Origin of the sequence: Bacillus sp. A01H, assembly GCF_045277205.1 — a bacterium.
Taxonomy (GTDB): domain Bacteria; phylum Bacillota; class Bacilli; order Bacillales; family Bacillaceae_G; genus Bacillus_A; species Bacillus_A paranthracis.
Window position 1 is genome coordinate 5,227,380 of the sequence record NZ_CP117702.1, and the last position, 115,343, is coordinate 5,342,722.

Here is a 115,343-nt window from a genome sequence, read left to right on the forward strand (position 1 = left end):
CAAATGTATGTTATGCCAATTTTTCTCCTAATTAAAAAAACTAAAATGTATATACCTAATGATAATTGTAACACTTGTCTTATAACTATGACAACAATCGGCCGAATGTCTCGTTCTAAATTGAGAAAACTTTTTTAAAAAATCTATTTTCAGCAAAAAAAGCGCAGCCATTTCGGCTGCGCTGTTGAATTATTATTTAGTTTCAATTAAACCATATTTCCCATCTTTACGGCCATATACAACGTTAGTTTCATTTGTATCAGCATTTGTGAAGACGAAGAAATTATGTCCTAGCATATCCATTTGTAGGATTGCCTCTTCAACGTCCATCGGTTTTAAATCGAATCGTTTTGTACGTACAAGTTCTAGTTCATCCTCTTCTACCTCATCCAGAACAGCTACTGCTTCTGGAAGGATAAAGTTCGTTTTCATAGAACCTTTCTCACGTAACTTACGATTTACTTTTGTTTTATGTTTACGAATTTGTCGCTCAAGTTTATCAACTACTAAATCGATAGCAGCGTACATATCGCTATTAGTTTCTTCTGCACGAAGTAATAAATCAGTAAATGGAATTGTTACCTCGACACGTTGCTTGTCAGAGTATACTTTTAAATTAACTTTAATCTCTGGGAATGTATCAAAATAACGCTCTAACTTACTTAGTTTTTTCTCTACATATTCCTTTAATGCTGGAGTTACTTCAATATTTTCACCACGAATGTTGAATTTCATAGATGAATTCCTCCTTTCAAGCCTATGTACTATAATTTCGACACCGGCTTAAAAACTCCTTCTAACTTTTTTAAAAAAATTAGTGGAATTGCGATTTTTTTATCGTTTTTTGTTGAAATGAAAAGATGCATCGTTTCTATCTTTATTTTATCCTATTAACATCGTGAATAACGAATATAACTGTGGACAATTCGTTACAGAAAAGAAACAACTTTTTGACAACTCATTTTATAACAAAAACCCCTTGCAAAAAAACAAGAGGTTCTACCATATATATAACGTTGCCACAAGCGCAGCTTTCTCTTCCCAAAAACAATATACCTACAGTTTTACAACATTAGCTGCTTGCGGTCCACGTGCTCCCTCTACAATATCAAACTCAACTTGTTGCCCTTCTTCCAATGACTTATATCCATCTTGTTGAATAGCAGAAAAATGAACAAACACATCATCACCGTCTTCACGCTCAATAAACCCAAATCCCTTTTCTGCATTGAACCATTTTACTCTTCCTTGCATGTTCATTCCATTCCCTTCACTCTAAAAATCAGGGCATTTGCCCCATAATTTCACTATAACGAATGACAACTTACGAAGTCAAAGAAGACTTATCGTCTTTTTATTATCTCTTTCGACAGTTACAGATCAACTTCTACAGAGCGTCAAACTAGAAACTTCGCTTGCTCCTTTATCATAGAAAAGACTTCCAATTTGTCTCACTGTAATTCCTGTCGTATATACATCATCAACAAGTAAAATATGTTGACCATGAAACATCTCTTCTCTCTGAAAATAAAAAGGATTACTTCCCGAAAGCCTTTCTTTACGCGACTTCTTACTTTGCTTTTCTGTTTCCTTCCTTCTTAATGATGAATAAAAATTTTTGACAGGCAAACAAGCTGCTAATAACTCTGCTTGATTAAAACCTCGTTCATATTCCCGTTCCCTACTAAGCGGAACAGCAATAACGGTTGAAACGTCCGTAAAATACTTTTGAAATAACACCCGAAAAGATTGATAAAAAATACGAACTAACTCCGCATCACCTCGAAACTTAAATTGCGCTAGTATACCTTTCATATCATCATTGTACACGTACAACGAACGATTTTTAAAAGGACGATATCCTTCCTCATTCCTCCATCTTACACAGTCCATGCAAATGTCATTTTCTTTATATCGAGTAGGTAAGTCATCTAAAGGACGACCACAATCCATGCAAATTCCTCCTATAATATAGGAAAGTTTTTGCTCACATCTATCACATACATATTTTTTTGGGGACTTTACAAAAAAGGTGTACCAACTAACTGTTTCCACCATATACTCATCACAAAGTAAACAATGCATTAATCGATCAATCCTTGTTCTTTCGCATTTTTATTCATACTTTGAATATGTTTTTTCGCGCGTACCATTGCCTCTGTCTTACCGTAATGAAAATACATAACCTCACCATATGGCTCTTCAAAACTACGCCCCGCTCGGCCTGCAATTTGTACGAGCGCACTCTCTGAAAAAATTTCTTCTTCAGCTCCTAACACAGCCACTTGTAAGTTCTTCACAGTTACTCCTCTTTCTAAAATTGTCGTTGTAACTAATAACGGAATGTCTCCCTTTCTGAAAGATGCTACTTTTTCTTTTCTCATCGAATCTTCTGCATGCACGCCATCGATTCTATTATCCAACCCTTTCAACAACTGACTTATTTCTTCTATATATCGCACATGAGGAACAAATAAAAAAATAGGATACTTTTTGTTTAAGTTCATTTTTAACCATTGTAGTAACACGCGAGGAATTTTTTTATGATGGAGGCTTTTCTTCCAATTTCCGCACCAACTAAATAGAGGAACTGGTAACGGGTGACGATGGTATCTTCCTGAAACAATGATACCTTTTTGTTTCCCTCTTCTGAAATTACGCTTCCACTTTTCATCAGGGGTTGCAGTTAAATAAATACGCGCTGCTTTCTCTTTCATTGCTTGCCTAACTGCATACTGTAACATTTGATCTGCATGATACGGGAAGGCATCAATCTCATCTACAATCATCACATGAAACGCTCTATAGTAACGTAACAGTTGGTGAGTCGTTGCAACGACTAACGCTGCATCTTTTTTATGATCTACACTCCCTCCGTATAAAGCAGCTACAGTTATACTTGGAAACACTTCTTGTAATCTCGGCGCTAATTCCAGTACAACGTCAGTCCTTGGCGTTGCGATACAAACTCTTTCTCCTTTTTGGAGCGCCTCTTCTATACCGTAAAATAACATTTCTGTTTTTCCAGCCCCGCACACAGCCCAAATAAAAAAAGATTCTTTCTGCTTAATCGCTTCTATAACTCCTTGCGCCGCCAACTCCTGACCAATCGATAAAGCCCCATTCCACTGTAATGGATTTAGCTCCCTGTCTCCGTTTCTTTCATGAATCCCGCGAACAAGTACAGTACATTCGCTAACTCTCCCCATCGTGATACACTTCCGGCAATACGCACATGCTTTACCGCACCTTTTACATAAAAATGATGCAAATAGCCGCTGCTCTATATTTCCGCAGCGCTGACATATATATTTAGAAGTATTCTTTGTTATACCTTGTACACATACAACCTCTCCCTTCTTTTTCAAATCACTTAATTCTCTCCGTAAATCTGAAGAGAGTTCTTCTAATAGCAACTGTTTTCCAGCAAGCATTAGCAATCACCTCCAGCACTACTATAAGCCTTTCTTATAATCTCGTAAAAACGCAAAAAAGCCGATAACCTACTTATAAAATAGTAAGCTATCGACTTTATACACGTTTTTTATTCAATTATAATCCTATAATCTACCGTAACCTAAGAAATGTTTTTGGTTGTAAGAGCTATTTACGCTACCGTAAGTAACACCTGTTGATTCATCAGCAGCATGAATCATTTGACCGCCACCAATATAAATACCAACGTGAGATACGCCTGTTCTGTAAGTACCTTGTAAGAAGATAAGATCTCCTGGTTTTGCTTCAGATGCGCTAATCTTTTGTACAGAGTTCCATAAACCTCTAGTATCTTGACGACCTAAACCGTAAACATAAGAGATTAAACCACTGCAGTCAAATCCACCATTTGAAATTGACGCACTACCCCATACGTATTTTAGACCTACTAAGCCTTTAGCTTTTTCAACAACATCTTGTCTTCCGCCACCATTGTCAGCTGGTACTACTGGGGCTGGTGTTGCTTTTTTCTCTTCTTTTTTCTTAGGCTCTTCTTTTTTATCTTGTCCGTCATTGTTTGCTGGAGCTGCTGGCTCTGCTTGTGTTTGTGCTGGCTGAGCTGGAGCCTGTGACGGTTGTGCTGGAGCTTGCGCTTGTGCTTGTGCTTGTTGTGCAGCTTGTTCTGCTTGTTTTTGAGCAGCAACTTCTTGTGCTGCTTTTTCTTGTGCTTCTTTTTCAGCAATTTGCTGTAATTTTAATGCCTGTTGTTCAAGCTCCTTCAATTGTTCTTCCGTACTTGTCATTGAAGTTACAACTGTATCCATTTTACCGCTTAAATCGTTTACTGCCGCTGCTTTTTTCGCTTTTTCAACATCAAGTTCTTTTTTAGCAGTTTCAATTTGAGCTTGTGCTTCTTTTAATTCTTTTTGCTTTGTTTTTACCGTTTCAACATCTTTTTTCACGTTCGCTTGATCTTCTTGTTGTGTTTTCATGATGTCTTCGTCAGACTCAAGAATTTTAGAAACTGAATTTAAACGATCAACTAAATCTGCAAGATTTTTAGAGTTTACAAGAACTTCTGTTACAACGTTTGTGTTTGGTTGCTCTTGAAGTGCAACTAAACGTTTTCTTAATAACTCCTCACGTTTTGCAATTTTCGTTTGTAATTCTGCAATATCTTTATTTTTCTTTTCGATTAATTGCTCAGTGTCCGCAACTTTTTTCGTTGTTTCATCAAGCTTTGCAGCATTCTCTTGAACAGACTTATCTAAACCTTGAATTGTTTTGTTTAAGTCATTCATTTGTTTTTGTAATTCATCACGTTCTTGTTGTTGTTTATGTAAAGTGTCATTTTGTGTATTAATTTGTGATTTCACGTCAGAAATTTTATCTTCAGCAAATACATTTGGTGTTAGTCCTGAAAACATTAACCCTGCCACTAATGCGCAAGATGCCATTTTTAGCTTTTTCATTTTATTTTTTACACCGCTTTCTTTTTTCTTTTTCCGTATATAACCTATAAAATTTATACCATAATTCGGGATTTTTTTTGCTAATGTTACGCTTTTGTAAAACAAATGTAATATTATATGTAACACCATCGCAAAATATGCATATTTTTGTATATATGTGTAGAGTTTTAAAAGGTTTTTATAAGCAAAGAAAAAAACGCAAGGTTTCCCTTACGTTTTATTAAATATACTAATACGGATGAAATCAAAACGTTATTTCATCCATTTCTCAGCCCAATTTTGGACTTCATCCATAACACTTTCTAACGCTTTTCCCTTGTCCGTTAAGCCGTACTCGATTCGAACTGGTACTTCTGGATAAACATTACGAACTACAATGCCTTCGCTTTCCAATTCCTTTAAACGCTCTGATAACATACGATCGCTCATATTCGGTATAATATCTGCGATTTCTCTAAAACGTTTTGACTCTTCCAGCAAAGATTTAATAATTAAGCCAGTCCATTTCTTACTAAGCAAAGTAAAAGCTGACTCAAACTTTGGACATAAACAAGAATTATGCTCCATATGTTTCACCTCTCTTCTATTATAATATAGTTTCTTGTAAAAAGTAAGTTATAAAACTTTCCTCATTATTTTATTTTACGTACATTTTACCATTTCCAAATATTAACTTGTCAACTTCACGTAAAATATCCGTAAAAAAACCCTCTTCCGAAAGAGAGCTTTTTATATCTTTATTACTTCGTATACCATCCAAGACCTAGTGCACCTTCACCTAAATGCGTTCCAATTACAGCACCGAAATAACCTGTACGGATTGTAACATGAGGATATTTTGCTTCTAATTCTGCCTTCCATTCATTCGCTTCCTCTTCACGTTGTGCATGAATGATAACTGCTTCCATAGGTACACCTTTACTTGCTTGCTCATCAAAAATTTCAATGATACGTTTTAACGCTTTTTTACGCGTACGAATCTTTTCAAACGGGATAATGATTTTGTCTCTAAAATATAAAACCGGCTTTACTTGTAACAGACTACCGATGAAAGCTTGCGCACTATTTAATCGGCCTCCACGTTGTAAATGGTGTAAATCATCTACTACAAAATAAGCGTCCATCGTTTTCTTCATTTCATCAAAACGGGCGATAATCTCTTTTGGATCCTTCCCTTCGCTTGCTAGCTTTGCACCTTCACGCACGTAGAATCCTTGTACTTCACAACTAATTTCAGAGTCGTACGTATATACATCAATACCCTCTACCATTTGACCAGCTGTCGTTGAAGTTTGATATGTACCACTAATCCCACTTGAAAGATGAATGCTAATAACTGCATCATAATCCTTAGATAATTCTTCATATAGCTCAACAAACTTTCCGATTGCTGGTTGAGAAGTTTTTGGAAGTTCTTCTTGCTCACGTACTTTTACATAAAAATCATCTGCTGAAATTTCAGCTTCTTCTTGATAAGATTCCGTTCCAAACACAACGTTTAATGGAATCATATATATATTGAGTTCATCACGAATATGCTTCGGTATATATGCTGTACTATCAGTAACAATAGCTGTTTTCATTTTCGTACCTGCCTTATAAAAAAGTTTTTATTTCCTAATTTTACACGAAAACTAAAAATGGTGCATCCATACATGAAAATGCGGGTTTGAAATTATACTCATCATCTCGACAAATTACAACAAAAAGGTAAAACACTCACCAAAAATTTCAGCTTATTTATAAAAAATGTTTGAATATAAAAACGCCCGCTTTTAAAATGTAAAGTACTAGTCATTTTGATGGATAGGAGCGTATACAAGTGTTATTACAATATTTAACAATAAAAGGCTACGGTGAACACGAAATTGTTATTCAAAAATCAAGATTCATCTGTTATGTTAGTCGTGCTACAACCGAAGAAGAGGCTCAAGAATTCATACAAAAAATCAAAAAACAAAACTGGAATGCAACACATAATTGTTCTGCTTATTTAATTGGCGAACAAGATCAAATTCAAAAAGCAAATGATGATGGTGAACCTAGCGGTACAGCTGGCGTACCTATGTTAGAGGTACTAAAAAAACGCGGTTTAAAAGATACCGTCGTTGTCGTTACCCGCTATTTTGGTGGCATCAAACTGGGCGCTGGTGGATTAATTCGCGCATATGGAAAATGTACAAGCGAAGGCATTAATCATGTCGGTGTTGTCGAGCGAAATTTAATGCGTGTTATGCAGACCGAAATTGATTACACATTACTTGGTAAAATTGAAAATGAATTACGCAATTCAAAATATGCCATTAAAGATATACATTACCTCGAAAATGTCACATTTGATACGTATGTAGAAGAAGATGGAAAACAACCATTCACGGATTGGATGATTGAATTAACAAATGGGAAATGTACAATTACAGAAGGAGATATGTTGTACTTAGAACAAGATGTTATCTAAGAATAAATACTGTATCGCCTTTAAAGATTAATGTAGTGAATTACTTTCCTACAAATGAACTAAGGAGATTATATATGGAAGAACGTTATTATCATCTCCAAAATAGCAGAATAAAAAAGAAACGAAGAAGAAAGTTTTTCTACTTCCTTATTTTCTTATTTTTATTTGGTAGTGTAGGACTTTATATATTAAATTCCTACTCTTCTCTCATGGGGATGTATAGTGGTTTTACTCGTGAAAAATCGGATTTGAGAACCGAAGATGTAGAAATTACAAAGGAGCCTTTTACACTCCTTATTATGGGTATAGAAGATTATGCAACAGACGGCCAAAACGGTCGTACAGATTCATTAATGTTTGCGACAGTCAATCCGAAAACGCAAAAGATTTCGCTTATGAGTATTCCTCGGGATAGTCGCGTTCCAATTGTCGGAAAGAATAAAGAGGACAAAATTAACGCTGCGCATGCTTACGGCGGAGAAGAAATGGCAATCAAAACTGTCGAAGGTTTTCTAAAAGTGCCTGTCGACCATTATCTTAAAATTGATTTCCAAGGCTTTAAAGGTATTGTTGATGCTGTTGGCGGTGTTACTGTTGATGTCCCCTTCGATTTTTGGGAGCGTTCAGACGTGGATTACTACAAAAAAATCGAATTTAAGCAAGGACAACAAGAATTAAATGGTGAAGAAGCACTCGCTTACGTTCGTATGCGAAAGCAAGATCCAAATGGCGACTATGGCCGGGCTGCTAGACAAAGACAATTACTAGCTGCTGTTGCTCAAAAACTAAATTCCACCTCTACCGTATTTAAAATTAAAGATTTGACAGCAGTCGTTGGAAAATATATAAAAACTGACATTCCTATTTCTGATGGCCTTGCTCTTTACAAGAAACTTTCTGGGTTTGATCCTTCTACAATGCAAACGTTCAAACTTGAAGGAGAAGACAAAAAAATAGGTGGTATTTATTACTTCCTTCCGGATCCAAACGGCGTTGAGGCGGTACGTAACGAAATTAAAAAAGAATTAGGTGAAAAGGTAAACACGCAAGAAAATTCAACAACAAAAACGGAATCCACTTCTTCTTCAAATTCGAACTCTAACGAGAAAGCGAAGAAAGAAACGAATCATAATCAGAACAAAACACCAACTGATCCCCCTCCTTCTACGAATGCTCATGCAGAGTGGATTATGAGAAATCAGCAATAAAACAGCCAAATCGCATGCGATTTGGCTGTTTTTTTATTTATTAAAATGTTTTAAGATTGCTTCTACAATACGCTCTGATGCGCGGCCATCACCGTACGGATTAGATGCTTTTGACATCTTATCATGAGCTTCTTTGTCTGATAACAACTCATCAGCAAGACTAAAGATTGTCTCTTCGTCTGTTCCCGCTAATTTCAACGTACCTGCTTCAATACCTTCTGGACGCTCTGTTGTATCACGAAGAACAAGAACCGGTACACCTAATGACGGAGCTTCCTCTTGTACACCACCAGAATCAGTTAGCATTAAGTATGAACGAGCTGCAACATTGTGGAAATCAATTACATCTAGCGGCTCAATTAAATGAATGCGGCCATGATCGCCTAAAATATCATTTGCAGTTTCACGAACAACAGGGTTCATATGAACCGGATACACAACTTGTACGTCTTCATGCTTATCAACAAGACGCTTAATTGCACGAAACATATTACGCATTGGCTCTCCTAGGTTTTCACGACGGTGAGCTGTCATAAGTACAAGACGATCACTTCCAAGTTTCTCTAGTACAGGATGACTATATGTTTCTTTTACAGTCGTTTTTAGTGCGTCAATCGCTGTATTTCCTGTTATGAAAATACGTGATTCATCTTTATTTTCTTTCTGTAAGTTCGTTGCTGATTTTGCTGTAGGTGAGAAATGAAGATCTGCCATTACACCTGTTAATTGACGATTCATCTCTTCTGGGTATGGAGAATATTTATCCCATGTACGAAGTCCTGCCTCGACATGACCTACTGGAATTTGATTATAGAAAGCAGCTAAGCTTGCGATAAACGTTGTCGTCGTATCACCATGTACAAGTACGATATCCGGCTTTGCTTCTTTCATTACTTTATCCAAACCTTCTAAACCACGCGTTGTAATATCGATTAAAGTTTGGCGATCCTTCATAATATTCAAATCGAAATCTGGTGTAATTCCAAAGATACTTAATACTTGGTCTAACATTTGACGATGTTGTGCTGTTACAGTCACAATCGATTCAATTTTCTCTGGATGCTTTTGCAACTCTAATACAAGAGGTGCCATTTTAATTGCTTCTGGACGTGTCCCGAAAATTGTCATTACTTTTAAACGTTCAGTCATTTCATTGCCTCTTTTCTTTCACTAGTTACAAATCCTATTATGACATATAAGAATATACATGAATACATACCTTTTTAACGAATAACGGAAAAATCCCTCTTATGAATACTTTCTCTTCCAACAGAATAATAATCTATTCCTTGTTTCTTAACATCCTCATTAGTATAACAATTTCTTCCATCAAATAAAATAGGTTCTCTCATAAGTTGTACGTACTTTCCTAACGGATACGTTCGGATAGCCTCCCATTCTGTCACGATAAAAGCCGCACTCGCTCCTCTAATCGATTCATCTATACATTCGCTATATTGTATAGCCTCTCCAAAGATATTTTTCATATTTTGAATCGCCTTCGGGTCATATAGCACTATGTCTGCACCTATATTCATTAATTCTTGTATCATAATAAGGGACGGTGCGTCTCTTATATCATCTGTATTCGGTTTAAATGCTGCTCCCAGCACTGCAATTCGCTTCTTGTTCATATTTATTACTTTCTTCGCTTTCTCAATCAATAATAGCTGTTGTTTATTATTTACTTCAATGACGGCTTTTAACAAACGAAAATCATGTGCCACATTCCCTGCAATTTGCACAAGCGCTTTCGTATCTTTCGGAAAACACGATCCCCCGTAACCAATGCCCGCATTTAAAAAAGACGACCCAATTCTCTTATCCATTCCCATTCCTTTTGCAACATCTAATACATTAGCTCCTACCTTCTCACATATATTTGAAATTTCATTGATAAAACTAATTTTTGTCGCTAAAAAGGCATTCGATGCGTATTTAATCATCTCTGCACTTTTTATATCTGTAACATACGTTTGCAAATGTAATTTACTATATAAATTCTCAACTTTTCGCGCCGCTTCCTCATTATCAGCTCCAATTACAATACGATCTCCCTGAAAAAAATCGTAAATCCCTGAACCCTCCCGTAAAAATTCGGGATTCGATACAATATGTAATTCATGCCTATTTTGTAATGTCTCCTCAATCCATCCCCTCATAGCACCATTCGTCCCTACAGGAACAGTACTTTTTGTAACAACAATAATGTCTTTAGTCGCATATGTTCCAATATCAAAACATGCATTTTGAATATATGTTAAATCTGCTGTCCCATCTAATAACGATGGCGTTCCAACTGCAATAAATATAAATTCTGCATCATGAAATGCTTCTTCTTTACTTGTTGTAAAAGTTAAACGATTATTCTCACACGCATCATGTATTAATTCATATAAGCCAACTTCATAAATAGGCAGATCCCCTTGTTTTATCCGTTCAATTTTCTCATCATTTATATCAAAACATGTAACCGAATGTCCCAATACTGCCAATCCTACTCCTGTAATCAATCCAACGTATCCGGTACCTATTATCGTAATTTTCATTTCCTTTTCGCACAGGAATATACAATAGAAAATATACGAATACATAGAATTTCCCCTGTGCTTCCCCCCTCTCACATTAAAAATGAGAAAACTTTTTTACTTCTTTATTATATGAATTGCTTTCTTCATTCTTTTTTAAGTTTTTGTAAAATTAAATATTGTCCATAAAACAAATAGAAATTTTACCGAGATTAAAGTTGCACATTCAGGCTTGAAAAATTCCCACATTTTAACACGGAACTTACTCATTTCTACGTGTAACACTTATAATATTGAAATAAAATTATTCGCTATTAAAGAGAAAGAGAAAATGTCATATTCCAAAGCCCAATACGATTAACCTTCTCAAACGATTCAACATTCTGTATACCATTGTCATATATTCTATCTGCTTCCATTTACCATAAAACGAAAAAAAGATTGAATTCTAATCTTTTTGTGATACCATATGTTATGAGCCTGTAAATAAACATCATAATTTTCAGATAAATATATTAAAAAAAATTACGTTAGACTATAAAAGGGTGGGGTATTAATGGACTCACAAGTGATTTATGCCATTTTGGCATCTTTCATCACTGTACTCGTCGTTACTCCTTTAGTTATTAAGTTAGCTTTTAAAATAGGAGCAACAGATAAGCCAAACGCGCGTAAAGTGCACCAAAAGATTATGCCTCGTCTTGGCGGGTTAGCAATATTTATTGGTGTGGCTGTTGGATTTGTTGTCGGTGGCTTATATGAACAAAGAATGTTATCGATAACGCTAGGTGCGATTATCATTGTAATCATCGGTATTTTAGATGATATGTACGAGTTATCTGCGAAGGTAAAATTCGGTGGACAACTATTAGTTGCCATTATGATTGTAAAAAGTGGATTATTAGTGCAAGTATTATATATTCCAATCCTCGGGGATACTGAACTTGGATGGCTTGCTTACCCAATTACAGTATTTTGGATTGTAGGTATTACAAATGCAATCAACTTAATTGACGGCTTAGATGGATTATCCGCTGGTATTTCATCTATCGTACTGGCAACGCTAGCATACATGGCCTTCACTAGCCCATGGGGTACTGGAACGGCTATCATTTTACCGCTAGCACTAATTGCACTTGCAAGTACAATTGGATTTTTATTCTACAACTTCCATCCAGCAAAAATTTTCATGGGAGATACAGGAGCACTATTTTTAGGATACTGTATTTCTGTTATATCGTTACTTGGATTATACAAAAGTGTAACGTTATTCAGCTTTATCGTTCCAGTTATCATTTTAGGCGTACCTGTATTTGATACGGCATTTGCAATTATCCGTCGTATCGTAAATAAAAAACCTATTTCAGCACCAGATAAATCGCATTTACATCACCGTTTACTTGCAATGGGCTTCTCACATCGCAAAACGGTACTAATTATATACGCGTTTGGTATCTTCTTTAGCGTAAATGCTATTATTTTTACTAGTGCAACATTATGGTTATCCATTATTCTTCTTTTCGTTTTAATCTTCTTTACAGAAATTATTGCTGAAGTAATTGGACTTGTACATGAACGTTACAAACCACTTATTTCCTTTTATAAAAAAGTGAAAAAACGCGAAGACTAATTGTAGTATAGCCTTTACTATTATGAAATATTCAAATAGCATCCTCTTTCTTATAAGAGGATGCTATTTTTTATTCATTATTTTACATTTCCAAAATATAGCTTGTTTGAGAGTTCCACTATTGGAGAAAGATATACATAATAAGAAAAGGATTATATTTTCTTTTTTACATCTTGATTGTCAAACTGAGGGTGAATGTTATGATCAAGCGAGTATTTCAATACATTATTTTATTTTTAACGATTACTATGTACGCGTCATCTCATGCAGGAGCGACTACCATTCCCCCTGCTGAACATCATCCAAATACCGAAACTACCTCTTCTACCAAAAAAATCGCGTACTTAACATTTGATGACGGACCAAACAAATATACTACGCAAATTTTAAACATCTTAAAAGAAAAGAACGGAAAAGCAACTTTCTTTGTTATTGGTGGAAAAGTGCCACATTATAAAAAGACAATGCAACGATTAATTAAAGACGGACATTATATCGGGCTTCACAGTATGTCACATGATGTAAAACGCCTTTACACCGGTGATCCATCTGCTTTAATTACAGAGATGGAACAAACACAAAGCATCGTTCAGCAAGTTACAAAATTAAATTCACATCTCGTTCGTGTCCCGTATGGTAGCATGCCTTATTTAAAAAAAAATTACCGTGATGCACTTGTATCAGCCCAGTATAAAATGTGGGATTGGACAATCGATACATACGACTGGAAAAGCTATGATAACCCTTCTGCCATACTAGAAAGGGTACGTAATCAGAGCGATGAACAAGTCGAAGTAATTTTAATGCATGATTCGAGTGTAACCGTACAAATACTGCCACAAGTAATTGATTACTTACAGTCACAAGGATACAAGCTTCTTCCCTATAATCCATCTTCTCATCTCGAAGTAAACTTTTGGAAAGACACAAGATTGTAACAGCTTTAGTGCCTATGTGCTAAAGCTGTTTTATTTTTCTCTTCCCACCCTTCCCATTTTTGTGTAAAATTTTAAATAGTGATGAAGTTTCGAGGTGAATAGAAATGAAACGAATAGATCTCATTTTTAACGCAATACAAAAAAGCAATTATACAGAAGGTGTAACTGCATCAGAACTCGCTACCCTGTTGCAGCTAGATCGAGCCAATGTAAGTAGCGACTTAAACAAACTCGTAAAAGATAAACGTTTATTAAAAACAAATACGCGTCCTGTTCGTTTTTATATAGAAACGAACACTTCGTTGGAAACGCATTCAAAAGAAGCAACTTCATTAGATACATTTGCAGTTGAAAATACGAGCCTTAAAATCGCAATCGAAAAAGCGAAAGCTTCTATTCTCTATCCTCCAAACGGTATGCATACTTTACTGCTCGGAGAAACAGGCGTCGGAAAATCCATGTTTGCTTCTTTAATGCACGAATATGCAATTGAAGTTGAACAGCTTCCTAAAAATGCACCATTTATCGTCTTTAACTGTGCTGATTATGCAAATAACCCACAGCTACTACTCGGGCAATTATTTGGGATTAAAAAAGGAGCGTATACAGGGGCAAGTGATCAAAAAGGGTTAATTGAAAAAGCACATGAAGGGATCCTTTTCTTAGATGAGGTACATCGCCTTCCTCCAGAGGGACAAGAAATGCTTTTCACCTTTATTGACCGCGGAGTATATCGCCGCCTTGGAGAAACAGAAAACGAACGTAAAGCACAAGTATTGATCATTACTGCAACAACAGAAGAACCAAATTCATTTTTATTAAAAACATTTACAAGACGTATACCAATGACTGTCACGCTGCCACCACTTCGTGAGCGTACACATAAAGAACGTTTTGCTTTACTGCAACTATTTTTCACAAATGAAGCAATTCGCTTGCGAAAAGAAATTCACGTTAGCCCAAATGCAATGCGTGCTTTCGTCTTTTACAATTGTCCCAATAACATCGGCCAATTAAAAACGGATGTACAAATTGCCTGTGCGAAAGCCTATTCTGACTTCGTGACAAAGAAACGTGATTCTGTCTATGTTTCAAGCACAGACTTACCTTGGTATATGAAAGAAGGACTATTCATTGAAAGAAAGAGCCGTCATCTATACCAAATACCGAATGAAACATTTATATTTACAGGTGATGAAGGTTGGAGTAATCATAAAATAGAAAATGAAAAACAGTCTTCTATTTACGATTATATTGACTATAAATATGAAGAACTTCAAGCTCGTGGTATTGAAGAGGAAGAATTAGAATTACTAATAGAAAATGATATTCAAAGCTTTTTCGTACAATATTTTAACCAAATGTCAAAAAAGACAAGTCATGAAAATGTTTTTAAAATTGTAGATCGTAATATCGTTTCCGTTTGTGAAAAAATTGCTGAACTTGCTGAAAAACATTTATCCAAAACGTTCGATGAAAAAGTATTTCTCGCTTTAAGTTTACATGTACAGACAACTCTACAACGTTTACAGGCCGGAAAACAAATTCATCACCCGCAATTAAATCAAATTCGTACGAAATATAAAGAAGCTTTTTCCGTAGCTATGCAATGCATTCAACTACTGGAAGACGAATTACAAATAACAATGCCTATCGATGAAGCAGGCTTTTTAACAATGTTCTTCGTTGTTGATCCAATTCCTGCCTCACAAACAGAAGTAAAAGTATTAATATTAGCGCACGGCAACGGCATAGCAACAGAAATGGCAAACGTCGCAAATGAACTGCTCGGCATTGACGAAGTAACCGGTATCGATATGCCGTTACATGAATCGCCGAAAGATTTCTTAGAGCGTGTGAAAGTGTATATGAAAACACTCCAAAATGTAAACGGGCTTCTCTTACTCGTTGATATGGGATCTCTCGCTTATATTGGTGATATATTAGAAACTGAGTTCAAAATTCCAGTGCGTGTTCTTTCCATGACAAGCACTCCACATGCACTAGAAGCGGCTCGAAAAGCTCAGCTTGGCTACTCGTTAGATGCATTATATGAAACGGTGAAGAACTTAACACCGTTTTACTTAAACGTACAAGAAGAAAAGAAAAAACCACTATCACCAATGAAATCTGTTATTTTGACAGCTTGTTTAACTGGGGAAGGCAGTGCTTTAGCTATTCAAAAAATGTTGGAGAACTATTTGCGATTTGACAAAGACTTAATTGAAATCATTCCGATTAGTATCGTCCATGAAAAAGATTTAACGAAAATGATTGAGAACATAAAAAAAGAGCGGAATATCATTTGTATTGTTACGAATTTTGATGTACAAGTGCCATGCTTAACGTATCATTTCCAAGACATTGTAAACTACACAGCGATTCAGCCAATTCAAGAATTAATTACGTATGAAGAAACATATGCAAAAATGGCTGATATCCTGGAACAACAAATGCAGCGTAACGACGGAGCATTACTTATCAAAACAATTCGTTACGCATTAAATACAATTCAAGAATTAATTTCCTTACAGCTAACTCCTGACAGTTTAATGGGTGTTATTCTGCATATGAGCTGTATGGTTGACCGTCTTCAAAAGGGAGAAAGCCTTCTCCCTCATCCAGATAAAGAGAAACGAAGACAAGATGAATACTGGATGTATATGAAAGTAAAAAAAGCATTGCAGCCAATTGAAAATACATTTGAAATACAAATACCTGATGACGAAGTGTTTTATGTTATGGACTTCTTCATTAAAAATCAGCCTGTAAAAAATTAATCGTGGCAGTTTTTTAGTATATCGATCTTAACTCAGATTTTATCGGCGATTTTCAAAATATATCAGCGCAATTCGAGTTTTATCAGCGATTTTCAAAATATATCAGCGCAACTCAGGTTTTATCGGCGATTTTCAAAATATATCAGCGCAACTCGAGTTTTATCAGCGATTTTTCTAATATATCGATTTACCGTCAATAATCGCTAAAATTCCCACCTTATAACAGAAAAGGCTGTTCAATATGAACAGCCTTTTTGCTACTTCTTTACTTTCCTAATTCTCCCCCTTATTTCACCCTTCTTATGTGACTTCGTATAAACATTTACATATACATTCGCCTGAATGATTTCTTGCAGTAAGCTATCAAACGCTCGCCCCTGTAAAGGCCCTTCAAAATCCCCCACATTAACTACACCAGTGACGACTCCTTCATTAACACTAATCCCTTGCTTTAATGGACCAAATAAACTTAAAACAATTGGACCAATTTGATTTGCTTTCCCTAAATGAATTTGGCATGATGTAACTTTTTCGATGTTTTTCAATATGACCCGATATTGCAACTTCTTTAAATCCTCACTAAATATAAACTCTGCTACGCCATAAGCTTCTGTATTTACAGGAGGTATTTCCCTCTTACCTGTTAACCTCGCAAAGAAATGTGTTGTCATACGGGCATTCTCCTTATATAAATTTCCCAGCACTACTTCTACTACTTTATGGTTTATACATAATCATTTATGACTTTTTCAAGTGTTAATTACGAAGAAAAGATTCACATAATCTTTACACTAGAATCGTTCCTTTTTCTTTACTACCTCTTGTATAATGCACTTAGAAAAACATTCTAGGAGGTCGTTTTGGAAAATAACAAATACACTTTTCACACATTATTAGAGATTTTTCTCGTCTCATTTAAATTAGGACTTACTTCGTTTGGTGGCCCCGTCGCCCATCTCGGCTATTTCCACCACGAATATGTACAAAAAAGAAAATGGATGGATGAACGAATCTATGGAGATTTAGTAGCACTATGTCAATTCCTCCCTGGTCCTGCTAGTAGCCAAGTCGGTATGGGCGTTGGATTATTAAGAGGCGGGGTATTCGGAGCTATTATTTCATGGATTGGGTTCACTTTACCGTCTGTGCTTGTTTTAGTTTTCTTCGCCTCATTCCTTAATCAGTTCGACCTTGGAAGTGCTGGCTGGATTCATGGGCTAAAACTTGTAGCAGTCGCTATTGTCGCTCATGCAATATGGGGAATGGCGCAAAAATTAACGCCAGACCGAAATCGTGCGACGATTGCAATTGCAACTGCCTCAATCGCCCTATTATGGCCAAGTAGCTGGACACAAGTCACTCTCATTATCATATCTGGCTTTATCGGCTGGCTTTTATATCGCAACGAACCAATTAGTCAATCTCAACATATAAAAGTACCTATTTCAAAAAAGATAGCAGTTTCTTGTCTCGTCTTATTCTTCGGACTATTACTACTGCTACCAATATTAAGACCGTTCTCTTATTACATCGCTTTATTTGATAGTTTCTATCGCTCTGGCGCACTTGTATTTGGAGGCGGACACGTCGTCCTCCCCCTTCTTGAAGGTGAGTTCGTACAAAACGGAATGATGACGAAAGAACAATTCCTAGCTGGATACGGATTAACACAAGCAATGCCAGGACCACTATTTACATTCGCCTCTTATATAGGAGCAGTGTTAAACGGGACGCTTGGTGCCATACTTGCAACAATTGCGATCTTTCTTCCTGCTTTCTTACTCGTTATTGGTGTTTTACCCTTTTGGGACAGTGTGAGAAAAATATCTTTCATACAAGGCGCACTACTTGGAGTCAATGCGGCCGTTGTCGGTATTTTATTAGCAGCTTTTTATGACCCGATTTGGACAAGCACGATTATGAACGCTGTAGATTTTGTTTTTGCATCTCTTCTATTTTGCTTGCTCGCTTTTTGGAAAACACCACCTTGGGTTATCGTTATACTTGGAGCCTTTGGCGGATATATTCTATCCATTTTGTAAATAAAAAAAGACGGCATAATGTAGCCGTCTTTTTTCTATTAAAACTTTACAAGCTCTATTCCTTCAGGCAACTCACTCTCTGTTAAAATACGCAATTCTTTCACGCGATCCATTACGTAAGAAGAACGCTTCACAAGCTCTGGGTCAATATAAGCTGGATGAACCATAATTTCTACCGTTTGTTCACCTTGTACTCTTTCTTTTAACTTCACGAAGTAATCTTCCGTCACACCATCTGCGTAAAAGTCACTGTAAAATACGTCAGAAAATGGGCGTACTGCTCGCTCTTCCTCACAACGACGGATCGGAACATTATATGTAGCCGCTAATCTCTCAAGAACATCGTGCAAAATCGGTAATCCGTGCACATGGTGATGACTATCTAAATGAGTTGGCGTTAATCCGTAAGATAAGAATTTCTCAATTTGAGCAGTCCATTCTCGCTCGACTTCCTCTGGATTTACTTTCCCTTCCCATACGATGCTTTGTTTATGAAACAATCCATCGCTACTTACAAGTGACGGTACATCTCCAAGAAGCGGTTTCCCTGCCGTTAATACGAGATGTACGCCTACCCCTAACGTTTTATACTCTTTTGCTAAGCGTACCGCATGCTCTGTTCCTGGCATATTCATCATCATCGTCGTTGAATTTACAAGTCCATTTATATGTCCATCAATAATGCCGTAATTTGTACCTTCTGTAAGACCGAAATCATCTGCATTTACAATTAACTTAATCATTGTAATACCTCCTAATAGGATAAAAAAAAGCGGGCTAAATAGCGCCGCTTTTATTTATCTACCTTTTTGAAGAACTGCGGAAGATATTCTTTATGCGCTTCCAACATTTCATCTAAAATTTGTTTTGCCACTTTATCTGATGGTACAAGTGGGTTAATTGTCATAGCAAGCAGCGCTTTATGATAATCCCCTGTAACAGCAGCTTCAATTGTTGTGCGCTCAAATGATTTAATTTGTTGTACTAAACCGCGAACTGGTACTGGAAGATCTCCAACTGCAATTGGTTTTGGACCTTCTTTCGTAATAATACAGTTCACTTCAACAGCCGAATCATGTGGCAAGCTTGCAATTGTTCCGTTGTTTCGTGTATTAACAGGCTGGATATCACCTTTATTATTATAAATAGACGTAATTAAGCTACATGCTGCGTCACTATAATAAGCGCCTCCACGTTTTTCTAATTGTGGTGGTTTAATATCTAAATTCGGGTCTTTATATAACTCGAATAAATCATCTTCTAATTGTTTTACTACTTCTGCACGTGTACCTTTTTCAACCGAAGCTTCTTTCTCTTCTTCTAGCATTTCACGTGTTTTGTAGTAGTAACGATGGTATGGACATGGAATTGCACGAAGGCCGCGAATAAAGTCTGGCTCCCAGTTAAGCGCAGCGATATTTTCCATCGTAATTTGCTTTTCTGGATCTGTTACAAGTTCTAACACACGATCCATTACACTTACGCCATCTAAGTATACGTCTAATCCATATACCATGTGATTTAAACCTGCAAAATCAACGTGAACACGACTTGCATCTACTTCAAGCAATTTTGCAAGACCCATGCGGATTCCGATTGGAACGTTACATAGACCAACTACTCTTTGAATATTTGTATAACGAAGAACAGCTTCTGTTACCATACCAGCTGGGTTTGCAAAGTTAATTAACCATGCATTCGGACAAAGCTCCTCCATATCCTTACAAATATCTAAAATAACAGGAATCGTTCTCAATGCTTTGAATAAACCACCAGGACCATTCGTTTCCTGACCGATTACATCATATTTTAACGGGATTGCTTCATCTTTTGCGCGAGCTTCTAATAAACCTACGCGAAGCTGCGTCGTTACGAAGTCAGCATCTTTTAATGCTTCGCGACGATCAAGCGTTAAATGTACCTCAATTGGTAAACCAGATTTTTTTACCATACGTTTCGCTAAGTTACCAACGATTTCTAACTTTTCTTTTCCTGCCTCAATATCTACTAACCAAATTTCACGAACAGGAAGCTCATCATAACGTTTAATAAATCCTTCAATTAACTCTGGTGTATAACTAGATCCACCGCCGATTGTAGCAATTTTAATTCCAGTCATGCTTTATTCCCCTTTCGCTTCAAGCTTTTTATAAAGATCGATAAACTCTGTTGCTAATTCTTTTACTGTAATCGCATTCATTAAATGATCTTGTGCGTGAATTAAAAGAACACTAATCTCTGTTTTTTCTCCTCTTGCTTCTGATTGTATGAGCTCCGTTTGGAAATGATGCGCTTCATTAATCGCTTCTTTCGCCTTTACCATCGCTTCATCAGCCTCTGCCATTTTCCCCTGTTTGGCAAATTGAAGTGCCTCCATCGCAAAGCTTCGTGCATTACCACTATTTAAAATCAATTGGAATGGAATTTGTTCTGCTGTAGTCATCATAATTACCGCCCTCTCCATTATCGTTCAACCGACTTACATACCCCTTCAGTTTGAACATTTCTATTAAAATATTAATTTATGAATGATAGTTTGGTGTTCTTGTAGATGGATCTCATCTTTTTGAACATGATATAAAGGTGATTGTCCTCACAGATAGTGTTATCTGTGAGAACAATTACTGTGTTACATAGGTACAGAGTTGTTATTTCCTTGTGCTGCTGCTTTTTCAGTACGAACAACAGAACGATCGCATAATACAACGAATGGATAATAGATTACCATCGCAATTACAAAGTTGAATAACTGTAGAATTGCGCCTGAAAGATGCCCACCTGTTACAAGATAACCACTAATAATTGGTGGTGTTGCCCATGGAATCATCGCAACTGTTTTTGGTACCCAACCAATAGATATAGCTGTATAAGAAGTAATTACTAATACGATTGGTGTTATGATAAACGGCAAGAATAAAACTGGATTTAAAATAATTGGTGTACCAAAGATTACTGGTTCGTTAATGTTGAATGCACCTGGACCAATTGATAAGCGAGATACACCGCGTAATTGTGCACTTTTTGCTACAAGTAATACAACTACTAAGAACGCTAATGTTGCACCAGAACCACCCAGATATACGAAAGTATCAAAGAATGGTTTTGTAACAATGTTTGGAACATCAAATGCAGATGTACCACCTTGGAATAACTTCATGTTTTTCTCTAATGCCGGTAAGTATAATGGCTCAATAATACCACCAACGATATTCGGACCATGTAAACCGAAGAACCAAAGAAGATGAACAAGGAGTACAATGACAATTGCACTTGGTAATGTCCCTGCTAAACTTTGCAGTGGTGATTGAATCGTATTAAAGATAAATTCATGAACACTTGTACCAGCTAATTTCACTGCTAATTGAATACCTGCAACTACTGTTAAAATAACAAATGCTGGAACTATAGCTGCAAAAGATCTTAAAACTGCTGGTGGTACTCCATCAGGCATTTTAAAAGTAATGTTTCTTTGTACGAAGAAACGGAATACTTCAGTAACAAGGAGTGCCACAATAATTGCTACGAATAACCCTTGTGCACCTGTCCAAACTAAGTTCAATCCGCCTTCTTTCGGTGTTGTTGGCGTAAGAATAATTAACGCACCAAATGAAATAATACCTGCTGACAAACCATCAACGCCGTAAGATTTTGCTAAGTTATAACTTGTTGTAAATGCTATGATTAGTGCTAGAATCGCGAAAGAACCAGTCCACATTCCACCGCCAACTTGTTTCCACGTTTCACCAAACAAACCTTTCATGAAATCTTGGAAAGCTTCAGATGGAAAACCATTAATTAGTGATGCCAGTGCACCAACTAAAATAAGTGGCATAACTGCAATAAATCCGTCACGGATCGCAGCTAAGTGACGTTGCGATCCGATTTTACCAGCGACAGGAACAATATATTTCTCCATGAATGCAATAAACTTTTGCATTTTGCTTCCCCCCTAATTATTTTTTAAGTGTTAATGCGTGATCTAAAACTGCTTCTCCATTCATCATGCCGTAGTGCATTGGATTGATAACGTCGATTCCAACATTTCTCTCATCAGCAAGCGTTTTCATTGAAGACAGCATGTAACGAACTTGTGGTCCTAGTAATAATACATCTGCTTGATCGATATTTGTTTTTACTGCATCCCCAGATACAGCCCAAATCTTTCCTTCTAGACCGCGAGCTTTTGCAGCCGCTTCCATTTTTGTAACTAGTAAACTTGTAGACATCCCTGCTGAGCAACATAATAAAATATTCATTTGAAAATCCCCCTTGTGTAGTATAAAAAATTTATATTTTATTTATTTTTCTTTACGCTATTTATTAATGCAATTAGCGTGCCAACTTTTTAAAACCACTAAAATCAGCACTTTTTCGACTATTTTCTTTGTGTGTTAACGCTTTCAATTAGTGTGTCGATCAAAAAACACACAGTGTGTTATAAAACAACACGCTTTTAACACATAACTGTATGAAAATAGATTAGTGTTTAGTTGTCTAGTTGTGTTTAAAACAAAAAAACACTAAAAAAATTTTTTTAGCGTGAAAATCTATTAAAAAACTCCTCTATCTATTGTCCAAGCAAACTCTACTAAATTACATAGAATAGAGTAAAGTAACACAATTCGAAAGGGGATTCCTATGCCAAAACATAGAAAACAAAGCAAAATAAAGATTTATAGAATAACAAGCTATAAAAAAGACAAACGTTCTGAATTAGACTCTAACAAATTTGAACTAGAACAGCAGGAAATAGAAAATAAGCAGGACAAGCACGGTAAACAAGGCAAACAGGATAAACAGGATAAACAGGATAAGCAAGCACAAACGGAAAATGTAGTCATAGTACCCACGGATTCACACAACCTAGATATATGGGATGAAATTTCTTTAAAAGAAATACAAGCTGGTGAACATACAAGTTTATTGAATGAAAAAAGCAATTATCAAAATATTCATTTGCTACAAGTAAGCGATATCCGTTTATATTTGGACAAGCAACTACAATTCAGTTCCGTCGATGAGCAAATTTATCATGAAGCACTTGTACATCCAATTATGTCAAAAGTAATTGATCCAAAACGTGTTCTCATATTAGGTGGTGGCGATGGCCTTGCCCTGCGAGAAGTTTTGAAATATGAAACTGTGCTACATGTAGACCTTGTTGATTTAGATGAGGCAATGATTAATATGGCACGTAATGTTCCAGAAATAGTATCTTTAAACAACAATGCATTTTTGGATAGTCGCGTGAATGTGCACGTATGTGATGCGAAAGAATTTCTAAATTCTCCTTCATCCTTATACGATGTAATTATTATTGATTTTCCTGATCCAGCAACAGAAATTTTAAGTACTTTATATACAAGCGAACTTTTTGCACGTATCGCTACGTTTTTAACAGAAGATGGGGCATTCGTCTGCCAATCTAATTCACCTGCTGATGCACCTCTAGTATATTGGAGTATCGGTAATACAATTGAACATGCGGGATTAACTGTGAAAAGTTATCATACAATCGTTCCTTCTTTCGGAACTGACTGGGGATTTCATATTGCCGCTAATTCTGCCTATGTACTCGATCAAATTGAGCAATTATATGTAGTGCCAACGCCTCGAACATTACCTTCCCTTCTTTCTCCTTTATTTCAATTTAGAGAAGAACATTTAGAACAACGTAATCTCGCTCTTTTAAACTCAGAATCGAATCTTATCCTACATCAATGTTACAAACAGGAAATGGAATTTTAACAACATTATAGTAAGGAGCGCTACCTTATGGAATATTCTACTTTCGGTAAGCATATAATAGTAGATTTATGGGGAGTGGATTTTTCCCTATTAGATGATATTTACTTTTTAGAACATCATTTAGTTCACGCTGCTGATCAATCTGGTGCCCACGTTTTAAACGTAAGTACAAAAGAATTTGATCCGCATGGTGTTACTGTTTTAGTTTTACTATCAGAAAGCCACCTCTCTATTCACACTTATCCAGAAAAAAACTTTGCCGCCATTGATTGTTATACGTGCGGTACAACCGTTGAACCGCAAATAGCGATTGATTATATCGTAAGTATATTGAAACCAAATGAGATGCATATAAAAAAGCTAATCCGTGGTATAGGGGAGATTGTTACTGTCGATTAAATATCACTCTTACTCATTTGTAAAAAGGAGGATTGTAAATACCATCAGTGGAACAAACACTCCACTGATGGTACAGACACATACATAAAAAACCTTGCATAAGCAAGGTTCATTCAGTCACTGACATCTTCTTATATAATTCTACAAATTCACTCGCTAATTCCTTCACCGTAATTGCATTCATTAAATGATCTTGTGCGTGCACCATCAGAAGGGTAACTTCGGTCTTTTCACCACCGGCTTCTTTCTGTATGAGATCCGTTTGTACACGGTGTGCCTCTTTTAATTCCTCTAACGCTTCTTGTAATTTCGCTTCTGCTTCTGTAAACTCTCCACGCTTCGCGCAATCAATTGCTTCCATTGAACAACTTCTCGCATTTCCCCCATGCAAGATTAAGTGAAAGGCCTTCGTTTCTATCGTATCCATTTTAGTTCTTTACTCCCCCTTTTCTTCCGCCACTTTTTGTTTATCCCATATTTTTAAGAACGGTAAATAAATGAAGAATGCAAGCGCAAAGTTAACAAGTTGTAAAACAACACCTGAAATTTTCCCACCTGATCCTAAATATCCACTAAATAGAATTGGTGTCGTCCAAGGAACAGCAGCACCGCTCGGACGAGCAACTAATCCCCATTCCATTGCAAAGTAAGAAACAATTGTTAACACAACTGGAACCAATATAAATGGAATTAATAAAATTGGATTCATGACAATCGGCATCCCAAAAGTTACCATCTCATTAATATTAAATATACCAGGCGCAATTGACAATCTACCTATACTTTTTAATTGCTGACTTCGGGCAAATAATAACATTCCTACAACTAAAGCAAGCGTTGCACCAGATCCGCCCATATAAATCCATAAATCAAAAAACTGTGCAGTAATCGTATTTGGTATATCTTGCCCTGCTTGGTAAGCAATTCGGTTTTGATCCATTAATGACAACCAAACGGGACTCATTACACCACCAACAATAGTAGCTCCATGAATTCCACATGACCAAAGAACATGAACGAGAATAACAGCTATTATTGCGCCCCAAAGACTAGCACCAAGTACACTAAGTGGTTCCTGTAAAATTTGCCCTACAATATTATGGATACTACCAAAAGAAGTATTTTCTATAATTAAGCGTAAAAGCCAAATAACCGTTACAACAATAAATCCTGGAACAAGCGCGGCAAATGAACGTGTCACAGCTGGCGGAACTGTCTCTGGCATCTTTATAATTATCTTTTTTTGTACAATAAACCGATAAAGTTCAGTAGATATAAGTGCAATAATCATTGCTACAAATAACCCTTGGCTTCCCATTAATACAGCTGGGATAGCACCTTCTACAAGTACACTCTCTTTTGTACTTGGTATAATATATGCAACTTGAAATGGTGTCGCAAGTAAAAACGTCACAAGCGACAATGCCCCGGATGCTAAAGCGTCCACTTTATAATATTCTCCAAGTCTGTAAGCGATTCCAAAAACAGCTATTAAAGCCATTATATTAAAAGTTGCACTAACTGGATACCCCAAAGCCCTCTGCCAATTCTCCCCAAACAAACCTGCCATAAAATCATTATAACCTGGTATTGGTAAAGCACTAATGATGAGGAAAAATGATCCTATAATTAAGAACGGCATCGTCAATACAAGTCCATCACGAATTGCTAGCAAATGCCTCTGCTCTGCAACCTTTCCTGCTACCGGCATTACATATTTCTCTAAAAACCGTATCATCTATCCCACTCTCCTCATGGTTTCATTGACAAAGCTGCTTGCAAGATAGCTTCCCCATTACAAAGTCCGTAATGAACGGATTGAATGACATCAACAGGTACCCCTTTCTCCTTACATAATTCCTTCATTTTCGGTAATAAATAACGTACTTGTGGCCCAAGTAAAAGTACATCGGCTTTATCAATATGGCTATTTACTTCAGAACCTGATACAGCCCAAATCTTTACCTCTATTCCTCTTGCCTCTGCTGCTTTCTCCATTTTAGTAACAATCAAACTGGAAGACATTCCCGCTGCACAGCAAAGCAAAATATTCATCTCGCTTCCCTCCCCCTTCTTCTCAACCTAAATGATGGCGCATCCCTTACCACAACTAGGTTACAAATATATATGTCTAGATTTCCTGCTGTATGCCGAGCTTAAAAACAAAAATTTCTCGGTTTTCACGCTATTCCATCTATCCGTATTCTCCTAGTAAAGAGGACTTTAACTCGCTATAATAATTCAGTATGATTTTTTTAATTGATAGGAGGATATATTTATGAAGGCATATCGCTTTCCACTTATTTTATTATCTTCTATCCTAATTGGTGGTTTCATTGGTTATTTCATGGGTGCCGATGCAGTTGCTTTAAAGCCGCTTGGTGACATTTTCTTAAACTTAATGTTTACGATTGTTGTACCGTTAGTGTTCTTTAGCATCGCGTCATCTATTGCTAATATGGATGGATTAAAACGTTTCGGTAAAATTATGTCTAGTATGGCTGGGACTTTCTTATTTACAAGTATTTTAGCTGCTATTTTTATGATTATTGTCGTGAAAGTATTCCCGCCAGCACAAGGTGTTGTATTAGAACTAACCCAACCTGACAAAGCTGAAAAAGCAGTTAGTGTTGCAGATCAAATCGTCGGTATTCTAACAGTATCTGACTTCTCGAAGTTACTATCTCGTGAAAATATGTTAGCTCTTATTTTCTTCTCTATTTTAATGGGGATTGCAACTTCAGCAGTTGGTGAAAAAGGAAAACCATTCGCTACATTCTTACAAGCTGGTGCAGAAATTTCAATGAAAGTCGTATCTTTCATTATGTACTACGCTCCAATCGGACTTGCTGCTTACTTCGCAGCATTAGTTGGTGAATTCGGACCACAGCTTCTTGGAACTTACTTCCGAGCAGCAATGGTATACTATCCAGCGTCTCTTATTTACTTCTTTGTATTCTTTACGTTCTATGCATACCTTGCAGGTCGCAAGCAAGGTGTACAAGTATTTTGGAAGAACATGGTCTCTCCTACAGTTACATCTCTTGCAACTTGTAGTAGTGCCGCAAGTATTCCAGCGAACTTAGAAGCAACGAAGAAAATGGGTATCTCTTCTGACGTTCGTGAAACAGTTGTCCTTCTTGGATCTACACTTCATAAAGACGGCTCTGTTTTAGGCGGCGTATTAAAAATTGCTTTCTTATTCGGTATTTTCAACATGGAATTCGAAGGACCAAAAACATTAGCAATCGCACTTGTTGTTTCTCTATTAGTAGGAACAGTAATGGGCGCTATTCCAGGCGGCGGTATGATTGGTGAAATGTTAATCGTTTCTTTATATGGCTTCCCGCCAGAAGCATTGCCAATTATCGCAGCAATCAGTACAATCATTGATCCTCCTGCAACGATGTTAAACGTAACAGCAGATAACGCTTGTGCCGTAATGACAGCTCGCCTTGTAGAAGGTAAGAACTGGATCAAAAACAAATTTGCTTAATAGATAGAAAGAGGATGCTCGTTTTGAGTATCCTCTTTTTGTCGTTATTTGTTGATAAGTCGATATCCCTTGTCGAAACGTCGATATATTGAAAAAATCGTTGATATATTTGAAGTTATGAACGATATATCCGAAAAATCGTCGATATAATCTATTCCGCCACAAATTTGTTAAAAACTTCACAAATATTCCACACCTCTTATCTATTCTCCGTATTATAATCATGTATGGAAAAGGAGATGGACCTAATGACACAAAGCGCACCTGAATTTAAAGTTTTGCAAAGCATTGCATTCCTTGCTGTCGTTTTGCAAAGTTCGTTATTATATACAATGAATCAAGGACATGTTTTACTTGAGCAATCCCTCATTATGGGTATGCTATTTAATCTCGCAAAATTTTCAGCACCTGCATTCATATTTATCGTCGGCTTCCACTTAATTCGTCAATATACAAAGCAACTTGCCTACGCAGAATATATTTATGAAAAAGCCGCACATTTACTCATTCCTTATCTCTTCTGGTCTATTCTTTACTTATTAACAACAAACGATATGATTACACTACAAAGCGGAATAAAAAGTTTATTACTCGGAACAGCCGCACCCCATCTTTGGTATGTGATTATGATGTTTCAAATTCACCTACTGTTCCCTTTACTGTGCACACTATTTTATTGGTTTCAAAAACGAACAGAAAATAAAAAAGACATATATAAATATATGACCGTCTTTGCTTGCCTATATTTCCTCTTAATGTGGTATTCTTCGCACTACATTTTTAATGGCGAGAAATTGACTAGCTCAACCATTTTACATTATACAGACCGTTCCTTCTTCTTCTACTCATTCTATTTCGTCATGGGAGGAATCGCTGCTGTCGCACTAAAAGCGTGGCGTACATTTGTCATAAAACATATTCCGCTTATTACAATCTTATTTTTTATCTTATTTTTATTCATCAATTATGAGTTATTTAGTTTTTACGGAGCAAACTCTATTCATTTAACCGTTTCGACTTATTTAAAACCGTCTATGTTTTTATATATCGTATGCGAAATTATCATACTTTACGTGCTTTCTATTACAATCGTACAGAGACGCAGTTTCTTATATAAAGCTTTACGATTTATCGGGAATTACACATATGGTGCTTATTTAGCTCACTTTTTCTTCTTGCAACTATGTACAAAGTTTCTTTCTCTATTCACACTGCAAGAAAACACAATATTATATAGCCTATTATTATTTACAATAACAGCCACAATCTCGATTTCAGCAATAGTCATATGCAGTGCACTACCATTTCATACATGGATTACAGGACCTTCTCCTACGACAAATATGAGATGGGCGAAGATTGTACTTCGGAAAAATCACGAAAAGGTATTCAAACCATATCTTTGATATAATAGAATTCCATACACGAAAAGAAAGTAGGACACACCTATGATTAATCAAATTGGACAAATTATGCTATATGTAAATAATCAAGATGAAGCCATGCAATTTTGGACTGAGACAGTAGGATTCCAAATTATTGCGGAAGAAAATAACGGACAAGGTTTTCGCTGGATTGAAATTGCACCATCAAAAGAAGCAGGAACAAGCATCGTCCTTCACGATAAAGAGTTAATTGCAAAGATGCAACCTGAATTAAACTTAGGTACTCCTTCACTTATGTTCTTCTCTAACAACTTAGATCAACTATATAAAGATCTTTCTGAGAAAAACGTTACTATTGGACAAATTGTAGATTTACCTACTGGCAGAGCTTTTAACTTTGCTGATAATGAAAACAATTACTTTGCGGTAATGGAACGCAAATAAAAAAGAAGCTATCCGAAAAAGTCGGATAGCTTCTTTCATTTTAAGAAACTTGTTCTGCATTCGTTTCCCTATGTTGTATATGGCTCGTGATCCAAGCAATTCCGCCAGCAACAACGAGATAGCATAACAATATTAAAATTTGCATTTGTAATTGCGACCAATCTCCTAAAGAAATCACATCTTGCAATCCTCTAAGAGAATGGGACATTGGGAGAAATTGTCCAATCTTGCTAAGAACAGCTATATTTAATTCTCCTGGGAAAGTCCCACCGCTCGTCGCTAATTGCAAGACGAGAAGCGTTACCGCTAAGAACTTTCCAACAAGACCAAATACCGTTACTAACATAAGAATAAACGTCATGAACGTAAAGGAAATAACGATACTTGATAAAACAAAGAGTGGCACACTTGCAACTTCTAATTTCATAACTCCTAGCACAACTACATCTACAAGCAATGCTTGAATAAGTCCAATTACATATACTAAGCCTAATTTGTTAATAAAATGTACTGTTCCACTTACTTTCATATTTTGTCTACGGCCAAGCGGTAAAATATTCGACGCCATAATTCCGCCAACATAAAATGCAAGTGATAAGAAATATGGTGCAATACCTGAACCGTAATTAGGCACGTCAGAAACTGTTGACTTTACTAATTGAACTGGCTCTGAGAACATCGTATTGCGTGCATCATCATTGCGAACATCCGCTATCTTCTCTGCGCCCTCTCCCAATTTCGTAGAAAGTTCTTTCGCACCATCGTCAAGTTTAACAAGTCCGTTCGTTAACTGATCAGCACCATGATTCAGCTCTGTTCCCCCGCTCGCAAGTTGATTTACACCTTCTTGTAATGATGTAAACCCAGTTCCCCATTTCGTAAATCCACTAGCTAAATTTGTAGCACCATCTGCTATCTTTTTCGTTCCAGCAGTAGCTTCATTTAACTTAACTCCGAATGTATTCATACCTTCTTCAACCTTATGCTGACCATCTGCAAGCTTCTGTGCGCCTTGTGTCAATTGTTTCTGACTATTATTTAAAGTGTTTGTTGCTTGAGCTAATCCATTAGAAGTAGCGATAATCTTTTGAAAAGCAGGGTCTTGCTGCACCTCTGGATGACTTTTCACGTACTCTTCTAATTGTTGTTTTACACTATTTGCTGCATTGTCCGCTTTCACTTGCCCGTCAGCAAGTTTCTCACTTCCGTTCACCCATTCATTTGTACCAGCACTTAATTCACTAACCCCTGATTGTAAGTTTTTTTCACCTTGTGCTAATAACTCCATACCACTATGAAGGGATTTTGCCCCTTCACTCAGCTCATTCGCTCCATCAGTTAAAGCTGATTGACTAGAAGCAAGTTTTTCACTTCCCTCTTTCACTTTTGATGTCCCGTCACTTAAACGATGAATTCCATCTGCAAGCTGATTTGCCCCATTTTTTGCATCTGTCGTTCCTTCATGTAACTTCTTAGCGCCATCACTTGCATCATTCAACCCTTGTGCTAAGTCTTGAAACTTTGAAAAGACACCTTCTGTATAAGATTTCGTAATACTATTTGAAATTTTTGTTTTCATATTTTCAACAGCTGTCGTTCCAATTTGCGCTGCTACAAAGTTTTTACCCGGATTTACTTTGTACTGCAATTGTGCTGGTTCTGGTTTTTCATCCATAAGTGTACTTACCTTTTTAGAGAAATCGGCTGGAATCGTAACAACCATATAGTACTTATCTTCTTTTAATCCTTCGTCAGCATTTTTTTCTGATACGAAATGAAAAGCCAGCTCCTTATTCTCTTTTAAATTTTTTACGAAATCGTCTCCTGCATGAATTGTTTTCTCATCCATTGCAGCACCCTTATCTAAATTTACAATCGCAACAGGTAATTTATCTAATTTTCCGTATGGATCCCAATATCCAGCTAAAAAGAACCCTGAATAAATTAAAGGAACGATTAACAAAAAAATTAAAGCGATACGCCCATGTTTATGGTGCCACATCGCTTTCCAATCTTTAAATACAAGTTGAATTCCTTTCATGAAACATACTCCTTCTCCGAATTTCACACCATTAGAATGGTTTAACAGATTTACTATACACGTCCATTTCCATACTGTATAATACATCTTTAATTATCAATCCATTCCTTTTGGTCTATAGAAAGGAGAATCAAAATGGAACTTCTTCAACTAAAATACTTTCAAACAGTTGCACGATTAGAGCATATGACAAAAGCCGCTGAAGAATTGCATATCGCACAGCCTTCACTCAGCAAAACAATTGCTAGATTAGAAAAGGACTTGGGCGTTCCGTTATTTGACCGCCAAGGGCGACAAATTACATTAAACTCTTTCGGGAAAGTATTTTTAAAACGAGTAGAGCGCATTTTTCATGAATTAAGTGAAGGCGAACGAGAAATTAAAGATTTAGCTGACTTACAACAAAGCTCTATTACGTTGGCTGTTTCTATTCCAAGAATATTACCCGAACTAATTGGTTCTTTTTTACTAGAACATCCTAACGTTCGATTCCAACAATTTCTCGCATCTACTCCTTCTATGAAACGACAACTAGATAATATAGAAATTGACTTTTGCATTTCTTCTGTGCCAATTGAAGGCGAAGAGATTATTTGGGAACCACTTATTACAGAAGAAATTTTCTTAGTCGTCCCTTCAGGGCACCGTTTATCAGAACGTGAAAGTGTATATTTGCATGAAGTAAAAGACGAACCGTTCATTAGTATGAACACTGGTTACGGATTTCGGCACTTAACAGATGAATTTTGTAAAGAAGCTGGCTTCACTCCACATATTGCTTTTGAAGTAGATGAACCAACCGTGATTAGCGACCTGATTAAGCAAGGCCTCGGCATCGCCTTTGTCCCAAGTTTAACTTTATTAAAAAACTCTACTTTAGCATTAAATAAGTTACGTATTATTGAACCAAATTGTGAGCGAACGATTGGGTTAAGCTGGTCAAAAAAACGTTACTTATCGAAAACTGCTCAGAAATTCCGTGAATTCGTAATTGATTACTTCTCCAATATTAGGACTTAAAATGATATTAAACAATAAAAGATGCCATCCCCATAGGGTGGCACCTTTTATTTTTCACTCTTCTCTAATTCTATTTCAGCTAAAAGCGGCAAAACATTATCAAAAATATGCGTATTGTTATTTTCGCCTGTTACATATCCACCGTAGTATCTACTAAATACGTTGTTATTTCGGAATGTGGCCATATGATCATATAATTCCTTTGCGAAATTTGTATCACCTGTTTGTAGTACGTACAAAATCGTTAATCCGTAAGCGGCTGGCGATTCATAATTCACAGTTTGTTTTCCCGTTTCTAAATTGTAACGACCGTATAGCTTTCCATCCTCCTGGAATTTCTTCTTTATAAATTCCAAATAAGCATCTGATGAAAGACCACCTAAACTACGATGATATGCAACGTATGATTGGTCAATCAGATTCACTTCTTTGTCGTACGTAAATGTACCATCTGCTTTATACTCTTTCGGGAATGCCCATCCATGCCTTGGATAATCCGCTAAAAATTGAACGACTTCCTCATATTGCTGAGCAGAAACTTTTCCATACTTTTTCATATAGGAGAATGCATGCGGATTTACATATGACGTTGTTGCAAAATCATTTTGTTTCCTTGCATCTGCATCATAATAATCAACATAATAATTATCTTTCTTATTATAACGAATTACAGCATCACTCAATTGATCTGCCAAGTTTTTATAGCGCTCTTCCTTGTACATTTCATAAGCGCGATATAACTGTTCTATAATACGAAGATCATCAATAAGTGCATTTGTAGCTGACTGCATTTCTCCCTTTTCAGAGATTTTCCATAAAACAATTTGGTTCTTATGTACAAAGTTATTTTGAATAACCTTAACTTGTTCATCGAATAACGCTTGATCGTCTTTATCGAGTGTATATTGCAGCCATAGTCCTGCTGATTCCGATAAAGCTTCACGGCCTTTCGCTTCACCAGTACCTGCTTTTGTATCCTCTAAACGATATGTAGCAAGCGTCCCATTTTCATTCACCATATGTCTTAAAATAAAATGTTCCGTACGGTTTCCTTGCAAAGCTGACCAAAATACAATTCCACCTAAAGCGATTAAAAGAATAACGCCAATCACTATATATATACGTTTCCGCAAACTTTTCACCTCCCTAGTAAGGCTATCCTTAATTTTACCAGAACATACGTAAATGTAAAAAAGACAATCTAATAGATTGTCTCCCGTTCCTTTATCCCTCACAAGCCTCTTTAGAAGGTCTATATAGCGATTCTACGAGTCGATCATACTCACTACGCGTAATCTCTTTATTATACAGCTTCAATAATAAATCTCTATGCTCTTTTGAAAATGCCATCTTTTTAATGACTTCAGGATACATAAAACATCCTCTCCATTTCACATAAACTTCTTCACTCCAAAAACAGAACTTATGTTCGCATAAAAGATTATAAAATATTCCTCACTAAAAAACAAACAAAATATTAACTTCTTTCTATTTAGAATATTCAAACATTATATTACCATATCCACTTTTTAAATACATATATATTTTTGGTAGTTTTTTTGAATAAATCTTCCAATTCAATCAGAAAATAATGGCAAAAAAGAAGAGGAGTTTACATATGGATACGGTAACATTAGCAAGAGCATTTTTCGGTTCTTCACTAGCATTCCACATTATCTTCGCAACACTTGGTGTCGGACTTTCATTAATGATTTTTATAAGTGAAATACTCTATCACTGGAAGAAAGATTCCGACTACGCCATTATGGCGAAAAGATGGACAAAGGCTTTTGCCATCCTTCTCGGTGTAGCAATTCCAACTGGAACAATCGTTGGTGTGCAAATCTCACTGCTTTGGCCTGGTTTTGCCAAAATTGTTGGGCAGGTTATTTCTGTTCCCTTTCAAATTGAGATTTTCGCCTTCTTTTTAGAGGCTTTGTTCATGTCCATTTATGTATATGCAGCTGACAAACTACCTCCATTCATGAGATTAATCTCGCTATTCTTCGTCATGATTGGTGCCACGGCATCCGCCGTGCTTATTACATCGGCAAATACATGGATGAATACACCCGCGGGCTTTTCAATGGGACCAGATGGATCAGTTTTTAACGTTGATCCGTGGAAAGCTTTCTTTAATCCGAGTTTTGGTACGAGCGCATTCCACGTTGTGATTACAGCCTACGCAACTGGAGCTGCCGTCATTGCCTCTATCGCCGGATTTAAATTATTAAAGAAGAATGTAAGTGAACGTGAAGTGGCATATCATAAAAAAGGACTACTGTTAGGACTCGTCGTGACATTTATTACAGGCGCTACGATGTGGCTTTCGGGACACGAATCGGCAATTGCTTTACATAAGCATTCCCCTGAAAAACTGGCATCTGCTGAAGCTTTATTTGAAACGACATCACATGCACCGTTATCAATTGGCGGCGTTGTAGATCCTAACACACTTGAACTAAACTATGCACTAGAAATTCCGAACATGCTTAGCCTACTAGTAGGACTAGACCCTAACACTGTCGTAAAAGGACTAAAGGAATTTCCACAAGAAACATGGCCACCATTTTACACGCATACACTGTTCAATTTAATGGTTGGCACTGCTGCCTTTACCTTTGCAGTTGCAGCAATTGCCCTCTTATATTGGTACTTTGTTTACCGAAAAAAAGAAACAGAGCTACCGAAGTGGCTTCTTTGGGGAGCTGCCGCATGTGGACCAGTTATGATGCTCGGCATTGAATTTGGGTGGATTTTCAGCTGTAGCGGTCGTCAGCCATGGACCATTTACGGTATGCAACGTACAGTCGATGCTTCTACACGCGCCGATTTTGTCGGTCCTTTATTTATTCTATTCATCATTTTATATATTGGACTCGGTATTTTAACAGTTTTTGTACTACGGACATTCTTTAAGAAACATCCGCTTACAAATGATTTACATCACGAAGGAGGCGATTCTCGTGCATGAGGAAAGTATTGCAATCATCATCTTATGGGCTCTTATTTTCGTATACAGTATATTAGGGTCCATCGATTTTGGAGCAGGTTTTTGGGGCATGGTATACGCAAAACATCCAACGCTAGCTGCCAAGCTTGCCAACCGATACTTATCACCGACTTGGGAAGTAACAAATACATTTCTCGTCTTTGTCGTTGTCGCTTTTCTTGGCTTCTTTCCGAAAGCCGCTTTTACCCTAGCAACGGTAATGTTCGTACCCGTTATGTTAATTCTAGTACTCGTGGCAATTCGCAGTACATTTATGGTATTTGCTTATTCCCTGCCGAAGTACCAACACCTTCTTCGTATTATTTCAGGTATTACAGGACTCTTAATTCCAGCCCTATTAATTACCGTTTTACCTGTTACAGAAGGTGCCTATATTACAATGTCTGAAGGAAAAGAAGTACTCCTATATGGAAAACTTCTTTCTAGTCCTGTTATTTATTGTTATATGCTCTTCGGACTAACTTCGGAACTATTTCTTTCCTCTCTCTTTCTTGCTGATTTTGCGAGAGAACAAGGTTCAGAAGATGCATATAGAATTTATAGAAGAAACGCGATTATCCTTGGTCCTGCAACGCTCGTTACGGCGATTATTGCCCTCGTTGTAATGGATCCGGAAACACACTGGCTTATGCAAGGGCTAATAAAGCAATTCACATGGTTTACAGTTTCTATCGTTTTATTCATTATCGGATACTCTTCTCTTTGGTGGACAAACAAGAAGTATGACACACTAGGATACCCTCGCATCGCTGTTTTAGCAGTCGTCGCTCAATATGCATTTGCAAGTTATGCTTACGGCGTTGCGCATTTACCGTATATTATTTATCCTGATGTAACTGTATTTACAAGCTTTACAACGGTCGAAACATTCTATGCATTGCTTATTCTATATGCAATTGGGATTGCAATTTTATTACCAGGATTTATTTTCTTCTGGAATTTATTCTTGAAGGATCGAACTTTTTTGAAGGAAAAATAATATTGTAGGGCCTGTTCCAAAAGGTATTTTGGGGTGGGCTCCTTTTGTCATGTTTTGTCGATAAGTCGATATAATTTAAAAATCGCTGATATATTTTGAGTTGCGCCGATATATTTCAATAATCGCTGATATATTTTGAGTTGCGCCGATATATCTCCATAATCGCCCATATAAATTTCATTTACTATCTTACTGCCCCATTAATTTCTAGACTCCTCTCACAATAGTTATTTCACTAAGAGAGATACTTGTCCCATAACTTGAAAAACACATATTTATTGCACTCCGTTATACGTCTAGTTCTTCTTATTTTTTGCTGAATATACTACCAATACAAACCTTAAGACAAGCTACATTACTTTAAGGAAAAGTAGAAAGGTAGGTAAAATATGAGCATTGAAATATGGATTACTATTATTGTATTCTTCTTAACAATGATTGTTATCTTTTGGCGACCTCGTGGTTTAAATGAGGCGTGGCCGGCAGCAATTGGCGCTGGCATTATCCTGATTACTGGACTTGTATCAAAACCAGACGTCATGGACATTATTAGTAAAATTGGCGGTGCCTCCATAACAATATTAGCGACCATCGTTATGGCGGTTATATTAGAAAGCTTCGGCTTCTTCCACTGGTCCGCAGCGAAACTTGCAAACCTAGCAAAAGGCTCCGGGCGCCGCTTATACTGGTATATTCAATTATTATGTTTTCTTATGACTCTTTTATTTAATAACGACGGTAGTATTTTAATTACAACGCCAATTTTAATTCTTCTCCTAAAAAATCTTCAATTAAAACCGCATCAACAAATCCCTTATTTATTAAGCGGTGCTTTAATCGCTACTGCATCTAGTGCACCAATTGGTGTAAGTAATATCGTAAACTTAATCGCATTAAATATCGTGAATATGACTCTTTATATGCATACTGCTATGATGTTTGTACCTGCAACATTAGGACTATTGTTTATGTCATGGCTTATGTATACGGTTTTGAAGAAAAAACTTCCGAAAAAATTGCCTGTTTCTTCATATGATATTGAAGAAATATTCTTCACGAAAAACTTTCATCCGTTAAAAGGAAAAAATTCAGTTGATACGAAACAAAAACGGACAAGGTTCATGCTAAAAGTATTAGGCTTCGTCTTCCTTATGCGCTGTCTTCTATTCGTTGCATCCTTCTTATCCATCCCAATCGAGATTGTTGCCGTACTCGGTTCACTCGTTCTTCTCATTTGGAGATGGTACTACTTACGAACGAACCCTGTCGATATTTTGAAAAAGACACCGTGGCACATTTTGATTTTTGCTTTCTCTATGTATGTCATTATTTACGGGCTCCACAACGCAGGATTAACAGCAGCGCTTGTCCAATGGCTTGAACCAGTTGTAAGTCAACATCTGCTTTATGCTAGCTTTGCAATGGGTGGACTCGTTTCTCTCCTCTCCAATGTCTTCAATAATCACCCTGCACTTATGATTGGGACCATTACGTTAACAGAAATGGGATTAGATCCAGTCACATTAAAAACTATCTATCTCGCAAATATCATTGGTAGTGACATCGGTTCACTATTATTACCAATCGGTACGCTAGCTTCTCTCATTTGGATGTATATCCTGAAACAAAACAAAATTAAAGTAAAATGGAAAGACTATTTAAGTGTATCCCTTATCGTTATTCCACTCACAACAGTCGTTACATTATTCCTCTTATTCTACTGGGTACATCTCTTCTTCGCCTTATAAAGTGAAACTTTAATCAGCCCTAACTAATCGGGCTTTTACGGGCAGTTGCCCCCCACCTAACTTCTTTGCTTCCGCTGAATTTTGAGGCGGGGGTCTTACTGCCCACAAATAGCGGAATAAACAACAGAAGCCCGCTTTGCTACCGTCTTAGCAAAGCGGGCTTCTTCTATATTTAAGTTAGGTACTACAGTGTGATCAATCAAGTAAAGAGGTGTAACGTGTTATTGGTATAAATGACTACCTGTTTCTTTAAATTCTTTCGCTTTCTCTTTCATTCCTTTTTCAATTGCTTCTGTCGTTTCTAAATCATTTTCTTTTGCATATTCCCGAATATCATGTGAAATTCTCATACTACAAAACTTCGGTCCACACATGGAACAGAAATGAGCCGTTTTCGCACCTTCTGCTGGCAACGTTTCATCGTGATACTCCATCGCGCGTTCAGGATCTAAAGATAAATTAAATTGATCGCGCCAACGGAATTCAAAACGAGCTTTTGAAAGTGCATCATCACGCTGATGAGCCGTTTTGTGCCCTTTCGCCAGATCAGCTGCATGCGCAGCGATTTTGTACGTAATAACACCTTCGCGTACATCATCTTTATTCGGTAAACCTAAATGTTCTTTCGGCGTTACATAACAAAGCATCGCTGTTCCAAACCAGCCAATCATCGCAGCTCCAATTGCGGATGTAATATGGTCATAACCTGGTGCAATATCTGTCGTTAACGGTCCAAGTGTATAGAATGGTGCGCCCTGGCAAATATCAAGCTCTTTCTCCATATTTTCTTTAATTAAATGCATCGGTACATGCCCAGGCCCTTCAATCATAACTTGCACATCATGTTTCCAAGCAATCTTCGTTAATTCACCAAGTGTTTCAAGCTCAGAGAACTGCGCTTCGTCATTTGCATCTGCAATCGAACCTGGACGTAATCCATCTCCAAGAGAGAACGAAACATCATACTGCTTCATAATTTCACAAATCTCTTCAAAATGAGTGTATAGGAAGTTTTCTTTATGATGGTATAAACACCACTGCGCCATAATTGAACCACCGCGCGAAACGATACCTGTCGTACGCTTTGCAGTAATCGGAATGTAACGAAGTAATACGCCAGCGTGAATCGTAAAGTAATCTACGCCTTGCTCCGCTTGCTCAATTAACGTATCACGATACACTTCCCACGTTAAATCTTCTGCAATTCCGTTTACTTTTTCAAGCGCTTGATAGATCGGTACAGTTCCAACTGGTACAGGCGCATTACGAATAATCCACTCACGCGTCGTATGAATGTTTTTACCTGTAGATAAATCCATAATCGTATCTGCACCCCAGCGAGTAGCCCACGTCATCTTCTCTACTTCTTCTGCAATAGAAGAAGATACAGCAGAGTTTCCGATATTTGCATTCACCTTCACGTGGAAATTACGTCCAATAATCATCGGCTCTGCTTCAGGATGGTTAATATTCGCTGGTAAAATAGCGCGACCTTCCGCAATTTCCTTACGAACAAACTCAGGTTCTACCCCTTCACGAATCGCAACATATTCCATCTCAGACGTAATGATGCCATTACGTGCATAATGCATTTGCGTAACATTTGCACCTTGCTTCGCTCTAAGTGGTTTACGATCCATTTGCGGGAAAACAGGTGTATGTTTCGAAGCCACCTTCACACCGTCATCCTCTGGTTTCACTTCGCGCCCTTCGTATGCTTCTACATCATTACGCTCCAGTATCCAAGAGTGGCGTGGCGTTGGAATCCCCTTTTCCAGCTCCACTTTATACGCGGGATCCGTATAAGGACCGCTCGTATCATATACGCGAATTGGCGGATTCGGAACGCCGTTTGTATCGCTTTGTTCAATCTCACGCATCGGCACTTTCATACCTTCTCGTGGTCCATCCACATACACTTTCTTACTTCCTGGTAAACTCGATTTCAATTCAATTTGCTCAGCTGAAACAGACTGTTTCATAACCTTTGTTGCCCCCCTGTACGTGACAAGGACGAGATATGGCCAGCGTATGCCAAAATAAAAAGAGCCAGGTCCATAAAAAAATAAGGACCTGGCTCATAAAGACATCATTATGTAAAGCCGTTAACTTCCCTACGCTGGTACGAGCCAGATCAGGTCCAAAGGGTTAAGAAGTTCACGCGCTTCTCTCTCAGCCTACGCATACGTTAGGCACCCCTAGTTTATCACTGATTTAATTTTCAATACTTTCTCATCATACACGATAATCTGAAAAATGCAAAGTTTATTTCTTTTGTTGTTTATGGAATCATCCACGTTAAATAATATGCCTGTACATACGTCATAATACCAACAATAATTACGAAGAATAAACTATGCTTCACTGTAAACCGGAATAAATCTGATTCTTTTCCAGCAAGTCCAACTGCTGCACAAGCAATGGCAATCGATTGCGGAGAAATCATTTTTCCGGTTACACCGCCCGTTGTATTCGCTGCAACGAGAAGTACTTCAGATACACCGACTTGCTGCGCTGTAATTGCTTGTAAATTTGAAAATAATGCATTCGCTGAAGTATCAGACCCTGTTAAGAATACACCAATCCATCCTAAGAATGGTGAGAAGAACGGGAATAGTCCGCCAGTTCCTGCTAGTGCTAACGCTAGTGTAGAAGATAGCCCAGAATAGTTTGCGATAAATGCAAATCCTAATACGAATCCAATAGATAGAATTGGCATTTTAAGTTCACTTAAAGTTTCTTTAAATGTTACCACTGCATCTTTTACACTCATTTTCAAAATAAACATGGAAATGAGACAAGCAATTAAGATTGCTGTTCCCGTTGCTGATAATACATCAAACTTCAAAATTGCCTCGTAAGGCGTCGCTTTATTTACAATAGGCTCTGCTTTCATTACTAAATTGTGCAAGCCTGGAATTTCAAACTTAAATACAAGGCTTTCTAACGCGCCTCCTGGAGCAAATAATGCTTTAAAGAAACTTTGACTCCAAATGACTACCATAACCGTTAATACGATAAATGGAGACCATGCCTTTACTACTTTTCCTAACGTTAATTTCGGCATCGATGCCGCTGTTGTTGCAGCTACTTCTCTATTTGCTTGCCCTGATTGATAAATTTCTTTTGGTTGCCATACTTTTAAGAACAGCGCTAAACTAACTAAACTTACAAGTGCCGACGTAATATCCGGAAGTTCTGGTCCTAAGAATGTCGCTGTTATGAACTGCGTAATTGCAAATGAGCTACCTGCTACAAGTAAAGCAGGCCACGTTTGTCTTACTCCTTTCAACCCGTCCATTAAAAATACGATAAAGAATGGAACAAATAATGATAAGAACGGTAATTGATGTCCAGCCATTTGTCCAATTTTATGTGGATCAATACCTGTTACTTGTCCAGCAACTGTAATCGGAATACCCATCGCTCCGAACGCTACTGGTGCTGTGTTTGCAATTAAACAAAGACCTGCCGCATATAAAGGATTTAGCCCAAGGCCTGCAAGAAGCGCTGCCGTAATCGCTACTGGTGCACCGAATCCCGCTGCCCCTTCTAAAAATGCTCCGAATGAAAAACCGATTAAAATAACGAGTAAACGATGGTCATTCGTAATGGATAATACAGATGCACGAATCACATCGAATTGACCTGTTTTCACAGATATTTTATATAAAAATACCGACATAATGATAATCCAAGCAATTGGCCATAGTCCGTATAAAAAACCATATCCAGTCGCTGCCATTGCCATCGTGAACGGCATCTTATAAGCGAATAATGCCACTAAAATTGTAAGTACAACTGTAATAAATCCTGCCACATACCCCTTCATGCGGAAAACTGCTAAAGCTAAGAAAAAAAAGATAATCGGAATAAGTGCTACCGCCGCCGAAATCCAAATGTTTCCGAACGGATCATAAACTTGTGTCCATGTGTTCATTGTTCTCTCCCCCTAAAGAATCCCCTTTTAAGTAGAATAACCTCATCAATAGACTATCAGGTCATCATACCTTTAAGTCTAAAAATAAAAAAACGTTTAAGAAAACGTTTTCAATAACTTTCATTTATACTGTACCATAACAATTTCCATTTAAAAAGATTTTTTTGAAAATTTTATTATTTAACAAAAAAATCTTACAAAACCGTCATGTTCTTGTAATGTTCATCGATAGAAAGCTTGCCAAAACTATTGCATAATAATAGTATAACAACGGACATTATTTATGAGGTGATATATATGAATGGAAACAAAATATTAGCAGCTTTATCATACTTTAGTGTATTATTTGCCCCTATCTTATTCCCTATTATTGTGTGGATTGTAGGCGATGCTGAAACGAAACCACATGCAAAACGTGCTCTATGGACACACATTATCCCAAGTATCGCTACATTCATTGGCGTAACTATTTTAGGAATTATGGGTCTTGGATCTGATCAACCGGATGTAACACTGGGCATCGGTACAATGATTGTCTTATGTATTTGCGGAATCATTAGCTTATACTACTTCATTTGGAACATCGTGAAAGGTATTAAAGTACTGAAAGCTTAATTTTAAACAAACGTTTGATTAATAAGAAAAAACCGTCCCAAAATACTTTTTGGGACGGTTTTTTTATCTTCTGCGTTTCTTCTTTTTTCTCATCATTTTCTTACGGCGCGTATTCACTTTATCCGCTATAATGTGAAGCGTGCTTGCCACAACAATTCCCATTACGAACGTTACAATTTCAACCTCATGTTCCTTCGCCATTTCTATTAAATTCCCGTCAAGCGCGATTACATTTAATAGGAATAAAAACGGAGAAAACACAATTAACATGTATGCAATACGAATCACATCACCAAGTATAATTGTGTGTGTAAAGAAGGAGCGATGCGGCATCACCTTCTTATACGGATACCAAAATATACGCAGGAATCCCCATTTATTATACGCATTACTATACGTATCTAAATCCGGTGTTAAAAATGTAGTACCTACTAAAAAGCCAATTGCAAAAGTTAATAAAAAATCAAAATTTGTTAGTCCATACGAAAAGAGCATAAACAAAACAACCGGAAGGGATATTAAGTTTATTTTCGTATGCGTTCTTCCTGACGGCATAATGCACTTCCTCGCTTACGTTCGCCCTGTCACCATGTGACAGTTCTCACCTATTGATCTAATTTTTGATCGATAAAGGATGTGTCTATATCCGAACCAAACCATTCTGTCAACTTCACTCGTGCCTTATCTTTCACATCATCATTAACGTATAACGACGCTTGTAATAGCGCAGCCATTAACGCCCCTAAATCATCCGTATAACCAATTCCAGCAACGAAATCTGGAATCGCATCAATCGGTGCAATAAAATAAGCAAGTGCTCCAATTACAATAATTTTCACTCGCTTTGGAACATCTGGTTTCTGCAAAACGTAAAACAATAATAAACTTGCATAAATGACCGACTGCCCTGCTTGCTTTGCGACATGTTTTACTTTCTTCCAAAATGCTTCAACTGAAAATTTTTGTTTCATGTAAAAGCCTCCCTATTTTTTTAAAAGAAATAAGCTACAATATGTTTTCAGTAAAAGTTCATCAAAATTACACATAATCTATCAATGAACTTTCATTGTAACAAACAAACCAAAAAAGAACAAGTGTTCGTTAATTTTTACATACTTCCCTTCATATAATAGGTTTCTAGATAACCACTTACCCATTGTCATTTCTTATTTCTCAACAAAGAAAATTTTCACTTTCACTTAACATTCTGCTCTACCTTTGTTATATTTTCTAGTTGACGGACATATAAACGAATGTTAAAGTTTTCTCTGGTAGTGACAAATCTCATACAAAAAATGTAAAATGTTATAGTGTTTCTCAGAAATGAATTTTGTTGTATAATACAGAAATGACGTTATGCTTATGAGTAACACAAGAAACTAAAAGGGTATGCATAGTTATAGTCGTATATGGGTGAATATAGAACCTCTAATTATGGCCAAGAAAACTATGTATTTTTTATTTTAGCATTTTTCGCTCCAAAATCGACCAAGCCTGATAGAGAAAGGGTGGAAATGAATGAAAGAAACCTTGAAATCACAATTTCAAAATGTGCGTTTCACTGCATTCGTAGCTTTAGCCTTATGGTTGAAGACATATCTTATTACACGCACAAGCTTTGATTTAAAACTTGAATCTTTCATGCAAGAATTCATTTTATTCCTTAGCCCATTAGCAGCATCATTACTGCTTGTTGGTCTTGCATTATTTGCAAAAGGGAAAAAACGTAACTATATAGCACTTGGAATTAATTTTGTCTTAACAATCGTTCTTGTTGGTAACGTAATGTTCTACGGATTCTACAATGACTTCGTTACTTTACCAGTACTAGGACAAACATCTAACTTCGGAAGTTTAGGTTCTAGTGTAAAAGAATTGTTTAACTACAAAATTATCCTCGCATTTGCTGATATTATCGTATTCTTCATTTTATTGAAGAAGATGAAGAATTTTGCACCGACAGAACGTGTAGCACGCCCAATGCGTTCCCTATACTTCGTGTCAACAATTGCTATTTTCTTCGCAAACTTAGGATTGGCAGAAGCTGAGCGTCCAGAACTATTAACACGTTCATTCGACCGCGTTATGCTTGTTAAAAACTTAGGTTTATATGTACACCAAGTATATGATCTTGGCTTACAAGCAAAATCAAGTTCACAAAAAGCATTTGCTGACGGTAGTAAGTTACAGGAAACAGAGAACTACGTAAAAACAACGCAAAGCAAACCAGATCCAAATATGTTTGGTACTGCAAAAGGGAAGAACGTAATCGTTGTCTCTCTTGAGTCATTACAAACATTCTTAATCGGTGCAACAGTTAACGGACAAGAAGTTACACCATTCTTAAACCAATTTACGAAAGAAAGTTATTACTTTGATAACTTCTTCCATCAAACTGGGCAAGGAAAAACATCTGATGCTGAATTCTTAGTAGATACTTCAATGTATCCACTAGACCGTGGTGCTGTATTCTTCACACACGGTAACAACGAATACACAGCAACTCCAGAAATTTTACGTCAGCAAGGATACTACACTGCAGTATTCCACGCAAACAACGCAACATTCTGGAACCGTAACATTATGTATCCGGCACTTGGTTATGATCGTTACTACAACGAGCTTGACTATAAGATTACGCCAGAAACGAAATTAAACTGGGGATTAAAAGATATCGAGTACTTTGATCAATCTATCGATATGTTAAAACAAGTGAAGCAACCGTTCTATACTCGCTTCCTTACTTTAACAAACCATTACCCATTCACTTATGATGACAATACAAAATTAATTGATGAATACAATTCTGGTGATGGCGTATTTGACCGTTACATGGTAACAGCTCGCTACTTAGATGAAGCAATGAAACACTTTATTGAACGTCTAAAAGCAGAAGGTATTTACGACAACTCAGTTATCGTATTCTACGGTGACCACTACGGTATTTCTGAAAACCATAACCGTGCAATGGCACAGTTCTTAGGAAAAGAAGAAATTACTGCGTTTGACCATATGAACTTACAAAAAACACCAATGTTTATTCACGTTCCAGGTCAAAAAGAAGGTAAAACAATTTCAAAACCAACTGGTGAAATTGACATTAAACCAACTATTCTAAACTTACTTGGTGTAGATTCTACGAATGACGTTCGATTCGGTCATGACGTATTCTCACCTGACAATAAAGGATTCGTTGTTCTTCGTGATGGTAGCTTCGTTACAGATAAGTACATGTACACGAACAGTACATTCTACGACCGTGCTACTGGCGAAGTTGTACAACTACCAAAAGAAGAATCTCAACCACTTATTGATCGTGCCCAAAATGAATTGAGCATGTCTGACAAAATCATTGAGGGTGACTTACTTCGCTTCTCTGAAAGCAACAAGATCAAAACTGGTGAAGTAAAGACAGCTATTAAAGAAGAAAAGAAGAGCGCTGAGTAATCTCAGCCTCTTTTTTTATATTCCTCCATACAATTACTTATATTCATTAACTTTAACATTACATAACCTTTACCAAATATTCATATAAAATTAATGAAGTATCTCTATAATAAAATATGTAAACGAGGTTCTATATATTTCTTATCTCTCATCTGTAATAAGATCCCTTAAAGAAATATGTGAATCGTTTATTTCTACTTTCTTATAATTGTCTTTCAATATGTTTTGTTTCCATACACAAAACATTCAATAAGACGATGTCCCTATGAAAGATAGCTACCCTCCTTGTGCAGCATTCCATAAGAATGTTGCTTTTTTTTATTTAAAAGCAGGATTCTTATTTCTTATTTTCGAATTTGTATATACGAAATGCTGTAAATCACTACCACTTCTCTACCATTTACAAATACATATACGTCATATGTAAAGAATTACTCACATAAAAATTACTGTAGTGATTTTTATTCCAAATGAATGAAAACTTCACTTTACTTATGCACTTACGAAAGGATGGGACGAAAATTGGCATATGAAAGATTTGTACTTTGGAATGATGCAGTTATTGATACAACGAAACAAAAAACGTACATAGACCTTGAGGAAAGAGGCTTGCAGTTTGGGGATGGTGTCTACGAGGTTATTCGTCTATATAAAGGGAACTTTCACTTATTAGATCCGCATATCACAAGATTATATCGCTCCATGGAAGAAATAGAATTAACACTCCCTTTCTCAAAAGCGGAACTGATTACCCTACTTTATAAACTAATCGAAAATAATAATTTCCACGAAGATGGAACGATTTATTTGCAAGTATCTCGTGGTGTACAAGCTCGTACCCATACGTTCTCATATGACGTCCCTCCAACAATCTATGCCTATATTACAAAGAAAGACCAGCGTTATGGATTGAATATGGTGTACGTGCCATATCAGAACCGGATACGCGCTGGCTACGCTGTGATATTAAATCATTAAACTTATTACCGAATATATTAGCTACTACGAAAGCGGAACGAAAAGGTTGTAAAGAGGCCCTTTTCGTACGAAATGGTACTGTAACTGAGGGCAGCCACTCTAACTTCTTTCTCATTAAAAACGGAACTCTTTACACACATCCAGCTAATCACCTTATTTTAAATGGCATTATTCGTCAATATGTTCTTTCTTTAGCGAAAACCCTTCGTATTCCAGTACAAGAAGAGCTTTTCAGCGTTCGTGATGTTTATCAAGCGGATGAATGCTTTTTTACAGGAACGACGATTGAAATTTTGCCGATGACTCATCTTGATGGAACCGCAATCCGAGATGGTCAAGTTGGCCCTATCACGAAAATGCTGCAACGATCATTTTCTCAGAGTTTGTTACAATCCAATATGTCATCTTCTTAAACACGAATAATTTCTATCCTTTCTACATTCAATATATGTATTTAAATGGAAATCAAGGTATAGATTTATGCCTTGATTTTTTCTTGTAATCTTTTTGTCATATTCAGATTCCCGCATAAGTCTTGACAGTAATCGACATGCTCTTTAGAATTTTTAACAGTTGGTAAATATTTCTTCACTACATTACAGACAGAAAGGAATCGACAAATTATGAAAAAATACCTTGCCGGTCTTGCGGCAGTGTCTGTAGCAGGAGGAGCAGCACCTACACTTGATAGTGTTCAAGCTGCCCCTGAACAAAATACACAAAAAGCTGCTACAACTGTCCAAGCTTCTGCATCAAACAGCTCATCTTATAAGGTTAACGCTGACGTATTACATGTTCGTGCAGGATCAAGTACTTCTCACGACATCATCTCGCGCGTTTATAACGGTCAATCACTAAACGTGATTGGCGAAGAAAATGGTTGGTACAAAATTAACATGAATGGACAAACAGGCTTTGTTAGTGGTGAATTTGTATCAAAAAATGGTGCAAGCAATTCCAATGTAAGTACAACAGGTGGAAAGAATAAAGTTACTGCTGATGTATTACGTGTACGTACCGCTCCTAACACTTCTAGTTCTGTTTCAGGACGTGTATATGAAGGACAAACATTAAACGTAATTGGTCAAGAAAATGGTTGGGTAAAAATCAACCATAATGGACAAGTAGGTTATGTAAGTGGTGAATTTGTATCTGGCGTTTCTGCTAATACAGGTTCTTCAAACAACAATACGAATAATAACAACCAAGAATCTGTAAAACCAGCAAGCGGAAACTATACAGTAAATGTATCTTCCCTTCGTGTTCGTACAGGTCCTAGCACTTCTCACACAACTGTAGGTTCTGTTACAAAAGGACAAGTAGTACAAGTTGTTGGCGAAGTTCAAGATTGGTTCAAAATCAATTATGCAGGCCAAACAGCTTACGTAAGCAAAGACTACGTAACAAAAGGCGGTTCTAGCGATAACGCTACACAAGGAAACAACCAAAATAATAACCAAAACAATAATGTAACTGTTCAAACTGGTGGTACTTACGTTGTTAACGCAACATCTCTACGCGTTCGCACAGGCCCTGCTACTTACCATAGCGTAATTGGTGGCGTATTAAATGGTACGACATTAAACGTAATTGGCTCTGAAGGTAGCTGGTTTAAAGTTAACTATCAAGGAAAAACAGGCTACGTTAGTAGCGAATTCATGAAATTCGTTAAAGGTGGCACTACTACTCCTGAGCAACCAAAACAACCTGAACAACCTAATCAAGGTGCAATTGGTGACTACTACATTAATGCTTCTGCCTTAAATGTACGTAGTGGTGAAGGTACAAATTATAGAATCATAGGCGCACTTCCACAAGGACAGAAGGTTCAAGTAATCTCTGAAAACTCTGGATGGAGCAAAATTAACTACAACGGTCAAACTGGTTATATCGGAACACGTTACCTTTCTAAAACACCAGTTGGCGGCGCAGTAGATAATAAGCCTAACAACAATCAAAATAACAATCAAAACAATAACAACAATACAGGTAATAATAGCGGCAACAGTTCTTCTATACTTGCATATGCAAAAGGAATGCAAGGCGTACCATACGTTTGGGGCGGAACTTCTGCTAACGGTGTGGACTGCAGTGGCTACATCTACCACGTATTTAAGAAATTTGGTCATAACATTAGCCGTCAAAGTGTTGCGGGATATTGGGGTAGCCTACCACAAACTTCAAATCCACAACCAGGCGACTTAATTTATTTCCAAAACACTTATAAATCGGGTCCTTCTCACATGGGTATTTACCTTGGGGGCGGATCATTTATCCAAGCCGGAGATAAAGGTGTAGCAATCGCTTCATTAAGCAATTCTTATTGGAGTAAGCACTTCTTAGGTTATACGAAAGCACCTTAAGTTATATTTTTAGAGCCTTCTAGATTACTAGAAGGCTCTTTTTAATGTGTATAACCTATTTCCCTAAAAAAATAATGTATCTATTTTCCTATTTCATACACTATATTCTACAATAATGATCCATAACGTTATCATAATGTATATTTTCACATAAAAAACATAACCTATTTCATGTCTAATCATTTTATATGTGTTTTTTTGAAGAATTTTCTTTTTATTTAAACTTTTCGTTAGACGTTTGACCTCTGATGTCCATTATGATAAGTTACTTAAGATGTTATATTTGCAGAAGTATAGACAACTGTTTTATACATTTTTTTACTATGAGGAAGGAGCATACACTGCATGAATCTTTTATGGGGAATTGGCGGCGTGATTGGAGTATTAGCAATCGCTTTCTTACTATCTTCCAACCGCAAAGCTATTAATTGGCGCACAATTTTAATCGCGCTAGCATTACAAATGTCATTTTCATTTATCGTATTACGATGGGATGCCGGAAAAGCAGGTTTAAAACACGCTGCAGATGGCGTTCAAGGATTAATTAATTTTTCTTACGAGGGAATTAAGTTCGTTGCTGGGGATTTAGTCAACGCAAAAGGACCTTGGGGATTTATCTTCGTTATTCAAGCACTACTTCCAATCGTATTTATTAGTTCATTAGTAGCAATCTTATATCATTTCGGTATTATGCAGAAATTTGTTAGTATCATTGGTGGCGGGTTAAGTAAACTTCTTGGAACTTCTAAAGCAGAAAGTTTAAACTCAGTAACAACTGTATTTTTAGGACAAACTGAAGCTCCAATCTTAATCAAACCTTACTTAGCACGTTTAACAAATAGTGAATTCTTCGCTATTATGGTAAGCGGTATGACAGCTGTTGCTGGATCAGTTCTTGTCGGCTATGCAGCAATGGGTATTCCGTTAGAACACTTGTTAGCAGCAGCAATTATGGCAGCTCCATCAAGTCTATTAATTGCAAAACTAATTATGCCAGAAACAGAAAAAGTAGATAATAACGTTGAACTTTCTACAGAGCGTGAAGATGCAAACGTTATTGATGCAGCAGCACGTGGTGCATCAGAAGGTATGCAACTTGTTATTAACGTAGCAGCAATGTTAATGGCTTTCATCGCATTAATCGCTTTATTAAATGGCCTATTAGGATGGATTGGCTCTTGGTTCGATATTAAACTTAGCCTTGATTTAATCTTCGGTTACTTACTATCACCATTTGCAATTTTAATCGGGGTTTCTCCTGGTGAAGCCGTACAAGCAGCAAGCTTTATCGGTCAAAAACTTGCAATCAACGAATTCGTTGCATACGCAAACTTAGGACCACATATGGCAGAGTTCTCTGCAAAAACAAATCTAATTTTAACATTCGCAATCTGTGGATTCGCAAACTTCTCTTCTATCGCAATTCAATTAGGTGTAACAGGAACATTAGCTCCTACTCGCCGTAAACAAATTGCACAATTAGGGATTAAAGCAGTTATCGCTGGTACACTAGCTAACTTCTTAAACGCAGCAGTTGCAGGTATGATGTTCCTATAAAATAAAACAAGTCCCCTCTTTCTAAAGAGGGGACTTGCTTTATTTTCTCAGTATATATTAAATACTTTATGCTGAAATATAAAAACATTATGATACAATAATTATCAAGTCTGTTTATTTTTTCTTACAAAAGAGGGATACTACTTTTTGTTGCCTCTCAAAAAGAATATAGTCATCCGGTCTATTTCTTAATAATTGCGCATACTACAAGTATCCTTGTATGAATTATCTTTAAGGAGGAAAGTTTTGTGAAAGATAACTTCTATAAAGTCCTCTCTATGTGGATTTTACAAATTTTATTTTATTTTACAACTGTACATGTAACGCAATATGAGCATGCTCTCATTTTTACAATTATATATGTAATTGTTAATGTACTATTTCTATTTTTGCCTGATAAAACTGCATTTGTTTTCTTCATATTAGGAACCATTATTTCGGTATTCTACCTGTTCTACCAAGCATGGCTTTACTTATGGAGTACATCAGAACAATGGGAATACATTATTACTCACTTCCTAATGGCAGCAAATTTCTTCATTGTATATATCTCCACTCATCTATTAAAGAAGGTTATTCATGAAAATAAAGAATTAACCGAACGTGTGAGAACGTTAGAACAATACATCGGAGAATCGAAATTATTAACAAGACAAGAATTTGAGAGACGACAAGCATTATTAATCAATGCAATGAATCGTCGTAATGAAACAGGCGTTATGATTTATTTTGATTTCACTTCCTTTAGTAAATATACGAAGGAAAGTGTTATGGACCGTGTAGCTTCCTTATTAGTTGAAACGGTAAGAGCTGACTTTGACCTTGCTGCTAAATATGATAATAATACGCTCGTTATTTTATTACAAAATACAAATGAAGCCGGTGCTGACATTGTAATGAACCGCCTAAAGCCAAAAATGGAGCAATGGCTTGCTGCTGAAGCGATCCAAGATATAAAAATTTCACGCGAGCAAATTGGGAACAAAGGACAGACGTTATTATGATGACACTCGTTATACTTCTTTTATTCCTCCTGTTTTGCGTACTTGTTTTTTGGATTAGCATCACATTTTCGATTAAGTATGTACTTATTTTTACAGCCTTTCTATTCTCTGGCTTACTCGTTTACTATTCTTTCTTAACACTCGCAGGTTTAGTTCACCGAAGTAGGAAACGAAAAGATCGTACGCTAGAACATTACCCAAGCGTCGATATTTTAATACCAGCTCACAATGAAGGCGTCGTGATTAAAGATACTTTAGAGGCGATGGCAAAGATTGAATATCCAGGCAAACTAACTGTTTATTTATTAAACGATAACTCGCAAGATGAGACACCTGAAATTGGTGACGATTTTGACAAAGCTTATGCTCATATTCGTCACATTCGCGTTCCCCCTGGTGAACCAAAAGGAAAATCACGTGTATTAAACTATGGCCTTAGTATTTCAGATGGTGAATACTTCTGTGTTTATGATGCAGATAACCAGCCTGAACCACATGCATTGCGAATGCTTGTAGAACACGCTGAAACAACCGAGGATGCTGTTGGAGCTGTTGGGCATGTTCGTACTGTAAATGAAAAAAGAAACTGGCTAACACGAATGATTTCGTTAGAATTTCAAATCTTCCAGCTCCTTATGCAATCCGGACGCTGGTTACTATTCCAAACAGGTTCACTAACAGGAACAAACATGCTTCTTCGTCGCGCTGCATTAGAAGAGCTTGGCGGCTATGACCCTTATGCAATTGCTGAAGATGCTGAATTAACATTACGAATTACACAAAAAGGTTATCTCCTGCCAATCGTTCCAGAGTCAATTACATGGGAACAAGAACCTGAGCATTTAAAAATCCTTATTAAGCAGCGTACACGTTGGCTCCAAGGGAACTTGTACATTTTAGAAAAAATGTTTTCTTCATTAAGTTTCTTTAAAGGAAAACTGCTCGTCCATTCTTTACAACAAGTTTTAGTATATGTTGTATTTTGGTTATTCTTAATCATTTCGAACGTTTGGTTTGTAATTGGGTTACTCGGGATATTCCAAATTCAATATAGCATTCCGCTACTATTCATGTGGTATGTCGCATACGTTACATATGTTTCTCAATTATTTAGTGCCCAGAGTGTGGAACGAACCTTTACACCAACTAATATTTTTATTAGTGTGATCATGTACTTTACGTACGCACAGCTCTTTACGTACTTATTCATTCGTAGCTTAATTTTATACTTACGTGCAAAGAGCAAGAAACAAGTCATTGGCTGGGATAAAACTGTTCGATTCAAAAAAGATAAATAATAAAAATAAGCACAGAGCGCCGTATGCTCTGTGCTTATTTATTGCCGTATAAAATATATATCAGACAATACCCCTTAGCTGAAAGTAATTTCACGTCCATCCCCCAACGAACGATCGACCTTCATTTATATACGAAAAAGTGATTGCTATTTTTGTAGAACCAATTGCTTCTCTTGTTGCTCTTTACGCGTTTCAGTCTTAGGTTCCGTGCTTTCTTGGACACTACGATGTGCCACACGTTTCAAACAAATATGCTTCCACTTTCTTTCGTAACGTTTCATTATTCTAGATGTCCCCCTTGAATACGCTTTAAAACTATTTGAAATCGCTTACAGGAAATAATATAGCACATATATATAAACGTGACAACACATTTCCGACAATTTTTTGTCAAAAATACGAATAGAATTTGCAAAACATCGAACATTGTCGAAATATATCGATTTTCATTCGTATAAAAGGCATACTACTAATATAGTATGCCTTTTATTTCCCTTACTTGCAGTTCAAGTTCCTTCTATATAAAAAAGAGCTGATACATAATCAGCTCTTTTTCCTTCTATTATTTATGACGCTTCATACGTCCTTCTTTTTGTAACTCTTTAAATAAGGCTGCCATCATAAAGAAAATAACGAAGACGAATGGGAATGCTGCAATGATAGCTGCCGTTTGTAAGGCTTCTAATCCACCTACATATAATAAGATAGAAGCTAGAGCAGCTAAAACGATACCCCAGATCATTTTAATGCGATTTGGTGGATTTAAACTACCATGTGTCGTTAACATCCCTAAAACGAATGTCGCTGAATCTGCAGATGTAATAAAGAATGTAGAAATAAGAAGAATAGCTAGAACAGATAAAGCCGATCCAAAGCTTCCCATCTGGTCAAACATAGCGAATAACCCTACTTCTGTTCCCATCTCTTTCACTTTTTCAAAAATATGTGCATCACCGAACAGCTCCATATGAATACCAGTTCCGCCGAAAACAGAGAACCAAAGGGCACCAATTACGGTCGGTACGAGCAACACACCGATAACAAACTCACGAATGGTACGTCCTCGTGAAACACGAGCAATAAATGTACCTACGAATGGTGACCATGCAATCCACCATGCCCAATAGAAAATTGTCCACGATTGAATCCATTGGTTTCCACCTTCATCTAATGGACTTAATCGGAAACTCATGCTTGGTAATTCCTGAATGTAAGCACCAATTGTTGAGGTGAAGTAATTCATAATAAAGTTTGTTGGACCTGCAAATAATACAATAATCATAAGTGCAAATGCCAAAATAATATTCGTATTACTTAAATATTTAATTCCTTTATCAAGACCTGTTTGCGCAGATAACATAAATAACACTGTTACGATTGCAATAATAACTAACTGAGTCGTTAATGAATTCGGGATGGATGTTAAATAACTAACACCACCGGCAATTTGTTTTGCACCAAGACCTAATGATGTTGCCACGCCAAACACAGTCGCGAAAACAGCTAACACATCAAATAAATGAGCAATACGTCCATGGTCCCCGCCTTTAAATAACGGTCCTACTGTCGCACTAATTGTACTTGCTTTTCCTTTTCTAAAAGTAAAGTAAGCAATACAAAGCGCTACAAATGCATATAGTCCCCAAGGATGTAATCCCCAATGGAAAAATGAAAAACGCAGTGCAAGACGTGCACTTTCCTCAGTTGCACTCTCTCCAAACGGAGGTGCATACAAATGGTTTAATGGTTCCGCAACGCCCCAGAAGACTAAGCCGATACCCATACCAGCACTAAATAACATAGCAAACCATGTCATATAACTATAATCAGGCTCGTCATCATCTTTACCTAAACGAATAGAACCGTATTTCGAAACAATTAAAAAGATAGACACACCTAAAATAATAGAAACAGAAATAATATAGAACCATCCAAACTTACTAACTAATGCAGTTTGAATTGCGGTTGTTACATTTCCTAGGCTACCTTTTCCCATAATAGATTCGGGAATAATCCCCCAAAGTGTAAATGCAATACATAATGTTAATGAAACGATGAATGTTTTTGTCAGTTTCCTCATCAAATCCCCCTTCGTAGGTTTCACTTTTGTAAATAACATAAATTCCGATATGTAAAATCGGATAGAAAACTATGATTTTTGTGGTGTTTTTCTTACTTTCACCTTCACCAATTCGAATTCTTATGGACAGCCTTACCTTCCGTATAACCTTTTTCACTCTGCAAGAGCTATAAGATTGAAATACTGCTGTCAAATTGTGCGAGAAAAATGCGGATGGGAATATATTTCCCCCAAAAAAGGTGTGTTACAGATGTAAAAAAGGGCATTTTTCTTCCTTGCAACCCTTTCTTTTTGTAACAATTATGCGGTTTTTTTGCTAGTATATAGCACGTGTTTATAATTTCACAAATGAAATGTTTATGTTTATATAACTATATTACCCATAAAACGGTAAAATACTCAAGGAATGTAATCGTTTAGTAAACATCATGTAACACTCCTGTAATATTTTTATTTACGTCGAAAACAATATGTTGTATTAAATATTTTGAATATAAGTAGAAACCTACTAATCATATAGAATGAAAAACGCTTTCCTATATTTTTTGTTATATTACAGCATGTTAACGACTTATTACGAATGGTTTGTAATTGTGTGTTTTCCCCAAATCCGAAAAAATCTGTTGCTATAATGAGGACACGAAAACAAACGCAATGGAGGCTATCATGAAAAAATTAATTGGTATAGCAACAGCAGCAGTTTTTGGTCTTGGGATTTTCACATCATCTGCTAATGCAGAAACTGTTGTAACAACAGACGTACTAAATGTACGCGAAAACCCTACTACTGAATCAAAAGTTGTCGGTAAATTACTAAACGGTAATAAAATAGATGTTCAAAATACAGAGAACGGATGGTCAAAAATCACTTTAGATGGTAAAGACGCATTCGTAAGTGCAGAGTTCACTAAAAGCATCTACTACGTAACAGCTAACGTATTAAACGTACGTGCTGAAGCGAACACAAACTCAGAAATTCTTGGGACGCTTAAGAAAGATGATATGATTGAAACAACGAACCAAGTACAAAATGAGTGGTTACAATTCGAATATAACGGAAAAACAGCTTACGTTCACGTTCCTTTCTTAACAGGTACAGCACCTGTTATTGAGAAACAAGAACAACCTGCTCCTGCTAAAGCTGTAGCACCAGCTAAAGCACCTGCAGCACAAGCAAAACAAGCTGCTAAGCCTGCTGTAAAAGCTGCTAACACTAGCGCACCTGCTGGTGGTCGTGAGTTAACAGTTGTAGCTACAGCATATACAGCTCATCCGAGCGAAAACGGTGGCACATATGGCGGCCGTGTATTAACTGCAATGGGTCATGACTTAACAGCGAACCCAAACATGAAAATGATCGCTGTTGATCCGAAAGTAATCCCATTAGGATCTAAAGTATGGGTAGAAGGTTACGGAGAAGCTATCGCTGGAGATACTGGCGGTGCAATTAAAGGTAACCGTATCGACATCCTACTTGGATCAGATAGCGCTGCTCAAAAATGGGGCCGCAAAACTGTTAAAGTGAAAATTTTAAAATAACCAATGACTGCTAAAGCCAGCTCTCTTTGTTGAGAGCTGGCTTTTATTTTTTATATAATACATATAAGACCTGCGGTAGTATGTCAACTTAGAAATAACAAAGTTTAAAGTTGTCAAAGGTCAATTTGTTTAAAAAAGGCATCACAAAACTAAACCAGTAACGAATGTAATTTACTGGAAAATAATGAAAGGTAGCGATGACAAAATTTTATGTCATTCTTTCACACACCTTCCAGGCGTAAAAAGTTGGTGGCTACGTAGTAGCGCATCCACCAATCGCACAAATTTTCTTGCGGTTAGAACGAGTGCACGTTTGTGTTGATGTTTTGGTACTTCATTATATTTTTTCACGTAATACTCTTGATAATCTGATACATGCTTTCTTACTGAATTGGCGGCTTCAACTAAGTAATAACGCAAGTAATGATTACCTGTACGGGATAATGAAGTATCTTCGGCTGTAAAACGACCGGATTGGTGCTTTCGCCAGTATAATCCAGCGTATTTGGCTATTTTTGTTTCATCGTCAAATCTTTCGATTTGGCCAATTTCAGCAATGATACCGGCAGCGAAAACAGGGCCTACTCCAGGAATAGATTCAAGTGTTTGGGTCAAACCAGCCATGATTTTTTTAATAGACTTTTCTAATTCCTTGATTTGCTGTTGAAACGTACGAATGACTGCGATGGATGTACCTAAGATGACATCTATTGAATCTTCTACAACCTTATCCAAGCGATAAGAAACTTTCACAGCTTTGTGAATGGATGCTGCTACGCATTTTGGATCACCAAAACGGTTTCGACTTTTTTTCTGTAGGAACTCAGCGAGTTCTTCTAAAGGCATATTAGCGAGTTCCTCTAAGCTGAATTTTTCAAGAAATAGTTCTGTCATGGCGCTACCGAATACGGAAGTATCCACCTCTTGTGAAAATGTATTACATTTAAAACTTAGGTGTTGAAGAAAGTGTTGTTTTTCTTTCGTTAACATTTTGACAAGTTGGTATCGTGATCGAGTTAATTGCTGCAGTGCCACGTACTGGCTTTCTTTTACGATAGACATTTGATTACGGCCAAATCGTAAGTAATCAGCAATGACAAAGGCATCAATCTCATCGGTTTTATTCATGTCAGAATAACTTTTCTTAAAATTTGCGACTTGCTTTGGGTTTAGGAGAAATACTTTTGCTCCAAAACGCTGTAAATCTATATCATGGTGAAGAAACATAGAAGGATGAAAGCTGTAAACAGAGGTGGATTCTAGACCAATCTTAAGGATGTCGACCTCTTTACCTGCAACACACTGTAATAATTTTTCTTTGAGTGTAGTAGCTCCCGGTAGGTCATTACTGACCGAAAAAGAATCCAGTTTTTCTCCATCACCATTTAAAAAGCAAACTTTCATATCAAACGAACTTACATCTAAACCAACAAATAATCTCATGTAAGAGACCTCCCTTCTATATTAGAATCATTTCTTGGACGTCTCGAGATATCTCTAGTGTGTACGCCGACCAACAACCTCGTGTATGAGAGCTAGTCCTGAATCGAAAGCCGCCCTAGAGCTACTATCATCTAGGTTCGAGGGTCAGGCTGCTCAGCCTGCGAGTAGGGAGTCCCGCACGTTCACTGAGAAACACTCTTCAAATGTGGTAAATCCACAGGAGGTGAAAGAATTGTCCCAAATGATCCTAAAATCATTATCTAGAAATATCTTGGGACGTCCAAGTATTTTTATTTATAGGGCTCTTATTAAGAAGAAAATCTAAGCCTGTAATAGGGCTTAAATATTAATATACGAGGAGGTTATACCCATGAATGTACAAGCAAAAGTAGACTGGATCGGTACACCAAAACCGTATATATATAAAGATGAAGTAACATATGACGCTACTTCTATTGATTTTTCACTCGCTGGCGATGACAATCGCTATAAATTAATTGTGCTCAAGTCTGAAGAAAATACACATTACAAATTTGTCCAATATGGAATCAAACCCGGCTCACAAAAGCCATTCCCTATCGACATTCCATTCGAACAAAACATGTTACCAATCATAGAGCAAATATTACATGATCCGTATGTACAAGCGATATTAAAAGAAACCCGCTTCTAATCAAAAAAAGACTATCTCAATCATGAGATAGTCTTTTGCATTAATGAGTTGGACCAGATACTTCCTCTGATTTCAACGTATTATTCGCTCCAAGAGAATGGTACAATATCTTTCCATTTCCATTCACAGTAACGATATGATCATTATTAAAGCTTTTGAACTTCACAGAGCCATCACCGTAACGAATATGATACTCTTCATATGTCGTTACTTTATATTTCGTAGCACTTTGACGCTCTACATTACGAATTTCCATTGTTAATAAATCTTCTGTAATTCCTTTTTTGTGTAAATACTGTATATAATCACGGTCTTCCTTGTACGATTTCCCGCTCTTATCATAATTATTTTCAATTAGGCTAAAATCATTTAATGAAATCGCACGCACATTATCATAAAGATGATTTCGTACAAAGTCGCCGACAGCCGAACTTGATGTTTCTTTCGGGAATTTTAAGTAATACGTGCTCTGGTCTCCGATTTTAACACTTTCAGATTTCATCACACCAAAATCAGTAGTTTTCTCTAAATGTACTTCTACTGTTTCATCTGTGGATACAGGACCAAGCTTATAACTTCCATAGCTTAATTTTCCACGTTTTTTTCCATTCACAAATACAGTTGCATCATTTTCATCAGAAGAAATGGTTACATAATTTCCTTCTAATGATAATGTCACATCCACTTTCGCCTCTTTTTCATCTGCCAAGTCCACTTCTTTTTCTGTTTCTAACTCAGTTAGTTCCGTCTTCGCTTTTGCCTTTACAACGTAAGAACCAGGGAAATATGGACCAACTTCTTTTGAAGTTTTATCACTCGATAACTCTGTCTCTTTCTTATCATTCACATATATTTCAGCGCTTTTCGCAGTTGTGCTTACATTCATATAATAAGATTTCATATTAAATTTATATTTCGGATATAAGAACCATTCTTTACCGTCTTCTATAATTTGACCATCTTTAAATGATGCTTTATCACTTGCTAGTTTTTGATCTACTGTCTCTCTTTGTAAATAAGATAGCAGTTCTTTATTATAAGAAGGATTTTCTTTTAAATAACGGATATATCCTTTAATATCGTCAACTTTCACTTTCAAACTCGGATCATCTACTTTTACAAACTCATCAATTGCATTCGCATCTTTCTTTTGGAATGCTTCAATCATAGCATTGACCTGCTTTTCTTTCGAAAACTTGCTTGCTCCAAATTTATACGCACCAAACAATATAGCAAAGATAACAACAAAGCCTATAAGTAACATTATATTTTTCTTACTTTTCACTGGCTTTATTTCTCGTTGTACTTCTGAACGAGAAGAAGTTGCCTGATCAGCAATTACATCTACCTTACTTCCACACTCGGAACAAAAGTTCAAATGATCTGCAACTTGTTTATTACATTTCCCACAAAACTTCAAATGGCTCTCCCCCTTATTTTTTCCCTAACTTCATACCGGCGAATGTTAATGCGTAAGAAAGAAGAAAACTACCTACAATTAAATACAGCGCGCTACTTTGAATAGAAAACAATGGACCGGAAATCCCAGCAAATTCTTTCATCACTTCTTTACTCCCTGAGGCCTCAACATGAATTTTGGCCAATCCATTTACACAAAGCATCATCACAGTATACACCACACTAAACACAGCGATAGTTACGTACATATTTTTCATCGGATATTGAGCCAATTTCATTCCAGCTCTAAATAGTAAAATACATGGTAATAAAATTAATAACCCCCACCAGTGCATATAGGAATTAAAGTCATCAATTTCTTTTACTCGTTGAAGATTAGCTCCGTTAGCAATTTCCAAATCTTTTAATGACGTACCATTTATTGATATTCCTGACGTATAAGATAAATGCAATGGCCCTTTTTCCATTGCGTATCTTCTCATTTCTCTATCCATATCTCCCCATTCAATTGCTGTTGGAGCAAAGTGAGCCATATTCCACATGTATGGTGTTGCTTCTAATGAAATGAATGTTTTATATGTTTTCTCTGGAAAATCAATTGGTCCCACTGACTTTGAACTGCTAAATAAAATTGTAATAAGTATAATACCAAATGTAATAAGCAATCCTTTTAATACAGTTACCACACTATAATAAATAGATGTTGCATATGGAATACTTCGACTTATAGAAGATAATAGACGGTGTGGCCCGGCTTGAATACACATACCAATAAAGGTAAATAATAAACCAAATATAATGCCATACAATAAACTACTAACATGTGAATAACCAATACTGATTGTCATCGTTTTATAGAATTGAGAAATTGTCGTAGAAGAACCTGCAATAAAGCTAACAATACACAAGAAAATTCCATATACGATACCGATGACACTCGATGTTAGTAACTTCTCACGCCAAATAGCAGAAGGGTTGCTTTTCTCTACAAAGAATCCAATTCCACCTAATATAAGTGCCGGAATTGCTAACAAGATGAACAATGGGAAATGAAGGATAAATGACATCGTATACGCTCCGCTCCCACTAACTTCAAGGCCTATTAAATGATACATTAAAATTAATGGTGCTATGCCAATGAAAGATTGATTAACAGTAGTCTCATTCAGCATACCGTCCATCTTTGTGAGCATCGTTCTCACTAGATCGTTAATCGCCGCATCGACAACTAAGCTACCAATCCAACCGGCTATAAACATACATGCAATTGCAAGCCCACCACCAAGTAAACCCTTTTTCAAAGTGCTTCCAGATGGACTTACATGCAATTGTAAACCTTCGTCTGGTAATCTCGTTTTCATTTCTTTTTTTATAATACCTAATAAGGAATCCCCGCATTTCTCACAATATGTAGCGGTCCCTTTACTTTCCACTCCACAAGTTCGGCAATACTTTGAGTCTTTCGGTGCTAACATAACTTCACTTTCTACACTACCTGTACTTGATCCATCATGTGTACAATAATTCGCTACATCCGATTGTTCTAAACCACAAGTTTTACAATACATGTTCCTCACTCCTTACTTTGCTTCATACCACAAACTGGACAGAATGTAGCCTCTGTTGCAATTTGTTCACCACATGAAGTACATGATTCATTTTCATCATTTTTTGATTGAAGGAGTAACTCATTTTCTTTCCCACACTGTCCACAAAACTTATCATTTACTGATAAGGGACCGCCACAGCTACATTGCCCTTTCTGTCCTTGATTCTGTAAATTAGCTATTTGCTTACGCGTATTATAAATAGCTACATCCAGCTCTTGTACTGGTTCTATAATATTTTTTAACACATCTACTCGAACTTCATCATTGCGGAGTTGCATATAGGCCATTTGACCAAGTTCCAGCAAAATTTCCGTTTTCGCCTGTAGTTTCTCTTGCGTAATTTTCTTTAATTGCGCAACCTCTTGAGCTACTTGTAATTTCATCTTCCCTTGCTCGATTCCCTCTTGCAATTTGTTCATACCGCTACCAAACTTCGATTGTAAATCTGACAAAACCTAATCCCTCCATAAATATATAGTAATATACAAAATTAACATTTTATATATTACCATGATTTTCAAGTAATGTAATCTAAATTTCATTTTTTCTGTTTTGAGCATTTTTTGTTTATAATGGTAAAGGAAAGAAATATGTGTACGGAGGAATATTATGCTGCAACACTCAATTACGAAAGATGAAATTATGATGATTGCGAATGAGTTCGTTCAAGGACTAGATCCACAGCAAACAGCTGATCAGGAACATGTCGCTACAGCTCGGCACCTATATCGTAGTGGTGTTGTCTACAACGTTGACTTTGATGGCTATACGCTATCAGGAACTGTAGATGCTGAAGGCAGCGTATATAGCGTCCATATCCCGATTCGTAACGTAGCTGAAAGCTATTGCGATTGCTTCGCACCAACGCAATGTGAGCATATGCTCGCTGTGTTACTATCGGCAGCATCTAGTTTCGGGCAAGTAGGAGATGTATTAACTTTATTCAAAAATAATACGAAACCTTCCCTTCCTCCTATTCGAACTGCAAGACAAGTATTGCAATCATCAGCTTTTGAAGAAACGGATTATAAAAGTTGGCAATCCTATTTTGATAACGAATATGAATCATTTAAAAAAGAACAAGCTCGGCTTACTTATAAACAAATGTATTTTCTTATGAGTATTTTTACGGACTTCTATACGAAACTCGAGCGGAAAGCCCCGCGTATCGTTGTAATACATGAATTGTTCAGGCTACATGCAGCGCTTTATTGCTTTCAAAAATTATTAGAAGAAATTCAGGACTTTGAAGCAAATAAAACGTATTCTTATCATCAGCCTGTTAACGTCGTTCGCCTATTTGTAGATAAAGTGGAATCCATCGTTCGGGACTTACAATCAGAATCGATTCCTTCAGAGTCTAAATCAATTCTGCAAGAAACAGCTCGTCTCGTTCACGAAGTATTTTTCTCCACCGATGCCTATACGCAAGAGAGGTTCTTTATTTATCGTCACATATGGAGTGAACTGTTACACAATAACGAGCAACTACAAGAAGAAGAAAAACGAATCGATACGAAAATGAATCCACTTTCCAAAGCATTAGCATCTTCTCATCTACTCTTTTTAAATGACGAAGATCGATTAGCGATGGACTTACTAAAGAAACAACCTGCTTCTGTTGTAAGTCTGTACTTCTATTGGTTAGAGGAATTATTAAATGCAATGAAATGGGATCGTGCGAAAAACTGGCTTTCCTTTACGTATAAACAAGTGAAGAAAACGATACATGAGCACGAAAATACAATTTTCATAAAAGATATCGTTCGCTTATTCGTCATCATGTATGAAACATATGCAACCCATACAAATGAACAAGCAGGACTCGAAATGATTTTGCAAGAGCTATTACCATATAGTTTCGCAAACTATGAACAATACGTACTGGCGAAAAAGCAGTATCGCACATGGGCAGAACTTCAGCTCTTACACGGTTTTGAAGCAATTGAACTTTTGAAAGAACCGCTGAAAGATATTGAGAAGGAAGCACCAGAAGCAGCCCTTCCTCTTTATCACCTTGCTGCTACCGAAGCTATTGAAGAGCGAAATCGCAAATCATATAGACGTGCAGTTCGTTACTTAAAGAAATTACGTACATTATATAAACGATTAAAGCGTACCGATGAATGGGATGCTTTCATTATTCACATCGCAAACTTACATTCACGTCTGCGTGCACTACAAGAGGAATTACGGAAAGGAAAATTAATCGATGATCAATCAAACTGAAGTAACAATTAGGCTCCAGCACGTTAGTCACGGTTGGTTCCTTTGGGGAGAAGATGATAGCGGTACTCCATTATCCGTAACAAGTTGGAAACGAAATGCATTTACATGGCACTCCACTTCCTTCTACGGCACGTTTCTAAAAGAAGCAAGCTTTGAAGGAAGACAAGGTGTTATGCTAACAAACGCACAAGCATTTGAATACATCGCGAATAAACCGATGAACTCCTTTGCCCGTATTCAAATGAACGGCCCTATTACAGCACTTACGGAAGATGCGAACGAATTGTGGGATGCCTTCACAAGCGGTAGCTTCGTACCTGATATGGAGCGCTGGCCTAAACAACCATCTTGGAAAGTTCAAAATACTCCAATCGAAGATGAAACATTGGCATCTCTTTTCTCGGCTGCAGTAAATGAAAGCATATTACAAGATAACCGTTCAAATGACGGATGGGAAGATGCAAAGAGACTTTATGAACATTACGACTTTACGAAAAGACAATTAGACGCAGCACTACATGAAGAAGATTGGCTTCGAAAAATTGGTTACATTGAAGATGACCTTCCCTTTACAATCGGACTACGACTACAAGAGCCGCAAGAAGAATTTGAAATGTGGAAGCTTGAAACAATTGTTACACCAAAGCGCGGGGCACATCGCATATATGTATATGAAAGTATCGATTCTTTACCAAAACGATGGCACGATTATGAAGAACGTATTCTTGAAACACAAGAAAGCTTCAGTAAGCTCGTACCGTGGTTAAAAGAAGGGGATACATTCCGAAGTGAACTCTTTGAAACAGAAGCGTGGAACTTCTTAACAGAAGCAAGTAACGAATTACTCGCCGCAGGTATTACAATCTTATTACCATCGTGGTGGCAAAATTTAAAAGCGACAAAACCAAAATTACGTGTGCAACTGAAGCAAAATGCTACGCAAACGCAATCTTTCTTCGGCATGAATACACTCGTTAATTTTGACTGGCGCATTTCAACGAACGGCATTGATTTATCAGAAAGCGAATTTTTTGAACTCGTTGAACAAAACAAACGGTTATTCAATATAAATGGCCAATGGATGCGACTAGATCCAGCTTTTATTGAAGAAGTACGAAAGCTCATGAATCGTGCTGATAAGTATGGACTTGAAATGAAAGATGTCCTTCAGCAACATTTATCAAACACCGCTGAAACAGAAATTGTAGAAGAGGATAGTCCATTTAACGATATTGAAATTGAACTAGATGGATATTATGAAGAGCTATTCCAAAAACTATTGCACATTGGAGATATTCCGAAAGTAGATGTCCCTTCTTCACTAAACGCTACACTCCGCCCGTATCAACAACATGGCATTGAGTGGTTATTATATTTAAGAAAGCTTGGATTCGGCGCATTGTTAGCTGACGACATGGGGCTTGGAAAGAGTATTCAAACGATCACTTACTTACTATATATAAAAGAAAACAATCTCCAAACAGGTCCTGCTTTAATCGTGGCTCCGACATCTGTTCTTGGAAATTGGCAAAAAGAATTTGAGCGTTTCGCACCAAATTTACGTGTTCAGTTACATTATGGAAGTAACCGAGCTAAAGGGGAATCCTTTAAAGATTTCCTTCAATCAGCAGATGTTGTATTAACGTCTTATGCATTAGCTCAGCTTGATGAGGAAGAACTTAGTATGTTATGCTGGGATGCTGTTATTTTGGATGAAGCACAAAATATTAAAAACCCACACACGAAACAGTCTAAAGCAGTGCGAAACTTACAAGCAAATCACAAAATCGCATTAACTGGAACACCGATGGAAAACCGCCTTGCCGAGCTTTGGTCTATTTTCGACTTCATTAATCATGGATACCTTGGCAGCTTAGGACAATTCCAGCGCCGCTTCGTCTCACCAATTGAAAAGGACCGTGACGAAGGAAAAATCCAACAAGTTCAACGTTTTATCTCGCCGTTTTTACTGCGTCGTACGAAGAAAGATCAAACAGTCGCATTAAACTTACCAGATAAACAAGAACAGAAAGCTTACTGTCCACTAACTGGTGAACAAGCTTCCTTATATGAACAACTTGTTCAAGATACATTGCAAAATGTAGAAGGATTAAGCGGAATTGAACGACGCGGATTTATATTACTCATGCTGAACAAACTTAAACAAATTTGTAATCACCCTGCTCTTTATTTAAAAGAAACAGAACCGAAAGACATTATCGAACGTTCCATGAAAACGAGCACGCTCATGGAACTCATTGAAAATATAAAAGATCAAAATGAAAGTTGTTTAATCTTCACGCAATACATCGGTATGGGGAACATGCTAAAAGATGTGTTAGAAAAACATTTCGGTCAGCGCGTCCTCTTCTTAAACGGTAGTGTACCGAAGAAAGAACGTGACAAAATGATCGAACAGTTCCAAAACGGAACGTATGACATCTTCATTTTATCGTTAAAAGCAGGTGGTACAGGATTAAACTTAACAGCTGCCAACCATGTCATTCACTACGATCGTTGGTGGAATCCAGCGGTAGAAAATCAAGCAACAGACCGTGCATATCGTATTGGTCAAAAGCGTTTCGTTCACGTTCATAAACTGATTACAACGGGGACACTTGAAGAGAAAATCGATGAAATGTTAGAAAGAAAACAGTCATTAAACAACGCCGTCATTACAAGCGATAGTTGGATGACAGAACTATCTACAGATGAGCTAAAAGAATTACTTGGTGTATAAACAAAAGGAGCTAATCTTTTCGAGATTAGCTCCTTTTTCTATTCCAAAACCAATTACTTATTATAATACCTGTTAATCCGCCGCACGTATCCAGTAATGAATCTTGCCACATCGGTGTACGATCGCCCGTAAACCATTGATGAATTTCATCAAATGTTGCATATCCCGCAACGAAAAGGAGAGCGTATATAAAACACCTTTTTCTCGAACAACCTGATCGATGAAAAGCGTAATACGTCAATGAACCGAGCATAAAGAACACCATAAAATGAGCACCTTTACGAAGGAAAAACTCAATAAATCCACCTACACCTTTATTTGCAATACTAACAGGTGTACCACCGCCGTAATCGATAGATACCCATGAAAAATGCTCTTTCACAAACTCCACATTTACATATTGTTCAATATCCGAACGCATATCCTGCTTTTTATACGGTTGTGCCGAGGAATAGAAAATCAGCCCCATCCATAGTAAAACAGGAATCCAAAATAACCATTTACGATTCATTCTTCCGAAACCCCTCTCTTATTCTTTTAAGAGTACCAAAAAAAAGAATAAATTTCACGCCAAAACATGACATTTGCATCCTATTTATATAGTGAAAGGGGGTGATAAACATGGCAGTCGAAACAATCGTAATGGATTTAACTTTACGTCTCGTCTTAAACAATGGATTAGATAAGAATGGAAAAACAGTTTTTAAGAACAAACAATTTAAGCGCGTAAAAACAAACGCAAACTTAGAGAAAGTACAAACCGTAGCTCGTGCTCTAGCTTCTCTACAAGCATCACCACTTCACGCTGTACAACTTGTTAGCACATCAGATCTTTCTAACCTTTAAGGTGGCAATGTAATCAGTGGGGATGTCCCCACTGATTACAAGATAAATAAAAAGGAGGAATCAACGTATGCAAGTACTAGAATTAATTTTCGCGAAAGAAGATGGAAAAACAGTTGTCTTTTCTATCGAGAAGCCGATCACACCTATTGATGCACAAGTCGTAAATCAAGTAATGGATACGATCCTTGCCTCGTCTGTATTTTCATCAATTAATGAAAATACCCGAAAAAAAGGAGCTCGTCTCGTGGAAAGGACTGTATCTGAAGTTCCTATTACCTTATAGACAAAAAGACGAATCTGCATCATTTTGCAGATTCGTCTTTTTTCTTCGGCATTTCAATTGGAATAAAGATTTTTGAAAAACCGACGCATACATATTTATAATGTTCTCCGCCGATATCAAATTCCGTCTTATATGTTGAGAAGAATATATAATCATCTCGCTTCGTATAATGATCGATTAATAATCCAACTTGTGGCTCAACATATTTTTTCGCCAACTTCTTACCAGCCGATGCTAAATCGCCAAGGAGACCCTCTTCATTTTCCTTTTGAACTTCATCTAGCTTCTTACTTACATCATTACGTTTCATAAACTGCTTTGCTGCCCAATCTGTATATTCACCTTTACTCGGATTACTATTTGCTAAATATACTAGAAGAACAACAACTAGAGCCATAATAATATACCTTTTCTTCATACTATCTCACCGCCTACTCTTTTCTATTTTCATATATATGTACAAGCGATGCAAATTAGAAAGACTATCATCTATTGATTGTAAACGAATAACCAAAGTTTACAATACGAAACAGAATATTAACAATCAATTTACTTAATTAGTATATAATTATATCTAGAATTATCACTATTTATAAAGGGGGAGTCAAATTTATGAATGACGAAAATGCTATTATTATTTCTAATTCAACAATGATGTTAGAACCTTGCAAGCACCCTTCTTATTACACAAAAGTGATCGACAGTAGTGGGAACCATCTTTACTCCTGTCAAACCGCTCTCCAGCTCATAAAAAAATCTTGTTTAACCAATGTTCACTCTACTTATCAAGGCAGACGGAAAGCAGTTCAAACAAACTTTCATTTCAAACAAAATGTCCCGATTCCAATTAATCATCGAGAATATATTTGTGCTTTCCCAACAGAGTCTCCTTCTTCTCCAAACTGTATATGGCTGTTTTATAACCATATAGATGACATAGAGTTTTTCAAAAAAAGTAAAAAAGCTACCATTCATTTTTCAAATGGCACAACTACAACTATACATATCAGTCCCCATAAGTTAAAACAACAATTATTAAAAGCTGGATATGTATTATCACGTATGAACATGCAAGATTCACTACAATTCAAAAACCTCTTATTACATTTACTACCTTAACAAAATAAGTAGAATGGAAAGCAATATCTCTTGCCTTCCATTCTTATGATACTATTTATCCTCTTAAGCTATTTCGCATTTTCTCAAGCGCCTGCCGATATATCCACCTCACTTGATAATAGGTCATCTCTGTCTCTAAAGCGATTTCCCCCATCGTCTTTCCTACAAAAAAACGTTCAAAAATAATATACTTCTCCTTCTCATCTAATACACTCATAAAATCCTTCACTTTCATTTCAATATCTTCAAAACGAAAGATATCCTCATACTCTCCTACACATACACACTTTTCTTGCACTGTGAATTCTTTTTTCAACCTCTCTAATATATAACCACGTACCGTTACAACTGCATATGCAGGAAAGCTCCCTTTCTCCGCATCAAACTTTTCATACGCATGCCAAAGACCGATTAACCCACATTGATAATACTCTTCATAATCTTGATAAATCCCTAACTTCTTTATTTGATTCACAATCATACCTTCATACAACACAACTGCCTCTTTAAAAGTCGCTGGTTTCACACGGTACCCGTTTCTAAAAGGTATACCTTTCTCGTATTCCGCGGTACCTTCACAATATAAAAATAAAGAAAGGATTTCACTGTGGGTAATTTTAAATACTATCACCGAAATTTGAAATTACATGAAGTAGAATTTGAAATTCTGTTAGTGGTATTTGAAATAGGGGTAAAAATAAAAAAGGTGACTCCGAAGAGCCACCTTTTTTATTTTATTTCCTTATTGGAACATACCTTGTAAAGCTCCCATTCCAAGAGTTAAGACAAAGAAAACAATAGTAATAATTGTTGCCTGTTTTTTAGTTAAGCCTGCTGTAATTTGAAGACCTAGCCATGTAACCACATATCCCCAAATCGTAAACACTTCAAATTTACTTACAATACCTTTTACAACACCACTACTCGAGGCGAAAATTGGTCCTAGGCCAGTGTACATTTCTTGACCCGATCCACCTAAAATATAGGCTAAAATTATATTTATTAATACACCAATTAATGAAATAACACTTGAATATACAGTAATCGCCAATAATTTTTTATAAGAAGTATCATTGCTCATAAACACCATTAATACTTTATACACTACAGCACTTATTAAGAAACTAAATCCCATACCAAGAGCACCTACACCGAATCCCATACCATATGTCATTCCAGCTGAAACAGTAACACCTAGTTCCTTATTAAGCTTAATAGCTTCAGGTGTTAGAGAATATACATAAGCAGCAAATCCCCCAACAAGTCCACCTAATAAAACAAGTATCCAAAATGCACCCCAAACTGCATTACTAGTCTTCATTCTCTCAAACTGTTCACCTGGAGAAGTAATCATTCCAAATAATGATGGCTTTTTTGAACCTGCATCTTGCGTATTAATATTCGTTTCCATTATAACGCCTCCTTATTTATACTGGCATATTTGGTAAAAATGCCGCAATTAACATAACAATTGCTGCTAAGAATAATGCTTTAATGATAAATAAAACGATAATCGGAATAGCTGCTTTTACTTTACTTACTCCCGCTGTAATTTGTAGTCCTAACCAAATTAAGACGATATTCCACAAATAAAACACTTCAATTGTATTACCGATTCCATAAGCGAGTGAACCTTGCTCAAATAGTGGTCCTAAACTTGTATATGCACTTGGTGCTTCACCTAAAATTAAAGCTATAATTCCATTAATAAATCCACCAATAATAACAACAATGTTCGCATATACAATAATCGTTACTAGTTTTTTATAAGAGGTATCATTCCCATAGAACATCATAAATATTTTATAAATAGCTGCAACAATGAACGTTACCAGCATACCACCTATAGTACCCGACACAAGACTGGAAATAACGTCGGATGTCAGTGAACTCTGTCCCGCAAATTCACCTAGTTCTTTTTTCACTCTCACCATCTCAGGTGACGTATTCGTAACGTACGTAGTAAAAGCACTTAAAAGCCCTTGTAATAACGCCATTAAGAAGAACATACCCCAAACTTTCTCGCTCGTCTGCATTCTCTCAAACTGTAAACCAGGGGAAGTAATCATTCCAAACAATGATGGCTTCTCGCCGCCTGCTTTTTGTATATTCACATTTGCCTCCATTATAACGCCTCCTTCCATTTATATAACCCGTTCTAACGGGCGGTTCACTTCCTCATATAGAGGCTACGAACCGCCCACTAGAACGGTAGTGTGTAGTTCTACTACACGATTACTTACTCATAACGAAGTGCTTCAATTGGATCTAATTTCGCAGCTTTGTTTGCTGGAATTAATCCAAAGATAATACCGAGTGTCATAGAGAACAGTACGCCTCCAACGACAACTTCCCATGAAACGAGTGGTGGCCATTTTGCGAACGTGGAAACGATATATGCTCCGCCATATCCAAGACCAATTCCGATCAAACCACCTAGAAGTGTTAACATAACTGCTTCAATTAAAAACTGTAATAAAATTTTACTACGCGTTGCCCCCAGTGCTTTACGTATCCCAATTTCGCGCGTACGCTCCGTTACAGATACGAGCATAATGTTCATAACGCCAATACCACCAACGACTAATGAAATACCCGCGATACCACCGATAATCATCGTCATAATATTAGTTACCTTAGAAACATTTTCTTGGAATTCTTTTAAGTTTACCAGTTCATATTTACCTGGAATTTCACTTGGCTTACGACTATTTAATACATCAACAGCCTGTTTCCCAGCTGCTTCTAAATCGTCTACATTTTTAGCTTGAATTGCGATGTTTTGAATCTCATCTGTTCCGTATAAAACAGGCCATAACGTAAGAGGGATTAGCGCTTCTTCCATTTCAAATCCCATAAACTCATTATCAGAGGTATACACACCAACAATTTGCATTGGCTGCCCCTTCATCTCAATAATTTGTCCAACTGGGTTTACGTCCTTAAATAACGTTTCTTCTGTTTTTGTGCTAATCATCACAACGTTATTTGCATGAGTAATATCTGATTCACTTAAAGTACGTCCCTTTACGACCTTTACTTTATTAACTGCAAAATATTCATTATCAAGACCAATAACATTCAGATTTGCCTTTTTATCATTTACATCAAGCACCTCTGAATTCCGGTTTGTCGTAATAACGTGTGAAACATCTTTCACTTGTTTTACTTCCAAAATATCCTCTTCCGTTAACTTTGGCATTTCAAATCCACCCATAGCAAACTCATCATTAATATCTGGTTGAAATTGAATTGGCATAAGATTATTACCACCAGAACCTGCGAATTTCGACTTCAGCATTGCTTCCCCGCCTTGCCCAATTGCAACGACAGTAATAATAGAACCAACGCCGATAATAATACCTAGCATCGTAAGGGCTGAACGCAGTTTATGAGCTAAAATAGAAGAGAGGGCAATTTTTATACTATCTAGTAAACTCATACCGCACACCTTCTATCTTCTGTAATTTTCCCATCTCGCAGTACAATGCGTCGGGAAGAATACGCTGCTACTTCCTCTTCATGCGTAACCATAACAATTGTTGTACCTTCCGCATTAAGCTTCGTGAAAATATCCATAACTTGCTCACCAGACTTCGTATCAAGTGCACCAGTCGGCTCATCGGCCATAATGAACGTTGGATTATTCGCGATCGCTCTTGCAATTGCGACACGCTGCTTCTGTCCACCTGACAATTCGTTCGGTAAATGATGCACGCGGTCCGCTAATCCAACTTTACCAAGCGCCTCTAAAGCACGCTGGCGACGTTCTGCTTTCTTTATGCCACCATATACGAGCGGAAGCTCAACATTTTCGACTGCTGAAAGACGCGGCAGCAAATTAAAGTGCTGAAACACAAAACCGATATATTCATTACGAATTAAAGCAAGCTTTGACTCGTCTGCTGTTAAGATATTCACATCATTGAGCATATATTCGCCTTCTGTTGGACGATCTAAACAGCCGATAATATTCATAAGCGTTGACTTACCAGAACCAGACGGTCCCATAATCGAAACGAACTCCCCGCCTTGAATTGTTAAACTAATACCATGCAAAATCGGCACTGCCAATTTTCCTTGATAATACGTTTTAGCAATATTATTTAACGTAATCATTTCTCTTTCACTTCCATTCCGTCATACACATCGTCGGAAGGATTTTTAACCACCTTTTGCCCCACTGTTACGCCTTCAGTAATCTCTGTCCAGTCTCCATCAGTAGAACCTTTTTTCACATTCTGTTTGCGAAGCTTCCCTTTATCCTCAACATAAACAAATGCATCATCGTCTTTTTCTACGATGCTCTTAGTCGGAACAGCAACCATCTTCTTATTCTCTAAATTTACTTGCAGAGAAACGTGATAACCTGGAGATAAACCATCTTGACTATCAAGACTTGCTTTATATGTATATTGAGACATATTTTGAGTCGCTTCACCCATACCGCCAGCTTGCGCCATCTCTGCACTCGTTGGGAATTCACTTACCTCTGTAATTTTACCTGTCCACTTCTTCTTATTATTTGCTTTCGCAGTTACAGTAAATGTTTGATCCTTTTGAATTTGTGATTTTTGAAGCTCCGTTAACGTACCTTGAATTTGGAATGGATCTTTAGAAGCCACTTGTAAAAATGCTTTCCCTTGACCACCTAACGCTTGAGATGAACTTTGCGCCGCATCTTTATCTAACTTTTGAACGACACCAGCAAAATTACTATAAATCGTAAGCTCTTTTTGCTTTTTACTTAATTCTTCTTTCTGCAACTTCCCTTTTTCTTTCTCAAGATCAGTTGTCTTTTGTGCTATCTCTAACTCACTTACTTGCTCTTCCATAGGATCTGTTACTTCTTTCCCAGCTCCGCTATCTTTCGCTTTCTTAATTTCTTTCTTCAGCGAATCAATTTTCTTCTTCCCTTGATCATAACGCATATCTGCCATCTTCTGATCAAGCTCAGCTTGCTTCATTTGAAGATTAATCTCTTCATTATCATAAGAGAATAACTTCGCACCTTTCTCAACCTCTTGTCCTTCTTTTACCTCAATATCTTTCACTTTTCCTTTGGCCGGATCCGCATAAAAACTTTCAATATTCCCAGGTTTCACCTGACCAGAAATTAACTTCGTATTATTCAGCTTACGCTCCGTTACCTTCTCGAAACTTACAGCATCAGCAGATGTTGATGCCCCCTTCTTCTTCCCTTGCATTACAAAAATATTAACTGCTGCTACAATAACAATTAGTGCAATAACCCCGATAATAATCCATTTCTTCTTCTTGTTTGGAGTACGAACCGTATTTGGTACCATATTCTCTCTCCTTTTTATAACTTAATAGTTTAATATAAAATTGTATAAAACTTTCTGAAAATGAATTACATATTATTACATTCTTTTTACAAAGTTTTACACATCCATTTATATTGTAACAAAAATTCCAATGATTAGAAATATGACATTATGTCTTTTAAGATAGATTTAAGGAAAGATTATCTTAATATAAGAAAAGCTATCCAAAATAATAATTGGATAGCTTTTCAAACAAAATATTACGCTGCTTTAGGCGCTTTGCTTTCATGTCCACGTTGAACAATGAACAAGAAGATTGTTGATAAAATAGCACCTGTTAATAGTAAGATGAAGCAACCATCCCAGCCAGAACGATCAACAATAACACCGATTGCTGCGTTTGCTACAAGACTTCCGCCTACGTAACCGAACAGACCACACATACCAACTGTCGTACCTACTGCAAATTTCGGTACTAATTCCATCGCACTTAAACCGATTAAGAATTGTGGTACATAAATTAAACAACCGATAATAGAAACTGCAATACTTACAACAAGTATGCTAGTTGCTTGCCAATATACAAACGTACCAATAACAACTCCGACCATACTAATGATACATAATGGCATACGTTTTCCTTTAAATAATTTATCACTTAAAAGACCAACGATTAATGAACTTGGAATTGCCATACCTTCAAAGATTGCATACGCCGCATGTGCTTCATTTTTTGAGAAACCTTTAACTGTCGTTAAATAAAGTGGAACCCAGTTAATAACGCCGAAACGAATTAAATAAACGAATGCATTTGCAATACATAAGAACCATACAAATTTATTTTTCACTACATACTTCATTAAAATTTCTTTTGGTGACATCTTGTTAGCATGATCTGCTTTTTCAAGATTTTCATAGTCATTACGATACTCATCAATTGGAGGAAGACCTTCTGATTCCGGTGTATCCTTCGCATTAATCCAAACAAGAACTGCAATTACCATTGCGATAATCGCTGGGAAAATAAACACGCCGCCTTGCCAATGGTTTTCACCAAAAATACCTACACCAATTCCGACAAGTGGTGGCACAAGCATTCCACCAACGTTATGTGAAATATTCCAAAGACCTGTTTTCGTACCACGTTCTTTCTTCGAGAACCATTTCGTCATAACGATACTACAAGGAGGTGCACCCATACCTTGTACAATACCATTCACAACAAGTAATGTAACGATCATCCCAAATGAAGATGCAAAACCGAAACAAATATTTACAAGCCCTGATAAGAATAAACCGACTGCGATAAAGCGCTGGGCGAAAGCTTTATCTGATAAATTCCCCATAAAGAACTTACTAAATCCATAAACAATTGCCATTACTGAACCTAGTAGACCAATTTGAGCTGTACTAAAACCATATTCTTGTACTAAATACGTACTTGATAACGTAAAGTTACTACGAACTAAATAATAAGCAGCATATCCAACTGAAATTCCGATTAACACACGAATACGTAGTAATCGATATACACGGTCGATCATATCCGCAGGCAATCTTTCAATTGCAGGTGCTGGCTTGAGCCATTTAAACATATTCTTTCGTCTCCTTTTCTCACTTCTGAGAGAGACGTTGTCTATTCCATATCTCGATTATTCCGCTATTTGATATATGTTGGTTCGTTCTTCTAACCGGCTGTCCTTCTATTTCTTTCTCGTTCTTCGTAAACATCGTTGGTACGCCAAACGAAACCTTTTCTAAAATGTGACCCGCTTCTTCTGATAAACAATAATCAATAAATAAATCCGCAATAATACCATTCGGTGCACGCTTTAGTTTCGAAATCGCATTAACAGATAGCCCTGTTTGCTCAGGTACGATACTTACAACTGGAAAGCCTTGTTTTTGAAGCATTCTCTGATCTCCCATGAAATTGATGCCTATCATATACTCACCACTCGCAACAAGCTCTACTGGCATGTAACCATTTACCGTTACTTCACCAACTTGCCCTGCAAAACTCTTAACATATTCTTTCGCTTCCTCTTCATCTACAGTATCAATAAGTGATTGAAAAAACGTATATGCTGTTCCTGAAACATTTGGATCTGGCATAACAATCTTTCCCTTATATACTGGATTTAATAAATCTTGCCACCTTGATGGATAAGGAAGTCCAAGCGGTGCTAATTCTTCGTTCCACCGCTCTTTATTAATCGCAATTGCCAGCTTCTCTACTTCATAACCGTACCAATAGCCGTCTTTATCTTTAACAGTTTTTGAAATACGGTTCGCATGCTGAGTCGTAACAGGAATAGATAGATTTTTTTGCTTCATCATTTGATGCGCGTCTACCGTACCGCCAATAATAATATCCGCTTTCGGATTTCCAGCTTCCTCTTCTACCCTCCGAAGAAGCTCTTCTGTCGAAAGACGAATAAATTCATACGTACAGCCGCGTGGTTTACAAAATGATGAAAGCAACGCTTCCCCAACTTCCTCGCGAGCCGCTACATACGCAACAAGATGACGATCATTCAAAATAGGGAGACCACTTTTATTATATTTAATAGAGGTCGTATCTCGAGAGCAACTAGACATCGCTCCTCCAATTACTAGCAAAAAGAAGAAAAAGGCTATCTTTCTCATGACACATTCTCCTTTACAAATACATTTGCGAGGGAGCTTTTCATATACATGACATTCCCATTATTATCACCGAGATATTGCACAACAAAATACGATGGATACACAGAAATAGTAAGAATGTCTTCACGCTCATTCTTTATACGCTTACCAGTTTTATAAGCGGTAACATAAGCGATCGGTTCATTCTGTGATTGTAATAACTTCTGAATTTCTCCGTAATCTGTAATTTGCTTTGCATACCGAATCGAATCAAGTATGTGCGTAACATTCACCGCACGTTCTACATCACCTTGGCGTACTATGACATCTTGTGCTGACGCAAAAAAATCATGAATACGTTCCGGTGTGTAATACAGGCTTAACAAATACGTTTGCAATGCTGAAATCATTGGATCCGTACCATTCTTTCCGTACATATCAGCCCCGTACTGGAACAAGTCACCTACTGCAAAAGTACGCTTCTGACCATTCAAGTACGTTACTTCTCCAGTAAATACTTGTTCTTGATTCTTAGCTTCACTCGGATTGATTTGAATTCGGTCAAAAAATGAAACAATCGTATGCAAACGAACTTCATCCGTTATAACAATTTCTCCCCACTTTTCATGCCTAACCTTCATTTCAGTAGGCAGGGATTCATTCACTCTTTGTAAAACAGCTTGTTTGTCATTCACAATTGTGATCCGATTATATATTTGCTTCTCCATCACATAAAACAAAATAAGAGAAACAATGATACAAAAGACAAACATAAGAATTTGAAATGATAGCCTTTTCATTTCTGCCTACCTCCAAGATAAAAAAACGTTGTTTCGAAAATATCGCATAATTGTTTCATAAATGTATCATTTAACCGCTTTCAAGTTTTTTATGTCTTCCATCCGTCTCGGAAGTAAGAATGTAATAAATATGGTAGTACCAACCTCTTCACTACTCTCAATCCGCATACTTCCGCCCTGCTTATTCATAATCTCCTGACAAATATACAAACCATACCCATTCCCGTAACTTGAAGAAAGTACCTTCCCTTCTGGCGATTCATTCCACTCTGCCAGCACCCCTTCATCGATACCAATGCCATCATCATGAACAAACACCTTCGCCTCACGCTCATTTACAATGACATTCATACGAATTTGCGTAGCATCGCTATATTTTATCGCATTATCAAGCACATTTAAGAAAATCTGTTTCGTCTTATCGAAATCGGCAACAACATATACATCTGTTAACTCATTAATAACTTCAATCTCAAACTTCTGCAGACGAGGTTTCACGATTGAAACTGCTTCTTCGGCTAATTCCTTTATATTCACAACTGTAGGTGATATTTCAAACGTACTCGTCCCGTACTTTGAAGACTTAAGTAATTCCTCTACAAGTGATAATAAACGCTCACTTTCTACAGCTACATAACGCAAGCTCTCCTGTACATCTTCCTTCGCCTTTAACTTCGGAATTAAATCCACATAGCCAATAATCGCCGTTAGCGGTGTTTTTAGCTCATGCGTAATACGGTCTAAGAAATCTTTCTGCTTCTCTTTCTCTTCCTTCAATTGCTTAATATGTAGTTCAATCCCATCAGCCATCGCATTAAAAGACGCTGAAAGCTGCGCAATTTCCACATATTCATTTAGCTCAATCTTACTTTTATAATCACCATTCGCAAGCCGGTGCGCCATTTGTCTTAACTGATCAATCGGCTTATGAAGAGACTTCGCCAAACGAATTGCAAAGAAAATACCTGCAGCTACAAGACAAAGAGACGTCATTAAAAACGTCCAACCAACATTTGTTAAAACTTCCTTCTCACCCGTTAACTCATTTATAAAACGAACACTTCCAATGACATCGTTTCCATAATACACTGGACTTGAAAACAAAAGAATTGGAGCCGGGTCTCCCTCTTCAAACACATACGATTTCTTTCCCTTCAAGGAACTCTCAATATCAATATTCCGATGAAGAAGCGCTCCCTTTTGCGTATCCGCCACAACATCTCCATTCTTCCCAATCATCTGTACACGGACATCCATGCGCTTCGCTAAATACGAAGCAATTAAAAGTGAATTTGGACCGAGCGTCTCGACCTCTGCTTCCTTCTCTAAATAATTCATCGTATAAATTTGTGCTTCTACACTTAACTTTTCTAAAGAATTTGCCGCATTATGATACATATTCTTTTCTAACGTAATATAAACAACTGCGTACAAAAGGACAAAAATCGGGATTAACAGTCCAACGATTCCAAACACCATATTTCTTTTTAAAGACATACCATCACCACTTAACAATCCAGTTTATAGCCAACGCCATAAATCGTCTTAATATATTCCCCGCTCTTCCCGAGCTTCTTCCGCAGTCTTTGCACCATAATATCAACCGCTCTCGTATTTCCGATATACTCAAATCCCCATACTTTCTCAAGTAACTCATCTCTCATAAATACACGCTGCGGATTGGAAACAAACAACTGACATAAATTAAACTCTCTGTACGTTAACTGAACCTCTTGTCCACTCACATGCACTTTTCTTTCCTTAGGACAAATCGTTATCTCTCCCGCCCCGATTACTTCATGGCTTACCGTTACCTCTTTCTTCTTCACGCGGCGCGTCATATTCTTAACCCGAAGAATAAGCTCCGCATAATTAAACGGCTTCGTCACATAATCATCTGCACCAAGCTGCAAGCCAAGCAATTTATCATTCATCTGACTCTTCGCAGTTAACATGAGCACTGGAATATCCCGATCCTTCTCCCGGAACAAACGAAGTAACTCATACCCATCTGTATCCGGAAGCATAACATCCAAAATCAAAACATCCGGCCCTTCCCTCCATCTCTCTAAAGCTTCTCTCCCGTCAACCGCCGTAAGAACTTCATATCCTTCCATCTCAAGCTGCATCCGAATCAAATTACGAATACTCGACTCATCATCCACTACAAGTATTTTCATTGTTCTCCTCCTTCCAACCTGTATTATAGTACAGTTTAGTATAGCAAAAATCTTATAAAAAAAGAGAGGGTATTGTCGAACATATGTTGAACGACAATACCCTCTCCTTCACTTATTAGTCTTACTTATCATAACCATTAGGTTTCTTCTGATGCCAATTCCAAGCATGCTCAATGATTGTCTTCACATTTACATACTGAGGATCCCAACCTAACTTCTCTTTCGCTTTCTGAGAAGAAGCAACTAAACGTGCTGGATCTCCCGCACGACGTGGTGCTACCTCAGCAGGAATTTCATGATTTGTAACTTCACGAACTGCATCAACGATTTCTTTTACGCTGAAACCATTACCATTTCCTAAGTTATAGAAATCACTCTCTCCGCCGTTCTGCAAGTCTTTAAGACCTAAGAAGTGAGCTGCTACTAAATCTTCAACATGAATATAATCACGGATACAAGTACCGTCTGGTGTATTATAGTCATCACCAAACATCATAATCTTCTCACGTTGACCTAACGCCACTTGCAATACAAGAGGAATTAAATGCGTCTCTGGACGGTGATCTTCCCCAATAATACCATTTGGAGTTGCACCAGCCACGTTAAAGTATCTGAAAATCTTATAACGTAAATTAGAAGCTTGGCTATACCAATGAAGCATCTTCTCGATTGCTAACTTCGTCTCCCCATACGTATTCGTTGGATTTGTCATCGTTTCCTCAGTAATAAGGTCTACATCTACCTCACCATACGTCGCCGCAGTAGAAGAGAAAATAAACTTATCTACCTTAAACTCATCCATTACCTCTAATAAACAAAGTGCACCATACACATTGTTATTATAATATTGAAGAGGCTTCTCCATACTAACTCCAACTAAAGAATCAGCTGCGAAATGCATAACCGCCTCAATATTTTCTTTTGTAAACACATCTCTTAAAAATGCTTTATCACGAAGGTCGCCATTATAAAACTTCGCACCTTCCGTAATTGCATCCTCATGACCCGTTTGTAAGTTATCTACTACTACTACAGATAAACCTTCGTCTACTAATTTTTTCACAGCGTGAGAACCGATGTAGCCGGCTCCGCCGCAGATTAGGATTGAACTCATTGTATACCCACTTTCTACATAGCTAAATTTTCAGGCTTAGAACTATTTAATTTATAATATATTATACCATAGACATCTATCCCAATTACCTATAGTGTGTACACTAAAGCCTTAATGCTATTTTGTGATATACCCATCTTTATTATTTGATTGCCACTTCCAAGAATCTGCACACATTTCTTCTAATCCTCGTTTTGCTTCCCATCCTAGTTCCCTTTTTGCTTTTGATGCATCTGCAAAACATATTGCCACATCGCCAGGACGACGATCTATAATTTCATAAGGGACTTTCTTATCTGAAACCCTTTCAAAAGCTTCAACCATTTCTAGCACACTATACCCCGTACCTGTGCCCAAATTATAGGCGTCTACTCCTGTTGTATTCAGTACCTTCTCTAGCGCTTTTACATGACCATTGGCTAAGTCTACAACATGTATGTAATCACGGACGCCTGTTCCATCTTTTGTTGGATAGTCGTTTCCAAATACACTTAATTCTTTTAACTTACCTACCGCTACTTGTGTTACATATGGCATTAAATTATTCGGAATTCCATTTGGGTCTTCTCCAATTCGTCCACTTTCATGTGCACCAAATGGATTGAAATAACGGAGTAACGCAATACTCCATTCCTCGTCAGCAAATGCTATATCACGCATCATTTGTTCAATCATTAATTTTGTTTGACCATATGGATTTGTTGCACTTAATGGAAATCCTTCCGTAATTGGTGATGTTTCTGGAATACCATATACCGTTGCAGATGAACTAAAAATCATCTTCTTCACATTATGCTTTTGCATCACTTCACATAATACTAATGTGCTAATAATGTTATTATGATAATACATTAATGGCTTTGCTACCGATTCACCTACAGCTTTTAAACCTGCAAAGTGAATGACAGCTTCAATTGTATTTTCCTCAAAAATTTTATTCAGTGCCTCGTAATTCACAAGATCCTCTTTATAAAACTTAAATTGTTTTCCTGTTAACTCTTTCACTCGATTGATAGACTCTATTGAGCTATTTGACAAATTATCTACTACAATAATTTCATAATCATTATTCAATAATTCTACGCATGTATGACTACCAATATATCCTGCTCCACCTGTTACAAGTATTGCCATAAATATACCTCCAGTACTATTGAATGTTAATAAAAAAGGAAATCATTTATCTTTTATAAAACAAATGATTTCCTTCCTACAGATTTTATTTAGCTATAAAATAATCCGTTACATATTGCGCCCACACTTCATGCCCTTTAGCACTTGGGAAACCAAACTCTTCTGTTAAGTACGGCAGGATAGCCTTCGTTGATGCATCAGGCCATGCTCCCCAATGATCCACATATGTATAACCATTTTGCGTCGCAAATTGCTTTAACGCCTCAATTGCTTTTGGATAATTCTTCGCACCATACACTGGATTTGATGGTTGAATCATAATCGTAGCACCTTTTGCACTAGTGGAAAGTGCTTGTACAAACTTCTGTGTACTCGCAACAGAGTTTCCATTACCAGTTTTACCATTGTCAGTAATAAATGGTGGTTCAAATAAAATCACATCTGGCTTTTCTTTCGCAATCTCTTTATCACGTTTATTCGTAATTAACTCGTCTGTACTTTCACCCTTATATTCCTTTACCGTCACATTCCATAAACCTTTACCATAAGAAGCATCTAGGTTAGCCGTTAACTTAGCTGCCCAAGCACCTTTTTCAGATGAAGAAGCTTCATCACCAACAATAACAAGATTTACTGCCTTTTTATCTTCAGCGGCTTTCTTTACCTTCTCTTTCACTTCATCTGGTAAATTCTTCGCATATGCTTCATTAAAAGATGACTTTGCATCTTGTTTCTTCTCTACTTTCTTCGTCCCACTATCTTTCACTTCAGACTTCGCTTTCGTTACTTCACTCGTCTGTCCCGTCGCATTCGCAATCTTCTTATTCCAATATAATTTACCGCTCACAACCGAAGCGACAAACAATACAAAAATAACTAGGACAAGTACTGCTTTCTTATTCATCGATTCACCTCATCTATTATTCTCACAACATATAATACTAATATAAATTCACGCAAAAATAAACCCAACTCCTACCAAAGGAGTTGGGTTATTACATATTACTTAGTCACTTCAAGATGCGCTCTTAACTTATTCGTTAAATCTTGTTTCGCTGCATCTGGAACATAGTAGTACCAAATACCATCAGCGGCTTTGTGACCGTCACCTGGAATTTGAATATCCTCACTATTTTTTAAGCAATCTTTATAGTTTTTTTGCATATCAAACATTTGATCTTGTGTTAAATTTGTTTTCACGTTCTTTTGAATCGCTGTTAACACATCACCATAGCTCGTAAGTGAAGAGAAACTCGCCCCCTTCTTAATAACAGCTTGCATCACTTGACGTTGACGCATTTGACGTCCGAAGTCGCCACGTGGGTCTTCTTTACGCATGCGTGTATACGCTAGAGCTTGGTCACCAGTTAAGTGGATATTTCCCTTTTGGAAGTGTTTCCCTTCTAGAGAGAACTCTAAATCGTTATTAACATCTACACCGCCTACTGCATCGACAATATCCTTAAACCCTTCCATATTCACTTCAATATAGTAGTTAATAGGTACATTTAAGAACTTTTCTACAGTTGCGACAGACATATCTACTCCACCAAATGCATAAGCATGGTTGATTTTATCACTTTTACCTTTTCCAACAATTTCAGTATACGTATCACGAGGAATACTTACAGTTTTCATTGAATTATTTTTAGGATTTAAAGTAATAACCATTAAAGAATCTGAGCGCCCTTTATCTTCACCACGTTCATCCGCTCCTAGTAATAGGATAGATACTGGCTCAGATTTATTAATTTTTGCTTCTTGTTTATTATTTTTATCACGCTCTAAAGGTTTATGAACTTCATTTAATGTATTTGAGACTTTAGAATATACATTATAAGCGTAAACTCCTCCACCTATAACTAATACTCCTATGATTCCTAATATCCAAAATAGGATTTTCTTTTTCATTATTATAGACCTCTTCTTTCCATCACTCTGAATAAATATCCAGATAATAAAAATAACACTTTAGTCTATTATACTAAGGATGCTAGACTATAACCAGCTTATTACATTCTACCTCAAGTATTCTGATGCACCGTTAGAATTTTCTTTTTCAAAATCAGAATCCAGATTATTTCACTTTATAATACTCTACATACCAATTAGCGAATTCTTGTAAACCTTTTTCTATAGAAGTTTCAGGTTTAAAATCTACAGCCTTCTGTAATAAATCTGTAGATGCATAAGTAGCTGGTACATCTCCTGGTTTGATAGGCTCAAATACCTTTTCAAATGCCACTTCTCTTCCTAAAGCTTTACCTAGTACCTTCTCCAATGTTTCGATAAACACCATTAGTTTTTCAGGGTTATTATTTCCAATATTAAATACCTTATGCTCAACATCACCTTTAGGTGGATTACTTAAAAGTCGCTGAATTCCTTCAACGATATCATCGATATAAGTAAAATCACGATACAGGTCGTTTTCAAAATCACCATTATTAAATATTTTAATCGAATCGCCAGCAAAATATTTATCAGTAAAGCCAAAATAAGCCATATCTGGGCGCCCCATTGGACCATACACTGTAAAGAAACGAAGTCCAGTTGCAGGGATTTTGTACAAGTGACTATACGTATGAGCCATTAACTCATTTGATTTCTTAGTAGAAGCATAAAGCGAGACTGGATTGTCTACAAAATCTGTTTCCTCAAAAGGTACCTTTTTATTAGCTCCATAAACAGAACTTGATGATGCGTATACAAGGTGCTCAACAGGGAAATGTCTACATGCTTCAAGAATATTATAAAAACCAATGATATTACTTTGAATGTATACATCTGGATTTTCAATTGAATATCTCACACCAGCTTGCGCAGCCAAATTCACCACAATATTAGGCTTGTACTCTTCAAAGAGCTTAGTAATCATATCCTTATCAGAAATATCACCTTTAATAAAAGTAAATTTTTCATAGGGCTTTAATTGTTCTAAACGAGCATATTTAAGATTTACATCATAATAGTCATTTATATTATCAATACCTATTACTTTGCAACCTTGATCTAATAATTTTTTAGATAAAAAGTATCCTACAAAACCAGCTGCTCCAGTAATAAGATATGTTTTACTATTATCTAGAGGCCTGTAGTTCAATGTTATTCAACTCCTTCATACGATCTCTATTTGTTGATTTTCTACCAATGGAATGATATTCTATGCCCGCTTCTTGCATTGCTTGAACATCATAAATATTTCTTCCATCATAAATTAGTGGTGTTCTCATTAACTTTTTATACATCTCTGGAGTTAGTGCTTTCACTTCTCCCCACTCGGTGAAGATAAAGCAAACATTAGCTCCTTCTAACGCCTGTTCAATGTCTGTAACATATGTGATATTCCCATTTTTATTTCTTCCCTCAGGATATACTTTCGCAAAATTATTTGCACCGACCGGATCAAAAGCATAAATGTCTGCACCTTGCTCTAGTAGTAAAGGAATATTTTCAAGAGAGGCAGCTTCCCTTAAATCGTCTGTACCAGGTTTAAATGTTAAACCTAATACCGCTACTTTAAGACCATTAAAAGTAATTAATCTTTGACTCGCTTTTTTGTACAATAAAGTCTTTTGATCTTTATTCACATCAATTGCAGCCTTTATGGTTCTTAGTTCATAACCATTTTGTCTTGCTAAATACTCTAATGCTTTAGTATCTTTAGGGAAACATGAACCACCAAAACCAATACCTGCATTTAAAAACTTACTTCCAATACGCTCATCGAAACTCATACCTTTTGCAACATCTTGAATATCAGCTCCGACCAACTCACAAAGATTTGCAATATCATTCATATACGAAATTTTAAGAGCTAAGAAATCATTAGAAGCGTACTTAATCATTTCAGCGGATCGTCTATTAACTGAAACAATAGGCAAATGGAATGGCTTATAAAGATTCATTAATACTTCTTCTGCCCATTTGCTCTCAGTACCAATAACAATTCTTTCTGCGTACAACGTGTCATGGACAGCAGAACCCTGAGCTAAAAATTCTGGATTTGATGCTACTTCTACTTTCACATCATTAACTAAAAAGTCTTGAATAAACTGCTCAACTTTATCGTTCGTTCCAATCGGAACAGTTGATTTTACAACAACAAGACAATCTTTTTCTACACTTTCAGCAATTTGCTTCGCAACAGTTGCAATATATGAAAGGTTTGCAGAACCATCTGCTTGTTCGGGAGTTCCTACCCCTATAAAAATTGCATCTGCATCTTTGTATGCTGATTTGTAATCTGTTGTATAATTAATTCTTCCATCAGCATAATTTTTCTGCATAAGTTCTTCTAAATCCGCTTCATAGATTGGGGATACTCCAGATTCCATTAGCTTTACCTTTTCTTCATCAATATCAACGCACGTTACTTGATGTCCCACTTCTGCAAAGCACACTCCTGCTACTAAACCTACATAACCTGTTCCTGCTACTGCTATTTTATACATCATTACACCTTCCTTTTTTCACCATTCGCGCACCTTATACTAGAAAACATATCTAATAAAAAGCACTAAACATACTTATTTAAAAATATGGTACTATATATTTTTACTTTTTTTCTTAAAAAACATCCTTTTAGCAATTAAAATAATTTCTTTCATATCCTTATAATAAAATACTGTGCCTATAAGGAGAGTTATTAGAGTTGCTATTACAGCCACTTCTATCCCATATATAAACCAACTAATATACGAATCTAGGGTAAGAGAGGGCAGAAGTTTAACAACTAAAATTGTTACTACTGAACTCAGTGCATACACCATTATCTTTTTTATAAATATCCAGATACTTCTTTTTAATATATTTTTAGATAGGTATATCGCATATTGAACTGTTCTAAATAACATTGCACATAAAGTTCCTATTGCAACCCCTATAATACCAAAGAAGTTAACTAAGATAAGAGATAAAACAATGTTAATTATAGCTTCAAGAATTGCGCCATTTCTCGTTTGCTTGTAATGACCCGCTGCTAAAACAACTGCATTGTACGGAATCCTAATACAAAAAATTGCTTCAGCAGCAATTAAGATATATGCAAATGTTGGCCTATAATAATCTGCATCGGTAATTCCACTAGTATACAGTGAAACAAAGGGTAATATTAACAATGCAGTAGATGTAAATAGTACTGTAGTTATAGTAAAAGAAGAGAATTCAAACATACGAAAATTTCTATTCAATACTTCCTTTTCATCTTTAGCAATCATATTACCGAAAGCGGCTTCTAAACCTGATGAAAAAGTAGCCGTTATTTTTTTTATACTAGAAACCACCAAATAATAAATGGAGTATACCGAAACCTCTTTCATATTAGCAAATATAGTAAGTAAGGCTATATCCGTATTAGTGTGCAATAAAAATGCAATATGGTGTCCCAAACCATCCCATCTTTGTTTAATAGCATTATTATCTGGCTGACAATCCTTTATAATCTTATATTTCCGGTGCACGTAAATATTTAATAACAGTGGTCTAATGACAAAAACTACTGCACTTCCCAATTTCACCATATGAATACTAGCATCTAAATTCACTAAAATTATAACTAATACTGTATTAAATAATAACGTAATAATCTGTACTACAGAAGTTACGTAGGACCTTTGATCGGCCTGTAATAAGATTTGATATGAAATCCCCAAATAATATTGAAAAAATGTACTTATACCTATAATTAGCACTAAAGTAAAAGTAAAAAACTTATCAAAATTATCTCCTACTAAATATGGAAATATTAGTGCCATAATTAATAAGTAACCTATGAATATATACGCCACTACTTTGAAAAACCGCTCTGTTGCCTTCATAATTCCACTTATGGAATTGATATTACTACTTGCCAACGGTTTATATAAAGCTGCACGAACAACTCCCCCTACCCCAGCTTCTAGTAAAATAATATATCCTAAAAACTGGGTGATTGAGTTAATGAGCCCATTGACATCTGAACCAAATGTACTAATTATTAAGCGTGGTAATATTAACCCGCAAATTATCGCCACTATTTGAAGTATTAATGCCACACTTATATTCGCTAATGCTTTTTTACTACGCATTCTCACTGCAATCCCTTCACTACTACGCAAAATACTTAGTAATTTTCTTTAATGAATTAATTACCTTTCCATAAATAAAAATCGCCTTATAATAATTTTTTCTTATCAAATAAAATAATATTTTCTTTTCCGATGAAAACCCTGAAATTTTAATTTTCTCCATCGCATCTTTATATAATTGCTCTTGCTGAAAATTAGTAATTATAGTGATTTTATCCTTTTTAGATATATTGGAATTTATCAATTCGAATATATAATTTAAAAATAATTGCATATAAAACTGATAAAACTCCTTCAAGTTATCCTCAGTATCCATACCCAATTTCTTCAAATAATAAAGTAAACTTCCCCTTACCACCGTAATATCCTTAAGAAAATTTACATTGAGGGTATTAGTAATACTACTTAATACCGTCCGATAATTATATAATGCATAATTAACATATATTGTTCTTTTTGATTTATACAGTAAAGGAAGAGATTGCAATAGATCCTCCCCATTTTTAACTTTATAATCCTGTGAATGATCTATATTATTTAATAAATTACGTTTCACTGCTTTACAGACTAAATTATTTAAATTGGAACTATTAATTATCTTTTTAAAAAGTTCCTCTTTATTCTTATTATCAAAAACTGTTTCATCTTTAAAAATAGAGGGAGCCTCAGATATGAACTCCCCCTTTTCTGAAACTCTTTTATATTTAAAAATTACCAAATCACAATTATATTCATCTATTGTTTGATTAATTTTTTCAAGCAATTCCGTTTCCCAATAATCGTCTGAATCGAGAAACAAACAAAAATCACCACTAGCTTTCGAAATGGCATTTTGTCTTGATGTCAAAAGTCCTTGATTATTTTGATGATACAGTTTTAATCTATTATCCTTTTTTGCATATTCTTCACATACCATACCACTTGAATCTGTAGATCCATCATTAATTAGAATGACCTCAAAATTTTGATATGTCTGATTTAGTACTGATTCTATACATTCAGCTATGAATTCTTCTACATTATATACTGGAATTAACACACTAAATTTTGGATTTTCCATATACAATTCTCTCATTCCATTTCTTCTTTTTACTTAATTATAAAATAGGTAATTTAATTAAATTACCCATTTCTATATCTAAATCTACAGGATCAAATTTCCCATAACCGGCTTCTGGATAAAAGGTTATCTCTCCAAAATAAAGTTTCTCATTTATTGAATAAAAATCAACCCTAACATATGGGTGCCCTTTTGATAGTATGTTAGCCAATTCAAGCATTTCTTTAAGTTTATTTGGTTTTTTTATAATTATATCAGGATTACTTGGATATTTTATTGAAGTGGGAACATATTCCCATTTACTATTATATAGATTTCTCTTATGACCATTAAATCTATCATAATCCACTTGTATAATTTTAGTTTCTCCATTAAAACAATACATTTTATAATCTTTTAGCTCTGTGCCCGATTCATCTACCATATATTTTTCGCAAACAATTTTTGGCTTTACATTTTTATATGGCCATTCTCTATGCATCCAATAATATTTTCTCTTTAACCACATATTAATTTCTTTTTTTAATTCTTTATAATTAATTTTTGATTTATCTTTACAAATATAAACATTTCCTGAAGTATGATTTGGTTTTAAGACAAATTGATTTGGTAATACCTCAAAATCTATTTCCTCAAAGCTATCATAAACACCGATTAGAGGTATTAAATATTCTTCACCAATTTTATCAGCAATATATTTTCTCACTTCAAACTTATCAACCATCGTTGTATATTCTGGATTCCGATTATACAATTTTAGCCATTGTAATTTTTCATTAAATGTTTTTGGATTTTCGAAATCTAACTTTTTTCCAGTTGTTAATTTATATTTAATTTCTAAGTAGGTCTTATCTGGAATTACCTTGGATATTTTTGTTCCCAAAATGTAAAGTATTGCCCGTTTTGGGTTCTTTATGCCTTTTATAATTTTATTAATCATTGATAGTTTCATCCTTATTAAATATTTTAAATTCCCTTACTTATTCGAGAGTTTTTTGTGTTAGTTCTTCACCACTAGGTTTACCAATTTTATATATTATACTTCCGATGGCCAATATCATACTAATGTGTTTATCGTAGTAATAAATTAATCCAACAGATAAAATAATATATATGCCTATTATGGCTATAAAAGAGTAACATAAAGCACTTTTTTGATTTTTCTTAGATTCTTTATACAGGCCTTTTAAAACAATAAAATGGGTCAAATAAAAAAGAAATGTCCCTATAACCCCTATACCAACTAAAAGCTCTACAAGGTTGTTATGTGAATAAGTAAATTCCCCTCCAATTGCTTCAATCCCATATAAAGATCTAAAATTATCTATTCCATAACCTGTAATCGGTCGTTCTTGAAACCAATCTAATCCCATGTCAATCATATTTGCCCTAATATTTATAGAACCTTCATTTGCTCCTTTCCCTAGTATATATGAGAACAAATGCTCCATTCTAACACCTATTATTGTATATAATAATTCAACATTGAATATTACATATAGGCTTATTACTAGAGTAATAAGGATTCCTATTAAAGCTTTAATCTTACCTTTAATTCCCGCCTTCTGTTGAATTAGTAGAATCGCAATAATTGTAAGAACAACAAAAAGAAGCGCTTTTCTAGATCCTGTTAAAAAAACAACAAAAATATTTATTAGCATAATTGGCGTATATAATAAATATTTTTTCTCCTCAATAATGAAATAAAAGCAAAATATGGAGGATATCCCGATTATCATACCTATTGAATTAACATTTCCTAGCTCACTTCCATATCTAGTTACTTGAGAAAAGTCGGAACTAGCCAAAATATATACTCCCGTAATAAAACCTGAATATACAAAAGAAAGCAAAAAACTTCTTAATTTCTCGAATGTATCGATATAATTGACTAGAGAAATCATTAAAAAATAAATAAGTATTATAGTTTTAATCTTACTTACTGCAATACTTTGATTAATTGCAAAGAATACAGAAACAAAACAAACTAAAATAAATAAAAAATAAATAAATAAAAATTTATTAAATACTATTTTTTTTCTTGTTAGTAGGACATTAGACCATATAGCGGCTATAAAAGTCAACGCAAGAAAATTACTGATTGAATTCAATCCATCTCTAAAAGTAAATAAATATATACTTAATATATATAAAAACATTATTATGTTAATTATTCTGCTTAAGGTAAATTTCTCCATTACTAGCTCCATTCTTTAATTAAGATCTGCTACATTCTTATAAATGGTGATACAACTAATAAGTTTAAGCATATTTGATTAGCAATCTATTCTGTTACTAATTCCATCAATTTTTTTGATTCAAAATTAATATCATATCCCTTTTTAACAAAAGCTTTTTGTACATTACCTCGTTCATAACCATTTGAATACGTTAAAGCTTTTTCTGCCCATTTTTCTGGTTCCTTATTAATGGTAAGATACTCTATATTCCCCGTTATATCTGCCTCCCTAGTAATTGTATCTGAAATAATACAAGGTAAACCTGTACCCTGTGCTTCAATTACTGTATTAGGCATTCCTTCATACAGCGACGGAAAAATAAATACATCCATTGCCATCATAATATCAGGAACATCAGATCTAACCCCCGTGAAAATAACTTTTTCAACCAATCCCATCATTTCCACTTTTTTCCTAATATTATTTTCAAGAGAACCTTTTCCCGTTAAAACTAATATGCTATCGGCATTTCTTTTTACTATTTCCGAGAAAACATCGATTAAATAACTATGATTTTTCTGAGTATCAAATCTCCCCACATGACCAACAACAAATTTATCATCTAAGTTAAGCTCTTTCCTAATTTTTTCTCTTTTTTCTTTATTAAATAGAAAAGAATCTAAAGGAATAGCGTTCTTAACAAGCATTGCTTTTCCATTCTCCACACAATTTTTACCAAAAGTATATTCTGCAGCTTCTGTAGATGGTGCAATCTTAACATTGGGAATTGTCATGGGTAGCCATTTAAATAGATTATGTAATACTCTACCAATTTCACTAGCGGCATTAGAATTACTAGACCTTTGTACCAAAGTTTTTGCTCCGCCCATTTTTGCTGCAATTAAATCAACTGTTGCCAATGAGTGTTGTGAGACTCTCATCACATATTCATACTTATTTTCTTTCACAACATTTTTTAATGTAAGAAAAGCCTTAATCCAGTTTTGAGATTTAGGCACTGCATAATAAACCTTTCCACCTAACTCCTTTATTTCTTCTTCATAATATCCTTTTTCTAAGGACATACAGTAAAAGTCCATTTGATATTTTGTTTTATCTAACGCACGATATAGCTTCATTAAGAAGGTTTCCGCACCACCTGCGTTAATTGTGTTTACAATACATAAAAGTCTTTTAGGTTGATTTTCTTTTGTCATTCCAAACATGCCCCTTACTCGATGCTTAATTTACCTTATATATGATCCGTCTAAATTAAATTTAACCTTAACAACACTTAATTTATCCTATTGACATAAATACATAATCATTTACATATTTTGGATAAAATCACCAATAACCTTTTCTGGTAAAAACTCCTCGGCTCTCTTCAAACAATTCTCTTTCATATTTTCCATATTTTCAGGGGCATCTAATGCTGAATTTAAAAGTAATTCTAATTCTGATAAATGCATAAAATTATATATATGCCCTGTTACTCCTTCAGTAATAACTTCATCTGCTGAATTCCATTTTGATGCTATCACTGGAATTCCAGCAGCATATGCATCAATAATAGTGCCTGGTATCCCTTCAGTTTTAAAATGTGTTGGGAATAGTAATACAAAATAGCCTTTCAAAATCTCTACACTTTTATCAAAATCTACACTACCTTTATATGATATATAGTCCGGGAAACTATGTTGTAACTCTTCAAATCTTTCTTTATAGTCTTCTTCAATTTGCCCATATATATCAAGTGTAAGCTTCACTTCCCCTCTTAAGGTATTAATATTCTTTACTACCTTTACCGCATCCTCAATTCCCTTTTCTTTCATTACCCTAGAAAAAGTACACAACTTTAATGGCTTTCCATTTGAGAAACAAAGTTCATTTTTTGAAAGAATATTTAAACGCTTAAAGTTTACAAGCTTTTGCACATTATTTAGGCCTATTTGCTGAAGCGATTTTATCATACTGGTTGTTTCTGCATATACTCCATCTAACTTGCTGACTTGATTTTTAAGTTTTTGTTTTTCACTTAACAAATTAGGTAACCATCCACCAATAACAACATAATGTAACTTCCTTTTATATATCTTATTTAAAAATAAGAACAATGGTACAAAGACACTAATTCCATTTTGCGCAGGTAAAATGATTATATTCTCACAATTCCGGATTAAAAAATAACAATCCAAAAATAACTTAAAAGGATTTTTTTTCCACCCATGGGTATCAACTATGTTTACATCTTGTGTTCCAAGGGCTAGTCTTAATTCTTTAGTTAGTAATTTCGTTTTTACCGTCTGACCATTAAGGAGATTTTTTTCGCTCCCAAAGTGTCCACATACACCGACTTTATACATAAAAGCACCTCAATAGACAATTTCCATATGTCCCTAATTTTCTAAAAAAATTTTCACAAAAAAGGTTTTTAAAAATAATGCTTTTTCACTGCATTAATTCCATAAAAAAAGAAATAGTAAAGACATTTGGGCAATGATAATTTCTCAATATTTCTACAGTTATTCCAATGATTTTTAGCAGCCTTAAATTTATCATTTGAAATTGAACCTTCAACTTTTCTATAATAAGCTAAGCTTTCATCTAAACCATATGCTAGATTCCCTTCCCTGAGAATCTTAGCCCATGTCATCGAATCATGATCTTTCTTTACATTAATCAACCTTACTTCTCCTACAATGTCAACGTTAATCATAACGGTCAATGTACCTATAATTGTATTTTTCATAAATTGGCTATAATTGAGCTGAGAAGGAACCTTAATAACTTTATTTTCTTCTTCTTTTAAAATCTCATATCCTGTAAACGAAAATCCTATATTATCCTTAATCATGAACTCTAATTGTTTCTGCAACTTATCAGGCTTCCACATATCATCTGCGTCTAAGAATGCAATAAAATTTCCATTTGCTTTTTCTAAAGCTTTATTTCTTGCCACCGCAGCACCAGCATTTTCATCCAACTTAAAGTATTTAATCCGCTCATCTTTAAATTGGCTTATAACTTCTGCAGTGCTATCTTGGGAACAATCATCAGCAATAAACATTTCCCAATTTTCATGTGTTTGTGATAGCACACTTTTGATAGTATCACCTATGTATTCTTCAGAATTATATACAGGGGTGATTATTGAAACTAAAACATCTTTTCTATTCTCATTTATCATTTCCGCACCATCTCTCGTATCATCCTAATTTTCTGCTCTCTTCTATTTTTCTAATGTACATTTCTTTATCAATCCGACCTATCCTTAACAAATAATCACCAAGATCTTCGGCTGTTTCCATACCTTCAGTACTTATTCCATCCCTCTTAAACACCTTAGAAATTGTTATAAAAATTATTCTCCAATCTCCTAAAAAGGAAATATCATTAATATATTGCAAATCAAAATTCAATTTTTCTTCCCAAGTAACACAATTTCGACCATTAACCTGAGCCCAGCCAGTAAGACCCGGCAAAACATCATGTCTCTTTCTTTGTTCTTGAGTCATAAACACCATATCTCGGACCAATTGAGGTCTTGGTCCTACTATTGACATATCCCCTTTAAGAATATTAAATAACTCTGGTAACTCATCGAGTGAAGTAGAACGCAAAAACTTACCAAATTTCGTTAGCCTTATATCATCTGGAAGCAGTTCACCACTAGCATCTCTTTCATCCGTCATCGTTCTAAATTTATACATCATAAAAATTTCTTCATTAAGTCCTGGTCTTTTTTGTTTAAATAAAACTGGGCTACCTAATTTCGTTTTTACAAGTATAGAAACTATAAGAAACACTGGACTTAATACTACAATAGCAATTAAAGATAGTATAAAATCCATTGGTCTTTTTATAAACCGTCCATAGATGCCAACTTTAGAACTCTTCATTACGCTATCCACAACCCTTTAATAATTTTCACAACTCTATATAAATCTTTATCTGTCATTTTTGTATCACTTGGTAGGCAAACACCATTCTCAAAAAGTTTCTCCGACACATCTGTACCAACAAAATCATATTTCTCAAAGAATGGTTGTAAGTGCATTGGCTTCCAAACTGGTCTAGATTCAATATTTTCTTTTTCAAGAGCTTCCATTACATCAATTGGGCGAATCTTACCGTTTAGTGTCATAGAACTTAGCCAATAGTTTGGTTCGTTCCACTCATTACTAGGCATAAATTCAATACCTTCAAGCCCTTCTAATTCTCTCTTATAAAAATCAAATATGTATCTTTTCTTCTGAACCCTTTGATCTAACACTTTAAGCTGTCCTCTACCAATACCAGCAACTACATTACTCATGCGATAGTTAAAACCTAATTCACTATGTTGGTAATGTCTTGCTTGATCCCTACTTTGAGTAGCCCAGAACCTTACCTTTGAAACCCTTTCTTCATTATTAGAAACAAGCATACCACCACCAGAGGTTGTAATAATCTTATTTCCATTAAAAGAGAAAATACCATAATCACCAAAACTCCCAGTATGCTTACCTTTATAGTACGTTCCTAAAGATTCTGCAGCATCTTCAATTAAAGCCACATCATACTTTTTACAAAGTGCAACAATCTTATCCATATCCGCAGAAAGACCATATAAATGAACTACTATAACTGCCTTTACGTTCGGATATTTTTTAAAAGCTTCTTCTAAAGCTTTAGGACACATATTCCAAGTTTCATAGTCACTATCTATGAAAACGGGAGTAGCATTTTGATAAATGATAGGGTTTGCAGTAGCTGAGAATGTAAGTGTTTGGCAGAATACAATATCTCCCTCCCCTACCCCTGCTGCTTTTAAAGCCAAATGAATTGCAGCTGTTCCAGAAGATAACGCTGCAGCTTCTTTAGAACCAACTTTCTCGGCCAGCTCTCTTTCAAATCCGTTTACATTTTCCCCAAGTGGCGCAATCCAATTTGTATCAAAAGCTTCCTTAACATAATGCATTTCATAACCTTCATCACTCATATGTGGTGATGAAAGAAATATTCTGTCTCCCATTTAAAAAACTTCCTTCCCTTAAATTAGTTTTTAAGATTAACTTTATTATTTGCAATATCTAATAATCGTTCTCTTATTTCTTCTTTACTAATTCCTTCAAAATCATTCATAAACTGTCTTAGAATTGCTTGATCCATTAAAACAGCCTTTCCTATGTGAATTTTAGGGAATATTTGTTCTGGATGAATCTCACCCTCATTTAATAACTCTTCATACATTTTTTCACCTGGTCTTAATCCAGTAAATTCAATTCCAATTTCTTCAATAGAATACCCCGAAAGGGTAATTAAATTTTTAGCTAAATCCACGATCTTTACTGGGTCTCCCATATCGAGAACAAATAATTCTCCACCTCTAGCTAATGTACCAGCTTGAATTACTAGCCTAGAAGCTTCTGGTATTGTCATAAAGTAACGAATCATATCAGGGTGAGTAACTGTTACAGGTCCGCCTTTTTGAATTTGCTTCTTAAATAGCGGGATTACACTTCCCCTACTTCCAAGAACGTTACCAAACCTAACAGCTACAAATCGCGTACCTGTACTTACAGACGCCATATGTTGAACAAGCATTTCAGCAAATCGTTTCGTAGCCCCCATTACGTTCGTTGGATTTACAGCTTTATCTGTAGAAACCATAACAAACGTATTTACTTTAAATGTATCTGCAGCTTCTGCTACATTTTTTGTGCCAAAAATATTGTTTTTTACAGCCTCTTCAGGATTACGTTCCATTAAAGGTACATGTTTATGTGCCGCGGCATGATATACGATATATGGCTGATGTTTTTTCATAATTTCAAAGATTTTATGTCTATCTTGAATATCAGCAATTTCTGTCGTAATTTCAACTGTATCTTTATAAGTAACTCGCATTTCCATTTCGATATTATAAATGCTGTTTTCACCATGTCCTAAAAGGACAATTTTTGCTGGTTTATATTTCATCACCTGACGACAAATTTCTGAACCAATTGATCCACCAGCACCTGTTACTAAAATTGTTTTACCAGCAATTTTTTCTCCAATTCCTGCATCATCTAATTGGATTGGCTCTCTTCCTAATAAATCTTCCACTTGTACATCTCGGAATTCATTAACAGAAACTTTGCCATCTAAAAGATCTTCAAGCATTGGTACAATTTGCGTTTTCGCCTTCGTTTTTCTACACTTCTCAAAAATCTCGTTTATTTGATTTCTATTTAATGAAGGAATTGCGATAATAATATGTTCTATATCATTATCTTCTACAATTTCTTGAATATGATTTGTTGTACCAACAACCGGCACGTTATAAATCTCCAACTTTTGTTTATTTCTATCATCGTCAACAAATGCAATTGGATATAGATCTGCTTCTTTATTATGTTGCAATTGACGTACCACCATTGTCCCTGCTGAACCTGCGCCAATAATTAATGTTCGTTTTTTATCAGCAGCTTTTGTAATATATGTATCGCGGAACATACGCCATACAAAGCGAGAACCACCAATTAATAATAAGTGTAGCATCCATGCGATTGCTAAAATTCTAACGTAAATATCATGATTTATAATTTGTTGTACAATTGCTGTTACTAAAATTGATAGCGTAATTGCCTTAAATATTTGTTTTAATTCACCAATACTTGCATATTCCCACGCCTTGTTATAAAGCTTATAAATAGCAGCAAAAATATGATGACTACACAATAATGTAATAGAACTAATAATTACTGTCGTAGGAATTTTGCTTAATATATTTGGATGTATGAACCAATAACTTAAATACACGGCAGTTAATACAATAAATGAATCTAATAAAATTAATAATGAGAGCCGTTTTCGATAACTCAATATACATGTTCCCTTCTTTATATAATTCTTATCTTATTCATAATAAAAAGGCCATTCTCTTATGAATGTACCTCTTCTTTTTCTACAAGTTCTTTCATATACTTCATTAACTCTACATTTAATTCTTCATTTTGTAGTGCCATCTCAATTGTCGTCTTAATAAATCCAAACTTCTCCCCAACATCGTAACGAATACCTTCAAAATCATAAGCAAATACACGTTGAATTTCATTTAAACGTTGAATTGCATCTGTTAACTGAATCTCTCCACCCGCACCTGTTTGTTGATTCTCAAGAAACATAAAGATTTCTGGTGTTAATACGTAACGACCCATAATCGCTAAATTAGATGGTGCTGTACCTTCTGCTGGCTTTTCAACAAATTGACGCACTTGATAACGACGTTCATTTTTTTCAATTGGATCGATAATACCATAACGATGTGTTTCATTTTCAGGTACTGTTTGTACACCGATAACTGACGACTGTGTCCCTTCATATTGATCCATCAATTGACGTAAACATGGCGTTTCAGCTTGTACAATATCATCACCAAGCAATACCGCAAATGGTTCATTTCCTATAAATTTACGCGCGCACCATACCGCATGTCCAAGTCCTTTCGGTTCCTTTTGTCTTATATAATGAATATTAATTCTTGAAGAAGCTTGTACCTTTTCAAGCATTTCATACTTTCCTTTGTCTAAAAGGTTTTGTTCTAATTCAAATGAATGATCAAAATGATCTTCAATCGCACGCTTTCCTTTTCCAGTAACAATAATAATATCTTCAATTCCTGATTCTATCGCTTCTTCTACTATGTATTGAATTGTTGGTTTATCAACAATTGGTAACATTTCTTTCGGCATTGCCTTTGTTACCGGTAAAAATCTTGTCCCCAGTCCCGCAGCTGGAATAATTGCTTTTCTTACTTTTTTCAAATCTAGTCCCCCCAAAATATATTAATTCATCCATATGTAACAATAACAAAAACCCTACTTATAGGGTCGTCTTTACAACTCCATAAGTAGAGTTTCTAACATAAATAAATTATGGGCATTTAACCCATCCTCACGTCATACTCCCGACGACAAGCGTCTAAGGTAGGTTCGAAATAAAAATTTCTACCCACAGCACGACCGAGTGCCTCCGTTGATAACGGTTAGGAGACATCACCAATTCTTTATTTAAAAAATACCAAACAATTTTTTACGACGAATTTGTTCTGGATCTTCTTTATAAATTGCTTTCCCGCTAATGATTAAATACGGATTCTCTCTTAAATCATTCATAACAGTTGCACCGAATTCTTTCTCTATTAGTTCATAGCTTTCTGCTAAATGAAATCCTCTTGACGTTGTGTTATGTGCATCTGATGCAATCATATGTGTTAAATTGTGTTCAACAAGTTGTAGTGAAAATTTTTTAATTTTTTTCCCGAATTTACCTAGGAGACTTCCCGCCGTCACTTGTGTTAAAGCTCCCTTATTTACGAGGTTATATAACTTATCTGGCCGCTCAATTAACTCGGCATTACGTTCGGGATGAACGATAATTGGGATCATTCCTTTTACACGTAGTTCATAAAATAGTTGTTCTGTATAGCGAGGTACATGATTAGATGGAAATTCAATGAATATGTATTTGTTTGTTTCATTTAAAGTAACGATTTTACCAGCTTCATAGTCTTCTAATAAATCACCGTATAACCTGACCTCTTGCCCCGGTAAAATGGTAAGTGGAATATTATGTTGTTGTAATTCATCATTTAATTGCTTCACTTGATGAATAATAGAAGTACGCTCATTTACATATTTTCCATTTTGATGATGTGGTGTTGCGACAATTGTATGTATGCCTTCTGCCACAGCTTGCTGTGCCATCGCTAAGCTATCAGTTACTGTTTGTGCACCGTCATCGATACCAGATAAAATGTGGCAATGTAAATCAATCATTTGTTTGTCCTCCCTCGCTTATAGTAATCTTTTTTCCCTTGAATATGAGATATTCCTCATATTCAAGGGAAAAAAGGAGATATGTTCTTCCCATATCTCACTCTTTTCATTAATTTGCACCGTAGTAATAATATAAGCCCTGTTCACGTTCACGATCGTTCAGAACAACACCTAACAATTTACCTTTTGCAGATTCTAATAATCCTTTTGCTTTTAGCGCTGTTTCCTTTTCTGTCGCTTCACTACGTACGACAAGAATAGATGCATCACATACATTCGCCATAATTTGCGCATCTGTAACAGCTAAAATCGGTGGTAAATCGAAAATAACTAAATCGTACGTACTGTATGCTTGTGCCAGAAGCTCCTGCATTGATTTTGAGCCTAATAATTCTGCTGGATTCGGTGGAATTGGCCCACACGCTAAAAAGTGTAAATTCTCTACAGATGTAGTTTGTACACATTTTTCTAAACGTTCACTATGTGTTAATACGTTCGTCAATCCGAAAATATTATCAACTTGGAACATTTGATGCATCGCCGGTTTACGCATATCTGCATCAATTAATAATACTTTCTTACCTTGTTGAGCAAATACAACTGCCATATTCGCTGTCGTCGTTGTTTTCCCTTCACTTGGGTTCGCAGACGTCACCATTAACGAATGTAAATTTGTATCAACAGACGCAAACTCAACATTCGTTCGAATATTACGATATTGTTCTGAAATCGGTGATTTCGGTTGTTGATGAGCAATTAATTGACGACGCTGACGATGATTTTTTTTCTTTTTAAATAAATTAAGAGCCAATTGTTTGTCCCCTCACTTTTCTTGATGATGGAGCGTGCGATTTCACACTTGATGTTTCTTCATCCATGCGAGCAACAATACCTAACACTGGTAAACCAAGTAAGTTCTCTACATCTTCTTCTTTTTTCACTGTGTTATCTAAGTATTCTAGTAAGAATGCAAGACCAACTGAAGCCATTAAACCAACAACGAAGGCAATTGCCACATTTAACATCGGACGTGGTTTGATTGGCGATTGATTTTCCGCAACTTCTGCTTTCGATAACACTGTTACGTTATCGACATTCATAATTTTTGCTATCTCACCTTTAAAGACTTCAGCTGTAGTATTTGCAATATCACGAGCTAATCTCGGATCCTTATCTTGAGCCATTAATGTAACTACTTGTGAATCTTTCTCATTTACCACTTCAATTTTTTTATTTAGTTCTTGGATGGTAATATTTAAACCTTGTATTTCCTTAACCTGTTCTAAGATTACCGGACTTTTAATAATAACCTTATATGTATTTGTTAATTGAACATTCGTTTGCACTTCATTGTACTGAATTGCTGCTCCTTCTTGCTTTTTCTGGTTAACAAGAATTTGCGTCGAAGATTGATAGATTGGTGTCATAAAGAAGAAGCTAATGATAGCACTTACAATAGCTGCACCAAAGGCGATTACGAGGATCATTGCTAAACGTTTTTTTAAAATATGAAATAACTCTTTCAAACTAATTGTTTCTTCCATAAGTTCCTCCAACTTTCTAAAATTTGCACATAAGAAAAATTATAACATATAAATCTTACATTTTTTATTTTGATTGATTTCGTTCGACATTTATTCACATCAAGCACATATAATCTTACAAAATAATCTTAAATCTGACAACACATTCCAACAAATTCCCAAAATTTCCATTATATCATGTTTTTTATATAATTCAATTATATACTTTACAAAAATTCGAAAAAGCCGATAAAATTATTTATCAGCTCAGAATTTACTATTCTACACATTATTTCCTAATAATATCCATATTGTTCCTTTTCTTCTCTCTTATCGTTTAAAACGACACCAAGTTGTTTACCAGATGCCTTGTCTAATATTTGCTTCACCTTTACGATTTTATCTTTTTCTGTTTTTTCACTACGTACGACCAGTACAATTCCATCACATTTATTTGCAAGTATTTGTGCATCGGTAACCGCAAGGACTGGTGGTGTGTCGATTAAAATAATATCAAACATGTTATATGCTTCTAGTAATAGCTCGTCCATTGCCCGGCTACCTAATAGTTCAGCCGGGTTTGGCGGGATTGGACCTGAAGTCATTAAGTATACATTCTCTATATCTGTTTTTTGAATACATTGCATGAATTTCGCTTGTCCTGATAATAGGTTCGTTAAGCCATTAGGGCTATGAACAGCAAATAAGTTTTGAATTGTTGGCTTACGTAAGTCTGCTCCAATTAACAATACCTTTTTCCCTTGTTGACCGAAAACAACTGCTAGATTGGAAACGGTCGTTGTTTTTCCTTCACCCGGATTTGCCGAAGTGACAACAATAGAACGGATACTGCTATCTATAGATGTAAACTCAATGTTTGTACGGATGTTACGGTACTGTTCCGCAATACGTGACTTAGGCTCTTTATGTGTAATTAATTGTCGTAATGGTTTTCTTTTTTTTCTCCCGAACATGGTATGATCTCCTCTTTTCAAAATGCGACACTTTCCCCTTTATCTCTCTATGTTCGATATGCTACGCTCATTTTTCATTTTTTTATACTGTTAATTTCCCCCATCACTTTCCTCTACACTTCATCATAACCAATCATAATAAGCTTTGTCCTAGCTCATACCCTTTATAATGTGACAACCGCGTCTCTATTTTTATCGCGCTATCATTTATCTTAGTTTCAAGATATTTATAGCGTCATTATATACGAACTTCCATTCATTTACAACAAGAATTCTGATTAATCTGTATTTTAATATTTCGGATAAAAGATATATGAATTAAAAAAATTCTCCTGCATGTTGCAGAAGAATTTTTTTAATTCACATCTATTCTTTTTTATCACCAATCGCAAATGTAATTTCAGCTTCACAAGCAATTTCACCATCTACTGTTGCGATTGCTTTTCCTTTTCCGATTGGACCACGTACACGTGTCATTTCTACTTCTAGGCGAAGTTGATCACCTGGACGTACTTGTTTTTTGAAACGACAATTGTCGATACCTGCGAAGAAAGCAAGTCTTCCGCGGTTTTCTTCTTTCTTTAATACAGCAACTGCTCCAACTTGTGCCAATGCTTCTACAATAAGTACACCAGGCATAACTGCGTAGTCAGGGAAGTGCCCGTTAAAGAATTCTTCGTTTGCGGATACATTTTTAATTCCAACCGCCCTTTTCCCTTCATCTACTTCTAATATTTTATCAACAAGTAAAAATGGATAGCGGTGAGGAATGATTTCTTTAATTTGTTCTATATTTAGCATATAACAATCGCCCCTTTTGTAATATTGGTCTTACCACTTGGACATATTGTCTATTATCCCATTTTGTTTATTGTTTGTCATTATAAAGTGAAACTTTACTTCCTATTTATAAAAAAATGCATACACTCTATTCTCTTAAAATAGTTGCATATCCTTGCAACTGACACGGAGGTAGAAAAGAGTGTATGCCCAGATTAGGGAAAGGCAATATGTATTAACACATGATTTGCCTTAATGTCGTATTCGACTCATTATATTATAAACGTTTTCAAATACGGAAATATTAAATTTAACCATATATATGAATATTTTACCTATATTCTTCGTTTTTCTTTATTTTTCTTCTATTTTCTCAAAAAATCGAAATAAAAAAATAAAAATACAAAAAAAAGGAACTAAGGTTTACACCTTAGTTCCTTTCACTTTATCGTAAAGCACGCTTTGGTAATCTATCGATATTCTCTAACATAATACCTGTACCAACCGCAACGCAGTGCATTGGGTTTTCAGCAATTAATACTGGTACTTTTAGTTCTTCTGCTAGGAGCATGTCAATGCCGTGTAGTAAAGCTCCACCGCCTGTTAGAATGACACCGCGGTCGATGATGTCCGCTGATAATTCTGGTGGTGTGCGCTCTAGTACGCCTTTTGCAGCTTGTACAATAACAGCTGCATTTTCTTTTAATGCTTCTGTAATTTCTTCTGAGCATACTGTAATTGTGCGTGGTAAACCTGTTACCATGTCACGTCCGCGAATTTCAAGTTCTTCGCTACGTGCACCTGGGAATACTGTACCAACTTTAATTTTAATATCTTCTGAAGTACGTTCTCCGATTAATAGCTTATACTTACGTTTAATGTAGTTTAAGATCTCCATATCAAACTTATCGCCAGCCATTTTGATAGAGGAAGAGGTAACAATATCACCCATAGATAGTACAGCGATATCCGTTGTACCTCCACCAATATCAACAACCATGTTACCGCTTGGTTGGAAGATTTCCATACCAGCACCAACTGCGGCTACTTTTGGTTCTTCTTCTAAAAATACTGTTTTACCACCTGAACGTTCAGCAGCCTCACGAATTGCTTTTTGTTCTACTGATGTGATATTTGTTGGACAACAAATTAAAATGCGAGGTTTTGAAAAGAAGCTCTTTACGTCCAATTTGTTAATGAAATACTTTAACATTGCTTCTGTAATTTCGAAATCTGCGATTACACCATCTTTTAGTGGACGAATGGCTACAATATTACCAGGCGTACGTCCCACCATACTTCTTGCTTCTTCACCTACTGCTAATACTTTACCTGTGTTACGATCAATAGCAACAACAGATGGCTCATTTAATACAATACCCTTACCTTTAACATGGATTAATACGTTAGCCGTACCTAGGTCAATTCCGATATCTCGCGCAAACATTCCCGTTTTTTCCTCCTCGATATTCAAAATCAGGTTACACCCGAATTCTTTTACACCTAATTTCTGATTTTATCATAAATTTAACAGAAACGTAATATTCGCAAAAAGAATTCTTCTGAAAAATATTACCGAATTGAAACGGAATGTTTGCAATCGCATACTTATTGACGTACCGGCTTTTCTACATCTTCTTTTCTATACTTTTGCTTTGTTGCTTCTCCGCCTCTTAAATGACGAATAGACTTATGATAATCAAGAATTTCTTTCACTTCATTTGCGAGCTCTGGATTAATTTCTGGTAGACGTTCCGTTAAATCTTTATGGACTGTACTCTTTGATACCCCAAATTCCTTTGCAATGACACGCACTGTCTTTCTTGTCTCCACGATATACTTACCAATCTTGATAGTTCTCTCTTTGATGTAATCGTGCACACCACTCGCCTCCCTAAATTGGATGTGAGAAGGGTGAAATGAGCCTCGCTGCATACGACTTAGAAGTAAGTGTGAGTGCTGTTTGTAAGCGTTAAACATTCTTGGATTTATAATGAAATGATTCACGATTTCTCACCTCAAACACTCTCTTTGCTTTGGTTTATACCATTGTATTGCCCGCACTACTGATATATGCTACATGTTCACTATTTTTGCGGACTAAGTTAAGAAAAATTACGTTTTTTGTGAGAAATACGTTAACAGTGACTATTTTGGCGAAAAAAATGACACCTTGTATACAAGGTGTCATTCTTCTCGTTCTAACTCTTCTTCTAACAATTGATGGTGGGGAACCTCTTTCTTACCGGCAATGTAATAATATAAAGTAAATAAAACAAACAATAAAATAATAGCAGTCGACAGAACAAACAAAAATGACACAGTATCCCCTCCTTTTTGTAATATATATTCGAGAATCTCGTCATTTTTCCTTGTTATTGCAACTTTTTTCTCGAAATTGAGTATTTTTATATGGAAATAAAAAAATCAGCTCTCCTAGTGAGAACTGATTTTTTCACTTTCTTATTCTTGTGAAGAAGAACTGTTAGATGATTCTGTAGAACCATTTGTTGATTTTTCTTCTTTCTTCGGTTCTTCTTTTTTGTCACCAGTTGAACCGCTAGTTGATTTCTCTTCTTTTTGAGACTTGTCTTCTGTTTTACTTTCTGGTTTCGTGCTCGTTGACTTTTCTTCTTTTTGAGATTTGTCATCAGCTTTTTTACCAGAAGCGTTCGTTGCCTTTGCAGCACCTGCATCAGCTTTAATTTCTGCTACTGACTTATTTAAGTAGCGCTCAGGGTTCACAGCCACATTGTCTTTACGTACTTCAAAGTGAACATGAGAACCTGCTTCTTTATTCATGGCACTTAGACCGGATTTTCCTAATACTTCACCTTGTACAACTCGTGCACCTTTTTCTACTTTTACACTGCCTAAGCTTTGATAAGAAGCTGCTACACCATTTCCGCTATCAACTGTTACAACATAACCAAGAAGTGAATCTTTTTCAGCTTTCGTTACTGTACCACTTAAAGCAGCTGTAACATTGAATTCTTTTCCATTCTTCGCAGCAATGTCAATTCCTTTGTTCGGGGAATATGTGTTGTTATAAAAGACAAGTGCTTTTTCTTGTTCCGCCTCAGTTGCTGCATCTTCATAGAACTTCTTCTGTACAACTACTTCCGCATTAGCAGGAGCTGGCATTTTCACTACTTCTGAAGACTTCGTTACTGGTACTGCTGGATCTTCCGTTTGTGTATACGGCGTTGCTTGATCTTGGTTCGGAGTCTTCTTCGGATTAGCTCCTTGGAACCATAGCGCAACCATTAAGATTACCGCTGCACAAGCAATGTATAGTGCCGGAAATACCCATCTTTTTTGAAATAAATGTACTACCTTTTGCGACTTTTTATTATTTCTTCCTCGCATTCCATCATCACCTCAGCAATCATTTTGAACAATATTCACGTATCCTATACAACGTATAACTAATTACTTTTCGACAAAATCTGTAAAAATATGTATAGGAATTACAAAATTTCCGAGGAAATGATAGAAAAAAGAAAAAACTGAGCGTTTCAGCTCAGTTTTTAGTCCATTTGTTTCTTTTTGTAAATTACAATACAAAGAATAATTGAAAGCACACACCAAATTATAATATTGATTAAATCACCACTAACAGTTGAAAATCCTTTTCCAGCTAGCAATTTCGGCATTGCATCTGCAAGATGTTTCGTTGGGAGAAAATCGATTGCTTTTTTTACAAAATCACTTTTAATAAATTGCCCGAACATTGGAGCTAAAAGAAAAACAAATAGAATCGGCATACCTACTACTGATGTTGAAGCCGTTGTTTTAGCTATTAATCCAATCGCCGTACCTAACATAAGGAAGAAAAATATACTAACAAGTAAAAATAGAGTGATTAAAACCATATTCCCCTTCATTACACCTAAAATAGCAAAGTTACTAATACAAATTACAAATGTAATAAGAGCTGTTAATGCACTTTTCCCTAATAATACTTCTAACGATGATGCTGGTGATAACATCATCACACGTAGTGTGTGCTTTTCTTTTTCTTCCGCAATTAAAGCCGCTTGAACAAAGCTTCCTACCATTGTTAAGGCCATTAAAGTTACCATATTAGCGATTTGTTCTTTCGGTCCATCCATCTGTTGATAAACAAAAGAAAATACAAGTGGCAGTGCTGCCATTACGAGTACAGATGCATTTGCTTTAATATCCTGTACCTCTTTCCGAAAAATAGCTGAAAATCGTCTCATTGAAAATGTCATTATAATCCCCTCCCAGTAACTTCAATAAAGATATCGCCTAGCGTTGGTTCGTGTGAATGAATCGATAGTAACTCGCCTTTTTTCATCCATTCTGAAATGCGTTTTGCACCTAATTCGTCTTTTTGCACGACTTCTTTTTGCTTATCTTTTAATACGACCTGTATTTGATCTTTCGCGTACTGCAAGCGAAGATTTTCTGGTGTATCAAGCGCTACAATTTCTCCGCTACATAGAAAGGCAATGCGGTTACAAAGCGTCTCTGCTTCTTCCATATTGTGCGTCGTTAAAAAAATTGTCGTTCCTTCTTTATTTAAATCTTTTAAGACTTTATGAATGTTTTGTACGTTAACTGGATCAAGTGCAGATGTCGGTTCGTCTAAGAAGAGGATATCTGGTTTATGAAGGATTGCTCTAGCTAATGTGACGCGCTGCTTCATTCCTTTTGATAATTTCTTTACTAATGTTTTTTTATCATCTAATAGATTCACTTGCGCTAGCACTTCATCGATTCGTTCTTTTTTACAATCGTATAAGTCACAAAATAATAGTAAGTTATCATAAATACTAAGCCTTTCATATAAGCCACTATTGTCTGTTAAAATACCAATTCGTTTATAATCGATGCTGCTTGGCCCTGTAATATCTTTCCCTAATACTTTTACCGTTCCAACGCTATGAAGTAATTGAGAAGTTAATATTTTTACTGTCGTCGTTTTCCCAGATCCACTCGGTCCGAGGAATCCAAAAATTTCTCCTTGCTTCACCTCAATATTTACATTTCGAAGTGCCGTTTTTTCGTTGAAACTTTTCATTACATCTTTCATTTCAATTGCCAATGTCATCTCGTCATCCCCTTTGTTTTTTGCTTTTATAGATGAAAGTCGCTTTAGCGCTTTTCGTTTGTTTGTTTCGCTTTTCTTGACTCCATCATATGAAAATCAAAGGGTTTACGCAGTAAAATACCGGTAAAAGGAGTATTTTTACCGGTGAATGAATCGTATTTTGAGCTTATTGGAGTACTTTTTATAGCCCAATTACACCTTTCAACTCATCCATTCGTCCTTTCGAAAGCGGAATTGAACTTTTTCTTTCGTCGTCTAAAATTAAGCTGAAACTGTTACGAGTCCAAGTAATTACTTCTCGTACTCTTTGTAAATTCACAAGGTAAGAGCGATGACATCTAAAGAAACCAAAACCTGTTAATCTTACTTCTAGTTCACTTAATGTTAATGCGCATACGAAATCCCCTTCACGAACATGAATATGTGTCACTCCGTTTTGCGTTTCAATGAAATGGATTTCCATTGGGTCTAATAAAATGATTTTATCGTTTACTTTCGCTGGTATTCTTTCTAACTTCATTTGCGGAATCATTTGAACGACTTTTTCTTCATCGACCTCTTCTGCTTCTTCTTGTTCGATTTCTATTTTTTTCACACCATCATTGTTTAATATGTATACATCTTCTGTTAACGAAAGGGCGTCCGATAGAAACGATGATGTAATAAAAATTGCCTTTCCTTGCTCTTTCATTTTCATAATTGCTTTTCGAATCATAATCGTACTCTCTGTATCTACATTTTGCTCTGGTTCTTCCAAAATAACTAAATCCGGATTATGGATCATAACTCGCCCAATATGAAGACGACGTTTCTCTGAAAATGATAGTTTTTCTATTTTAACGTTTAATTTATCTAAAAGGCCGACATATTGTACAACTTCTTCCGTACTCATATTTGATTCATAAAGCCCTATTAAGAACTTGAAGTATTCCTTTACCTTCAAACGATCATATGCTTCATCTTTCAAAAAACAAAAGCCGATGCGAGAATAATTTCTCTTTCCAATCACTTCATCTTCAAATAGCACATTGCCAGTTGAAGCTTCTTCCTCACCAATAATAATACGATGTAACACTTTAGCTGTATGGTTATTACATTGCAAAACAACACATTGCCCCTTCTCAACCTTCAGTTCAACTGCCGGTAACTGGTTCGTCTTACCTAATTGTTTCAACTCCAGTAACGCCATTTTGTCTCCCCCAAATACTTTTTATCTTATTATACCAAACAATTAATGGAAAATTATGATATTTTAAACAAAAAGCAGGTGCCAGGAGACCCTGACACCTACTTCTTCACCATCAACTTACCTTCATAATCGTTCATCGTCTTTATTTCAACGCCTTTGTAGTAATGAGCGACGATATCTGTATATTTCTTGCCTTCTGCTGCCATGCCGTTCGCGCCGTATTGGCTCATGCCAACGCCGTGACCGAAGCCCTTCGTCGTAACAACGATTTTATCTCCCTCTTGTTTCCACGTGAAATCAGAGGAGCGTAAATCTAATTTGTCACGCACATCTCTTCCGGTTAATGTTTTCCCTTGAAATGCTACATCTTTTACACGTTTTCCTTCCGTACGCCCTTTAATGTCGCCAACTTTTCCGTCTGCTAACACTTTCACACCGAGACGTTTTTGAAAGTCAGCTACGGTAAAGGTTTGCTCACTCGTAAATTTCGGAGAAGCTTGATCCCACGGACTATCTACACTCTTTAAGTACGGATAATCATTTCCCCAATAATCGGCTGCATTTTCTGTCCGGCCATTACTCGTTGAGAAGAAGGATGCTGAGATTGGCTTTCCGTCATACGTTAAAACTTGTCCTGCGGTTTTCGAAACAGCTTCTTCGATTTTCTTCAAATTATTTTCGTAGTTATTGCCCCATTGTTTTTTCAATTCTTCTTTGCTTTTGTACACTTGATCTTTCACCGTATCTGTCACGTCCGCATTGTTTTTCTTACCTCCGCTTAGCATACGCTGCACGACAAATGTTCTCGCTGCTAATGCCTGCGCCTTTAGCGCCTCTATTTCAAAACTGGCATTCATCTCAGAAGCTACTACACCGGTCACATACTCCTCCATAGGTAATGACTCTACCTTTTTCTGTTTCTCGCGATATACAGCAACTTGAACCGCTGTATCCACTTTCCCTGGAGCTGGTATACTTTCTATCGCTGGAGGAGTTTTAGAAGCTGCTTTTTCCTCTACTTTTGCTTTCGCAAACGGAATCACAAGAGCAGCAGGTACAATGATAACGAGCGCTATGAGAAGCGCTACTGTAATAAAAAGTGGCTTTAAAAATTTCATCTTATTTCCCCCAATATGAAAAAGCTTTACTCCATTCATTCTTATGGAACAACTCTTTCTTTTAGAACATACTTAAGGGGAACCATATAAAACAAAAATTTTCTAAATATTTTTACTGGTACGTGCATAAGTATAGAATTTCTTGACTATAACAGTAATAAGCCCAAAAAAATAGCCTCTATGTCAAAAGACATAGAGACTATTTCAATTAAGCGTGAAGATCAGAAACTTCTTGTTCTTTCACTTCTTCTACTTTTTCGTTTACACGTTCAATAGTTGCACCTAATGCAGCTAATTTCTTATGGAAGTTTACATAGCCACGGTCAAGATGTTTTAACTCAGTTACACGAGTGTAACCTTCTGATACTAAACCAGCTAAGATTAATGCAGCTGCAGCACGTAAATCAGTTGCTGCTACTTCAGCACCTTGTAAGCTGTTTGGACCGTTCATAATAACAGAACGACCTTCGATTTTAATATCAGCATTCATACGACGGAATTCTTCAACGTGCATAAAGCGGTTTTCAAATACCGTTTCTGTAATCATACTTGTTCCATCAGCTTGTAGTAATAATGCCATCATTTGTGATTGCATGTCTGTTGGGAAACCTGGGTGAGGCATAGTTTTAATATCAACCGCTTTTAACTTATCTGGGCCGATAACACGTACACCTTCATTTTCCTCAATAATTTTAACACCCATTTCTTCCATCTTCGCTGTAATTGAGCGTAAATGTTCAGGCACAGCATTTTCAATTAAGATGTCTCCACCAGTAATTGCCGCTGCAACCATGAATGTTCCCGCTTCAATACGGTCAGGAATAATAGAGTGGTTTGCACCATATAATTTATCAACGCCTTCGATACGAATCGTTCCAGTTCCAGCTCCGCGTACTTTCGCTCCCATCGCATTTAAGAAGTTAGCTAAGTCAACGATTTCTGGTTCTTTCGCTGCGTTTTCAAGGATTGTTGTCCCTTTTGCTAATGTAGCTGCAGACATAATGTTTTCTGTCGCGCCCACGCTTGGGAAGTCTAAATAAATTTTAGCTCCTTTTAGTTCTCCCTCAACGTATGCCTCAACAAAACCGTTACCAACCTGTACTTTTGCTCCCATTGCTTCGAAGCCTTTTAAATGTTGGTCAATTGGACGTGAACCAATTGCACATCCACCAGGAAGTGCAATACGAGCACGACCGTTACGTGCTAATAAAGGTCCCATTACTTGAACAGATGCACGCATTTTACGTACATATTCAAATGGTGCTTCAATGTTTAGCTCTTTAGAAGCATCGATTGTTACTTTGTTATTTTCAAATACGACTTCAGCATTTAAATGACGTAATACCTCATTAATTGTGTATACATCAGACAAAACTGGTACTTCAGATAGTACATTCTTTCCATCACTCGCTAATAGGGCTGCAGCGATTATAGGTAATACAGCATTTTTTGCGCCCTCAACACGCACTGTGCCGTTTAACCGCTTTCCGCCACGGACGATGATCTTTTCCAAATTATTCCCCTCCGTGTCCTTTTTTCAGTATCTATTCACTCAATACTCAGAAGTTATGATCGGTGTGCCAACCACAATTGTAGCTTTGTTGTCTGTAGAACGTATTGCTATTTGCACATTTATTTTCTCTCTATTTGTTGAAAGAGCGTCATCCCACTTTTTATTGTATGCGGAGACTGACACAAATGCTCTTTCTTCTATCTGTTCGATCGCTCTTGCTGAAAGATCTTTCAAAACCTGATTGGTTTTATTTTGCAAAACACCTTCAATCTTATCATTCAGTACACCTTGAACACAAGTGTAAATTATAGGTTTTTCACTAAAAATTTTATTCGTTTTCTGAATATACTTCGGGTCCCATTTTGCCCCGCTTACTTCAAAGATAATGAAAGTGTTTTCTTTAGTATTTTCCTTACTCCAAGTTACTACTACTCGTTCTTCATAGGAAGAAAATTTTTTATAGGATGTAGCTTTATATCCATCTGGAGATTGCTCTAATTCCCACTTTTGAATATTCGCCTTATCCTTCACATCGTTTAACAACTTTTGAAACGTATGTATATTAGAAATTGTTTTTGTTTCTCGTGCTAACCATGACCATTTCTCTACTTTAGCATCATTTTTCTCTACAGCTGCGATCATGTTCTCCATCTTCTGTTCATCGCTTATCGGTTTCATCTCTCTATATCCAACCAAAAATAAAACAACACTAAGTGCAACAATAAGAATGGCTTTAAGCTTCAATTTCATCCCCTCCTATCCCCATTGTTAACGGAGATTTGAGGTTCTATACACTTACTTTACTAAATACGTTAAACTCTTTGAATAGCCTAAATAATCAAGGAAAAAGTTACTTACAGATGTCCCAATTGCAATTGTAATTAAGATGAGTAATACTCTCGTCTGCATCACCTTTCCAGGCTTCATTAAACGCTCAATGTGAATACCTTGTAAGGCCCACCACGTAATGGTAATAAACAATAAATGCGAAACAATGGCAATCAGTGCTTGTTGCCCTAAAAGATGTGCCAAAAAACCGACCCCTTTTTACCTAGCTACTACTTACGAAATCTTATAAAAACGATACCATAATAAGTAGAAGCCACACTTTTTCAAATACAAATAAGCATCTTACATGTTACATCGTAATTTTTCTCTTTAAAAGCGTATACTTATATGCATTTTCAATTGTAGTTCACACAAAATAAAAAGCGCAGAGTAACGACTCCACACCTTTTATTTTCACTATTGTACCACGTTCCCTAAGAAGAAGAAATCTTTCATTAATGGAAAATATTCATAAAAGAAATTGTATCCAATCATCGGCATAATCCCTAGTATTACAATCGAAATTGCGCAAAGGCTCATCACAACCTTTATATTGAGTGGCAACCGAATTTTCTCTTCTACTTCTCCTGTACGGAAAAACATTTGCTGTAAAATACGGAAATAATATACGAATGAAATGACTGTCGTCCCCATCATAATAGAAGCTAGTACGTAATGAGCTGGCTCTACATGAAGGGCCCCTAAAAAGATGTTAATTTTCCCAATGAAACCAGCTGTTCCTGGTATCCCCGCTAGCGATAAAATAAAAATCGTCATAACGATTGCTGTAAATGGCGATCTTTTATATAATCCGGTGAAAATGGTGATATTTTCTTTGTCGCTTTGTAAGATTAAGGCGTGGATAATTGCAAACGCGCCTATATTCATAAGCATATACGCAAGCATGTAAAACCACATGCTATCCATCGTAAATGGCGATAATGCTACAAGCGGTACGAGTAAATATCCTGCATGCGCGATTCCTGAATAAGCAAATAAGCGTTTTACGTTATATTGCTTTAATGCGACTACATTTCCAATAATCATCGTAATACTAGCTAGCACAGCGATGTATATGCTCATACGTCCGTATAAAGATTGCATGTCTCCTTGCACCGATACACTTGCAAAA

Annotated in this window: 106 protein-coding genes, 1 pseudogene and 1 riboswitch (1 of these 108 only partly in view); of the genes and pseudogenes, 29 read left to right on the forward strand and 78 right to left on the reverse strand. The window is 36.2% G+C overall.

Features of this window, described 5'->3' with window-relative positions; genetic code table 11:
• Window positions 1-192: 192 nt before the first annotated feature.
• The 7 genes from hpf to PSR14_RS27920 all read right to left on the reverse strand — a co-directional run bounded on the left by hpf (window position 193) and on the right by PSR14_RS27920 (window position 6,490).
• Window positions 193-735: a ribosome hibernation-promoting factor, HPF/YfiA family gene (gene hpf, locus PSR14_RS27890; protein WP_000671190.1), complete on the reverse strand. Its 543-nt coding sequence runs from the start codon at window positions 733-735 to the stop codon at window positions 193-195.
• 321 nt (window positions 736-1,056) lie between these two features.
• Window positions 1,057-1,254 (reverse strand): cold shock protein CspC, encoded by a 198-nt coding sequence (gene cspC, locus PSR14_RS27895; protein WP_001162041.1) that lies wholly within the window; start codon window positions 1,252-1,254, stop codon window positions 1,057-1,059.
• A 126-nt stretch (window positions 1,255-1,380) separates the two neighbouring features.
• Window positions 1,381-2,085, reverse strand: coding sequence for a ComF family protein (locus tag PSR14_RS27900; RefSeq protein ID WP_074541125.1), 705 nt, complete (start codon window positions 2,083-2,085; stop codon window positions 1,381-1,383).
• Window positions 2,085-3,434, reverse strand: coding sequence for an ATP-dependent helicase ComFA (gene comFA / locus PSR14_RS27905; protein ID WP_000879439.1), 1,350 nt, complete (start codon window positions 3,432-3,434; stop codon window positions 2,085-2,087). Before comFA ends, PSR14_RS27900 begins: the two co-directional genes overlap by 1 nt.
• A 126-nt stretch (window positions 3,435-3,560) precedes the next feature.
• Window positions 3,561-5,012 carry an NlpC/P60 family protein gene (locus PSR14_RS27910; protein ID WP_113732579.1) on the reverse strand — a complete coding sequence of 484 codons (1,452 nt, stop codon included), beginning with the start codon at window positions 5,010-5,012 and terminating at the stop codon, window positions 3,561-3,563.
• 147 nt (window positions 5,013-5,159) lie between these two features.
• Window positions 5,160-5,474 carry a helix-turn-helix domain-containing protein gene (locus PSR14_RS27915; protein ID WP_000400857.1) on the reverse strand — a complete coding sequence of 105 codons (315 nt, stop codon included), beginning with the start codon at window positions 5,472-5,474 and terminating at the stop codon, window positions 5,160-5,162.
• Window positions 5,475-5,647: 173 nt separating this feature from the next.
• A complete protein-coding gene (locus tag PSR14_RS27920) occupies window positions 5,648-6,490 on the reverse strand; it encodes a DegV family protein (protein ID WP_000844764.1) in 843 nt (280 codons plus the stop codon).
• Window positions 6,491-6,729: 239 nt separating this feature from the next.
• Between PSR14_RS27920 and PSR14_RS27925 the strand changes: the two genes are divergently transcribed.
• Together PSR14_RS27925 and PSR14_RS27930 are read left to right on the forward strand one after the other, a co-directional pair.
• Entirely contained in the window at window positions 6,730-7,365 is a 636-nt protein-coding gene (locus PSR14_RS27925; protein WP_098487178.1) for a YigZ family protein, read from the forward strand.
• A 74-nt stretch (window positions 7,366-7,439) separates the two neighbouring features.
• Complete coding sequence (locus PSR14_RS27930; protein ID WP_098487177.1) at window positions 7,440-8,573, forward strand: LCP family protein; 1,134 nt, start codon at window positions 7,440-7,442, stop codon at window positions 8,571-8,573.
• Window positions 8,574-8,606: 33 nt separating this feature from the next.
• On the opposite strand, the gene wecB is transcribed toward PSR14_RS27930, so the two are convergent.
• The gene (wecB, locus tag PSR14_RS27935) at window positions 8,607-9,722 is read right to left on the reverse strand and encodes a non-hydrolyzing UDP-N-acetylglucosamine 2-epimerase (RefSeq protein ID WP_000140134.1); all 1,116 of its coding nucleotides are present in this window, start codon (window positions 9,720-9,722) and stop codon (window positions 8,607-8,609) included.
• A gap of 74 nt (window positions 9,723-9,796) precedes the next feature.
• Entirely contained in the window at window positions 9,797-11,167 is a 1,371-nt protein-coding gene (locus PSR14_RS27940) for a UDP-glucose/GDP-mannose dehydrogenase family protein (RefSeq protein WP_000287649.1), read from the reverse strand.
• 490 nt (window positions 11,168-11,657) lie between these two features.
• Here PSR14_RS27940 and PSR14_RS27945 point away from each other — a divergent pair, with 490 nt between their 5' ends.
• From PSR14_RS27945 to PSR14_RS27955, 3 genes are all read left to right on the forward strand, one after another.
• Complete coding sequence (locus tag PSR14_RS27945; RefSeq protein WP_000378309.1) at window positions 11,658-12,731, forward strand: glycosyltransferase family 4 protein; 1,074 nt, start codon at window positions 11,658-11,660, stop codon at window positions 12,729-12,731.
• Window positions 12,732-12,931: 200 nt separating this feature from the next.
• Window positions 12,932-13,669, forward strand: coding sequence for a polysaccharide deacetylase family protein (locus tag PSR14_RS27950; protein WP_000597163.1), 738 nt, complete (start codon window positions 12,932-12,934; stop codon window positions 13,667-13,669).
• A gap of 104 nt (window positions 13,670-13,773) precedes the next feature.
• The gene (locus PSR14_RS27955) at window positions 13,774-16,449 is read left to right on the forward strand and encodes a PRD domain-containing protein (protein WP_000820982.1); all 2,676 of its coding nucleotides are present in this window, start codon (window positions 13,774-13,776) and stop codon (window positions 16,447-16,449) included.
• 257 nt (window positions 16,450-16,706) lie between these two features.
• On the opposite strand, the gene exsM is transcribed toward PSR14_RS27955, so the two are convergent.
• Window positions 16,707-17,120, reverse strand: coding sequence for an exosporium regulatory protein ExsM (gene exsM / locus PSR14_RS27960; RefSeq protein ID WP_000207029.1), 414 nt, complete (start codon window positions 17,118-17,120; stop codon window positions 16,707-16,709).
• A 189-nt stretch (window positions 17,121-17,309) separates the two neighbouring features.
• Between exsM and PSR14_RS27965 the strand changes: the two genes are divergently transcribed.
• Window positions 17,310-18,491, forward strand: a complete 1,182-nt coding sequence (locus tag PSR14_RS27965) for a chromate transporter (protein ID WP_098487176.1) — start codon at window positions 17,310-17,312, stop codon at window positions 18,489-18,491.
• 38 nt (window positions 18,492-18,529) lie between these two features.
• Here the strand turns inward: PSR14_RS27965 and chbG are convergent, their stop codons facing one another.
• The 5 genes from chbG to PSR14_RS27990 form a co-directional block, all read right to left on the reverse strand.
• Window positions 18,530-19,234 carry a chitin disaccharide deacetylase gene (gene chbG / locus PSR14_RS27970; protein ID WP_000593475.1) on the reverse strand — a complete coding sequence of 235 codons (705 nt, stop codon included), beginning with the start codon at window positions 19,232-19,234 and terminating at the stop codon, window positions 18,530-18,532.
• A 50-nt stretch (window positions 19,235-19,284) separates the two neighbouring features.
• Entirely contained in the window at window positions 19,285-20,610 is a 1,326-nt protein-coding gene (gene celF / locus PSR14_RS27975) for a 6-phospho-beta-glucosidase (RefSeq protein ID WP_098487175.1), read from the reverse strand.
• Between the two features lie 3 nt (window positions 20,611-20,613).
• A complete protein-coding gene (locus PSR14_RS27980; protein ID WP_000989053.1) occupies window positions 20,614-20,937 on the reverse strand; it encodes a PTS lactose/cellobiose transporter subunit IIA in 324 nt (107 codons plus the stop codon).
• A gap of 183 nt (window positions 20,938-21,120) precedes the next feature.
• Entirely contained in the window at window positions 21,121-22,428 is a 1,308-nt protein-coding gene (gene celB / locus PSR14_RS27985; protein WP_001168828.1) for a PTS cellobiose transporter subunit IIC, read from the reverse strand.
• A gap of 16 nt (window positions 22,429-22,444) precedes the next feature.
• Window positions 22,445-22,747: a PTS sugar transporter subunit IIB gene (locus PSR14_RS27990; protein WP_001023569.1), complete on the reverse strand. Its 303-nt coding sequence runs from the start codon at window positions 22,745-22,747 to the stop codon at window positions 22,445-22,447.
• A 382-nt stretch (window positions 22,748-23,129) separates the two neighbouring features.
• Here PSR14_RS27990 and PSR14_RS27995 point away from each other — a divergent pair, with 382 nt between their 5' ends.
• Both PSR14_RS27995 and speD read left to right on the forward strand, forming a co-directional pair.
• Window positions 23,130-24,239, forward strand: coding sequence for a polyamine aminopropyltransferase (locus tag PSR14_RS27995; protein WP_044792027.1), 1,110 nt, complete (start codon window positions 23,130-23,132; stop codon window positions 24,237-24,239).
• Between the two features lie 27 nt (window positions 24,240-24,266).
• Entirely contained in the window at window positions 24,267-24,638 is a 372-nt protein-coding gene (gene speD, locus PSR14_RS28000) for an adenosylmethionine decarboxylase (protein WP_044792025.1), read from the forward strand.
• 109 nt (window positions 24,639-24,747) lie between these two features.
• Here speD and PSR14_RS28005 read toward each other — a convergent pair whose 3' ends face one another.
• The 3 genes from PSR14_RS28005 to PSR14_RS28015 are packed head-to-tail and all read right to left on the reverse strand — an operon-like array spanning window position 24,748 to window position 26,693.
• Window positions 24,748-25,065 carry a PTS lactose/cellobiose transporter subunit IIA gene (locus PSR14_RS28005; RefSeq protein ID WP_000379635.1) on the reverse strand — a complete coding sequence of 106 codons (318 nt, stop codon included), beginning with the start codon at window positions 25,063-25,065 and terminating at the stop codon, window positions 24,748-24,750.
• A gap of 9 nt (window positions 25,066-25,074) precedes the next feature.
• The gene (celB, locus tag PSR14_RS28010) at window positions 25,075-26,376 is read right to left on the reverse strand and encodes a PTS cellobiose transporter subunit IIC (RefSeq protein WP_000617774.1); all 1,302 of its coding nucleotides are present in this window, start codon (window positions 26,374-26,376) and stop codon (window positions 25,075-25,077) included.
• A gap of 14 nt (window positions 26,377-26,390) precedes the next feature.
• A complete protein-coding gene (locus PSR14_RS28015) occupies window positions 26,391-26,693 on the reverse strand; it encodes a PTS sugar transporter subunit IIB (RefSeq protein WP_001023546.1) in 303 nt (100 codons plus the stop codon).
• A gap of 223 nt (window positions 26,694-26,916) precedes the next feature.
• On the opposite strand from PSR14_RS28015, the gene PSR14_RS28020 reads away from it, so the two are divergent.
• From PSR14_RS28020 to PSR14_RS28030, 3 genes are all read left to right on the forward strand, one after another.
• Entirely contained in the window at window positions 26,917-28,134 is a 1,218-nt protein-coding gene (locus PSR14_RS28020) for a dicarboxylate/amino acid:cation symporter (RefSeq protein ID WP_000649370.1), read from the forward strand.
• Between the two features lie 248 nt (window positions 28,135-28,382).
• On the forward strand, window positions 28,383-29,540 hold the full coding sequence (locus tag PSR14_RS28025; RefSeq protein WP_101218660.1) for an acyltransferase: 1,158 nt from the start codon (window positions 28,383-28,385) through the stop codon (window positions 29,538-29,540).
• A 42-nt stretch (window positions 29,541-29,582) separates the two neighbouring features.
• A complete protein-coding gene (locus PSR14_RS28030) occupies window positions 29,583-29,963 on the forward strand; it encodes a VOC family protein (RefSeq protein WP_098487172.1) in 381 nt (126 codons plus the stop codon).
• Between the two features lie 40 nt (window positions 29,964-30,003).
• On the opposite strand, the gene PSR14_RS28035 is transcribed toward PSR14_RS28030, so the two are convergent.
• Window positions 30,004-32,004: a YhgE/Pip domain-containing protein gene (locus PSR14_RS28035; protein WP_098487171.1), complete on the reverse strand. Its 2,001-nt coding sequence runs from the start codon at window positions 32,002-32,004 to the stop codon at window positions 30,004-30,006.
• A gap of 135 nt (window positions 32,005-32,139) precedes the next feature.
• On the opposite strand from PSR14_RS28035, the gene PSR14_RS28040 reads away from it, so the two are divergent.
• On the forward strand, window positions 32,140-33,024 hold the full coding sequence (locus PSR14_RS28040) for a LysR family transcriptional regulator (protein ID WP_000421916.1): 885 nt from the start codon (window positions 32,140-32,142) through the stop codon (window positions 33,022-33,024).
• Window positions 33,025-33,071: 47 nt separating this feature from the next.
• Here PSR14_RS28040 and PSR14_RS28045 read toward each other — a convergent pair whose 3' ends face one another.
• Together PSR14_RS28045 and PSR14_RS28050 are read right to left on the reverse strand one after the other, a co-directional pair.
• Window positions 33,072-34,157 (reverse strand): transcriptional regulator, encoded by a 1,086-nt coding sequence (locus PSR14_RS28045; RefSeq protein ID WP_142328644.1) that lies wholly within the window; start codon window positions 34,155-34,157, stop codon window positions 33,072-33,074.
• 91 nt (window positions 34,158-34,248) lie between these two features.
• Window positions 34,249-34,398, reverse strand: a complete 150-nt coding sequence (locus PSR14_RS28050; protein ID WP_000283184.1) for a hypothetical protein — start codon at window positions 34,396-34,398, stop codon at window positions 34,249-34,251.
• 244 nt (window positions 34,399-34,642) lie between these two features.
• On the opposite strand from PSR14_RS28050, the gene cydA reads away from it, so the two are divergent.
• From cydA to PSR14_RS28065, 3 genes are all read left to right on the forward strand, one after another.
• Window positions 34,643-35,998, forward strand: a complete 1,356-nt coding sequence (gene cydA, locus PSR14_RS28055) for a cytochrome ubiquinol oxidase subunit I (RefSeq protein ID WP_000381959.1) — start codon at window positions 34,643-34,645, stop codon at window positions 35,996-35,998.
• Window positions 35,991-37,016, forward strand: coding sequence for a cytochrome d ubiquinol oxidase subunit II (locus PSR14_RS28060; RefSeq protein WP_000544181.1), 1,026 nt, complete (start codon window positions 35,991-35,993; stop codon window positions 37,014-37,016). The genes cydA and PSR14_RS28060 overlap by 8 nt, the downstream gene beginning before the upstream one ends.
• 389 nt (window positions 37,017-37,405) lie before the next feature.
• Window positions 37,406-38,764, forward strand: coding sequence for an arsenic transporter (locus PSR14_RS28065; protein ID WP_000021134.1), 1,359 nt, complete (start codon window positions 37,406-37,408; stop codon window positions 38,762-38,764).
• A gap of 221 nt (window positions 38,765-38,985) precedes the next feature.
• Here PSR14_RS28065 and thiC read toward each other — a convergent pair whose 3' ends face one another.
• Together thiC and lldP are read right to left on the reverse strand one after the other, a co-directional pair.
• Window positions 38,986-40,746 (reverse strand): phosphomethylpyrimidine synthase ThiC, encoded by a 1,761-nt coding sequence (thiC, locus tag PSR14_RS28070; protein WP_000814470.1) that lies wholly within the window; start codon window positions 40,744-40,746, stop codon window positions 38,986-38,988.
• A gap of 112 nt (window positions 40,747-40,858) precedes the next feature.
• A riboswitch (TPP riboswitch) is annotated at window positions 40,859-40,974 on the reverse strand.
• Window positions 40,975-41,045: 71 nt separating this feature from the next.
• Window positions 41,046-42,704 (reverse strand): L-lactate permease, encoded by a 1,659-nt coding sequence (lldP, locus tag PSR14_RS28075; protein ID WP_001099319.1) that lies wholly within the window; start codon window positions 42,702-42,704, stop codon window positions 41,046-41,048.
• 297 nt (window positions 42,705-43,001) lie between these two features.
• Here lldP and PSR14_RS28080 point away from each other — a divergent pair, with 297 nt between their 5' ends.
• Window positions 43,002-43,319 carry a DUF4870 domain-containing protein gene (locus tag PSR14_RS28080; protein ID WP_001014100.1) on the forward strand — a complete coding sequence of 106 codons (318 nt, stop codon included), beginning with the start codon at window positions 43,002-43,004 and terminating at the stop codon, window positions 43,317-43,319.
• 63 nt (window positions 43,320-43,382) lie between these two features.
• Here the strand turns inward: PSR14_RS28080 and PSR14_RS28085 are convergent, their stop codons facing one another.
• Together PSR14_RS28085 and PSR14_RS28090 are read right to left on the reverse strand one after the other, a co-directional pair.
• On the reverse strand, window positions 43,383-43,874 hold the full coding sequence (locus PSR14_RS28085; protein WP_001139083.1) for a metal-binding protein: 492 nt from the start codon (window positions 43,872-43,874) through the stop codon (window positions 43,383-43,385).
• Window positions 43,875-43,924: 50 nt separating this feature from the next.
• Complete coding sequence (locus PSR14_RS28090; RefSeq protein WP_000810368.1) at window positions 43,925-44,290, reverse strand: YkvA family protein; 366 nt, start codon at window positions 44,288-44,290, stop codon at window positions 43,925-43,927.
• Window positions 44,291-44,837: 547 nt separating this feature from the next.
• Between PSR14_RS28090 and PSR14_RS28095 the strand changes: the two genes are divergently transcribed.
• From PSR14_RS28095 to PSR14_RS28120, 6 genes and pseudogenes are all read left to right on the forward strand, one after another.
• On the forward strand, window positions 44,838-46,766 hold the full coding sequence (locus tag PSR14_RS28095) for an LTA synthase family protein (protein WP_000665331.1): 1,929 nt from the start codon (window positions 44,838-44,840) through the stop codon (window positions 46,764-46,766).
• A 510-nt stretch (window positions 46,767-47,276) separates the two neighbouring features.
• Window positions 47,277-48,157 (forward strand): annotated as a pseudogene (locus PSR14_RS28100) (D-amino-acid transaminase).
• 210 nt (window positions 48,158-48,367) lie between these two features.
• Window positions 48,368-50,107 (forward strand): SH3 domain-containing protein, encoded by a 1,740-nt coding sequence (locus tag PSR14_RS28105; RefSeq protein ID WP_000760286.1) that lies wholly within the window; start codon window positions 48,368-48,370, stop codon window positions 50,105-50,107.
• Window positions 50,108-50,452: 345 nt separating this feature from the next.
• Complete coding sequence (locus PSR14_RS28110; protein ID WP_001051012.1) at window positions 50,453-51,664, forward strand: NupC/NupG family nucleoside CNT transporter; 1,212 nt, start codon at window positions 50,453-50,455, stop codon at window positions 51,662-51,664.
• A 248-nt stretch (window positions 51,665-51,912) separates the two neighbouring features.
• The gene (locus PSR14_RS28115) at window positions 51,913-52,668 is read left to right on the forward strand and encodes a diguanylate cyclase domain-containing protein (RefSeq protein WP_000654292.1); all 756 of its coding nucleotides are present in this window, start codon (window positions 51,913-51,915) and stop codon (window positions 52,666-52,668) included.
• The gene (locus PSR14_RS28120) at window positions 52,665-53,966 is read left to right on the forward strand and encodes a glycosyltransferase (protein WP_000988773.1); all 1,302 of its coding nucleotides are present in this window, start codon (window positions 52,665-52,667) and stop codon (window positions 53,964-53,966) included. Before PSR14_RS28115 ends, PSR14_RS28120 begins: the two co-directional genes overlap by 4 nt.
• Window positions 53,967-54,112: 146 nt before the next feature.
• Here the strand turns inward: PSR14_RS28120 and PSR14_RS28125 are convergent, their stop codons facing one another.
• Window positions 54,113-54,247 (reverse strand): hypothetical protein, encoded by a 135-nt coding sequence (locus PSR14_RS28125; RefSeq protein ID WP_000833067.1) that lies wholly within the window; start codon window positions 54,245-54,247, stop codon window positions 54,113-54,115.
• 281 nt (window positions 54,248-54,528) lie between these two features.
• Window positions 54,529-56,046 (reverse strand): glycine betaine transporter OpuD, encoded by a 1,518-nt coding sequence (opuD, locus tag PSR14_RS28130; protein WP_001230133.1) that lies wholly within the window; start codon window positions 56,044-56,046, stop codon window positions 54,529-54,531.
• A gap of 666 nt (window positions 56,047-56,712) precedes the next feature.
• On the opposite strand from opuD, the gene PSR14_RS28135 reads away from it, so the two are divergent.
• Window positions 56,713-57,585: a cell wall-binding protein EntA gene (locus tag PSR14_RS28135; protein ID WP_000733324.1), complete on the forward strand. Its 873-nt coding sequence runs from the start codon at window positions 56,713-56,715 to the stop codon at window positions 57,583-57,585.
• Window positions 57,586-57,798: 213 nt separating this feature from the next.
• Here the strand turns inward: PSR14_RS28135 and PSR14_RS28140 are convergent, their stop codons facing one another.
• On the reverse strand, window positions 57,799-59,028 hold the full coding sequence (locus tag PSR14_RS28140; protein WP_098487274.1) for an IS110 family transposase: 1,230 nt from the start codon (window positions 59,026-59,028) through the stop codon (window positions 57,799-57,801).
• 370 nt (window positions 59,029-59,398) lie between these two features.
• Between PSR14_RS28140 and PSR14_RS28145 the strand changes: the two genes are divergently transcribed.
• Window positions 59,399-59,701, forward strand: a complete 303-nt coding sequence (locus PSR14_RS28145; protein ID WP_001102521.1) for a DUF3910 family protein — start codon at window positions 59,399-59,401, stop codon at window positions 59,699-59,701.
• Between the two features lie 40 nt (window positions 59,702-59,741).
• Here PSR14_RS28145 and PSR14_RS28150 read toward each other — a convergent pair whose 3' ends face one another.
• Genes PSR14_RS28150 through PSR14_RS28160 form a run of 3 tightly spaced genes read right to left on the reverse strand, consistent with a single transcriptional unit; the run spans window position 59,742 to window position 63,182 of the window.
• Window positions 59,742-61,121 (reverse strand): zinc ribbon domain-containing protein, encoded by a 1,380-nt coding sequence (locus tag PSR14_RS28150; RefSeq protein WP_000666874.1) that lies wholly within the window; start codon window positions 61,119-61,121, stop codon window positions 59,742-59,744.
• Between the two features lie 13 nt (window positions 61,122-61,134).
• Entirely contained in the window at window positions 61,135-62,688 is a 1,554-nt protein-coding gene (locus PSR14_RS28155; protein WP_000271593.1) for a hypothetical protein, read from the reverse strand.
• Between the two features lie 5 nt (window positions 62,689-62,693).
• Window positions 62,694-63,182, reverse strand: coding sequence for a zinc ribbon domain-containing protein (locus PSR14_RS28160; RefSeq protein WP_001281743.1), 489 nt, complete (start codon window positions 63,180-63,182; stop codon window positions 62,694-62,696).
• 157 nt (window positions 63,183-63,339) lie between these two features.
• Here PSR14_RS28160 and PSR14_RS28165 point away from each other — a divergent pair, with 157 nt between their 5' ends.
• Together PSR14_RS28165 and PSR14_RS28170 are read left to right on the forward strand one after the other, a co-directional pair.
• On the forward strand, window positions 63,340-64,959 hold the full coding sequence (locus tag PSR14_RS28165; RefSeq protein WP_000939167.1) for an SWIM zinc finger domain-containing protein: 1,620 nt from the start codon (window positions 63,340-63,342) through the stop codon (window positions 64,957-64,959).
• Window positions 64,943-67,699 carry a DEAD/DEAH box helicase gene (locus tag PSR14_RS28170; protein ID WP_098487169.1) on the forward strand — a complete coding sequence of 919 codons (2,757 nt, stop codon included), beginning with the start codon at window positions 64,943-64,945 and terminating at the stop codon, window positions 67,697-67,699. Before PSR14_RS28165 ends, PSR14_RS28170 begins: the two co-directional genes overlap by 17 nt.
• Before the next feature lie 25 nt (window positions 67,700-67,724).
• Here the strand turns inward: PSR14_RS28170 and PSR14_RS28175 are convergent, their stop codons facing one another.
• Window positions 67,725-68,210, reverse strand: coding sequence for a VanZ family protein (locus PSR14_RS28175; protein WP_001080713.1), 486 nt, complete (start codon window positions 68,208-68,210; stop codon window positions 67,725-67,727).
• Between the two features lie 110 nt (window positions 68,211-68,320).
• Here PSR14_RS28175 and PSR14_RS28180 point away from each other — a divergent pair, with 110 nt between their 5' ends.
• Both PSR14_RS28180 and PSR14_RS28185 read left to right on the forward strand, forming a co-directional pair.
• Entirely contained in the window at window positions 68,321-68,545 is a 225-nt protein-coding gene (locus PSR14_RS28180) for a DUF1659 domain-containing protein (RefSeq protein ID WP_000257701.1), read from the forward strand.
• A gap of 67 nt (window positions 68,546-68,612) precedes the next feature.
• The gene (locus tag PSR14_RS28185) at window positions 68,613-68,828 is read left to right on the forward strand and encodes a DUF2922 domain-containing protein (protein ID WP_001197597.1); all 216 of its coding nucleotides are present in this window, start codon (window positions 68,613-68,615) and stop codon (window positions 68,826-68,828) included.
• Window positions 68,829-68,847: 19 nt separating this feature from the next.
• On the opposite strand, the gene PSR14_RS28190 is transcribed toward PSR14_RS28185, so the two are convergent.
• On the reverse strand, window positions 68,848-69,246 hold the full coding sequence (locus PSR14_RS28190; RefSeq protein ID WP_000747726.1) for a DUF4359 domain-containing protein: 399 nt from the start codon (window positions 69,244-69,246) through the stop codon (window positions 68,848-68,850).
• 194 nt (window positions 69,247-69,440) lie between these two features.
• On the opposite strand from PSR14_RS28190, the gene PSR14_RS28195 reads away from it, so the two are divergent.
• The gene (locus PSR14_RS28195) at window positions 69,441-69,947 is read left to right on the forward strand and encodes a competence protein ComK (protein ID WP_000997432.1); all 507 of its coding nucleotides are present in this window, start codon (window positions 69,441-69,443) and stop codon (window positions 69,945-69,947) included.
• A 55-nt stretch (window positions 69,948-70,002) separates the two neighbouring features.
• On the opposite strand, the gene PSR14_RS28200 is transcribed toward PSR14_RS28195, so the two are convergent.
• From PSR14_RS28200 to nuoN, 45 genes are all read right to left on the reverse strand, one after another.
• Entirely contained in the window at window positions 70,003-70,473 is a 471-nt protein-coding gene (locus tag PSR14_RS28200; RefSeq protein WP_000801289.1) for a sigma-70 family RNA polymerase sigma factor, read from the reverse strand.
• 216 nt (window positions 70,474-70,689) lie between these two features.
• Window positions 70,690-71,358 carry a Yip1 family protein gene (locus PSR14_RS28205; RefSeq protein WP_000449614.1) on the reverse strand — a complete coding sequence of 223 codons (669 nt, stop codon included), beginning with the start codon at window positions 71,356-71,358 and terminating at the stop codon, window positions 70,690-70,692.
• Window positions 71,359-71,374: 16 nt separating this feature from the next.
• A complete protein-coding gene (locus tag PSR14_RS28210) occupies window positions 71,375-72,073 on the reverse strand; it encodes a Yip1 family protein (protein WP_000387976.1) in 699 nt (232 codons plus the stop codon).
• Window positions 72,074-72,186: 113 nt separating this feature from the next.
• A complete protein-coding gene (locus PSR14_RS28215; protein ID WP_000054372.1) occupies window positions 72,187-73,389 on the reverse strand; it encodes an ABC transporter permease in 1,203 nt (400 codons plus the stop codon).
• On the reverse strand, window positions 73,386-74,066 hold the full coding sequence (locus PSR14_RS28220) for an ABC transporter ATP-binding protein (protein ID WP_000631616.1): 681 nt from the start codon (window positions 74,064-74,066) through the stop codon (window positions 73,386-73,388). The genes PSR14_RS28215 and PSR14_RS28220 overlap by 4 nt, the downstream gene beginning before the upstream one ends.
• Window positions 74,063-75,256 carry an efflux RND transporter periplasmic adaptor subunit gene (locus PSR14_RS28225; RefSeq protein ID WP_000249042.1) on the reverse strand — a complete coding sequence of 398 codons (1,194 nt, stop codon included), beginning with the start codon at window positions 75,254-75,256 and terminating at the stop codon, window positions 74,063-74,065. The genes PSR14_RS28220 and PSR14_RS28225 overlap by 4 nt, the downstream gene beginning before the upstream one ends.
• Before the next feature lie 239 nt (window positions 75,257-75,495).
• Complete coding sequence (locus PSR14_RS28230; protein WP_000477605.1) at window positions 75,496-76,830, reverse strand: MFS transporter; 1,335 nt, start codon at window positions 76,828-76,830, stop codon at window positions 75,496-75,498.
• Window positions 76,831-76,849: 19 nt separating this feature from the next.
• On the reverse strand, window positions 76,850-77,884 hold the full coding sequence (locus tag PSR14_RS28235) for an ABC transporter substrate-binding protein (protein ID WP_098486929.1): 1,035 nt from the start codon (window positions 77,882-77,884) through the stop codon (window positions 76,850-76,852).
• Window positions 77,881-78,663 carry a DUF3919 family protein gene (locus tag PSR14_RS28240; protein WP_074541148.1) on the reverse strand — a complete coding sequence of 261 codons (783 nt, stop codon included), beginning with the start codon at window positions 78,661-78,663 and terminating at the stop codon, window positions 77,881-77,883. The genes PSR14_RS28235 and PSR14_RS28240 overlap by 4 nt, the downstream gene beginning before the upstream one ends.
• A 66-nt stretch (window positions 78,664-78,729) precedes the next feature.
• On the reverse strand, window positions 78,730-80,160 hold the full coding sequence (locus PSR14_RS28245; protein ID WP_000054049.1) for a HAMP domain-containing sensor histidine kinase: 1,431 nt from the start codon (window positions 80,158-80,160) through the stop codon (window positions 78,730-78,732).
• Between the two features lie 11 nt (window positions 80,161-80,171).
• The gene (locus PSR14_RS28250) at window positions 80,172-80,843 is read right to left on the reverse strand and encodes a response regulator transcription factor (protein WP_098486928.1); all 672 of its coding nucleotides are present in this window, start codon (window positions 80,841-80,843) and stop codon (window positions 80,172-80,174) included.
• 121 nt (window positions 80,844-80,964) lie between these two features.
• Window positions 80,965-81,957 (reverse strand): UDP-glucose 4-epimerase GalE, encoded by a 993-nt coding sequence (gene galE / locus PSR14_RS28255; protein WP_000095011.1) that lies wholly within the window; start codon window positions 81,955-81,957, stop codon window positions 80,965-80,967.
• Between the two features lie 117 nt (window positions 81,958-82,074).
• Window positions 82,075-83,091: a UDP-glucose 4-epimerase GalE gene (gene galE / locus PSR14_RS28260; RefSeq protein ID WP_098486927.1), complete on the reverse strand. Its 1,017-nt coding sequence runs from the start codon at window positions 83,089-83,091 to the stop codon at window positions 82,075-82,077.
• Between the two features lie 85 nt (window positions 83,092-83,176).
• Entirely contained in the window at window positions 83,177-83,995 is an 819-nt protein-coding gene (locus PSR14_RS28265) for an SGNH/GDSL hydrolase family protein (RefSeq protein WP_098486926.1), read from the reverse strand.
• Between the two features lie 98 nt (window positions 83,996-84,093).
• The gene (locus PSR14_RS28270; RefSeq protein WP_098486925.1) at window positions 84,094-85,002 is read right to left on the reverse strand and encodes a LytR family transcriptional regulator; all 909 of its coding nucleotides are present in this window, start codon (window positions 85,000-85,002) and stop codon (window positions 84,094-84,096) included.
• A gap of 166 nt (window positions 85,003-85,168) precedes the next feature.
• The gene (locus tag PSR14_RS28275) at window positions 85,169-86,194 is read right to left on the reverse strand and encodes a GDP-mannose 4,6-dehydratase (protein ID WP_098486924.1); all 1,026 of its coding nucleotides are present in this window, start codon (window positions 86,192-86,194) and stop codon (window positions 85,169-85,171) included.
• Complete coding sequence (locus PSR14_RS28280; RefSeq protein WP_098486923.1) at window positions 86,172-87,545, reverse strand: UDP-glucose/GDP-mannose dehydrogenase family protein; 1,374 nt, start codon at window positions 87,543-87,545, stop codon at window positions 86,172-86,174. The genes PSR14_RS28275 and PSR14_RS28280 overlap by 23 nt, the downstream gene beginning before the upstream one ends.
• A gap of 93 nt (window positions 87,546-87,638) precedes the next feature.
• Window positions 87,639-89,159: a polysaccharide biosynthesis C-terminal domain-containing protein gene (locus PSR14_RS28285; RefSeq protein ID WP_218952489.1), complete on the reverse strand. Its 1,521-nt coding sequence runs from the start codon at window positions 89,157-89,159 to the stop codon at window positions 87,639-87,641.
• Window positions 89,160-89,181: 22 nt separating this feature from the next.
• Window positions 89,182-90,219 (reverse strand): glycosyltransferase family 2 protein, encoded by a 1,038-nt coding sequence (locus tag PSR14_RS28290; RefSeq protein ID WP_169509291.1) that lies wholly within the window; start codon window positions 90,217-90,219, stop codon window positions 89,182-89,184.
• 37 nt (window positions 90,220-90,256) lie between these two features.
• On the reverse strand, window positions 90,257-91,159 hold the full coding sequence (locus tag PSR14_RS28295) for an ATP-grasp fold amidoligase family protein (RefSeq protein ID WP_098486920.1): 903 nt from the start codon (window positions 91,157-91,159) through the stop codon (window positions 90,257-90,259).
• A gap of 40 nt (window positions 91,160-91,199) precedes the next feature.
• Complete coding sequence (locus tag PSR14_RS28300; RefSeq protein ID WP_169509293.1) at window positions 91,200-92,417, reverse strand: O-antigen ligase; 1,218 nt, start codon at window positions 92,415-92,417, stop codon at window positions 91,200-91,202.
• Window positions 92,418-92,503: 86 nt separating this feature from the next.
• On the reverse strand, window positions 92,504-93,616 hold the full coding sequence (locus PSR14_RS28305; protein ID WP_098486918.1) for a glycosyltransferase family 1 protein: 1,113 nt from the start codon (window positions 93,614-93,616) through the stop codon (window positions 92,504-92,506).
• A 111-nt stretch (window positions 93,617-93,727) separates the two neighbouring features.
• Window positions 93,728-94,765 carry a glycosyltransferase gene (locus PSR14_RS28310; protein WP_098486917.1) on the reverse strand — a complete coding sequence of 346 codons (1,038 nt, stop codon included), beginning with the start codon at window positions 94,763-94,765 and terminating at the stop codon, window positions 93,728-93,730.
• A gap of 68 nt (window positions 94,766-94,833) precedes the next feature.
• Window positions 94,834-95,589 carry a glycosyltransferase family 2 protein gene (locus tag PSR14_RS28315; RefSeq protein ID WP_098486916.1) on the reverse strand — a complete coding sequence of 252 codons (756 nt, stop codon included), beginning with the start codon at window positions 95,587-95,589 and terminating at the stop codon, window positions 94,834-94,836.
• Between the two features lie 19 nt (window positions 95,590-95,608).
• Window positions 95,609-96,301 (reverse strand): sugar transferase, encoded by a 693-nt coding sequence (locus PSR14_RS28320; protein ID WP_098486915.1) that lies wholly within the window; start codon window positions 96,299-96,301, stop codon window positions 95,609-95,611.
• Window positions 96,301-97,416 carry a DegT/DnrJ/EryC1/StrS aminotransferase family protein gene (locus PSR14_RS28325; RefSeq protein WP_098486914.1) on the reverse strand — a complete coding sequence of 372 codons (1,116 nt, stop codon included), beginning with the start codon at window positions 97,414-97,416 and terminating at the stop codon, window positions 96,301-96,303. The genes PSR14_RS28320 and PSR14_RS28325 overlap by 1 nt, the downstream gene beginning before the upstream one ends.
• A gap of 23 nt (window positions 97,417-97,439) precedes the next feature.
• Window positions 97,440-99,251, reverse strand: coding sequence for a nucleoside-diphosphate sugar epimerase/dehydratase (locus PSR14_RS28330; protein ID WP_098946366.1), 1,812 nt, complete (start codon window positions 99,249-99,251; stop codon window positions 97,440-97,442).
• A 59-nt stretch (window positions 99,252-99,310) separates the two neighbouring features.
• A complete protein-coding gene (gene galU, locus PSR14_RS28335; protein WP_098486912.1) occupies window positions 99,311-100,192 on the reverse strand; it encodes a UTP--glucose-1-phosphate uridylyltransferase GalU in 882 nt (293 codons plus the stop codon).
• A 246-nt stretch (window positions 100,193-100,438) separates the two neighbouring features.
• Complete coding sequence (locus tag PSR14_RS28340; protein ID WP_098486911.1) at window positions 100,439-101,206, reverse strand: tyrosine-protein phosphatase; 768 nt, start codon at window positions 101,204-101,206, stop codon at window positions 100,439-100,441.
• A gap of 109 nt (window positions 101,207-101,315) precedes the next feature.
• Window positions 101,316-102,017 (reverse strand): CpsD/CapB family tyrosine-protein kinase, encoded by a 702-nt coding sequence (locus PSR14_RS28345; RefSeq protein WP_098486910.1) that lies wholly within the window; start codon window positions 102,015-102,017, stop codon window positions 101,316-101,318.
• Window positions 102,007-102,750 carry a YveK family protein gene (locus PSR14_RS28350; RefSeq protein ID WP_098486909.1) on the reverse strand — a complete coding sequence of 248 codons (744 nt, stop codon included), beginning with the start codon at window positions 102,748-102,750 and terminating at the stop codon, window positions 102,007-102,009. Before PSR14_RS28350 ends, PSR14_RS28345 begins: the two co-directional genes overlap by 11 nt.
• A gap of 275 nt (window positions 102,751-103,025) precedes the next feature.
• A complete protein-coding gene (locus PSR14_RS28355) occupies window positions 103,026-103,703 on the reverse strand; it encodes a CpsD/CapB family tyrosine-protein kinase (RefSeq protein ID WP_000467928.1) in 678 nt (225 codons plus the stop codon).
• Window positions 103,704-104,069: 366 nt separating this feature from the next.
• Window positions 104,070-104,504: a 3-hydroxyacyl-ACP dehydratase FabZ gene (gene fabZ, locus PSR14_RS28360; protein ID WP_000931956.1), complete on the reverse strand. Its 435-nt coding sequence runs from the start codon at window positions 104,502-104,504 to the stop codon at window positions 104,070-104,072.
• Window positions 104,505-104,928: 424 nt separating this feature from the next.
• On the reverse strand, window positions 104,929-105,930 hold the full coding sequence (locus tag PSR14_RS28365) for a rod shape-determining protein (protein ID WP_000457987.1): 1,002 nt from the start codon (window positions 105,928-105,930) through the stop codon (window positions 104,929-104,931).
• A gap of 161 nt (window positions 105,931-106,091) precedes the next feature.
• Entirely contained in the window at window positions 106,092-106,364 is a 273-nt protein-coding gene (gene spoIIID, locus PSR14_RS28370; RefSeq protein ID WP_000544012.1) for a sporulation transcriptional regulator SpoIIID, read from the reverse strand.
• A gap of 306 nt (window positions 106,365-106,670) precedes the next feature.
• On the reverse strand, window positions 106,671-106,805 hold the full coding sequence (locus PSR14_RS28375; RefSeq protein WP_000008903.1) for a hypothetical protein: 135 nt from the start codon (window positions 106,803-106,805) through the stop codon (window positions 106,671-106,673).
• Window positions 106,806-106,946: 141 nt separating this feature from the next.
• Complete coding sequence (locus PSR14_RS28380) at window positions 106,947-107,852, reverse strand: M23 family metallopeptidase (RefSeq protein WP_001214940.1); 906 nt, start codon at window positions 107,850-107,852, stop codon at window positions 106,947-106,949.
• Between the two features lie 161 nt (window positions 107,853-108,013).
• Complete coding sequence (locus tag PSR14_RS28385; RefSeq protein ID WP_000144424.1) at window positions 108,014-108,721, reverse strand: ABC transporter permease; 708 nt, start codon at window positions 108,719-108,721, stop codon at window positions 108,014-108,016.
• Window positions 108,721-109,563, reverse strand: coding sequence for an ABC transporter ATP-binding protein (locus PSR14_RS28390; RefSeq protein ID WP_000170843.1), 843 nt, complete (start codon window positions 109,561-109,563; stop codon window positions 108,721-108,723). Before PSR14_RS28390 ends, PSR14_RS28385 begins: the two co-directional genes overlap by 1 nt.
• Before the next feature lie 181 nt (window positions 109,564-109,744).
• Window positions 109,745-110,752, reverse strand: coding sequence for a LytTR family transcriptional regulator DNA-binding domain-containing protein (locus PSR14_RS28395; protein ID WP_098486908.1), 1,008 nt, complete (start codon window positions 110,750-110,752; stop codon window positions 109,745-109,747).
• A gap of 98 nt (window positions 110,753-110,850) precedes the next feature.
• Window positions 110,851-111,870, reverse strand: a complete 1,020-nt coding sequence (gene spoIID / locus PSR14_RS28400; protein ID WP_098486907.1) for a stage II sporulation protein D — start codon at window positions 111,868-111,870, stop codon at window positions 110,851-110,853.
• Between the two features lie 208 nt (window positions 111,871-112,078).
• Complete coding sequence (gene murA, locus PSR14_RS28405; protein WP_000411259.1) at window positions 112,079-113,383, reverse strand: UDP-N-acetylglucosamine 1-carboxyvinyltransferase; 1,305 nt, start codon at window positions 113,381-113,383, stop codon at window positions 112,079-112,081.
• A 39-nt stretch (window positions 113,384-113,422) separates the two neighbouring features.
• Window positions 113,423-114,127 (reverse strand): YwmB family TATA-box binding protein, encoded by a 705-nt coding sequence (locus PSR14_RS28410; RefSeq protein ID WP_392387635.1) that lies wholly within the window; start codon window positions 114,125-114,127, stop codon window positions 113,423-113,425.
• Between the two features lie 51 nt (window positions 114,128-114,178).
• Window positions 114,179-114,415: a DUF1146 family protein gene (locus PSR14_RS28415; protein ID WP_000940742.1), complete on the reverse strand. Its 237-nt coding sequence runs from the start codon at window positions 114,413-114,415 to the stop codon at window positions 114,179-114,181.
• A 213-nt stretch (window positions 114,416-114,628) separates the two neighbouring features.
• Window positions 114,629-115,343, reverse strand: partial view of an NADH-quinone oxidoreductase subunit NuoN gene (nuoN, locus tag PSR14_RS28420; RefSeq protein ID WP_142328634.1) — the final stretch only. 800 nt of this gene lie beyond the right edge of the window; only the last 715 of its 1,515 coding nucleotides appear in the window; its start codon lies off the right edge, out of view; the stop codon is at window positions 114,629-114,631.

Bases quoted from the DNA above. Each gene is read 5' to 3' on its own strand.
- PSR14_RS28185 (WP_001197597.1), top strand. From the start codon at position 68,613: ATGCAAGTACTAGAATTAATTTTCGCGAAAGAAGATGGAAAAACAGTT.
- speD (WP_044792025.1), top strand. From the start codon at position 24,267: ATGGAATATTCTACTTTCGGTAAGCATATAATAGTAGATTTATGGGGA.
- PSR14_RS28325 (WP_098486914.1), bottom strand. From the start codon at position 97,416: ATGGGAGACAGAATATTTCTTTCATCACCACATATGAGTGATGAAGGT.
- wecB (WP_000140134.1), bottom strand. From the start codon at position 9,722: ATGACTGAACGTTTAAAAGTAATGACAATTTTCGGGACACGTCCAGAA.
- PSR14_RS28025 (WP_101218660.1), top strand. From the start codon at position 28,383: ATGACACAAAGCGCACCTGAATTTAAAGTTTTGCAAAGCATTGCATTC.
- PSR14_RS28110 (WP_001051012.1), top strand. From the start codon at position 50,453: ATGAATCTTTTATGGGGAATTGGCGGCGTGATTGGAGTATTAGCAATC.
- PSR14_RS28050 (WP_000283184.1), bottom strand. From the start codon at position 34,398: ATGTATCCTGAAGTCATTAAAAAGATGGCATTTTCAAAAGAGCATAGA.
- PSR14_RS28295 (WP_098486920.1), bottom strand. From the start codon at position 91,159: ATGATTAATAAAATTATAAAAGGCATAAAGAACCCAAAACGGGCAATA.
- PSR14_RS28270 (WP_098486925.1), bottom strand. From the start codon at position 85,002: ATGAAAAAGAAAATCCTATTTTGGATATTAGGAATCATAGGAGTATTA.
- PSR14_RS28350 (WP_098486909.1), bottom strand. From the start codon at position 102,750: ATGGAAGAAACAATTAGTTTGAAAGAGTTATTTCATATTTTAAAAAAA.
- PSR14_RS28225 (WP_000249042.1), bottom strand. From the start codon at position 75,256: ATGGTACCAAATACGGTTCGTACTCCAAACAAGAAGAAGAAATGGATT.
- PSR14_RS28220 (WP_000631616.1), bottom strand. From the start codon at position 74,066: ATGATTACGTTAAATAATATTGCTAAAACGTATTATCAAGGAAAATTG.
- PSR14_RS28390 (WP_000170843.1), bottom strand. From the start codon at position 109,563: ATGACATTGGCAATTGAAATGAAAGATGTAATGAAAAGTTTCAACGAA.
- lldP (WP_001099319.1), bottom strand. From the start codon at position 42,704: ATGAACACATGGACACAAGTTTATGATCCGTTCGGAAACATTTGGATT.
- PSR14_RS28170 (WP_098487169.1), top strand. From the start codon at position 64,943: ATGATCAATCAAACTGAAGTAACAATTAGGCTCCAGCACGTTAGTCAC.
- PSR14_RS28305 (WP_098486918.1), bottom strand. From the start codon at position 93,616: ATGACAAAAGAAAATCAACCTAAAAGACTTTTATGTATTGTAAACACA.
- PSR14_RS28300 (WP_169509293.1), bottom strand. From the start codon at position 92,417: ATGGAGAAATTTACCTTAAGCAGAATAATTAACATAATAATGTTTTTA.
- cydA (WP_000381959.1), top strand. From the start codon at position 34,643: ATGGATACGGTAACATTAGCAAGAGCATTTTTCGGTTCTTCACTAGCA.
- PSR14_RS28280 (WP_098486923.1), bottom strand. From the start codon at position 87,545: ATGTATAAAATAGCAGTAGCAGGAACAGGTTATGTAGGTTTAGTAGCA.
- PSR14_RS28235 (WP_098486929.1), bottom strand. From the start codon at position 77,884: ATGAGAAAGATAGCCTTTTTCTTCTTTTTGCTAGTAATTGGAGGAGCG.
- spoIID (WP_098486907.1), bottom strand. From the start codon at position 111,870: ATGAAATTTTTAAAGCCACTTTTTATTACAGTAGCGCTTCTCATAGCG.
- PSR14_RS28080 (WP_001014100.1), top strand. From the start codon at position 43,002: ATGAATGGAAACAAAATATTAGCAGCTTTATCATACTTTAGTGTATTA.
- PSR14_RS28145 (WP_001102521.1), top strand. From the start codon at position 59,399: ATGAATGTACAAGCAAAAGTAGACTGGATCGGTACACCAAAACCGTAT.
- PSR14_RS28030 (WP_098487172.1), top strand. From the start codon at position 29,583: ATGATTAATCAAATTGGACAAATTATGCTATATGTAAATAATCAAGAT.
- PSR14_RS27945 (WP_000378309.1), top strand. From the start codon at position 11,658: ATGGACTCACAAGTGATTTATGCCATTTTGGCATCTTTCATCACTGTA.
- PSR14_RS28005 (WP_000379635.1), bottom strand. From the start codon at position 25,065: ATGGATACGATAGAAACGAAGGCCTTTCACTTAATCTTGCATGGGGGA.
- PSR14_RS28310 (WP_098486917.1), bottom strand. From the start codon at position 94,765: ATGTATAAAGTCGGTGTATGTGGACACTTTGGGAGCGAAAAAAATCTC.
- PSR14_RS28230 (WP_000477605.1), bottom strand. From the start codon at position 76,830: ATGTTTAAATGGCTCAAGCCAGCACCTGCAATTGAAAGATTGCCTGCG.
- celB (WP_000617774.1), bottom strand. From the start codon at position 26,376: ATGATACGGTTTTTAGAGAAATATGTAATGCCGGTAGCAGGAAAGGTT.
- PSR14_RS27930 (WP_098487177.1), top strand. From the start codon at position 7,440: ATGGAAGAACGTTATTATCATCTCCAAAATAGCAGAATAAAAAAGAAA.
- celF (WP_098487175.1), bottom strand. From the start codon at position 20,610: ATGACTGGAATTAAAATTGCTACAATCGGCGGTGGATCTAGTTATACA.
- PSR14_RS28210 (WP_000387976.1), bottom strand. From the start codon at position 72,073: ATGGAGGCAAATGTGAATATACAAAAAGCAGGCGGCGAGAAGCCATCA.
- galE (WP_098486927.1), bottom strand. From the start codon at position 83,091: ATGGCAATACTTGTAACAGGTGGAGCAGGATATATTGGTAGTCATACA.
- chbG (WP_000593475.1), bottom strand. From the start codon at position 19,234: ATGATTAAGTTAATTGTAAATGCAGATGATTTCGGTCTTACAGAAGGT.
- PSR14_RS28155 (WP_000271593.1), bottom strand. From the start codon at position 62,688: ATGTATTGTAAAACTTGTGGTTTAGAACAATCGGATGTAGCGAATTAT.
- PSR14_RS28285 (WP_218952489.1), bottom strand. From the start codon at position 89,159: ATGCGTAGTAAAAAAGCATTAGCGAATATAAGTGTGGCATTAATACTT.
- PSR14_RS27980 (WP_000989053.1), bottom strand. From the start codon at position 20,937: ATGATGACTACAGCAGAACAAATTCCATTCCAATTGATTTTAAATAGT.
- PSR14_RS28365 (WP_000457987.1), bottom strand. From the start codon at position 105,930: ATGTTTGCGCGAGATATCGGAATTGACCTAGGTACGGCTAACGTATTA.
- PSR14_RS28395 (WP_098486908.1), bottom strand. From the start codon at position 110,752: ATGGCGTTACTGGAGTTGAAACAATTAGGTAAGACGAACCAGTTACCG.
- PSR14_RS28105 (WP_000760286.1), top strand. From the start codon at position 48,368: ATGAAAAAATACCTTGCCGGTCTTGCGGCAGTGTCTGTAGCAGGAGGA.
- exsM (WP_000207029.1), bottom strand. From the start codon at position 17,120: ATGACAACACATTTCTTTGCGAGGTTAACAGGTAAGAGGGAAATACCT.
- galE (WP_000095011.1), bottom strand. From the start codon at position 81,957: ATGAGTTCAATCCTAATCTGCGGCGGAGCCGGCTACATCGGTTCTCAC.
- PSR14_RS28240 (WP_074541148.1), bottom strand. From the start codon at position 78,663: ATGAAAAGGCTATCATTTCAAATTCTTATGTTTGTCTTTTGTATCATT.
- PSR14_RS28125 (WP_000833067.1), bottom strand. From the start codon at position 54,247: ATGAAACGTTACGAAAGAAAGTGGAAGCATATTTGTTTGAAACGTGTG.
- PSR14_RS28065 (WP_000021134.1), top strand. From the start codon at position 37,406: ATGAGCATTGAAATATGGATTACTATTATTGTATTCTTCTTAACAATG.
- PSR14_RS28140 (WP_098487274.1), bottom strand. From the start codon at position 59,028: ATGAGATTATTTGTTGGTTTAGATGTAAGTTCGTTTGATATGAAAGTT.
- PSR14_RS28215 (WP_000054372.1), bottom strand. From the start codon at position 73,389: ATGAGTTTACTAGATAGTATAAAAATTGCCCTCTCTTCTATTTTAGCT.
- PSR14_RS28035 (WP_098487171.1), bottom strand. From the start codon at position 32,004: ATGAAAGGAATTCAACTTGTATTTAAAGATTGGAAAGCGATGTGGCAC.
- PSR14_RS27990 (WP_001023569.1), bottom strand. From the start codon at position 22,747: ATGAATATTTTATTATGTTGCTCAGCAGGGATGTCTACAAGTTTACTA.
- PSR14_RS28090 (WP_000810368.1), bottom strand. From the start codon at position 44,290: ATGAAACAAAAATTTTCAGTTGAAGCATTTTGGAAGAAAGTAAAACAT.
- PSR14_RS28250 (WP_098486928.1), bottom strand. From the start codon at position 80,843: ATGAAAATACTTGTAGTGGATGATGAGTCGAGTATTCGTAATTTGATT.
- PSR14_RS28355 (WP_000467928.1), bottom strand. From the start codon at position 103,703: ATGTTCGGGAGAAAAAAAAGAAAACCATTACGACAATTAATTACACAT.
- PSR14_RS28175 (WP_001080713.1), bottom strand. From the start codon at position 68,210: ATGAATCGTAAATGGTTATTTTGGATTCCTGTTTTACTATGGATGGGG.
- PSR14_RS28380 (WP_001214940.1), bottom strand. From the start codon at position 107,852: ATGCGAGGAAGAAATAATAAAAAGTCGCAAAAGGTAGTACATTTATTT.
- PSR14_RS28040 (WP_000421916.1), top strand. From the start codon at position 32,140: ATGGAACTTCTTCAACTAAAATACTTTCAAACAGTTGCACGATTAGAG.
- PSR14_RS28135 (WP_000733324.1), top strand. From the start codon at position 56,713: ATGAAAAAATTAATTGGTATAGCAACAGCAGCAGTTTTTGGTCTTGGG.
- PSR14_RS28015 (WP_001023546.1), bottom strand. From the start codon at position 26,693: ATGAATATTTTGCTTTGCTGTGCAGCGGGAATGTCTTCCAGTTTGATT.
- PSR14_RS28180 (WP_000257701.1), top strand. From the start codon at position 68,321: ATGGCAGTCGAAACAATCGTAATGGATTTAACTTTACGTCTCGTCTTA.
- cspC (WP_001162041.1), bottom strand. From the start codon at position 1,254: ATGCAAGGAAGAGTAAAATGGTTCAATGCAGAAAAGGGATTTGGGTTT.
- PSR14_RS27900 (WP_074541125.1), bottom strand. From the start codon at position 2,085: ATGCATTGTTTACTTTGTGATGAGTATATGGTGGAAACAGTTAGTTGG.
- PSR14_RS28085 (WP_001139083.1), bottom strand. From the start codon at position 43,874: ATGCCGTCAGGAAGAACGCATACGAAAATAAACTTAATATCCCTTCCG.
- PSR14_RS28315 (WP_098486916.1), bottom strand. From the start codon at position 95,589: ATGATAAATGAGAATAGAAAAGATGTTTTAGTTTCAATAATCACCCCT.
- hpf (WP_000671190.1), bottom strand. From the start codon at position 735: ATGAAATTCAACATTCGTGGTGAAAATATTGAAGTAACTCCAGCATTA.
- PSR14_RS28245 (WP_000054049.1), bottom strand. From the start codon at position 80,160: ATGTCTTTAAAAAGAAATATGGTGTTTGGAATCGTTGGACTGTTAATC.
- PSR14_RS27915 (WP_000400857.1), bottom strand. From the start codon at position 5,474: ATGGAGCATAATTCTTGTTTATGTCCAAAGTTTGAGTCAGCTTTTACT.
- opuD (WP_001230133.1), bottom strand. From the start codon at position 56,046: ATGAGGAAACTGACAAAAACATTCATCGTTTCATTAACATTATGTATT.
- PSR14_RS28290 (WP_169509291.1), bottom strand. From the start codon at position 90,219: ATGGAAAATCCAAAATTTAGTGTGTTAATTCCAGTATATAATGTAGAA.
- thiC (WP_000814470.1), bottom strand. From the start codon at position 40,746: ATGAAACAGTCTGTTTCAGCTGAGCAAATTGAATTGAAATCGAGTTTA.
- PSR14_RS28385 (WP_000144424.1), bottom strand. From the start codon at position 108,721: ATGACATTTTCAATGAGACGATTTTCAGCTATTTTTCGGAAAGAGGTA.
- PSR14_RS27920 (WP_000844764.1), bottom strand. From the start codon at position 6,490: ATGAAAACAGCTATTGTTACTGATAGTACAGCATATATACCGAAGCAT.
- PSR14_RS28095 (WP_000665331.1), top strand. From the start codon at position 44,838: ATGAAAGAAACCTTGAAATCACAATTTCAAAATGTGCGTTTCACTGCA.
- PSR14_RS27955 (WP_000820982.1), top strand. From the start codon at position 13,774: ATGAAACGAATAGATCTCATTTTTAACGCAATACAAAAAAGCAATTAT.
- PSR14_RS27950 (WP_000597163.1), top strand. From the start codon at position 12,932: ATGATCAAGCGAGTATTTCAATACATTATTTTATTTTTAACGATTACT.
- PSR14_RS28320 (WP_098486915.1), bottom strand. From the start codon at position 96,301: ATGAAGAGTTCTAAAGTTGGCATCTATGGACGGTTTATAAAAAGACCA.
- celB (WP_001168828.1), bottom strand. From the start codon at position 22,428: ATGCAAAAGTTTATTGCATTCATGGAGAAATATATTGTTCCTGTCGCT.
- PSR14_RS28205 (WP_000449614.1), bottom strand. From the start codon at position 71,358: ATGGAAACGAATATTAATACGCAAGATGCAGGTTCAAAAAAGCCATCA.
- PSR14_RS28265 (WP_098486926.1), bottom strand. From the start codon at position 83,995: ATGAATAAGAAAGCAGTACTTGTCCTAGTTATTTTTGTATTGTTTGTC.
- comFA (WP_000879439.1), bottom strand. From the start codon at position 3,434: ATGCTTGCTGGAAAACAGTTGCTATTAGAAGAACTCTCTTCAGATTTA.
- PSR14_RS28020 (WP_000649370.1), top strand. From the start codon at position 26,917: ATGAAGGCATATCGCTTTCCACTTATTTTATTATCTTCTATCCTAATT.
- PSR14_RS28195 (WP_000997432.1), top strand. From the start codon at position 69,441: ATGAATGACGAAAATGCTATTATTATTTCTAATTCAACAATGATGTTA.
- PSR14_RS27995 (WP_044792027.1), top strand. From the start codon at position 23,130: ATGCCAAAACATAGAAAACAAAGCAAAATAAAGATTTATAGAATAACA.
- PSR14_RS28190 (WP_000747726.1), bottom strand. From the start codon at position 69,246: ATGAAGAAAAGGTATATTATTATGGCTCTAGTTGTTGTTCTTCTAGTA.
- fabZ (WP_000931956.1), bottom strand. From the start codon at position 104,504: ATGCTAAATATAGAACAAATTAAAGAAATCATTCCTCACCGCTATCCA.
- PSR14_RS28165 (WP_000939167.1), top strand. From the start codon at position 63,340: ATGCTGCAACACTCAATTACGAAAGATGAAATTATGATGATTGCGAAT.
- PSR14_RS27940 (WP_000287649.1), bottom strand. From the start codon at position 11,167: ATGTATTCGTATATTTTCTATTGTATATTCCTGTGCGAAAAGGAAATG.
- PSR14_RS28120 (WP_000988773.1), top strand. From the start codon at position 52,665: ATGATGACACTCGTTATACTTCTTTTATTCCTCCTGTTTTGCGTACTT.
- PSR14_RS28340 (WP_098486911.1), bottom strand. From the start codon at position 101,206: ATGATTGATTTACATTGCCACATTTTATCTGGTATCGATGACGGTGCA.